Genomic DNA, 115,343 nt, shown 5'->3' with positions numbered 1-115,343 from the left:
CTTGCCATCTTGCAGAGGTGGATATAAGACCACCGACAAATCGACAAGTAGTATTAGAACTCTTTAAAAGAGAGGGACAATGGGTTTCTGAGAACTTTAAAAATGAAGCTGGAATCTCTTGCAAAAATAAATTGTTTTAAGCAAAAAGAAAGAGCTATGTAAGATGTTAATGGAATTTTTATTAGGGGATAAAAATGTGAAGATAAGGGGGATTTAGATGAGGGACTATGTAAGTATGTTTAATCAAATTGTTGAAATTATGAGAAATGACTATGGGGGTAAAGATGAAAAAATCGGGTGGGACAACCCAGAGATATTTCTTGACCAAATTATTAACCTTCTAACATCCAACCAGCTTCATGATGAAGGGTTTTATAGTATAGTTGATGATTATCTTTCAGATTTTAAAGATGGTCATTTGATTTGGTTAGCAAATGGAGGACCTATAAAAAATTGTGGTTTTCGTGTTAGACGTTATAAAAATAGCCTCTATGTAATAGATGTACTAACAGAAGAATCTAATGTTAAAAAAGGTTGGCAAATTATAGAAATAAATGGTAAAAACATCGAATTGTTAGGAAAGGATAATATAAGAAAACTTAAAAGTGATGTCCTAGAAAGACAAAAATGGAATAGTTTAATTTCTAGCGCTAATACAGTTACTTTTCAGTTAAATAATGGTGAAAAACTGTACTATGATGTCCATAACTATAAATTTAAGAGAAGAGAGTCTAAGTACGAGATGAAGAATTTAAATGACAAAATACTATATATGTGCTTTGAAGATTTCGCTAATCCTGATGCTATTTTAAAACTTATGACTAAGAATCGTAAAGCAATGGAACAGACACCGAATTGGATTATTGATGTAAGAAATAACGGGGGAGGTTCAGACGATGCCTACTACCCACTATTACCATATTTGTTTTCAAAGGGAGAAAAGCGGAAATCAGAAGATCTTTTTTATTTAATGACTGAAAGAAATTGTGATACTCGAGTAGAACTACTAAAGGCATATAGTGCAAATTGGGAGTCGAAGGAAGATGTTGAAAAGTATATAAAATTAATGGAGACTAATAGAGGGAAAGGCTTCGTTAAGATAGATTCTACTTTAGATTCTATAATGCAATCTTTTAATAAAACGACAGTAAACCCCAAACATGTTATTGTTATTACTGACACATATTGTGGTAGTTCGGGAGATCAATTTATATATGATGTTAAACAAGCAAGTAAGGTTACTGTAATGGGTAGACCAACTGCTGGTGTTCTTGACTATAGTAATTTAACTTCAATCAAAATTGATGAAGTATTTCAACTTATGTATCCTACCTCAAAGATGGCAAGTGTGATGAAAAAACAATTTACATATAATGGTATAGAACCAGATATCTATATTCCTTGGACTCCAGAACATATTGAAAAGGATTTAGATTTAGAAGAAGCATTAAAGATTTTGGATAGACTGAATGAAATTGTAGTCTAAAAAAGTGAAGTCGAAAAAACATTAATAATTGGGGAGATTCTATGAAGAATAAAGTTTTATATTTAATCTTAATACTGATGCTTGTTCTATTGACAGCTTGCTCTCAGGGTGATGATATCATTAATTCTGAATATTATACAGATGTAAATGAAGCAATTGCCAATAGTATAACAGAGGACGATGTTTTTCTATCTGTTGAAAAATATCAAAATACTACACTTTTATTTTTTGAAAGGGATGGTGGGCTAGGAACATCTGTCCTTACTGAAAAAGGTGGGAAATACAAATTTGAAAGGCAAACTCCAATTACTATATTTGAAAGTGATGGAGAGTATCTAACTGGTGGTTTTTCTATCGAGACTGAAAAGGGAGAAAAAATCAATATTTTATCTGGTGAGGTATTTGATCCTGTAGTCAGCAAAATTATATTGGAAGATATTGAAACCAAAGAAAGCGTTGAAATTTGGAGTAGAGAATTTTCCAGTTCTAGATTCTTTTATTATGTATTAGGAGATGAGGAATATACAAGAAAAAATGTTATTTCAATAGAGGGTTAGATATAGAGGGTTAGACTACTTTTACATTACAATGCAATGACATTCCTATGGGATTGTTTTATACCATATACTATTACAACATCAGGAACAGGTATAGGTAGTGGCAAAATAAATAATAATGTTGAAGGAGATGTTGAATGATTAAATTAAACAGTAAGGACTTTAATAAAGTAGCTCATCTGATTAAATCTAGAAATGAATTATCAGTACTTTCCGTTATTAATGGAAGGATGCCTGGCGAAGTATATGTTAACAATATTAAAAATCCAACTGTAGCACTGATACTAACTAATGAGTGCAATTTAATTGCGGGTCGAACTAATGATGAAGCTTTTAATTCGAAGGTGAACGCGAAATTAGATTTTTGGGATCAGTTAACTCCAGATTCCAGTGAATGGATTGAGAAAATACCATCTATTCATAAGAATCCTTTTATTAGAAAATATGCAAGAAGGCATTATGAGTTAAAGATTGATGATTTTGTTGAATATAATATCAATTTGCCTGAAGGTTATGAAATGAAAAAAGTAGATATATCAAACATAGAGCTAAAGGACTATGAAAACCTTGATAAAGTACTAAACTGGATTAAGAGTTGGGGTGAAGATAAAAGATTTAAAAATTACGGTTCTGGATATTTTATACATAATGAAAAAGTAATCGTAAGCTTTTCATTGAGTGATTGCTATTATGAAGACAAAATTGCAATTGGAGTATATACAGACGAAAGGTATAGAAATAAAGGCTTAGGCAAAATAGTTGTAGCTACAACCATAATGGATTGTTTTGCTAAGGGATACAAAAAAATTGATTGGATGTGTGTCGATTCAAATAAGGGATCTATTGCTATAGCAGAGAAATTAGGGTTTACGTATAAAAATAAGTATTACTCCTTTTCATCATATCCACCAATAGAAAATCCAACTGATTTAACTGAAGCAGAGTGGTATGAGTGGGCTGTATATTTAGAAGATGCTTCTATAACTGAAGAATGTCTTTTAATAGACTGTCTATATTCGTATATAAAATCTAATGATGTCGAAAAGACAATTAGTCTTATAGCAAAGATGAATACTGGAAAAGTCACAATAAATTATTTAAAAATAAAAAATCATATTGAAAAGCTTAAAACTTATGGTATGTGTTCTAACTTTACCAATACGACATTTTTAGATGTGGCAACTTCTAATTTGTAGAGTCTAGATAACTGATACAATTAGGGATGGCTATTTCAGGTAAGTTATTGCTTACTAATGGGTTAATCATTTCTTGAAGGAGGAGATATTTTGAGTGGAATTCATTTTGTTGATGGGAAATTCAAACCAAGTTACATCAACCCAATAACAGGAATGCCATATGATGTTAACTGGATTTTCTTAGAAGTAACCGACGATGATAGCTATAATCTGTTTAGTGGAGGAAATGCTAATGTTTTAAGACTGGCAATTAGTAAAAAATGTGATAGTTGGCAATATAGAGTATGTGACTTTATAGAATATGAACTATCTTATGGAAAACATATCATTCTTTCAATTTCTAAAGATGATTATGAAGATGCAAAACAGGTTTATAAAGAGCATTCATTTAAAGATAATTTTCTCCGTCCTTATGAAAAAAACATATTAGTTCACAGCACAACATTAGATGGATTTAAAAGTATCCTTCAAGATAAGGCGTTAAAGTCATGGAATATGCTGAAGCAGGAAGGAACAATTAATGAATCCAAGCCAATAGGGGCACTTTTAGGAGATCATGAAGAATATAGTGATTATATTATGTTTACCCATGGTGGTGTAACAGGAGAAATTATTGTGAATTCTAAACACCATGGAAGAATTATTATGAGTAAAAATGAAGAATATGTTCCGGGCGCAAGATTATATTTTGATGCAGAATTAATTGCCAAAGATGGTTTATTGATAAGGGATGGAGGCCATATAAAAGTGAAAAATAACTTGCCGTTGGAAAAATATTTGATGTGGTATGCAACAATAGATAATATTGATATGAAAGGATTAAAAATAACACCTTATAATTTTGCTATGGAATCTGATAAAGAATTTGAAAGACTATTTTCAATAGAGTTAGAAAAGAGGTAGCTATAATATACGTAATTCAACAAGGTGTAGCTACTACCACATCAAGTAACAAATAATTGATGGGAAAAAGACAGCGACCTGTAGCTTTAAAGAAGAATATTCAGAGTTAGAGTTACAAGAACTTATTGATATAAAAGGAAAAATAGTAACGGTAGAAGATCATAAAGGAACACCTAGGTGTAATATAAGAATTATTGATATTTTTGAGACTGCATTTGGAAACCCAGATTTGAGACTGGTTAGGGGAGAAGGCGATGGTGAAGATGTACTTAAGTTTCAAGAGAACCATCGACATGTAGTATAGAGATTGTGAACATTTAACTAAGGGAGGAGTTTTGCAGAAATGTTTCAGTTGGAAAATATAAATATCGATATAATTAGACCTTTACTTAACAAAGAAAACTCCCATTATCCACTTTTAAAGTCGATAATATCTAAAAAGAAGAAAGGAAAAGTATATGTGGATTGTTTAAATAAACCTTCTGTTGCTGCAATTTTAAGTGACAATGGATGGTTTTATTTGGTAGGAGAAACTAGTGATGATAATTTTAATTCACAATTAATGAACTTTCTTGTTTCGGAGGCAATAGTAGCTAATGGATCAATTCTTTGGTTTGGAATACCAGAAGAGTGGAAAAAGAAAATTGTCGGAAACACTTCTGTGGTTGTTAGGGATTATCCAAGGGTTCAATACAAATTTATAGGTTACGATTTTGATTATGACCTATATTCAAAGAAAAACTTTAAGTATAAACTTAAAGAAATTAATTCAGATAATATTGATGAAGTCTTTGAATATAATAAGGAATTAAGCATTTTCTGGGAGAGTAAAGAATTATTCCTTAAAAATGGATTTGGATATATATTGTTGGATGGTAATCAAATTATAGGCCACGCAATAAGCGCATCAGTAGAAGCAGTAGAGGCTGAAATTGACATTCAAACACAAAAAGAATACCGTGGAAAAGGGATAGCGGCTTATCTTACTTCACACTTAATAAAAGTGTGTCTAAAGCATTCTATAGAGCCTAAATGGGATTGCTCTGTAGAGAACACCGCATCAAATAAATTAGCTAGTAAGCTGGGTTTTCAAATGATAAAAGAGTATCCCTTTAGTATTATTACAACAACTCAAAAGATTTGATTTATAGCTGATAAGATACTAATAAAATTAGGGGGATGAGTTGGTGAAATATCAAGAACAAATAAAAGCTTTATGGAATGATATGGATAAACAGAATTGGGACAATATAAAGAAGTATTTTCATAACGAGGCCATAATTAACTGGAATAATACAAATGAAAGGTTTAATGTAGAAGAATTTGTAAGAGTTAATTCGGAATATCCAGGAGATTGGAATATTAAAATTGAACGATTGGAATCCATAGATAATTTAGTAATTTCTGTAGTGAAAGTGCAACTTAAAGATGAGGACATATCAGTCCATGCAACATCATTTTTTGAATTTGATCGTGATAAAATTAAAGTGCTTAATGAATACTGGGGTGATGATGGAAAACCCCCTCAATGGAGGATTGAGAAGCAAGTTGGTAGACCTATTAAAACAATATAAAGCAATCATAATTTTTTTAATAGGTTCAACAACAGATCATAATGGGAGGAGGGAAAGGAAATCATGAATATACAAAGTAAAGTTAATGATATATACTCAAAAATTTTAAAAAATAAACTAATAACAGTTTGTATTCTATTTACAGTTTTTACATTACTAGATACCATACCAATCCTAGTGGGTTTATGGCCAGCTAAAGAAGGCATTGGACCATATGTGCATTTATTAGGTAGATTTATTTTACATTCAATATTAGTGGCGGGCTTATATCTTTTTGATATCTTAAGAAAAAGACTAAAATCAAAGATTGTAATCTATATAATAACCTTTTTTCTCACATGGAGCCTTCTTTTAGTATATGTTTGGAGCAATAGTCTTTTCACAGAATTACATCCCGATGCATTTAAAGACGTTTCAATAAGTTATGCATTTATGTATATTCTTTTAGGAATAGTAGCTTTTATTGGGAATAGATCAAAAAGCAGTAATAAGTCAAATTGATTATTTGTTTTGAGTGTTAAATTGAAAAATTGCTATGAAAGAAGGCTCAAAGTTTTTTGTAAAGCTAACTTTATAGTTGATCTATTTTTTATTTTAATTCATTAAAGGGGACTCAATATGATTAAATTTCAGCCTATTACGGAAAATACATTAGAGCTTGTTCTTGAGATACTTAACTCAAATCCTCATTATAATATTCTAGAAAACGGGAATCCCTTAAGGTCAATAGAGGAAGTAAGAGAGGAATTTCTTAATCAAGTTACTGATAGTTACCTGATGATTTTAGATAATCAGTATATAGGTGTTATTGATTTTTTAAAAAATAATCCTAAGGACAACTGTCCTTGGATAGGATTACTGATGATACATGGAGATTACCATTCTAGAGGATATGGGAAAAAGTCATATGTAGCCTTTGAGAATAAATTAAAAGAGGAAAGCTTTAATAATATTCGAATTGGTATATTACAAAATAATATTAACGCTAAAAAATATTGGACATCCTTAGGCTTCAAGTTTTATAAAAATAGCCAATATCAAGGAAAGCTAGTTGAATGTTTTGAAAAAAGATTGACATAGCTTGATTAATAGGAATACTTGAGGAAATTGCGTAATTGATATTAGATTTATATTAATAAATATAAATTGGATATACATACGCATTTTAATAAGTACAGATTTGGATATATTTTGTATATAATGCTAACAATTGTGTTTGGGATTAAAATAACCTAAACCGTGGGAAGCCTTAAAACACCAAGACTTCAGAGATGGCTTTAATAACTTTAGATTATATATGAGGGAGTAATGTTGTTTTATAAAGATAGATCAGTAAATGAAAAAATATATTTATACTTGACATAATTAATTCTACTGAATATAATGAAAAAGGATTAAAAACAAAATAACTTGTTAGGAGAGGCTCCTAAATGAACACAGGCTATTGCCCAAAAATGTCGAGAGACGCCAATGGGTAGAACAGGCATGATCGGATTAAGGTCTGCTTAAGATAGCTGATTCAAACTTTGAATCTACGTCATTTAGTGCTAAAACCCAGACGAGGAGTTTATAGGTTGGTAGTGTACTATCTTATTATCTTTATTAAGATAATTTTTTGGTGCATCCTTTAGCATGGTAAAACAATGCTCTATTGTTTATGACCATTGCTACTTTATTATGTTGCCTACGACTCTTCGGAGTCGTTTTTTTGTTGCCAAAATAAGGAGGTGAGTCCAATGGAATCTGATAATGATGGCCCTTTTGAGGGTAGGTGTAGAATAAGTAAAATAACATTTAGGAAAACTATAAAAAATCGGAGGGATTACAATGCCACAATTCAAAGAAACCATTTGGGCTTATCTAGAAAAAAAGGATATTGACTCATTAAAAAGATTATTAAGTAATGCAGAGGATATGGAAATATTAGATGTAATTAGAGATTTATCACCAGAAGAGCAAGTTATCGTATATAGATTACTTACCAAAGAAAGGGCTTTATTTGTCTTCGAACAATTAGACACAAGTCTGCAACAAAAGCTACTAAGCTCCTTTACAGATGAGAAGGCTATTGAAATGATCACAGAATTAGCCCCAGATGATCGAGTAAGATTATTAGATGAATTACCTGCTACAGTAGCCAAAAAACTTTTGAACTCATTATCAGCAGAGGAACGTAAAGAAACAAACCTATTAATGGGCTATGAAGCTGAAACTGCTGGTAGAATTATGACTACAGAATATATTCGATTTAGAAGAGATATAACCGTGGAGGATGCCCTAAAGAAAATTAGGGAAAATGCTAAGGAGATGGAAACCATCTATACCCTTTATGTAACAGACGATGCTAGGAAATTAGAGGGCGTTTTATCCTTAAGGGAACTTCTAACTGCAGATTTAACTGATAAAATTGAAAATATTATGCATAAAAAGGTAATAAAAGTAACAACAGATACTGACCAAGAAGAAGTAGCCACAGTATTACAAGAACTTGATTTATTGGCTATTCCTGTTGCTGATAAAGAAAATCGACTAGTAGGGATCATTACTATAGATGATGCTATGGATATTCTTCAGGAAGAAGCAACAGAAGATATCTTTGATAAAGCTGGTTTAGCAGACTTAAACAAAAAAGAAGCTGATCGCAGTGAGGTTTTAGTTAATGGTTCTGTGTGGGATATTTGGAAGGTTAGATTACCCTTCTTAGTCATTACCCTGATTGGCGGTTTAATGGCTGGGGCTGTTATTGATACCTTTGAAGAAACCTTAGAAGCCATTGCTGCAGTTGCAGTCTTCATTCCTGTAATCATGGATATGGGTGGAAATGCAGGGACACAGTCTTCTACAATCTTTGCTAGGGCATTAATTCTTGGTCATATTAATTTAAAGAAATTTACAAGACATTTATTAAAAGAAACAGGGATAGGTCTAAGTATGGGAGCATTAGTGGGAGTAGTTGCAGGAGTGGTAGCTTCTATTTGGCAAGGGATACCTCAATTAGGTATTGCAGTTGGATTAGCCTTAGCCTTTACAATGACCTTAGCCACAGCACTAGGCTTCTTGATTCCATTCATTCTTTTCAAGTTAGACATAGACCAGGCAGCCGGAGCAGACCCAATTATAACAACCATTAAAGATATTACAGGTTTATTAATCTACTTTGTGTTAGTAAGTCAATTTTTAGGATTTCTTTTATAATAACTTAATAAGTCTTGTTAGGTGAGGCTCCTAAATGAACACAGGCTACTGCCCAAAAATGTCGAGAGACGCCAATGGGTAGAACAGGCAAGGTCGGATTAAGGTCTAGCTTAAGGTAGCTGATTCAGAAGAATCTACGTCATTTAGTGCTAAAGCTCATACGAGGAGATAATTTACTGTAGGTTTTCTATGCCATTTTTAAGTTAGAGAATTTTCAAGAGTAGCTCCTTATTTGAGTTACTCTTTTTATTTTGATTTTTTTTATAGTGTTGAGTTTATTGGTTAGCAGGAAAACTAATAAGAAAGGGGTGATGGGTATAGCAAATGGTAGAAGTATAAAAGATTACTTTTTAATAAATCTCATTTATAGGGGGATACCCATGACAATTTTAAGAGCAGAGATTTTAAGGTGTTTAAAAAAGAATGATATTGAAAGGTTAAAAGAACTAGTTAATAAGAGTGATATAAATAAGTTAAAGCATATTTTTAGACAATTAAGTATCAACCAACAAGAGAAGATATTTAGGTTGATGAATAAAGAAGGAGCTAGACAGATCTATGTTAGTATGAATGATGAAATGAGGATAAAATTAATAAATTCATTGTATCCAACTAAAAAAAATAATGGATAGGTGGATGCTTTGGTAGATGATTTAAACTTCCTATTGTCTAATAAAAATAATGTTATAGGAAGGTTAAAAACAATTCAATGTATATTTGCTAGAGTATGCAAAATAACAGCTATGGTTAATTAGGAAGGAGGTAAAATATGGTTATCGTAAGTTTTATTCTTAGAATAAGTCTTGCCTTTATTTTAGGTGGAGCAATAGGTTTTGAAAGACAAAAAAGACAGCGGATGGCAGGGATGAGAACCAATGTATTAGTTGCCTTAGGTGCATTTTTATTTGTAACCCTATCGATGATTATTGAAGGTGAAGGGAGTCCAACCAGAATGGCTGCTCAAGTGGTTTCGGGAATAGGTTTCCTTGGGGCAGGAGTCATCATTAGAGATGGGTTAAATGTAAGGGGGTTAAATACAGCAGCAACCCTATGGTGTTCTGCAGCAGTTGGAGTACTAACAAGTGCGGGATTTCTAGTTGAAGCAGTCATCGGTACCATCTTTATTTTAATAGCAAATGTATATCTAAGGGGTTTTATTAAAAAGTTCGAAGACCAGTGTAAGCCCTTAGAGGATTATGAATTGATATATACTTTAAGAGTCATATGCTTAGAAAAAGCTGAATTCCATATTCGTGCCCTATTGATTCATATGATGCAGGGTGAAGATATTATGTTGACTAACTTAGAAAGCGAGGATATAGAAAATACTGAAACTGTAGAGGTTACGGCAAGAGTTTCTAGTCTTGGTAAAAATCATGCAGCATTAGAGAAGATAGCTAGCAGGATTAGTCTAGAAAGTGGCATAACTTCTGTGGGCTGGGAGATGCAGCCCTAAATAAATAAAGGACTGTCAGTTCAATGAAAGGCAGTCCTTTATTTAAGAAAAGCTACAAACTTAGCTGTTTTGTTTTAAGTTTATTATCATATAATACTTCGAAACATTAAAAACAAATAATACATAAAAAGACTTTAGAGATATTTAAAGGACTTTTATGATATTTACAAATTTATTAATTTAAGAGGATAATTTCCTTTATTACAGCCATTCTATATAGTACAACACAATATTTAACTGTTTATAGAGGAGGTTCTATGATAAGGAAGATCATCGGTATTATCAAATATCTTAAGTATTCACCTGTGAATCGCAATAGTTTTACACCTAGTCCTACTGAGATAATAGAGAAGCTTGATTTTAATATAGAGTCAACAAGAAAACGTCTTGAAGAAATCTTTCTTCATGATGAGGGCCTAATCATTCGACCCTTTAAGATTAGGACATTTCCTAAAAATAAAGCTATTATTTGCTATATGGAGGGGATGGTTGATACTGAAGCACTAGAACTAAATGTACTTAAACCCTTAATGGGACAAGATGCGACTCCTTTTCTTGGTGTAAAAACTGCTAAGACAATTACTACTGTACTAGCAGAAGAAGTTATTACTTCTCTAAACACTTTTCTAGTAGAGTCATTAAATGAAGTAGTGGATCATCTTTTAAAGGGTTATGGGATTATTATTATAGATGGAAGTCCTTCGGCTATAGCCATTTCAGTAAGTCATTGGGAAACTAGAGGTATTAATGAACCTTCCTCGGAGACTGTGGTTAGAGGGCCTAGGGAAGGTTTTAATGAAGATATTGCTACTAACATTACCATGATTCGAAGAAAGGTTAAAAGTCCTAAGCTAAAATTCGAATATATTACTAGAGGAAGCTATTCAAAGACAGAATTAGCCATCTGTTACATAGAGGGGATAGCTAACCCCAAAATTATTGAAGAACTTAAAAGTCGTATTGAGAAAATTAATATTGACTCTGTTTTGGAATCTGGTTATATTGAAGAATTCATAGATGACCAACCTTTTTGTACTTTTCCTGCGGTAGGAACTACAGAAAAACCCGATGTGGTGGTGGGGAAAATCTTTGAAGGACGAATTGCGGTGTTATGTGACGGTACTCCTTTTGTTTTAACAGTACCTCATCTATTGGTGGAATATCTGCAAACCAGTGAAGACTATTATATCAAATGGCCCTTTGCTACAGTTTTAAGAATTACTCGCTTACTGGCTTTGATTATTACTACCACATTACCAGCCATTTATGTAGGGGTCCAAACTTTCCACCATGAGGTTATACCTTTTAAGCTGTTTTTATCTATAATGTCGGCTAGAGAGCCTATACCTATATCTTCCTTCACAGAGGCTTTACTGATGATTGTGATTTTTAAACTGATCAATGAAGCAGGAATTCGGATGCCTAAGGTTGTAGGGCAGGCCATCAGTGTCGTAGGAGCTATTGTATTAGGACAAGCTGTGGTAGAGGCAGGGATTGCCAGTCCTTTAATGATCATTGTAGTGGCGTTGACTGCTATTACCAGCTTTGTGGTACCAGGTCTTCAAAATTCTATTTTTTTAATAAGATTTTTATTGCTAGTTTTAGCAAGTATTGTTGGTTTCTATGGTATTGCCTTTGGTCTCATTATTGTATTTATCTATATGTGCAACTTAAGGTCCTTTGGAGTTCCTTATTTAGCTTCCTTTGCCCCCACCTCCTTGGAGGATTTAGAAGATACCATAATCAGAGGGCCTTTATGGACTCTTTTGATCAAGAAAAGATAGCTTTAAAAAAGGGGTGGAATAATGAAAAAAGCATTTTTACTATTGATGGTCATCGTACAAGTAATCACTTTTACTGGTTGTTGGAATCGAAGGGAAGTAAATGATTTAGTGGTTGCCCTTGCCCTAGGTATAGATATAACAGAGGATGAAGAACTTCAGGTAACGGTGCAAGCAGTGGTGCCTAGAAAGCTAGGTCTGGAGGGAACAGAAGGAAATGCTACCGTTACCTATACAGAGGTTGGGCCAACTTTTTTTGAAGCCATAAGGAAACTATCCACCGTAACTAGTCAAAAAGTTTATATTGGACATATACAACTCATCGTTTTTGGCGAAAGTGTTGCAAATCATGGGATCCAAAAACTGATTGATTTTATGGAACGGGACCATGAATTTAGAAGGCAAGCTAATATTGTTGTCACAAAAGATATATCAGCTAAAGAACTATTAGAGATCGAAAGTATTTATGAAGCCCTTCCAGCCATACATATTGTTAATACCCTAGAAAATAATGATGCTGTTGGCTTTTCAAGGGATATGGTTCTTTTGGACCTTTTAGAAGAATACAACACCCCTGGTAAGCAGTTGGTTATGGGTATTATTACTAAAAGAGGACCAGAGCATCCCCAATACGTAAAGGAACTTCGTACCCAAGGATCAGCAGTTTTTTCTGGAGAGCATTTGATAGGATTTTTAAACCCTTATCAAACACGGGGATACCTATGGGTAATAGGAGATCTACAGAGTCTTATCTTAGTAGTTCCCCATAATGAAGATCCCAAAAAACTAGTATCTTTAGAAACGATACGAACTCAATCGAAAATGGATGTAGAGGTTAGAGATGGCCAAATTATTTTAAAGGTATCCATTAAAGAAGAAGGGAATATAGGGGGACAGCAGGGTATCATTGATAAAACAGAAGCAAAGGATATTAGGTTTTTAGAACAGGAGAAGGAAAAATTAATTACCCATGAGGTAACTGAAATATTTCATATTGCTCAAAATCAGTTTGGGATAGATTTTTTTGGCTTCGGACAGCTGGTCTATAAGAAATACCCTAAGCTCTGGGAAGAAATCAAAGAGGATTGGGATGATATTTTTGTAAACTCTCCTTTTGAAATTGAAGTAGAGGCAAAGATTAGAGGAACCGGACAAATATTAGCTCCCTCCTCATCTGAATAAGGGGTGATTGTTATCTTTAGATTTTTAATTGTTCTATTGCTGATCTTGCTTGCAACATTATTCGATATACCCTTTCTAATAAAAAGGCAAAATAAATCAGTTATCTTCAGTTATATCATAATATTGTTTCTGGGTATATGCATTACTTATATTATTATGCAGGATCTTCCTGTAGCTTCGCCAGCGGTCTATATAGAAAAAGCGATAAATCTTGTTTTTAAGAGGTGATGATTTATGGGAAAGCAGATACAAATATCCTCCTATCAATTTACTGTTCTTCTGATAGGATTTATTTTAGGTAGTACAGTTATTATTGTACCTGGGAGTCAGGCAGGACAAGCTGCTTGGCTCGCTTATATACTAGGGTGGCTTGGAGGCTTTCTTTTGTTTTTCTTATATCTTACTCTATATCAGAGACATCCTGGTAAAACCCTGGTGGAAATTAATCAAATTTTGTTGGGGAAATGGGTGGGTAATCTTCTTTCCATTGCTTACATATGGTATTTTATCCACCTTGGAAGCCTAGTATTGAGGAACTTTGGTGAGTATGTTGTAACCGTCAGTTTACCAGAGACTCCTCTTTGGTTTATGATAATATTGTCAGTTTTGGCTGTTGCCTACTCTGTAAAGAGCGGCTTAGAGGTAACCAGTCGTACAGCAGAGCTAATTGTTCCTTTTACCTTTATTTTTAATTTAGGGGTTTCTATGATACTAATACCCTATATGGAATTTAAAAACCTGTTGCCCCTCTTACCGAATGGTATCACTCCAGTATTGAATGCCTCTCTTTCTGTTATTACCTTTCCTTTTGGAGAAACCGTAGTTTTTTTTATGATTTTTCCCTATGTTAATAAAGGAAAGGATATAAAAAGAAGCTTTATTACAGGATTTATTTTGGCAGGAGCTCTACTTTTGGTGGCAATTTTTAGGGATATTATGGTTTTAGGAGAGACGGGAATCGAAAGAAAAATTTTTCCTCCCCATCTTGCTACAAAAAGAATTCCGGGGCTTAACCTAGATCCTATTATCGGGGTGATATTTTATGTAACCGGAGGAACGAAAATTTGTGTATGCTATCTTGCAGCTGTTATGGGTATTGCCCAATTGACTAAGTCGAAGGACCATAGGGTATTCGTTTATCCCATGGGTGTGTTAATAGTTGGTTTAAGTATATGGGTTTATACCAATATCGCTGAAATGCTTCGATGGGCAATTGAGGTATGGCCTCTTTATTCTATTCCTTTTCAGATAATTATACCTGTAATGCTCCTTATTATTAGCTTTTTAAAGGGCAATAAAACTCGCTCCCTATAAAGTTAAGGTAGCTTTCCACCACAGGAGCTTTTATCGTATCACAATTCATATGTTTAAAAACTTCTGCCATTGTTACCTTTCCTGTGTGATTTAGTCCAAAGGAAACACCCCCTAGCGATATATGGGGGTGTCTATAAAGTGGCACAACCTCATAGCCATCTTTTACTTGTGTACTTAATACCAATCGAACCTAATGGAGCAGTAATTAATATAGATAATACTGCAATAGCTAAGATAACATCGCCAGAAGCAACCCCCATTGATAAAGGCACAGCTCCGATTGCAGCTTGAACAGTTGCCTTTGGAACATAAGAAATGACACAAAAGAATTTTTCTTTTCGATTAAGGTTTGTTCCAGCAACAGATAGTAACACACCAACACTTCTTGCCATCAGTCCAACAGCAATTATAAGCAATCCTATTAGTCCAGAATCAATAGCTACATAGATATTTACTTCAGCACCAACCAGTACAAATAATAGCAATTGAGCAAATACCCAAATCTTGTTAAACTTACTACTTACTCTATTGGCTACCTCTGGATACTTTTCTAAAAGGATAAACCCTATCGTCATAACTCCCAGTAGACTTGCAATTGGAATAATTCCCTCAAGAAATGCCTCCAAACTATAGAACATGATTGCAACTCCTAAAATAATTAGTACCTTTTTTGTATCTCGGATAGAATATTTTTTAAAGAGAAATACCATTAAAAGCCCCAATAATGCACCTAGTAGGATACCAAGGGCTATGGAAAGGGGAATATTAAAGAGTTGTTTAAATAAGTTGATGTTACTTCCGCCATATAGACCTAAAAAAGTGGTAAATAAAGTAATGGCAAAAACATCATCTACTGAAGCACCTGCTAAAATTAAGGTTGGGATTCCTTTTTCTTCTCCTACCCTCCGATTTATCAAGTCCAGCATTTGGGGTACAATAACAGCTGGAGAAACAGCTGCAATAATGAAGCCAAGAATGCCAGCTTCTACAAAAGAAACTCTTAGAAGATACCTAGCAATGATCATAATTGTTAGTCCTTCAAAGATTCCTGGAATACAGCTCATTTTAATAGCTGGAACACCAACTTTATTTAGCGTGGCCTTATTTAGACCTAAACCCGCCCTAAGTAAAATAATAATTAAAGCTATCTTCCTTAGATCGGCTGATATTACTAAAATTTCTTGACTAATGTAATTTAACCCATAGGGACCCATCATAATTCCTAAAATCAGCATCCCTAATAGACCAGGTAGTTTAAGTTTTTCAAAAATCCAACTAAAAATAAGACCTAAAACAATAATTGTTGCAAGACTTAAAGCCATATAAAATCCTCCTATCTTTTATAGTAATAGTGTCACCTTTTAAGCAAAAACAAAAACTCCTACCTAAATTTATTATTTAAGTAGGAGTCATTAATTGCATAAGCAATGGTTAGGGTGAACTCCATCACCGCTAAATATTAAATTAAAATCTACATATAAATAGTACCATAGATTACCAAAATCTTCAAGGGTAATTACAAGGATAATTAGATTATTAATAATAAAAATATTTACCGTGCATAATAAACTATAGAGGTAGACCTTCTATAATGTTCCAATGGGGTGAGATATGCTTAATGATATAAATAAGTTCAAAACCAAATATACAAAGTGTCTTCAAAAGATATCGAAGTAGTACATAAAGTTGAAGATTACAATAAAATAAACCTCCAAAAGGAGAAGTAGCCCAAAACACAGGTTAATCCTCGCCTCAGGAGGTTTTATGTCTTTATAAGGTGTACTATTTTTCCATTGCCTTCTTAGCAAATTCGGTATTTACGATCTTATCATAAGGAACTCGATTATTAAGTTCACCAGCTTCGGTCATAACGTCCTGTAATCGATTTAAACCTTCTTCTGTCATCATTAGATCTGGCGCCCACGCACCAATAGATCTGTAACGATCTACAACAGAGATTAAAATATCTAAATCAGCATCAGCGAAATGGGGTTGTAAAGATTTAGCAACTTCTTCACTTGAATGCTCTTCTACCCACAACATGGCTTTATAAATTGCATTGGTAAAGCTTTGAATTACAGCAGGATTTTTTTCTATATAGCTTTTTCTAGCACTATATACTGTATAAGGAATGTATCCACTTTCTTCTCCGACTGATGCAACGACATAACCCTTTCCTTCTTTTTCAATCATGGAGGCTGTAGGCTCAAATAACGTTGTATAATCACCCTCACCACCGGCAAAGGCCCCCGCCATGACACCAAACTGAATGTCAGTTCTAACATTAATATCTTCACCTGGAATCAAACCATTATTTTTTAGAACATACTCAAGAACCATATTAGGCATACCGCCTCTACGACCACCTAAAATCTCCATACCCCTCATATCTTCAAGGGTAAAGTTTGGCATTGGTTCACGTGCAACAATAAAAGAACCATCCCTTTGGGTTAATTGAGCAAAATTAACTGCGTAATCTTCCATTCCTTGGTTATATACATAAATAGAAGCTTCTGGTCCCATAAAACCAATTTCCACTTGGTCACTTAAAAGAGCAGCCATAACCTTATCAGCTCCTTGGCCATCAATTAAGGATACGTCTAAGCCTTCTTCTTCAAAGAATCCTTCAGAAAGGGCAATATATTGAGGTGCATAGAATACCGAATGGGTTACCTCCATTACTCTAACTCGAGTCAGACCTTTATCAGACCTGCAACCTGTCAAGAATAAAGATGTAAGTAGAACTAGTACAAATAGTAAAGATAATACTTTTCTTACTTTCATTGCAATCCCTCCAACGATTAAAATAATTAACATATAATCCATTATATTCTTGTAAATTTTAAGTGTTACTGTTGACAATGAATAGTAATATAAAAATAGGCATACAATGAAAATATAGGAAAAGCATGTGGAGGGGATTTAATGGCTTGGAATATAAAAATTTCTCATGGTAAGAATCGATATGGCTACATAAGAGGTGAGATAGATAGTTTCAGTTGGTATGCCCTAGTTCATAAAGAAGAAGTAGATTATGGTATCAATCCGTATGACCTAGAAGAAGGGAAGGGCAGAATTTCTAGATTGTGTATTTATAAAGACATTCCAATGTCGGCCTACACAAAGCGTTTAATCTATGCCAATTACAGAAGAAAGTGGGAAGTTTTTAATAGTAGCTACGAAGCTATGATCAAAGAATTGGTAGAGTATCTAGATAGAATTTATTCAATAAAGCTTGTAAAATAAAATTGTTGAAAAATTCGACAAAAATCTGGGCTGTTTTATTACTGGAAAAAATGGTATTATATAGGTAAGGTATTATTATTAAGCTTCCATACTTCGACAAATTTAATCTCTAAGAATTTCTGGAAGTAGCAAACAAAAGAAAATAATTTTGGGGAATGAAAAGAGGGAGTCTATGAACCTACCAAATATTTTAACAGCCAGTAGATTTTTATTAATACCCTTTTTTGTTTCGGTATTTTTTTCAGATTCGCCCAATAACATTATCTTAGCAATTGTAATTTTCGTAGTGGCGGGCATTACCGATATGTTAGATGGGTATCTAGCACGTAAGCATGGATTAATTACAAAGTGGGGGCAGGCTATGGACCCGCTAGCAGATAAGCTGATGCTCCTAACAGTTTTAGTTTGTTTCACTATCAAAAGAATCTTGCCTCCATGGGTTATTATTATCGTAGCATTAAAGGAAACCTTGATGGTAATCGGTGGTCTACTTTTATATACAAGAAAAGATAAGACGGTATTACCTGCAAATAAATTAGGTAAATTAGCAACCGTCATTTTTTACATCGCCATCATTTGGAAAGCCTTCGAACCAGTATATGGAGGGTTTTTAGTAATTGTTGCAGTAGCAGTTACAGCAATTGCTTTTATTAAGTACGTAAACCTGGGTTTAAAAATAGTCAATAAAAAAGACGAATATGAAAAAGAATGTGAAAGAGAATATGAAAAAATATCTTGACAAATTCATTAAAACCTATATAATAGTTTTAAATTAACTGTGTAAAATTATTTTAAAAACATATAATAAAACAAATTAATATTAGATCAGCAATGATAAAGAGGAGTAAATAATACTGCCCTAAAGAGAGAAGAATCCACCGGCTGAAAGGTTCTTCGGTGTAAAGGTTATTGAAGGTAGCTTTGGAGCTTCTGTATTGAACAACAGTAGATACAGACGGGGGACCGTTAATCCGTTAGAGAGTCTGTTTTCTAAATGAAAATAGAAATTAAGGTGGTACCGCGAAAATACCCTTCGTCCTTATTTGGATGAAGGTTTTTTATTTTTTTGTATTGTTACTGATTAATGGGAAAAATAGTTGTATGATAAAGGGTGCATTAAGGAGGGGAATAGTTGTTTTATCTAGGTCTCATCTTATTAATTGTTGGAGCAATAATTGGATATGGAAATAATAAACCCTCAATTAAAGGTGGCGGTTTGATTGCTGTTGTGATTGGGGTTGTAATCCTATTCTATAGCGACTTCCCTAGGGAATTAGAAGGGATTAGGTTTATAAAATTTGATTTTAGAAGACTTTTTAAATTTTAGGAGGGATACATATGACGAAGACATTACCAAAAAATTATAATCCGTTAGAGTTTGAAGACAAAATTTATCAAGAATGGGAAGACAATAATTACTTTAAAGCTGAAGTGAATCCAGATAAAAAACCCTATAGCATTGTATTACCACCACCAAACATTACAGGACAGCTTCACATGGGCCATGCATTAGACCATACCCTACAGGATGTTCTAATACGTTGGAAAAGAATGCAAGGTTATGAAGCCCTATGGCAACCAGGAACAGACCATGCCAGTATAGCCACAGAAGTAAAGGTTGTAGAAAAAATCAGAGAAGAAGAGGGCTTATCAAAACTTGACGTAGGTAGAGAAGGTTTCTTAGATAGAGCATGGAAGTGGAAGGACGAATATGGTGGTAGAATTGTAGAGCAAATGAAGAAATTAGGTGACTCTTGCGATTGGTCTAGAGAACGTTTTACAATGGATGAAACCTTAAGTAAAGCCGTAACGGAAGTGTTTATCAACCTATATGAAAAAGGTCTAATCTATAGAGGGAACCGAATCATTAACTGGTGTCCAGAATGTAAAACATCAATTTCCGATGCAGAGGTAGAGCATGAAGAAAAGGCAGGACACTTCTGGCATATCAAATATCCTGTAAAGGATAGTGATGAATTTGTTGAAATTGCCACAACTCGTCCCGAAACAATGCTAGGAGACACAGCTGTTGCAGTAAATCCAGATGATGAGAGATATAAGCATTTAATCGGGAAAACTCTAATATTGCCATTAATGAATAGAGAGATACCTGTAATTGCAGATGATTATGTAGAACCTGAATTTGGTACAGGGGCAGTTAAAATTACCCCATCCCATGACCCTAACGATTTCGAGGTAGGATTAAGACACGAACTTCCTCAAATTGTGGTAATGAAGGATGATGCCACCATTAACGAAAAGGGTGGAAAATATGAAGGCTTAAGTAGATATGATGCTAGAAAACAAATCATAAAAGACTTAGAAGAATTAGGTCTATTAGTTAAAATTAAAGAACATAACCATAATGTAGGCCAATGCTACCGATGTAATACTGTAGTAGAGCCGATGACTTCCCTACAATGGTTTGTTAAGATGGAGCCATTGGCTAAGCCAGCCATAGATGCTGTAAGGGATGGTAGAATAAAGTTTGTACCTGAGCGTTATGCTAAAACCTATCTACATTGGTTAGACAATATAAAAGATTGGTGTATTTCACGACAATTATGGTGGGGACATAGGATTCCGGCCTACTACTGTCAAGACTGTGGTGAAGTGATTGTATCAAAAACTGCACCAGAAGCTTGTGGGAAGTGTAATGGAAGTTCTATGAAGCAAGACGAAGATGTTCTAGACACATGGTTTAGTTCAGCTTTATGGCCCTTCTCAACCTTAGGATGGCCAGAACAAACAAAAGAAGTAGATTATTTCTACCCAACAGACGTTTTAGTAACGGGTTATGATATTATCTTCTTCTGGGTAGTTAGAATGGCTTTTTCAGGCTTAGAGTTTATGAAGGAAGTGCCTTTTAAACATGTGTTTATCCATGGTATCGTAAGGGATGCTGAAGGAAGAAAAATGAGTAAGTCTTTAGGTAACGGAATTGATCCTTTAGAAATTATTAGTCAATACGGTGCAGATGCCCTTAGATTTACTTTATTAACTGGTAATTCTCCAGGAAATGACATGCGTTTCCATATTGAAAAGTTAGAGTCTAGCAGAAATTTTGCGAATAAATTATGGAATGCAACAAGATTTGTTTTAATGAATCTAGATGAAGGAGAACAACCAAAGTTAGAAGAAGTAAAAGCAGATTTTAGTATGGCAGATCATTGGATTATGAATAAGTTGAACTATCTAATTAAAGATATTAACGATAATATGGGTAAGTTTGAACTTGGATTAGCAGCAGGAAAACTTTATGACTTTATTTGGAGCGAATATTGCGACTGGTATATAGAACTAGTTAAGCCAAGACTTTATGGAGAAGATGTTGCTAAGAGAAAATCTGCCCAATATACGTTAACCTTTGTTTTAGAAAATATACTAAAATTACTTCATCCATTTATGCCTTTCATTACAGAAGAAATTTGGGGCAGTATCCCAACAACAAAAGAAAGCCATATTATTGTAGCTCAATGGCCACAACATGATGAAACCTATTACCAAGAAGAAGCAGAAGAAAAAATGATTATGATTATGAGTGCTATAAAAAATATCAGAAACATTCGGGCAGAGATGAATGTTGTACCTTCAAGAAAAGCAAAACTTCAAGTAGTTGCAACAAATGACCTTGTAATTGATACAATTAATGAAGGTAGCCAATATTTTACCACATTAGCAGGAGTTTCTGAAATTCAAATTTTATCGGATAAGGATGAAATCCCATCGGATGCAGTATCAATTGTAGTAGAAGGAGCAGAACTATTTATTCCCCTTGATGATCTATTAGATTTCGAAAAGGAAATAGAGCGTTTAGAAAAGGAAAAGAAGAAATTAGAAGGAGAAATTAAAAGGGTTGATGGGAAGCTATCTAACCAAGGATTCTTATCGAAAGCTCCAGAAAGTTTAATAGAAGAAGAAAAGCAAAAGAAAATTAAGTTTGAACAAATGTTAAAAACTGTTTTAGAAAGATTAATTTCAATACAAAATAGAGGATAAATAATAAAAGGTAGTTGGGGGAACTCAACTACCTTTTTGTACCCCAAAACTGCATGATATGATAAAATGAAAGAAGCAAATGAAATCATATATTAATAGAATGGAGTGGAAAAATGAATTATCAAGAGGCATTAGACTTTATTCACGGTACATATAAATTTGGTGCAAAATTAGGGTTAGAGAATATTAAATATCTTCTTAAACTTTTAGGTAATCCCCATGAAAACATAAATATTATCCATATAGCAGGAACAAATGGAAAAGGTTCTACATCCTCTATGACCCATAGCATTTTAAAGGCAGCTGGCTATAAAGTAGGTTTATATACTTCGCCATACTTAGAAACCTTTACTGAAAGAATACAAATTAATGGAGAGAATATACCAGAAGAGCGTTTGGCAGAAATTACTTCATTGGTAAAAGAAAAAATACAACAAATGGTTGAAGAAGGAAGGAATCATCCTACTGAGTTCGAAGTAGTGACAGCTATTGGTTTTTACTATTTTGCCCAAGAAGAGGTAGATTTCCTTGTATTAGAGGTGGGCTTAGGTGGTAGATTAGATGCTACCAATGTAGTTGAAAATCCTCTTGTTTCAGTCATTACACCTGTTGGTTATGATCATATGCAGTTTTTAGGAGATACCCTTGAAAAAATAGCAGCTGAAAAAGGTGGTATCATTAAAGAAAATAGCCATGTAATTGTTTATCCTCAGGCCGACGAGGCAACTCAAGTTTTAAAGGATATTTGCCATGAAAAAAATAGTGAAATGTTAATGGTAGACTTTAATAAGTTAGAAATACATTCTAGTACAATAGAAGAGCAAACCTATACTGTCGATATATTTGGAAAAACCTATAATCATTTAGAAATTCATATGGCAGGAATTCATCAAATTTACAATAGTACCTCTGCATTGGCAGTGGTAGAAACTTTAAAGCATGAATATAATGTTGAGATTAGTGATGAAGCTGTCTTTAAAGGACTAAAAGAAGCAAGATGGCCAGGTAGACTGGAAATCATAAAAAGAGACCCCTTAACAATAATTGATGGGGCCCATAACATTCATGGGGCTGAAGCTTTAAAGAAGAGTATTCAATCATTACTACAAGATTATTCCATCACATTAGTAATCGGAATGTTGGCAGATAAAGATGTGGAAGGTTATTTAGATTTAATTATTCCCCATGTGCATCGAGTAGTGATCACAGAACCAGATAATCCTAGGGCTATGGAGGCAGAAGTGCTGGCTGAGAAGCTAAAAAAATATAATAAAGCCCTTTATATTGGAAAAACAATTCCTGAAGCAACAAAAATAGCATTAGAAATTACAGATCAACAAGAAGCTATTTTATGTGCAGGCTCCTTATATATGATCGGAGAAGCTAGAAAATATGTTAGACAACTAAATAAATAGACGAGAAATGTATACAACCTCCCTAACTTAAATATACTTGTAAAGAGTAGGTTAGGGAGGTGTTTTTATGCAGCTAATTCAATTTAGGTTATATAAAAAATGGCAAAATGAAAAACTAATAGCGGAAATTATAAAGGTAAGTAGAGCTTTAAATGAAACTAAAAGTAGTGATGAGACTCAAATTAATTATTTAAACCAGTTGTTTAGAGAGGCTAAAGCAAGGGATCTTTCTCTAAATTTAAAAGAAATGTTTAATCGAATGGTTTTCTCAATCGATCCTATAGATTATGAGGAATGAATTAAATCTCTAGTCGGTTATCACACATCCATAAAGTCATCATAAAATAGATATATAGATTTGTAATTTGATAGCTTATTATGATGTGAATATTGATAACGGGGTGAGGGAATGAATTATCTATCACAGGGAAATTTAATAATTTCTAATTTTTCTGATGATTCCATTTCCATTGTTGATGTCACGATGGGGAGGGAAGTAAAACGAATTTCTTTAAATAAAATTGGGCGATTTATTCCTAACCATCAAATGGGCCCCCATCATATCGCTTTAGACTCAAATTTGAAGTTTTTATATATTACGAATTCTTATAATAACAGTCTAAGTAAGATGGATTTAATAAAAGAAGAGGTTATCGATACCATTTTAGTAGGAAGTTGCCCAAGTCAAGTAGTGCTTTGTAGAAAATATAATGCTATTTATGTGGCAAACTCTGATTCAAACAGCATTACTGTGGTTGATTTAAATCATTTTTCTACGTTATTACAAATTCCTACAGATGAAATGCCCCATGGTATGGTTATGTCTAAGGATCAAGAGAGGATTTTTGTGGCTAATCGGGATGCAAAAACGATTACTGAAATATCAACTCAATCAAATGAAAAAAAAGAATCCCACAGGGTAAAACATCACCCGTGGCATTTAAAATTAAGCAGAGATGGAAAATTGCTATTTGTAGTTAATTATAACTATCATTACGATAAAAAAGGAATAATAGAGATATACAATATTGAAAATATGAAGCTTATTAGAGAAGTATCTCTGGGCAGAATGCTTGTTGAAGTAGTTAGTGACTTTAGAAATGAAACCTTATATATAACTGATTCTGATCTAAATCAGTTATATGTTTATTGTTTAAAAAATGATAGATTATTGAGAACTGTCAAAGTAAGTGAAATGCCCCATGGTATTGAAATAGATCATCGTAAAAAGTTAATTTATGTAAGTAGTGTGCAAGAGAACAAGATTAATGTGATTAGCTGTAAAAAAAATAGTCTAATAAAAACAATTCCAGTGGGTAAAGAACCCACCAGTATAGTTATAATATAATCTAGCCCTTTATTTTAGACTGAATTAATCAATCAATTAATCTTTTTTTGGAGTCTCAATTAGTGAATTTATGATAGTACCATAAATGTGTTGAGTATTGTTTCTCCAATTCTCACAAATTAACTTAGCCTGCTGACTAGTAGCAACATTTAAACTAAGGCTAACGATAGGGATTTCATTCTCAACTACCTTTAGGTTAACTACGAATTCACCATCCTTAACCTTAATGTAATCGGCTATTACCTCAGACTTTTTAATTAGGTCTTCCTTTGCCGTTTTTAATAATGTATTTATTTTATCTAATTGTTTTTGTGGTATTCTTTTAATAAAATAATTAAGTGTATCTTTTCCCTTATCTGTTATATTAAAAATTTGCTCGTTCTCCTTCACTTCCTCTGAAATAAAACCTGAATCCTTTAATTCAGCAAGAAATTGTTGGAAAATAAAATAATTCAACAATTCGTTTTCAAGAATAAAGTCCGTCATTTGAGAATGGGTGACAGGAGCTTCTAATTGTTGAAATATATATAGTAATAGCAATTTTTTTTCAGCTAATTGTTGGGAAGAATTCACAAACATTTCTCCACCTTCTTTCAAAATCTCATATATTATATATTAATCCATTTTAGTCATTTTTAAAAGAGGGATATAGATAATAAATAAAAAATAATTAATTTACCTGAGAATTAATACATTATTATCATGACACAAAGATAAAACACTATACAAAAAACTAAAAAAAGAAGATACTGAATCATATCAGCATCTTCTTTTTTTAAAGCTTTTTAATTATGAGTTGCCATTACTCATATTTTTTTCTGCGTACTCAACCATTCTTTTAACCATATATCCACCAACATATCCGTTTTGACGAGATGTTAAGTTCCCCTTATCTTCATGTTGATAATTAGACATACCTAACTCGTTGGCGATCTCATATTTCATTTGATCAAGAGCTTGACGAGCTTCTGGAACAACTATACGATTTCCTCTTCGTGCCATATCATTCCGCCTCCTTCAAGGTTTATCAAATTTTATGGTGAGTAAATACAACTTATGTTGTATTAATAATAATTTCTCCAGATTAGGCTTGTTATATGCTAGAAGTTATTTCAACCCATTATAAATTATGGAATATAAATAACAAAATAGATGGTCTAAATCTTTTATTTTGTAACAGTAGACTTTTAAATGCCCTCTAATATTCTTATCGCTAACTTTTATTTTAATTTTAGGATTAGTAAAAAATACATTTAATCCATAGGGATAGAAGCTAGAGTTAGAGTCTGATATAATATGATAGAGGTGAAACCAATGAAAAAACAAGAGGAACTAAAAAAAATCCTATTAGATTTAGGCGTAACAAAAGTTGGATTTTGCAAATTAGACGATCTGTTACCAGAGAAATTTCAGCATCTAAAAAGTGGTATTTCTATTGTTATTCGTTTATCTGACCAAATTATTAGTGATATTGATATTAAAGATGGCCCAACCCATACCTATTTCCATCATTATCGAACTGTAAACTTTTTTATAGATCAAGTAACCCTAAGAATCACAACCCTATTACAACAATGGGGTTACCTAGCTATGGCTATACCTGCTTCCCAATCCATTAATGAAGAAGGATGGGATTTTAAAGGTTTATTTCCCCATAGAACAGCTGCTACTAGGGCTGGAATCGGCTGGATAGGAAAAAACTGCTGTCTTGTAACAGAAGAATTTGGCCCTAGATTAAGGTTAGGGACAATTTTAACTAATATGGAATTAGAATATGATCAACCGATAGAAGCGTCCCAGTGTGGAGAATGTAATGCTTGTGTAAAGGCTTGTCCTGCAATAGCTTTAAAGGGTGCTATTTGGACACCTGGTATGGATAGAAAAGAGATCTTTGATCCTAGAGCTTGTAGTAACCACATGCATCAACAATATCAAAAAATAGGTAGAGGTTCTGTTTGTGGCATCTGTTTGAAGGTGTGTCCAAAGGGGAATAACGTGTTAAGACGATAATTAATAAAAACATCATTATATTTATTAAAAAAAGACATAGGGTAAAGCTACCCTATGTTAACCTATGACCTATCGGAGTTTTGACATCTTTTCTAAAACCATGTTGGTGCTTACTCTGTAATTGAGCCTGCTGAGATTTAGATTCCCTATGAAAGTGTCGCTCTTCGTACTTATAGGTTCTAGCTGCTTCTTCAACACGATGACCTTGGATGTTTGTCCACGAACTTTTGCGGATTGACATAAAAATCACCTCTTTCATGGGATTGACAATAACTTGTCTTAAATAGTTTTAGCAGTATAAAGGAAAACATAACATGAAATATAAGGGTTTCATTTTTCATCACAATTTTATAGGATCAAAAAAACTCAAATATAATTGGGGTTAAATTCCAGAAATAAGTTGACAGTTTTAGCAGAATAATACTATAATAAGATTGTATTATTAAAATTGAAATAAAGGGAGTTTGTTTTATGTTAGAGGTCGTTCTTAACAAGTAATTTAATAGTAGAAAGAAAAGAGTTTTCCACCACCTAATGTATTTTAGGTAGGTTTATTAAGGTTGTCAAGAAACTTCTTTTCCTTCTAGTAAATTGTTAAGAACATAGGCCAAAACATACGTTAAATATGCCGTGTTTATCACGGCTTTTTTACGTTTAGAATATGGTAAAATATTACACTTCGTATATTTGATAGTGTTTTTTTCCTATTCTAACTCCTCAAACAGAGTGCTTTTAGTATTCATTGGGTCGTAGATGAAGGTTCAGTTCATTTACGGCCTTTTTGTGTTCAATTTTAAACAATATTAATTAATAGTGGAGGTATAAAAAGTGAATAAAACAGCAATTGAACTATTAGAGTTTGACAAAATTAAAGAAATGCTTTCGGAATTGGTTATATCAAGTAAGGGAAGGGCAATGGTAGAAAAATTACATCCTATTGAGGATATCACCCTAATTAGGACATGGTTAAAAGAAACAAGGGAAGGGAGGATCCTATTAGGAGGAAGAGGATCTGTACCCCTTCATAGTCTAATGGGTGTAGATAAAGGGATAGAAAAATTATTGAAAGGCATTGTGTTAAGACCAGAAGAATTTACTGCCTTAGTAGATTTTTTAAATAATTGTCAGCGTATGAAAAAATATATGGCTAATATAGAAATGATGGCACCTATAATTAGTAGTTATAGCAGGTCTATTAATCTTTTAGATGATTTAATTGAAGAAATAGAAAGATGTATTAGAAATAATCAAGTGGTTGATAAAGCTTCACCTGCCTTATCAAAAATTAGAAAAAGAATCAATATTGTTGAAGAACGGCTTAAAAATAAAATAGAGAATCTTTTAAAGTCCCTTGGAAGTCAAGCTTATCTTCAAGATAACCATGTGTCTACCAGACAAGGAAGATATGTCCTGCCGGTTAAAAAAGAATATCTTAGAAATTTACAGGGAGAAGTACTGGATCGCTCTAATAGTGGTTCTACAGTCTTTATAGAACCAGAAGAAGTTAAAAAGCTTCAAAACGAGCTTAATCTGCTGAAGAATGAGGAAGAGGCTGAAGCGTATAAAATATTAGCTTTCCTGACAGGCTTAGCTGAAGGGTATATTAGAGAAATAAATATCAATATAGAGATTATGGTAAACTATGACTTTATCTTTGCAAAAGCTAAATTAAGTAGACAAATGGAAGGGAATGGAGTAACACTAAATGAAAATCAATATATAAACATCAAAGGAGGAAAACATCCATTAATTGGAGCTGGAGCTGTACCATTGGATTTTATAATTGGCAAAGGGTATCGTGGGTTAGTCATTACAGGACCTAATACAGGTGGAAAAACGGTAGCCTTAAAGACGGTGGGACTATTGACCATGATGGTGCAATCGGGATTAGAAGTACCTGTAGAAGAGGGAAGCGAATTTGCAATATTTAAAGATATTTTAGTAGACATAGGTGATGGACAGAGCATAGAACAGTCTTTAAGTACCTTTTCATCCCATCTTAAGAACTTAATATATATATTGCAAGAAGTTTCTCCTAGAACCCTAGTAATTGTAGATGAATTGGGAGCAGGAACAGACCCAGGGGAAGGAATGGGTTTAGCAACAGCAATTTTAGAAGAATTCTATTATAAAGGAGCTACAATTTTAGCAACGACCCACTACAGTGAAATAAAGACCTTTGCCAGTGATCATGAAGGATTTATCAATGGATGTATGGAGTTTGATATTAATACCTTAAAGCCACAATATCAGTTAAAAATAGGTAAAGCAGGGGAAAGTAATGGATTTCTTATTGCCCTTAGGCTAGGCATGAACAAAGAGGTAATTGCAAGGGCCCATCAAATTACCTATAAAGAAAAGGGAAATTACGAAGAACTAGTTCAAAAACTTCAAGAAGCTACAGAAATAAAAATTGAAAATAAGGTAAATAAGGGAATCAATCAAAGGGAAGACGAAAATAGAAAAAATGAGAATAGGGTCAATCATAGCCCTAAGGTTAATAAGGAAAAGAAAAAGGAGATCTCAAATAAGTTTAAAATAGGAGACTGTGTGTATATTAGTAATCTGGATAGAACCGGAATCGTCTGCGAACTTCCTAATCAAAAGGGTGAGGTAGGGGTAATGGTGATGAAGAAAAAGCTAAAGATTAACCACAAAAGACTCACCCTTCATATTGATAAAGAAGAACTCTATCCAGAGAACTATGATTTTGATATTATCTTTGAATCAAAAGAAAACCGTAAGAAAAAGCATCTGCTAGATCGCAAGATGGTAAAGGGGGTGCAGATTGATTTATAATCTACCCATCTCTTTTTCATCTTCTTACAATTAAAGTTGATAGTTTTACCAAATAAGTGCTAAAGGGTAAAAGGAGTAGCGTAGCTACAATGTTAAAAATGCTGTGGGCATGGGCAATTTGTCTTGCTGGGTTTACTGGAGCTAATAGGAGGGCTGCTTGTGTTAGATATCTTAAAAATGGATAGAGTAACAGAACCCCAAAGAAATTAAATAATAAATGAATAACGGCTGCCCGTCTTCCAGTAATACTTAGGTTTACGCTGGCAATGAGGGTAGTAATGCAGGTTCCAACATTTTGGCCTAATAGAATTGGGACAGCAGCAAAAACTGAGAGGGTATTATTAATAGCTAAGGTTTGTAATATAGCAATACCTGTGCCACTACTTTGTATAATAGCAGTAGTGGCAAAACCCATTAAAATTCCAAGAAAGGGTTTGTGTCCTAATTCAGCCAGTATTTCCTGAAATCTAATGAAGTTTTGAAGAGGAGCTAACCCTTTTCCTAGAAAGTCAATGCCTATGAAGATAAGACTTAAACCCACCATGGCTTCTCCCATTAGTCGCATTTTTCGTTTTCCATCTAACATAGATAGGAGGACACCAACAATCAAAAGGAGTGGTGCATATTTCCCCACTTGAAAGGCGATTAATTGAGCAGTAATGGTTGTACCGATGTTGGCACCCATAATCATGGGGGCAGCTTGAGGAAGGGTAAGTAGGCCTGCCTCCACCAATCCTACTAATAGAACAGTAGTGCCACTACTAGATTGAATTAACATTGTGATAAAAGTACCTATTAATATCCCCATTAAGGGATGAATTGTGGTATTTTGCATTTTACTCTTAAACCTACCTGTTGCTAGGTTTTTTAAGCCAGTTGTTAGAAATTTCATCCCTAATAAGAAAAGACCAAGACCACAGGCCATACCAGATAATATTGTAAGCAAAGTAAACACCTCCTGCTTATATATACGAAGACTAGAGCTGAAATAAAACAAATAAATGTAAACAGTGAATAGATTTACTTGACTTAAAGGATTTAGGCATATTTCCCCTTCTCATGAATAAACTTTTAATAGAATATTATGAGGACAGGGGGAGAAGGATGAGGGTTTTGATTATACAAAGAAAACGCTTTGTAATAGGTTTGGTAGTACTGTTGCTAATTGCTGGATTTATAGTTTATTTTGCAGGAATTAGAGGTGAAGCTATAGGGGTATTTTCGACCCAAAGAAGACTTCCCATCTATAGTGTAGAAACACAAGAAAAGAAAATTGCCATAAGTTTTGATGCGGCGTGGGGAGATGAATTTACCGATGATATTCTAGACACCCTTGATAAATATAATGTAAAAACTACCTTTTTCTTAGTAGGATTTTGGGTAGACAAATATCCAGATTGGGTAAAGCAATTTCACGAACGGGGCCATGAAGTAGGAAACCATTCCACTACCCATCCCCATATGTCGAAGTTATCAAAAGATGAAATTCAGAGGGAATTACAGACCACTGGTGACAAAATTAAGGAAATCACAGGCATACAGCCAACTGTTTTTAGACCTCCCTTTGGAGACTATAATAATCTGTTAATAGAGACAGCAGAAGAGTTAGGTTACTATACTATTCAATGGGATGTAGATTCTCTTGATTGGAAAGAAATGGGGGTTAAACCCGTAGTTGACCGAGTAACTAGAAATGTAAAACCAGGATCAATTGTTCTATTTCATAATAATGCAAAGTATGTAGCTGAGTTTCTTCCGCCAATTTTGGAAAGACTTAAAGAAATGGGATACGAAATAGTACCAATTTCAGACTTAATCATGAAGGATAATTACACAATCGATCCATCAGGTAGACAAAAAAGCAAATAAAAAAACAAATAAAAAGCAAATAATAAAAATTGATCCCTTAATAATAGGGATCTTTTTTGTGATAATTTCAATATAATATGCTAAATCAATATAAGTTAGGTGTATTTTAACTACATTTAATTGAGGAAATTCTATAGAGTATCCCAAGTAAGTGTTTATTTTAGATTAAGATTAGATCAAGGCTAATAGATTAAGATTAATAGAGTTTTCCATTAAATTTTACCTTATGAATAGTTTTCGCCATCATAATCCACAATATTATTAACAACTTAGGTGTTAAAGGGAGTAAGAGGAGATGATGGCATGAAGATAGAAGGAATAGAAATTGCGGGAGTGACTAGTGATTCCAGAAGAGTCAAAAATGGCTATGCTTTTGTTGCCATAAAAGGTCAAGAAGTTGATGGAAATAATTTTGTAAAAGATGTCATTAAAAATGGGGCTGTCGTTATTTTTACTGAAGAAAACCTAGAGCTAGAAGAAGTTAAAGTGATACAAGTAGAAGATGCAAGAAAGAAATTAGCAGAACTCTGTAATGAATTTTATCAATATCCCTCTGAAAAGTTAAAGATTGTTGGTGTAACAGGAACAAATGGAAAAACCACTACTAGTAATTTAATTTATGAGGTATTAAGAGAAAATGGGATTTCAGCAGGATTAATAGGTACCCTTAATATTAAGGTAAATGATAAAGTATATGAAACCAATTTAACCACACCTATTGCAGAAGACATCTATCGCTATTTAGCCCTAATGGTAGAAGAGAAGGTAGAAGTGGTAGTGATGGAGGTTTCTTCCCATGGTCTTAAATCCCAACGAGTCCATAAAATTAAGTTCGATATAGCTATTCATACCAATATAGAAAAGGATCATTTAAACTATCACAAGACCTTTGAAGATTATCTACAATCTAAAAAAAAATTATTTAGTGAACTAGATAGTGGGAAGATGGCCATCATTAATTTTGATGACATGAGTAGTCTAAGACTGTTAGAAGGAAATCAGCATATCACTGTAATTACATATGGACTCAATAAGCGATGCACGATTACAGCTTCTTCAATTGATTTTGACAAGAATATTACTTTTACCTATTGTATGCAGAGGGGAGCTACAACCCTATCAGGTGTTGAGATAGACCCCTTTGAGTTTCCTATTCAATTAAATTTGTTAGGAGACCATAATGTATATAATTCTTTAGCTGCCATCACCTGTTGCCTTTTACTAGACGTACCCATTACCGGTATTGCCAAGACGCTAAAAAAGTTCAAAAGTCTAAGTAGAAGAATGGAAATTATCTATCAGGGAGATTTTACTGTAATAGATGATTTTTGCCATAATCCAGCTAGTTATCAAGCTGTACTAGAAAGTGTTCAAAGAATGCAATATCGAAATTTATATATTGTTAATGGGATAAGGGGCAATAGGGGAATAGAGGTAAATAGAGATAATGCAGAGGTCTTAAAGCAATGGGCTGAAATATTAAGAGTTAAAGAACTTTATATTACAGCATGTAAAGATTATGCCAGTCGAAATGATACAGTCACAGAGGCAGAAAGAGATATATATTTAGACATTTTTAAAAATAGTGAAATATCATATCAATTTGAAGAGAGATTAACAGAAGCCTTAACAAAGATGATTAAACAGTTAAAATATAATGACTTAGTATTATTATTGGGCTCTCAGGTTATGGATAAAGGGAAAAAGCTATTTTTACAAATGATTCGAGAAACCCTTGGCTTGAATATAGATGGATTTAGTGAAGTACAAACGGAGAAGCATGTACATTAAAAAGATAGAATATATTTTTGAATTTGAAACATATTCTAGTCCCTTCGAGAATAAATATGTTTATAGATTACAACATCTTGTAACATAAGAGTAGAAGGGAGTGTACAGGTTAATGACAGGAAATATAATTGATAGCAATATGGTAACTTTAGTAGGGAAAGTAGCAGGTGAAAAGGAATTTAGTCATGAGATGTACGGAGAGGGGTTTTACAACTATAAAATAGAGATTCCTCGATTAAGTGATGTATCAGATCAATTACCAATGACCATTTCAGAAAGGCTACTATTTGATTCAAAACTAAATACAGGTGATACAGTTAAGGTAGAAGGTCAGTTAAGATCCTATAATAAATTTACAGACGGTAATAATCGTTTAGTGCTAACTGTATTTGCTAGGGATTTAGAGGTTTTACCTTCAGAAGAAGAAATAAAGAATCCTAATCAAATTTATTTGGAAGGATATATATGTAAGCCTCCAGTATACAGAGAAACCCCTTTTGGTAGAGAGATTACTGATCTACTTATTGCTGTTAATCGGCCCTACAACAAATCAGACTATATTCCCTGTATTGCATGGGGCAGAAATGCTAGGTTTTCTGCAAAACTTCAAGTCGGAGATCATGTTCGTAGTTGGGGACGGATTCAAAGCAGAAACTATCAAAAGAAGTTACCAGATGGTACTGTATTAAATAAAGTGGCCTATGAGGTCTCTATATCTAAAATGGAAAAAATTGATGATACTAAAGAAGTAGAAACTGAATAAAGGAATATTAATACTATCTTAAATATAGCGTTTAAAGTTATTAATAGAAGAAAGCACATCTTTCCTGAGTTGTTTAATATAACAATAGGAAGAATGTGCTTTATATCTTAATAAGATAGATTTAAAAAGTAGAAGTACAAGAATATGGCTATAGTAGTCTTGGCCAGTAATATCTATATTTTTTTTACATATAAAAATGAGGTTCTTTAGAAAAGTCCTTTAGATAGGTTTCTTCTCCCTTTAAAAAGTATTATAATAACCATAAGAATAACCATAAGGGAGGAATTAATATGTCTCAATTAATAGTACCGATCATTATTCTATTTGTCATTCTAGTTTCAATACAATATTCACTTAACAAAGTTATTGTCCTACTTAAAGAAATTAAAGAAATCTTAAAAAATGATAGAGATAAAAATAACCTAAGGGGCTAATTTAAGCTCCTTAGGTTATTTAAACTAAAGAAAGTTTTTTAAAAGATTATAATGTTTCGAGATTATAATCTTTCTGCCAACATAGTAGCAATTCTTTCTAATAATTGTTGATCTAATTCATCAAAGGCTGCAATTTCATCACTGTCGATATCGATTTCTCCTAAAACAACACCATCTTTTAAGATAGGTACAACTATTTCTGATGCAGTTTCAAAACTACATGCTAAATAATTTGATTCTTTAGATACATCGTCTACGATAAAAGTTTCTTTTGTGGCTGCAGCTTGACCACATATACCTTGACCAAATTGAATTTTAATATGATCAGTAGGTTTACCTATGTAATGACCTAACACTAGTTCGCCATTTTCAACCATATAAAACCCAGTCCAATTATAGTAAGGGATATTTGTATCCAATAATTCTACGATACCTTTATAAATCTTTTCTAAGTCCTTCTCGTTAGAAATAAGTTCTCTAGCTTGAGCTTCTATTTTTTCAAACAGCTCAATCTTTTCCGTTAATTCCATTTCCATTATTAAAATCCTCCTTTGCTAAAATAGCATAAGATAGTTTATACATTTAAAACCATTGTAACAGATATTTACTATTATTTAAAGATAAGAGAATATAATAGATATAAATAGTTTGCAGAAACTCCAGCTGCAATACCACCAATTGTATGGCTTAATATAGCTTTATTAGCTAATTGCCTAACCTTTAATGCATCCATCATACCAACATGGGTACTTAAGTAACCACTCCAACACATGCCCATAGCAGTAAAGACGGCAATGTCACCAGGGCCAACTAGGTTACTATCTAAAAAGCTTCTAACAAGGCCCATAGCAGCACCAACAGCACCTAAAGAGGTAATTGGAAAAGCAAGGGCTTCAACATTTTTAAAACCAAACAGAGGTCTAAGAATAGGAAAAATGTATCTACCAAGACGAGGTAATAAAGCGACCCCTTCATAAGCAGCCCCTTCATAAACCGCAACCCCGTTTTCCATTCCACTTGGTCCAAAGGTTAGAATCATAACAATTGTACAGATAAATAATACACCAGGGATAATTGCAAGTCCCATTTCAACACCATTTTTACCCCCTTCTAAGATGGCATCAAGGGCCCTTTCAAAGGTATTACCTGGTCTAATTTCTCTGCTATTGAAGAAATCATCAACATTACTATCATTATTAACTTGTTGAGGTTGTTGGATCTCGTAATATTTTTTTGTGTGACGAGTCATTAATCTCACACTTACAATACTACCGATAATAGCACCAACATTTCCGATTAGGGCAGGAACGATAAACTCTTTCCCAAGGCTCATCATATAGGTGGTTAAAATCAATCCCATACCAAAGGCAGTACCAAGATTACATAGGGCTGGTACTTGGTAATTTTTAAAGTATTTGATAAAACCTTTATCCTTTGCCAAGGATATAATTGCAGGATTATCAGATAAATATGTGGTAATGGCTCCGATTGAAGCAGCACCAGGCATTCCGTATAGAGGCTTTACTATAGGAGAAATTATTTTATTAATGAGGGCTACTACACCAAACTCCGATAGTAGGGCTGCCAATGCACCGGCTAAAACAGCAACAGATAAGATAAAAAATACTGTGTTTAAAAGTAGGTCATGGGCTGTGTTCATAATAACATTAAACATTGTACCAATACCCATGGTATAACCAAGATAAGAAAAAGAACCACCTACAATAAAAATAAAAGCATAAGTTTCTTTTGATACAGCACTTTTTGTTTTTGGAGAAGACGTTGAAATCACAGGGGTTGTTTCAACTTCTATTGCTTTCATTCCTACACCTCCTATTATCAATTCTCTACTATTTTACTACTAGAAAATACTTTATTCAATAACATTTCATAAAGAATACAAAAATGTAAAAAATACCAGTAATACAGCAATGTATTTATCATAAAAATATTGCTAAAGGAAGTTTGACAAGGGGTATGAATTCAATTAGAATAGAATAAAATCGTTATGGAGGGAAGACCAATGGATATAGAAAAAAAGGTGTGGGAAGTCCTTCTTTCTGAAAAGGAAATAGAAGGAAGAATCAATGAATTAGGTCAGCAAATTTCAGCTGATTATCAAGAAAAGAAACTATTAGTTGTTTCTTTATTAAAAGGGAGCTTTGTTTTTACAGCCGACTTAGTAAGGAAAATATCAATTCCTGTTAAAATAGAATTTATGACCACTTCAAGCTACGGACATGGACAAGAAAGTAGTGGACAGATTAATATCATAAGTGATGTAAAGGGAGACCTTACAGGATACGATGTACTAGTTGTAGATGATATAACAGATTCAGGTTTAACGATGAAATATGTTATGGAGCATTTAAAATCTAAAAAACCTAACAGTGTAAAATGCTGTGTATTATTAGACAAACCTGAGCGAAGACAGATTGAGATTGTTCCAGACTACTTAGGTTTTACAATACCAGACAAGTTTGTTGTCGGTTATGGTCTTAATTATGGAGATTATTATCGTAACATACCATATGTATTTGTTGTTACAGATCAAGATAGATAAAAAAAACCCAGCAAACTGGTTTAGATGCCCAGTAGCTGGGTTTTGTTGTTAGTTCCTTAAGTCTTCTAGCGTTTTAACTTTTTCTTCCGTCTTAGCATCCTTCATTTTAATTAATTTAGCAGGCATACCTGCCACTACACCATTAGCAGGAACATCTTTAGTGACAATGGAGCCTGCTGCCACAACTGCGCCCTTACCAATCCTTACTCCTTCAAGAACCACTGCATTAGCCCCTATAAAAACATCATCTTCAAGGATTACTGGAGTACAGCTAGGAGGTTCGAGAACACCTGCAATGACAGCGCCTGCTCCAACATGAACATTCTTGCCAATTATCCCTCGTGCTCCCACCACGCAGTTCATATCAATCATGCTGCCATCACCAATTTCAGCACCTACATTAATCACTGCTCCCATCATGATGACAGCATTTTTACCTATCGTTACATTTTCCCTAATAATAGAGCCAGGTTCAATTCTTGCTTCTAAGGTTAAGGTATTTAACAGGGGAATGGCAGAATTTCTGCGGTCATATTCGAGATGATATTGAAGTATATTATGTTTCTGATCTGTTAGTATTTTAGTAATAACACAGAATTCTCCAACTAGAATCCAAAACTCCCCACCACCAAAAATTTTGACACTTTCATGAGGGTTAAGTAGCAGCTTACCTTGGATATAGGCTTTTACAGGGGTAGATTTTTTCGACTCTTTAATTGATTTAGCCAGTGCATAAGGACAATTGCCCATCAAACATCATTCCTTTCCTACAGACTTATGTAGATATAGCACCCATTCTTTTTTTATTAAACAATAAAGCTAACTATGATATTTCTAAATGTTATAGGCTCTTCTCGAAGGATGAAAATCTCCGTCATAACATCATATGATGATTTATCTTAAATGAATCCTAAAAAATGGATATTAAATAATTAAATTGATTATATTAATCAGATTAGGGACTTTGCTTTTGGGCTATAGAAAAGAATATTTACTGGATATATCCATTTTTTATTGTTACAATAGTTATATTGTAGAATTTAGAAAAATGGGTATATTCTAAAAGAGAAGGAAGTTAAATTGAAGGGATGGATGAAAAGTGAATATATCATCAAAAATAGAAGCTATACAAGATAGTTTAAAAACAGTAAGGAGAGACCTTCACCAAATTCCAGAGGTGGGTTTTGAAGAGTTTAAAACTTCGGAGTATATAACCACCTACTTAGATGGGTTAGGGATTCAATACGAGAAAAATATATTAGGAACAGGAGTAATAGCCCATATACAAGGTTCTGAAGGAAAAAAGACATTAGGGTTTCGTGCAGATATGGATGCATTAAGTGTGGAAGAGAAAAATGATATTGATTTTAAATCCCTTCATGGAGGATGTATGCATGCTTGTGGTCATGATGGACATATGACAATTTTATTAGGTTTGGCTAAATATCTAAGTGAACATAGAGACGAATTAAAGGATAATGTTGTATTATTATTTCAACCAGCTGAAGAAGGTCCAGGTGGTGCTTTACCTATGGTTGAAGAAGGTTACTTAAAAAAATATAAGATAGATGAAATTTATGGACTACATTTATTTCCCGATATTGAAGAAGGAAAGTTTGGGGTTAGACCAGGTCCGATGATGTCACAAACAGGTGAATTTGATATCCATATTAAAGGCTTAAGTGGTCATGGAGCAATGCCCCATAAAGGAATAGATAGCATTGTAATAGCATCAGAGATGATTATAGGTATGCAGTCAATTGTAAGTAGAAATATTAATCCTATTCAACCTGCTGTCATGACCATTGGAAGGGTTGTTGCAGGTGAAAGAAGAAATGTTATTGCTAAAGAAGCGATTTTAGAGGGAACAATACGGAGTTTCCATCAAGAGGTTTACGACACCATTAAGGCTAGAATGGTGGACTTTGCCAGTGGTTTAGAAAAAATGTACCATTGCCAAATCGAAGTTGTTTTTAGAGATATGTATCCTGCTGTCGTTAATGATGACTTCTTAACCAACGAATTTATTAATAGCCAACATGAAGGAACAATACAGATGGTAGACCCCATCATGTTAGCTGAGGATTTTTCATATTTTCAGCAGGTTGTTCCAGGGGTATTCTTTTTCTTAGGTTGTCGTAATGAAGAAAAAAATTATTGCTATCCCCTTCATAATGATCAGTTTAATTTTGATGAAAAAGTTTTAGGTTATGGATTGCAGGCCTATATGAATATATTAAAACAACGGGGAAGTTTAGTCTAAAAAAAGTATAAGGATGTGAATCAATGGTAAGGGAAAAGAAATTAAGAGTGATTGATGCAAATTTACTTTTCTTTATTGGAGCCTTAATTTTTCTAAGTGGTGGCGCATATTTTCAACATCGAGAGCTTGTGTCAGGTTTAATTATTACTCAGTTAGGTGTCGTGTTAGCACCTCCACTATTATATTTAATCATTAGAAAAATAAATATAAAAAAGGCTCTAAGGATAAATAAAATAAGCCTAAAGCATGGGATATTAGTAGGAATGATTACACTACTAATGTATCCTGTAGCGGTAGTCGCAAATGCAATAATTATGTTACTTCTAAGTCTTATGGGAAATATAAATGTTCCTCAGATTCCTATGCCAGAAAACACCAATGAATATGTAATTATGATGTTAGTGGTGTCTCTATTGGCAGGTTTTTGTGAAGAGGTGCTTTTTAGAGGATTTGTACTTTCAGGTTATGAACCAATGGGGAAGAAGAAAGCAATTATTTTTTCGGCGCTATTATTTGGCTTTTTTCACTTTAATATTTATAACTTAGCAGGACCAGTAGTGTTAGGATTGGTTTTTGGTTATCTAGTAATACTAACAGACTCCCTGTGGGCTGGCGTGATTGGCCACATGGTGAATAACGGTTTTGCAATAACCTTAAGTTTTATCATTAATTATCTTTCAGATATTTTAAGTTTAAATGAAGCAACGACAGTAGAAACTCCAGAAGTTTCTACAACAATAGCTTTATTGGTGAGTTTAATTACAATAGGAGTAATAGCAATAGTTACAAGCATGATAGCTTATAAATTGGTAAAGATAATTAAGAAGGATCGACAGGCAATAATTGAAAATCAGAAGGAAGAAATAATAGAAACAGATCAATCAAATGTTGCAGATGAAAAACTTTTAAATGAAATGAATAAAACCTACCCGATAGAATTTTTTCCTTTGTATTTAACAGCTCCCCTATATGTTTGGATGGCGGGAAGTCAAATTCTAAGAATTATTCGAATGGGCTAACAATGAAAAGAAAAAAGGACTGCCGCAGGCAGTCCTTTTAAAAAGTTTTACAGAGCAAAATATAAAATAATCATCACGGGGGAGTGAAAAATTGATTATATTTTAACATAATTAAACTGTATCATTTATTAATTAGGAAATCAACTAAATTGAGATATATGAACATTTTTTAAAATTATTATGTAATTTACTTAATATTTTGGGATAAATTATTAATTTATTTTCCATAATATAAAAAAGGAGGATTTTATATGGAAAATAAAAAGAAAGAGGAATTTTCAGATGAGCTTTTAATGAAATATGAAATTGCAGAGGAATTAGGCTTAATTGATAAAGTAAAGTGCTATGGTTGGGGCGAATTAACTGCAAAGGAGACCGGCCGTATTGGTGGTTTGATGACCGTTAGAAAAAAGAAGGCAAAATAGAGGGTATAATAGTAAATGCTAGTTGATCATTATGACTATATGACTATGAATAGACACCTTGATGTCTATTCTATTATTTTTTGATAAAGATAATCTAATATAGCTTTTGTAAATAAATCTCTGAAAATACCTAATGATGGGTTATGGGATTATATCTAATTTATGCAATTTCTTCATTTATAGATAAAAAGAGTAGAAAACTTAGTAAAGAGGATTATTTTTCTGCTAGAATATATTATAATAATAGAGATATTAAATTAATGTAGGATGAGGGAGTAATCTGATGATAAATCAATATAATGATTTTGCATATGTGTATGATCGTTTAATGGAGGATGTTGATTATAAGGGATGGGTGGTATATCTTAAAGAAATTTTCAAAAGGGAAGGAATAGAACCTAAAAAGATATTAGAGTTGGCCTGTGGTACAGGTAACATTACGCTACCATTATCTGAAGAAAAAGTAGAAGTAATGGCTGTCGATATTTCCCAAGAAATGTTGATGGTTGCTAAAGACAAGGCCCTTACCCTCGGTAAAGACATCTTATTTGTAGAACAGGATATGACCCAGTTAGAACTTGAAGGAAAATTTGATGTCTCTCTATGTATGTGTGATGGAATTAATTACATACTAGAAGAAGAGGAGCTAGTAACACTATTTAAAAAGTTACATCAGCATCTGACAGAGGAAGGTATATTTGTTTTTGATATAAGCTCATATTATAAATTAAGTGAGATTTTAGGAGAAAATACTTATGGAGAAAATCAAGGAGATTTATGCTATCTCTGGGAAAACTACTTTGATGAAGAGACCAATATTTTAGAAATGAATCTTGCTTTTTTTCTTCAAGAAGAACAACTATATAGAAAATTTGAAGAATATCATCAGCAAAGGGCCTATCACATTACTGAACTTAAATCTTTACTATTAATGGGGGGCTTCAAGTCTGTTAGTGTCTATGATGGATTTAAATTTGATCTGCCCCATCAAGAAAGTGAAAGAATCTTTTTTGTTTGTCGTAAAGACTAAATTTGACAGTAGTATTGCCATATGATAAACTGCTTTAAGAATTTGTTATATTACATAGACATATGAATTTAGTAAGGTCTAGATGACCAATATTGAATGATAATCGACATAAATAAGTCTACAAAATATTAAAAGTAGAAAACAGAAGATAAGATTATATAAGAGGTGAGTTATATGCAAAATAAGATATTAAGAGTAACAGCTGCCGATAATAGTATACGAGGATTTTTTGCTAATACAACAGCAATGGTAGAGAAGGCTAAAGAGCTTCATTATACCTCTCCAGTTGCAATAGCAGCACTAGGTAGAACATTAACAGCAACTTCTATGATGGGACTAATGTTAAAGGAAGAAAATCATAAGATTACAGTAACCATTAATGGAGGAGGCCCTTTAGGTTCAGTTGTTGTAACAGGAAATGCAACAGGAAATGTTAAAGGTTATGTTAATAATCCCCAGGTGGAGACGACAAATATTCGTGAAGGGAAACTAAATGTTGGAGCAGCAGTTGGTACTAAGGGTGTCATTACCGTTAGTAAAGATATTGGTCTAAAAGAACCTTATGTTGGTTCATATCCATTATCAACAGGAGAAATTGCAGAGGACTTTGCTTCATATTTCACCTATTCAGAACAACAACCCACAGCAGTGGCTTTAGGTATTTTAATTGATACAGATTATACGATTAAGGCTTCGGGGGGCTACATTATTCAGGTAATGCCTGATATTTCAGAAGAAATTCTAACTAAGCTAGAGACTAAACTACAAACTATTGAGCCTATTACTACTTTGATGGAACGAGGAATGACATTAGAAGAAATTCTTCAACATGTATTAGGGGATTTAGGGGTGAAAATACTTGAAGAATATGAGGTAGATTTTGTTTGTGATTGTCACGAAGAAAGGTTAGAGAAGGCTTTAATTAGTATTGGAAGAGAAGAATTAAAGAGTATTATTGAAGAAGATGGTGGGGCAGAATTAGTTTGTCACTTCTGCAATAAGAAATATTATTTTGATAAAGACCATTTAGCAAGATTGCTAGAATCTATCTAAGGCTTTAGAAAATATAAGATAGAAAAAGTATAATTTAAGCTTTAATAAAATTTTCAATCTTTTAAGAGTAGAGAAATTGCATAGGAAGTTTACTTGTCATATTAATTGTTATAAGGTACTCTATTTTGCAATTTCTCTATTACTATTATTCTTAAAGGATTATTAAAGGATTAATAATGAGGGATTTAGTTTTCATTTAAGTGATTAAAAATTGTATCAAATAAGTGTTGCAATACATATAATATTTGTGTATAATATATTTTGTCGCAACGAGATAAAAAAAGTATTGCCCAGATAGCTCAGTCGGTAGAGCAGGGGACTGAAAATCCCCGTGTCGGTGGTTCGATTCCGCCTCTGGGCACCAAATAGGGCGGCATAGCCAAGTGGTAAGGCAGAGGTCTGCAAAACCTTTATTCCCCAGTTCAAATCTGGGTGTCGCCTCCATTAAAAAAAACAAACCTGTAGGGTTTGTTTTTTTATTTTTTTGTTTATTTTGTTTTTAAGTAACAGCAGGAACATCTTAACATATATTATTAAATAAGGCTAAATCAATATTAGTTTTTATCCTATATTGATGCCTTTAAGTTAAAAATTACTACTTACTAAAAAAGGAAAAATAGTAACACAAATGGCTTTAATAGAATTTACTGTAATGAAGCGAGAAGAATATCATTATTTATTAGACATATACTACTATTACAGCTGAAAGGGAGTGATTAAGGTGAACTTGCTGCTAATAGAAACCAATAAAAATGCTGAAGTTCTAAAGTCAAAGCTGAAAAAACAGTTGAAAATATTTGAAGTTGAAGGGATTAAATTAAAGGAAGAAGTAATTAATAAAGAGGTCTCTAATCATATAAAATATAGTGTAGAAATAGAAAGTGTAAAAAAGTATCCAATAAGTGATTTCATAGCCCTATTCAAAGATCATATTGCTAAGGGCCTTTGGGAGTATATACAAGCTGTTGAAGAAATTAATATTCTGCGTAAAATGATAGATAAAGAATATTATTATTTTGATGAACGGGAAAGATTAGAAATTGAAAGAAATGCAATAAACATTTTAAAAGAAGAAAATCGTGTCACGTTATTAGTTAGCCAAGAAGACTATACGAGAAGATCGAAGGTGATTAAGGCCATTACAGAATACTTAAGTAATGAAAGTCAAATTAATATTGATGGCTTTATTACTTTTAGATTAAAGGATTATTATTTAGAACTTGAGGAAACGATTGAAAAAGCAGTAGAAGATTTTCTCATGGATAAAGAATACAATGAGTTTATAAAGCTACTGAAATATTTTGTAGACATTCAAGATTCTAAAATAGAGCTGATACATGTTGTTTTAGAAGAAGACCATAGCTTTAAATTATATGATTTTAAAAATGAAGAAATTAATAATGAATATTTGAGGGAGGTAGCTAACGAATTATCCAATAGTAATTTCTTAAGCTACGAAGATTTATTAATGAGCTCCCTCATCACTATGGCACCAGAAAAAATTATCATACATCAGGTAGGTAGGCTGAGATATACAACCGATATTATTAAAACGATTTTACGGGTATTTACTTCAAAGGTAATGGTATGTAATGGTTGTGAGTGGTGTTCTGTGGAAGCCAACCTCGAAACCAATGTTAATAAAGAATAATTAAAGAATATTAAAGAATAATTAACGAATCAGTGGCAATAAAGAACAAATATAAAAGAGAACAATCAAATAAAAGAACAATCAAAATATAAAAAAGAAATATCAAAAATAGTAAAGATGAAAATAACTCCCCTAGCACTGGCTAGGGGTTTATTATATATCCTTCAAGATAATATTAATGAAATTTAATATATATATTGCTGTAGTGAAAAGAGACAAAAAATGATATAATTCTTATTATATGGACAAGGTATAGAAGAGGTGAAAGATAATGAACACAATTACCCTACTACTTTTTTTATCAGGAATTGGAGCTTTAATTGGTTGGATCACTAATCTCATAGCTATTAAATTAATGTTTAGGCCCTTTGAACCAGTGGCAATTCCTTTACTTCCTTTAAAGATTCAGGGGTTAATTCCTAAGCGAAAACATGAAATTGCTAAAAGTATAGGAAACACTGTACAGGAAGAACTACTTTCTCTAGAGGAAATTATTCAGCAATTTATTGAAAAACAAGATCAGCAAGAAATCATTAATATGATTAAAATAAAAATTAATGATGTACTGGCAAAAAGATTACCTGCCTACATTCCTTCGACGATTAAAGGAATGATTAAGAATTACATTAATGATGTTATTGATGAAGAAGGAGCAGAAATGATCAATTCTACTATGGAAAATATGATCCATAAAGCCGCCGATAATATTAATTTAGCAGAGATGATAGAAAAGCGCATTAATGAATTCCCTATGGAAAAGCTAGAAGAAGTTGTGATGAAAATTGCAAAAGAAGAGTTAAAACACATCGAAATTTTAGGGGCACTATTGGGGATGATGATTGGATTATTTCAAGGTATAATTATTGTTTTATTGTAAAAAATACATATAAACCCCTTGACAATATTCGGAACAATCATTATAATTAATTAAATATAATTTTATAATTTGCTAAGAAGAGGAAGAGTAGGTTAAACCCAATACTTAGAGAGGAAGTATCGTAGGCTGAAAGTACTTCTGTAGATGGATAACTGAAAACTACCTTGGAGCTAATTTCCAGTAGCATTTATGTGAAAAGAAATTCGGTGACTCCGTTATCGTCTACAAGTTGGATTTGATTAATCAATTTAGGTGGAACCGCGGGAATATGTCTCTCGTCCTATACGAAAGTATTTGGACTGGGGGCTTTTTTTATTCTTAGATTTATACATCTTAAAATTTAAAATACAATTTATAAATTTAAAAAGGAGGTTCAAGAACATGGAAAAAGTGAAAATTACACTTAAAGATGGTTCTGTTAGAGAGGTGAATAAAGGAACAACCGTTTATGATATTGCTAAAGAAATTAGTGAAGGACTAGCTAGAGTAGCCCTTGGGGGAGACATTAACGGAGAAGTAGTTGACCTAGCTCAGCCAGTAAATGAAGATTGTGAGTTGAATATATTAAGGTTTGATGACGAAGGTGGTAAGGATTCCTTTAGACATACTAGTGCCCATATTCTAGCACAGGCAGTAAAAAGATTATATCCAAACACAAAATTAGCGATTGGACCTTCCATTGAAAATGGTTATTACTATGACTTTGATTCAGAACATAAATTTACGCCTGAAGATTTAGAGAAAATTGAAAAAGAAATGCAAAAAATCGTTAAAGAAAAATTAGAGTTGAAGCGATTTGAACTACCAAGGGACGAAGCAATTGCCTTCATGGAAAAACAAGGAGAAGATTATAAAGTAGAACTTATTCGAGACCTTCCAGAAGATGAAGTAATTTCCTTCTATCAACAGGGAGAATTTGTAGACCTTTGCGCTGGTCCCCATGCTCCTTCAACTGATAAAGTTAAAGCCTTTAAGCTACTAAATGTTGCTGGAGCCTATTGGAGAGGTGACGAGAAAAATAAAATGCTTCAAAGAATTTATGGTACTTCCTTCGAAAAGAAAAAAGATCTTGAAGAATACCTACATCGTTTAGAAGAAGCAAAGAAAAGAGATCACCGTAAAATAGGTAAAGAACTAGATTTATTTAGCTTGCAAGAAGAAGGACCAGGGTTCCCCTTCTTCCATCCAAAGGGAATGGTTTTAAGAAATCAATTAGAAAACTTCTGGAGAGAAGAGCATGCTAAGCGAGAATACGACGAAATTAAAACCCCGATCATTTTAAATGAGCAATTATGGAGACAGTCAGGCCACTGGGATCATTACCAAGAAAATATGTACTTTACAGATATCGATGATTCAAGATATGCAGTAAAACCAATGAACTGCCCAGGCGCAATTCTTTCTTATAAGCGTAAAATGTACAGCTATAGAGATTTTCCAATTAGAATGGGTGAATTAGGACTAGTACATCGCCATGAGCTTTCAGGAGCTTTGCATGGATTGATGAGGGTTCGTTGCTTTACTCAAGATGATGCCCATATCTTTATGCTACCAGAGCAAATTAAAGATGAAATTATTGGCGTAATTGATTTTGTCGATCATGTTTATAAAATCTTTGGCTTTAAATACCATATAGAATTATCTACTAGACCAGAAGATTCAATGGGAACCGATGAAGAGTGGGAAATGGCAATTAATGCGCTAAAAGAAGCTTTAGAAGCAAGAGAGCTACCCTACAAAATCAATGAAGGAGACGGAGCCTTCTACGGACCTAAAATTGACTTTAAACTAGAGGACTGCATTGGTCGTACATGGCAATGTGGAACAATCCAATTAGACTTCCAAATGCCCCAACGTTTTGATCTAAGCTATGTAGGTGCCGATGGAGAAAAGCATAGACCGATTATGATCCATAGGGTAATCTATGGAAGTATGGAAAGATTTATAGGGGTGCTAATCGAGCACTTTGCAGGTAAGTTCCCAACTTGGTTATCACCAGTACAAGTAAAGGTTTTACCAATTACAGAGAGACATCTAGACTATGCTAAAAAACTAAAGTCTAAAATGGCAGCCCAAGGTATTCGGGTTGAAGTAGATGGTAGAAACGAAAAAATTGGGTACAAAATTAGAGAAGCCCAGCTTTCAAGAGTACCTTATATGTTAGTATTAGGGGATAAAGAAATAGAAGCAGAATCTGTAGCAGTAAGATCAAGAGATAAAGGTGAATTAGGAGTAGTAACAACCGATCAATTTATTGAAGATATATTAAAAGAGATTGAGAGTAAAACATTATAAACTTAAAGATAAAAGAGACTTGTATTGTAAAAAAATGCAAGTCTTTTTTATGTATTTAAAGGAATTTATCAAATAAAAGAGAAATAATATTACTCTAGATAACCGACTGTCAAAAAGGAGAATTAGAATGACTAAAAAATGGAGCATAATAATTGTCTTAGTTTTATCTTTAGTTATAGTTTTTAATGTATCGAATGTGTCAAATGTATATGCAAATCAGCTAAGTCTAGCTTCACCTACAGCAATTTTAATTGATTCAGAAGATGGTCAAGTTTTATACGAGAAATTTGCTGATGTCCAAAGACCGATTGCAAGCACTTCTAAGATCATGACCTATATTCTTGTAATGGAGTCTGTTTACAATGGAGACATAAGGCTTAGTGATAAAGTTAGGATTAGTAAAAAAGCTTCTGACACAAAGGGAACATCTTATCAATTAAAAGAAAAAGATGCTGTTTCAGTAAATGAGCTCTTGCAATCGATGATGATTATTTCAGCAAACGATTCGGCAGTTGCGCTAGCAGAACATGTGGGAGGAAGTGTGGATAATTTTGTTAAAATGATGAATGGGAAGGCTAAAAGTCTAGGTCTTAGTAGCAGCTATTTTGTTAATCCTACTGGTCTACCCCAGGATAATGGAGATCAAAATCATATGACGGCAAAAGAACTAGCAAAGCTTTATTCTTATGGGTTAAGTCAATATCCTAATCATTTAATTCCAATGGTAAGTAAGGAGGAATTTTACGGAACCTATAAAACCTTTAGAAGCAAAAATACTAATATATTGTTAAGTACAACAACATACATTAAAGGGATGAAGACAGGTTTTACTAATGCAGCAGGCTACTGTTTAGTATCTATTTCTAGAGTTAAGGGTTCTAATACAAAGTGGCTGATCGGAGTTGTGTTAGGAAGCAACACCAGTGATATACGATTTGAAGAAAGTAAAAAACTAATAGATTATGGGTTAGAGAACTATTTAGATCAAATAGTTGTTAGAAAAGGTGATCTATTAGATTATTTAGAAGTGGAAATAGAAAATGATAGGATTCCAATAGAAATTACAGCAGATGCGACAAAATCAGTTGTAGTCCATAGAAATCGTAGATTAGCAAAAAATAAAGTCTTAATAAAAAACATACCACAACAAGATCAAATCGTTTCAAACTTGATTAATCAAGAACAAATGATAGGAAGGCTATTATTAACTAATGGAATGGAGATAGAAGTACCCATTCGATTTAATAGAGGAATTACAGTTATTATAAATGGGGATCAAATGAATTTTAAGAGTGCATATCCGAAGATTATTGATGGTAGAACCTATATTTCCATAAGGGATTTTTCTGAGACTTTTAATCTTTTATTGGAGTGGGAACAGTCTAGCCAATCTATACAATTAAAAAATGATGAAAAATCCATTAGGTTAATAACAAATGATAAAAGAGCTTATATAGAAGATATTGAAATCATGCTAGAAGAAGGACCATTACTAATTGAAGATCGATTGATGGTACCCCTTAGGTTAATTACTGAAATTTTTAATGCCCATGTACAGTGGAATCAAGAACAAAGAACCATTAATATTACGATTAGATAGTAGGCTTTAGAAAGGGATAGGTAACAAAAGCTGTCTTAATGATTCAAAACCATATAAGACAGCTTTTTATTTTGCTTAGTTTTAATTAGTTTTAATTTGCATATAGGGTAGTTACACAGCCTTCAGTTCATCCTCTTCAATCTTAAAGTCTCCTAAAAGTTCTGCTAATTCATCGGCATTCAACGTTTCTTTTTCCAATAAAGCGTTGGTAACCTTGACTAAATCCTTCTGGTAGGTCTTTAGATAGTTTAGGGTTAACTCGTAGCATTCATCAATGATTTTGTTCATTTCTTTATTAATTTGATGACTTAATCCTCTTGTGAGGGAAGGTTCTTGGAACATAAAGCCTAAGTCGCTCATACCATACTCACAAACCATTTGTACTGCCAAATCAGTCACTTTCTTTAGATCATCCTTTGCCCCAGTAGAAAGGTGCCCATAAATCAACTCTTCTGCGGCCCTACCCCCAAGCATAACCATAATTTTTTGACATAATTCTTGTTTAGTTAGGATGTAGCGGTCGTCTTGAGGCATATGCAAGACATAACCTAATGCCTGTCCTCTAGGAATAATAGAAACCTTTTGCACCATGTCTGTACTTAAAATTTTACCAATTAAAGCGTGGCCAGCCTCATGATAAGCAACAATTTCTTTTTCCCGTTGTAGAATCGTTGGGTTTTTAACCTGTAGACCTGCAATAACCCTCTCTATTGCCTGATCAAAATGATCTGGGGTGATGATCGTTTCATCTTGTCTAACGGCTATGATGGCTGCTTCATTAGCGATATTAGAAAGATGAGCGCCACTCATACCATGGGTTTTTTTTGCTAATGTTGGAATATCAACATCAGGACTAAGGGGTTTGTTTTTAGTATGAACCCTTAAAATCTCTTCTCTTGCCTTTACATTGGGGTTTCCAATGTACATGTGTCTGTCGAATCTTCCAGGTCTTAACAGGGCTTCGTCTAGTAAATCCATACGGTTAGTTGCAGCAATAACAACAACAGTTTGATCGGTATTAAAGCCGTCTAACTCTACTAATAGCTGATTAAGAGTTTGGTCTTTTTCGTTATTGCTGTCTATATGGCGTTTTGCTCCTATTGCGTCAATCTCATCTATAAAAATGACACTTGGAGCTTCTTTTTTTGCTTTTTCAAATAAGGTTCTAATCCTTTTAGCACCAACACCTACATATTTTTCTACGAATTCAGAACCACTGGCAGAAAAAAAAGCTGACTTTGTTTCTCCAGCTACAGCAGAAGCCAAAAGGGTTTTGCCAGTACCAGGAGGACCATGAAATAAGATCCCTTTAGGAATCTTTGCCCCCATCTTTATGTACTTTTCAGATTTCTTGATGAAGTCAATTACCTCCACTAACTCCTCTTTTACCTCTTCTAAGCCAGCAACATCTTCAAAAGTAATTTTGGGTTTTGTAAAGAATTCGTTTCCGTTTTGCTCCTTTTCTTTCTTTTCGGTATTAATGGTTGCATGGGCATATTGTGGTTTCTTATCCAATTTGATATAGTATATGAATAAGAAAACTGTAATTCCTGCCACCAGCAGACGATCTCCAACGGAGAAACGATTATTTAAGCTATCTCCATACCATAGAGAATAGCTAGATATTACTGTTAATGTAATAAAAATACACAGCAAAACAAATATAATCCTTTTTTTCATTCCATCACCACCCTGCTTATTTGTTTAAATTTAGCATGCCCAAATCCATCTAAAAAATAATGGAATAATAGTAAAAGTTTTTAGGAAAAATTTATTACATAAGGAAAACCATTGACCAACCTACAATTTATTTATGTAATTTTCACATGATATATATTTACATAATTACACACTATATAAATAAATTAGAAAAAAGTAGTTGACAAATACTTTTCTAGTTGGTATGATGTTAAAGATGATAAAAATCAAGTAGAAGTTTTCCGCTTCTCACCCTTCAACAAAGGTTAGTAGGGTTCATAGTTAGATGGTTATGGTTAGCTTTTGATTTGCTAATTTATAATTTTTCTTGCTAGGTTTAATGAAGCGGATACTTTGAGTATTCGTTTTTTTTATTTGTTGTCCTTGAACTTTTTAGGAGGTGTCGGGTTATCAGAGATGTAAATGAGTTGCAGATTAATGAGGAGATTCGCGATAAGGAAGTTAGACTAATCGATGCAGATGGAGAACAATTAGGTATTGTATCTGTTAAAGAAGCTTTAAGCCTTGCTACAGGCAAAAACTTAGACTTAGTTAAAATTGCTCCACAAGCGAAACCACCAGTCTGTCGTATAATGGATTATGGTAAGCACAAATATGAGCTTGCCAAAAAGGAAAAGGAAGCAAAGAAGAAGCAAAAAGTTATTACAGTTAAAGAAGTAAGGCTGAGTCCAAACATTGAAAGCCATGATTTAAATGTAAAGGCAAATCAAGCCTCTAAGTTCTTAAAAAATGGCGATAAAGTAAAGGTAACTTTACGTTTCAGGGGTAGAGAACTAAGTAATACAAGCATCGGTTTAAAAGTAATTAAGGAATTTGCTGCTGTATTATCTGAAGTAAGTGTTATTGAAAAGGAAGCTAAATTAGAAGGTAAACAAATGATCTTAATCTTAGCTCCTAAAAATGCTTAGTGATAGCATAATTTGAAGGGAGGATTATTCCAATGCCAAAAATGAAAACCCATAAAGGTGCTGCAAAGAGACTTAAGAAAACTAAATCAGGTAAAATCAAGCGTTTTAAGGCCTTTAAAAGCCATATCTTAACTAAAAAGTCTGCGAAGAGAAAGAGAAATCTTCGTAAAGGTACTCTTGTATTCAAGGGAGACCAAAAGAGAATCGCTCAATTATTACCATAAGGAATGTAGAAAAGGAGGTTGTAAAAAATGGCTAGAGTTAAAGGTGCTGTAAACGCACGTAAAAAACATAAAAAAATATTAAAGCTTGCAAAAGGTTTTAGAGGAGCTAGAAGTAAGCTGTTCAGACCTGCAAACCAATTCGTAATGAAGGCGTTAAAGCATGCTTACGTTGGTAGAAAATTAAAGAAGAGAGAGTACAGAAAACTTTGGATTGCCAGAATTAATGCTGCTACAAGACAAAATGGTTTATCTTACTCAAGATTTATGAATGGATTAAAATTAAGTGGAATCCAAATGAATAGAAAAGTTTTAGCTGAAATGGCTATTCATGATAAAGAAGGTTTTGCAAAGTTAGTTGAAGTAGCTAAGCAAAAGCTTAACGCATAGTTTTACTTAATTAAATAATTGGACTATTCAAGCCCCTAGATTCAAGGAGCAAGAAAAATCAGTTAACCTAAGTATTTAATCATACGTAAGGTGCTGGCTTTTTCGTAGCGACGAAGAAGATAGGGGTTTTTTAATAGAATAAACACATTAAATCAGATTTTTATAAAAAACGGTTTACATACAGGCTAGGTATGAAGGACTCACCAATGGAGATAATTAATAATATATTACTATTACTTACGATAAATTGCCAAATATATTGGTAAAACATGTAATTCTATTATATAATAGATAATATATTTTAGGTCTTTTTTAGCCGCAAAGAAAGAGGGGTACTATGGAAAAATTTGAACAAATGAAGCTAGACCCTACTCAAATCCTTGTAATGGGATTTGCCTCGGTTATTCTTATCGGTACAATGCTACTAAATCTACCAATTTCATCAGTCGACGGAAGAAGTGTAGGATTTTTAAATGCACTTTTCACTTCAACCTCAGCAGTCTGTGTAACAGGTCTCGTGGTGGTAGATACAGGAACCTATTGGACAACCTTTGGAAAAACCGTAATTATAACCCTCATTCAGATTGGTGGATTAGGGTTTATGACAATGGCAACTTTATTTGCTATGATCTTAGGTAAAAAGATCTCCCTAAAGGAAAGACTAATTATTCAAGAATCGTTAAATCAAAATAGTTTAGAGGGGTTAGTTAGATTTGTAAGATATATTATATTAGGGACCTTTATTATCGAAGGAACAGGGGCATTACTTCTTGCCTTTAGATTTGTACCAGAGTTTGGCCCTGCTAAGGGAATAGCCTATTCAATATTTCACTCTATATCAGCCTTCGCCAATGCAGGGTTTGATATTATTGGAGATGGAAAGGGATTAACCCCTTATGTAACAAGTCCAATCGTTAATATTGCCATGTATATGTTGATCATTATTGGTGGTTTGGGCTTTTCAGTTTGGGTGGATATCTTTAATAAAAGAAGTAAGTTTAGAAGGTTTAGTCTCCATACTAAAATGGTACTATTTTTAACTGCTCTTTTAATTGGTGTTCCCTTTATTCTTTATTTAATACTAGAGTGGCGAAATCCAGCTACTTTAGGAGAACTCAGTTTTACAGGAAAACTTTGGGGGGCACTTTTTCAAGCTATTACACCGAGAACAGCAGGGTTTAATACAATTGATACTGCCTCATTAACCAATGCATCAAAGCTATTAACGATTATGCTCATGTTTATTGGAGGTTCTCCTGCGTCCACAGCAGGGGGAATTAAGACGGTTACCTTTGGGGTTATTATCTTTACAGTAATTTCTATGATAAGAGGTCGTGAAGATACAGAGCTTTTCGGTAGAAGAATTTCAAGAAATATTGTTAACAGAGCACTAACAATAGGGGTAGTAGGAATTACTCTTGTAACAAGTGTAACAATGATTCTTACCATTACAGAAACAGGATTAGATTTTATGGAAGTCCTTTTTGAAGCTGTTTCTGCCCTAGGAACAGTAGGACTGTCATTAGGCGTTACATCACAATTAAGTGTAATTGGTAGAATTGTAATTATATTCGCTATGTTTGCTGGAAGGGTAGGGCCATTAACAATAGCCTTTGCTTTAGCAAGACAGAATCGAAAAAATAAAGGGGTAATCAGATATCCTGAAGATAAAGTAATTGTTGGATAGGAAGGGTGAAAAAATGAAACAGTTTATTGTTATTGGTTGTGGGCGTTTTGGAAGTAGTGTGGCAAAAACCCTATATAAAATGGGAAACGACGTTTTGGCGATTGATGGTCATGAAGAGACAGTTCAAAGTATCTCCGATGAGGTTACCCACGCAGTACAAGCAGATGCCACAGATGAACATGCCCTAAGGTCTTTAGGTATTAGAAATTTTGATGTAGCTGTCATTACAATTGGTTCAGATATTCAGGCTTCTATTATGGCGACACTAATAGTGAAAGAATTAGGTGTTAAATTTGTAGTAGCTAAAGCTCAAAACGAACTACACGCAAAGGTATTATATAAAATTGGTGCAGATCGAGTTGTTTTTCCTGAAAGAGACATGGGTATTAGAGTTGCCCATAATCTAGTTTCTAGTAATATATTAGATTATATAGAACTTGCACCAGATTACAGTATTATGGAGATTACTGCTTTAGATGATTGGTTAGATAAATCATTGATAGAAGCAGATATTAGATCAAAATATGGTGTTAATATTATGGCTATTAAACATGGTAATGAAATTAATGTTTCTCCAACCGCTCTAGATGTAATCCATAGAGGGGATGTATTAGTTGTAATTGGGCATAATAATGATCTAAAGAAGTTAGAAAGATAAGTTGGTGAAGACGTGTCAGAAATGATAACCAGTGATAGTAATCCTGTTGTAAAACATGTAGCAGGATTAAAAATCAAAAAGAATAGAATAAAGCATAAGCAATTTGTAGTAGAAGGTCTTCGGTTTATTCAAGAAGCCCTGCATCATGCTGTTTCTATTGAGTATATACTTTATAGCGATGGATTAAGAAAGATAAAAGGTGGAGAAGAATTATTTGAGGAAATAGAGGGACAATATAAAATGTATACCCTCTCAGATAAGCTGATGGTTAAACTCTCTGATACAGAGAATCCCCAAGGAATTATGGCAGTCATCAATATGCCAGAAGTTTCTATTGATCAGCTATCCTCCAATAAAAATCAATTCTTAGTGATACTAGATGGAATTCAAGACCCAGGTAATATGGGAACAATTATCAGAACAGCTGAAGGTGCAGGTGCCGATGCAGTTTTATTAACAAAAGGAAGTGTAGATCCCTTTAACAGTAAGACTTTAAGGGCTACAATGGGTGCAATTTTTCATTTTCCTGTGATTTCAGTTGAAAACAATGAAGAATTAATCGACTACCTTAAAAAACAACAAATTAGGTTGATTGCAACCCATCTAGAGACAAAAAATACATATAATGATATCAGTTATAAGGGAAATATAGCTCTGTTAATTGGGAATGAAGCTAACGGAATTAAAGATGAATTTTTATCCCATGCTGATGAGGTGATAAAAATACCAATTGTTGGTAAGATAGAATCTTTAAACGCATCGGTGGCTGCTGGTATATTAATTTATAAGGCTTTAGAAGATCGCAGTTAATTGTTTAGAAATTTCAAAAAAATTCCTTCCGACGGGTAGAAGTACCTTGTTTGCCCAAAAAACCTATGCTATAATAATAACTATAAAAAGGATAGGTGAAGGAGTGAAGTTCCGTGAAGAATGCAGATGTTTTCTGGAGAATTTTTGAACTAACTGGTTCCGTTAAAGCCTATATCATGTACAAAAAAATGATTATAAATTGAATAATAAGTAATAGCTATGAAGGAGCATAGTATATTGTAGACTGTTTTTAAGAGAGTAGGTGTCTAAGGCTGAAAGCACCTGTAAAATAAGTACAGTAGAATTTCCCTCCGGAGCTATAGGGTTGAAAGACAAGTAGGCCTTATCGGTGGACGTCGTTAATGTCATAAGAGTGGTGTTGGATTAACACTATTAGGGTGGTACCGCGGAGATAACCTTCGTCCCTTTTTGGGATGAGGGTTTTTTATTTGTTCAAAAATATAGGTTAAATATTTTATGTAAATTGCATAATACCACACATTGTTTTTATGTGTCCTATGTAAAACAATATAGAGTAGTGAAGTTTTATCGCTACATTAAGATAAAAATCTAAAATTTATTTATGCAATTTACTGATTTTAAATACAGATTATGATATTATGTGGAATTAAATTCTACAATGATAAGGAAGGAGTTAGATTATGGAAGCTAGATTAAAAGAACTAGAACAACAGGCAAAAGATGAAATCTACCAAGCCAATACCTCAGATGAATTAGAAAAGGTAAGGGTAAAGTACTTAGGAAAAAAGGGTGAATTAACAGAAGTTTTAAGGGGGATGGGAAGTTTATCAGCAGAGGAAAGACCCCTTGTAGGTAAAGTAGCCAATATCGTTAGAGAAAATATTGAAAATGCCCTACAAGAAGCAAAGGGAGAAATTAAAAATAAAGAACTACAAGCCCAACTTCAGAAAGAGTCTATTGACGTAACAATGCCTGGAAAGAAGGTAAGGTTAGGGAAGAAGCATCCTTTAATTAAAGGAATGGATGAATTAAAGGATATTTTCATCAGTATGGGATTCCAGGTTGCCCAAGGGCCAGAAGTAGAGACAGTATACTATAATTTTGATGCCCTAAATGCACCTCAAAATCATCCCTCTAGGGATATGAGCGATACCTTCTATATTAATGAAGATACCATCTTAAGAACCCAAACATCCCCTGTACAGGTTAGGGTAATGGAAAATAAAAAACCACCAATTAGAATCATTTCTCCAGGTAGATGCTTTAGAAATGACACCCCCGATGCTACCCATTCTCCAATGTTTCATCAATTAGAAGGGTTAGTAGTAGATAAAGGAATTACTTTAGCAGACTTAAAGGGGACTCTAGAGGTTTTTGCAAAGCATTTCTTTGGAGATCAAACAAAAATTAAGTTTAGACCCCATAATTTCCCCTTTACAGAGCCAAGTGCTGAAATAGATGCCTCTTGCTTTAAGTGTGAAGGAGCAGGTTGTAGCATGTGTAAAGGTAGTGGTTGGATTGAACTTTTAGGAGCAGGTATGGTTCATCCAAACGTACTAAGAAATTGTGGAATCGACCCTGAAGTTTATAGTGGTTTTGCCTTCGGTATGGGAATCGACCGTCTAGTGATGCTAAAGTATGGTGTAGACGATATCCGTTTGTTCTTCGAAAATGATATGAGATTTTTAAATCAATTTTAAATAAATACAGAATGTGTTTGGACAAGAAAAGTAGAGGAGGGCTTTAGATGTTAGTACCTTTAAAATGGTTAAAGGAATATGTAGAGATAGATTTAGATGTAACTCAACTTGCCGATGATATGACGATGTCAGGTTCAAAGGTAGAAGGGGTTGAAAGATTAGGGAAAGATATTACAGGAGTCGTTGTTGGTAAAATTGAATCAATCGAACAACATCCTAATGCAGATAAACTAGTGATCACAAAAATTAATATAGGAGAAGAAACCCTACAAATTGTTACGGGAGCAAAGAACATTAATGTTGGTGACTATGTACCAGTTGCTACCCATGGGGCTAATCTTGCTGAAGGTCTTAAAATTAAAAAGGGTAAGTTAAGGGGAGAAGTTTCAGAAGGAATGTTATGCTCTCAAGAAGAATTAGGAATTCCTAATAACCTAATTCCTGAAGAATTAAAGGATGGTATTTGGATTTTAGATCAACCCTATCCATTAGGTGTAAACATATTTGATGTAGTGGAGCTACAAGATGATATCATCGAATTTGAAATTACATCAAACCGTCCCGATTGCTTAAGTATGATGGGAATTGCAAGAGAAACAGCAGCCACCATAGGGAGTTCATTAAAATATCCAGAGGTATATATAAAGGAAGAAGAGGATACAACTTTAGGAGTAAAGGTAAAAATTGAAGATCTAGAAGGTTGTACTCGATACATTGCCAGAGTCATTAAAGACGTGAAAATAGAACCATCTCCTTTATGGATGCAACAAAGATTAATGAAGGCAGGCGTAAGACCCATTAGTAATATTGTAGACATTACCAACTATGTTATGCTAGAGTACGGTCAGCCTCTACATGCCTTTGATATCAACTATGTTGAAGGAAATTCTATTCTTGTTAGAAAAGCAAAAAATGGCGAGGCCTTTAAAACCCTAGATGGAGTAGAACGTCAATTGGATGAAACCATGACTGTTATTGCAGACGAAGCAAAAGGTTTAGCTATTGCAGGTGTAATGGGGGGAGAAGAGTCAGAGATTACCGATGCCACCACTACCATATTATTAGAGTCTGCCCATTTTAATAAGGATAAAATAAGAGCAACATCAAAAAAATTAGGCTTAAGAACAGAGGCATCTTCCCGCTATGAAAAGGGTGTAGACGCTAATCTAGCTGCTATAGCTGCTGATCGTGCTTGTCAGTTGATAGAAGCTCTAGGGGCAGGAAAAGTCTTAAAAGAAAAGGTAGATGTTTATCCAGAAAAGAAGGAAAAAAGAACCCTTAAGATTAGACATCAACGAATGAATGGACTGTTAGGAACCAATATTTCAATTGATGAAATGATAGAAATATTAAAATCCTTAGAGATTACTGCTGTTCTTGAAGGAGAGCATTTAATTGTTACAGTACCCACATTCCGTGATGACCTTCAAATAGAAGCAGATTTTGTTGAAGAAATTGGAAGGATATACGGTTTTGATAAAATACCCTCTACAATGGCAAAGGGAAACATTGTAGTTGGCGGAAAAACCAATGGACAAATGATTGAAGACATTACCAAAGAAGGGCTACTTTCTTTAGGTTTCAATGAAATATTAACCTATTCATTCATTAGTCCAAAGAGTGTTGAAAAGATCAATGTTAGCGAAGATAGTATTAAGAGAAACTTTGTAAGACTGCTTAATCCATTAGGAGACGAGACTAGTGTGATGAGAACAAGTCTATTACCAAATATGTTGGAAGTTTTATCAAGAAATATTAATCGTAAAGTTGAAGAAGCTAGAGCTTTTGAAATTGGAAGTATCTTTATTCCTCAAAGAGAAGGAAAGGACCAACTACCTTACGAAGTGTCAAACCTAGTAATAGGGATGTATGGGCAAGAAGACTTCTATAGCCTAAAAGGAGTAATTGAAGGGTTATTTAATCGTTTAGGGATCTCTGGTTTAGACTTCGAAGTAGAGAAGAATCACCCAACCTATCATCCCGGTAGAACGGCTAATATATTGGTGGGGAACCATATTGTAGGGATTATGGGGGAACTTCATCCACAAGTTATGGAAAACTACGATCTTTCTAAGCGATGCTATTTGGCAGAGTTAGACTTCAATTTAATGATTCAATTTACAAGAGTAGATACAATGTATAAGCCATTACCGAAATATCCAGCCATGACTAGAGACTTAGCGATTGTTGTCAATGAATCAGTAATGGTGAAGGAAATAGAAAAGATTATTCAACAACAAGGGGGAGACCTTTTAGAGAGCTTCCAGTTATTTGATGTATATAGAGGGAATCAAGTAGCAGAAGGATCTAAGAGTGTAGCCTATACCATTACTTACCGTCATATGGAGCGAACCCTTACAGATGAAGAGGTAAACAAAGTTCAAGAAGCCATTATGACAAGTATCAAAGAAGAAATTGGTGGAACATTAAGAGAGTAGGGGGGATTTCCTTCCTTCTCTTTTTTATAACGAACAGAAAAGTTCTACTTTAATTATTTTAATATAAAAGAACTTTATGTAATGAGTTATAACGAAGTCATCCTTTAAATTCCGAAGAAAGACTTTGATCTTGATGTTTAGTAAATCAGCCTTTTTAATGATGATTTAACTTGATGAAAAAATTTTCATGTAATCTTCCATCTAAAGCAGGAGTTTCAGCATTTATCAAGAAATTAGTAAAATAAACAATTTAGAATTAAGGGGTGAGAGAGCTATGCAACGGAAGAACAAAGTATTGATTAAGATAAACGGACAGGAATATCCTATTGTAGGAGCAGAACCAAAAGAATATTTATTAAAAGTTGGAAATTATGTTGATGAAAGAATGGAAGAAGTTGCACAGGGTAATAAGCGGTTAAGTACATCTATGATTGCTGTATTAACCTCTATTAATATTACCGATCAACTCCTAAAACTGCAGGAAGCCTATAGACAACTGGAGAGTCAGCAGACAGCCCCCTTACAAGAACTAGAAAAGGTCAAGGAAGAATTACAAAAGGCATCAGAGAAGTTGGCAGAAAAAGAAGAGAATAATCAGTTGTTAATGGAGAAGTTAAGTGAATATACCCTTGCCCAAAGTCAACAGCAGGGACAACAGGAAGACTTAGATGAAAAGGCTAAAAAACTAGCAGATAAGGAAGCTGATCTTAAAAAAGCAGAAGAAATAATTAATGACCTACAAAACAAGTTATTTGAAAGTCAAATCAAGCTAGTAGAAACAAGAAGGCAGATGGAGGAAATTTTAAAGCATTCCCACGGAGAAGTTGCTTCGGAAACAAACAGCTAATAGAAGAATAAATTATGTATCATAACTATGTATAAAAAGTAGTGATATCAGGATATTACTACTTTTATAAGTTTTTGATGCTAGCTTTCATTTTGATAACAAATAGGAAAGTTCGACTTTAATTATTATTAAAAAAGAGAACTTTACGTAATGAGTTTCAAGATAAGCAGATAACCAATTTAATGGATTAAATTGTGTAAGGCGCTTAGTTTTTTCACCTAAAGTCATCCTATAAATCTTCCGAAGGAAGACTTTGTTCTAATTAAAATAGGCCTATAGAGGTATCTATATAATATTGGTGTATTTATTAATATTTTATTAATGGTATAAATAAAAAAAATAGTGTATTTCCAAGTAATAATTTTAGTAGTTGTGGAAAGATTGGAGGTTCTATGAAGGTACTATTATTATTTATAGATGGTTTTGGAATAGGCGAAGAAGATAGAGATAAAAACCCATTTATCGATGCCACCACTCCAAATTTAGATAAAATCAAAGAAGCCTATGTAATGATTCCCACCGATACCACCCTTGGGGTAGAAGGAATCCCTCAAAGTGCCTCGGGGCAAACTACCCTTTTAACAGGAGTTAATGGACCAAAGGCTTTAGGGCATCACTTAAATGGGTTTCCAACGCCGACGTTAAAAAAGATATTATATGAAAAAAGTATTTTCAAGCAACTTAAGGAAAACGGTTATAAAGTAACTAATGCCAACGCCTATACAAAAGAATACCTAGAAAATATGGGGAAAATAAAGGGGGTAAAATGGGGTGTTTCTGCCACAACTATTGCTACAATGGCAGCTGACATTCCCTTTAGAACCGAAGAAGACTTAGCTAATAGAAATGCCGTTTATCAGGATATCACAAATGAAATTATGATTCATGAATGGCAGCAGCCAGTAAAAAAGTTACATCCCCATGAAGCAGGTCAGATCCTAGCTAAAATTGTTTCACAACATGATTTTACCCTATTTGAATATTTTCAGACGGATATTGCTGGTCATAAGCAAAACAAAGAGAAGGCAATTGAAATAATAGAAAGAATTGATCAATTTATTGGGGGAATACTAGATGAAATTAATTTAGAAGAGACTCTAATCATCATTACCAGTGATCATGGTAATATAGAGGATTTATCTATTAAAACCCACACAATGAACCCCGTACCAACCATGCTAATTGGTAAATCAGTAGAAGTAATAAAGGATGATATTAAGGATCTAATGGATATCGTTCCTGCTATTATTAAAGTCTTAACCCAGAAATTTAAATCAAAATTGAATTAAAAATGAATCAAAATTTCCTAAAATTGAATCATACCATAACTACGATTTTATAGGTTTGATGGATTGATGTACTGATGGATATATGAAAACTGAGTATTTTTTAATATTACAATCTATTCTCATTAAACACTAAGGAGTGAAGTTTTCATTTTCCATTAATATAAAATTAAATTAATGATACAATTTCCTCAAGTTTTTAAAGGAAAGTAAAGTTATAGGGTAAAGTAATTAATTACAGTTAAATTAAGGTTAATTTAGATATAAGAAAGGTGTTTTTTAAGATGAAAAAGATAGAATTACTGGCTCCAGCAGGCAGTTTTGAAGCCCTTAAAGCTGCCCTACAAAATGGTGCAGATGCCGTATATTTAGGGGGAACTGAATTTAGTGCTAGGGCCTATGCCTCCAATTTTGATAGAAAAACCCTACAAGAGGCTGTAGCCTATAGTCATATTAGAGGGATGAAGGTTTACGTAACCATTAATACATTAATGAAGGATCATGAAATTCAAGGGCTCCTAGAATATGTAGACTTCTTGTATAACATTGACGTAGATGCAGTAATAGTTCAAGACCTAGGGGTTTTATCCCTTATTAGACAGGCTTATCCCGATTTTGAGATTCATTGTAGTACTCAAATGACCCTCCATAATATTGAAGGAGTGGAGATCTTGAAAGCAATGGGGGTACATCGTGTTGTCTTAGCAAGGGAACTATCAATTGAAGCCATCGAGGAGATTCATGAAAAAACAGGAATGGAGTTGGAAGTTTTTGTTCATGGAGCCCTCTGTGTTTCTTATTCGGGTCAATGCTTAATGAGTAGTTTTATTGGAGGCAGAAGTGGTAACCGAGGTAGATGTGCTCAACCCTGTAGAAAGCCCTATCAAATCATTTCGGCTAATGGCAAGCTGAAAGATCCCAAAAACAGTTATTACCATTTAAGTATGAGGGATCTAAATACCTTTGATGAAATAGGAAAACTAATTGAAGGGGGAGTTACCTCCTTTAAAATTGAAGGTAGAATGAAGAAACCCCAATATGTAGCTTCTGTTGTTAGGTCCTATCGTCAAGGAATAGATCATTATTTAAGTAAAAATAAATCCCTAAGGGATGAAAAAATACAGTTAGAAATGGAAAAAATGTTTAATCGTAAATTCACGAAGGGATATATTTTTAATAGTCCTAAAGAAGAGGTTGTTAATATTGAAAAACCCAATAATAGAGGAATCTATTTAGGGGAAGTTAAACAATATAATTCAAAGAACAAAAGGCTACAGATGAAGCTAAAGGCAGATCTAGCAGTAGGAGATGGTATTGAAGTATGGCAGGGACAAGGCTCTAATGAGGGTGGGGCGGTTACAGCCATCTATCTAAATAATAAACCTGTCACTAGGGCAATTGCAGGACAAGTGGTTGAAATAGACCTAAAAGGAAAAATATATCCTGGAGATGGTGTATACAAAACGCTAGATACAGAAATGATGGAGGAACTAGAGAAAACCTATGCCCATCAAGTGGAAAATAAGAAAATAAAAATCTTTGGAGAAATAAAAGTAGCTCTAGGGGAAGAAATTAGTTTGATGTTATGGGATCAAGATGAAAACTATGTTTATCATAAAACAGACTATATTGTAGAGAAGGCCCAGAAGGTTGCCCTTACAAAAGAAAGGCTCCTAGAAAATTTAAGAAAACTCGGTAATACCCCCTATAGCTTTGAAAACATAGAAATTAAATTGGAAGAAGGGGTAGCTGTTCCTATTTCAGTTATTAATGGACTACGGAGAGATGCCATAGAAAAATTAGATCAATTAAGGGAAAATAGACACCACAGGATAGAAAAAGAAAGCCAACCTCAATTACCAGTTCTATCTAATAGACCATTAGAAGAAGGTGAAAATAGAAGTCTAATTCCTAAAATATCTGTAAAGGTAGATACCCTTCATCAATTAAAGGTCGTGTTAGAAGCAGAGGTAAATATTATTTATTATGGAGATATCAGAACTTTTGCTGAAGCAACAACCCTATGTCATGGAAAGGGAGTTAAGATCTATTTTAGAACTCCTGCCATTATGACTAACGATGATTATAAAAGGTTTGATAAGGATGCTTCAGGTCTAAAACCAGATGGAATTTTAGCGGGGGATTTAGGTATGGTTGCATATGGCAATAGAATGTTAAAAACATCCATCATGGGAGACTATTCCCTCAATGTAATGAATAGCTATACGTTAAATAGGCTTGAGACTTTAGGGCTAGAAGGAGCCATTCTTTCACCAGAATTAGATTTTAAGAATATTAAAGGAATAAAGGCCAATCCTTTTATGAAATTAGAAGCCATCATATATGGTAAAATGCCTGTCATGACTTTAGAATATTGCCCTTTGAAACAAATTAATGAATGTAATCATCAATGCGATTCTTGTGCTACAATCCCCTACCAATATCGTTGGGGACTAAAGGATCAAAAACAAATGACTTTTCCTTTAGGAAAGGATTGTTGGGGGAGAACCATCATCTTAAATTCCCAAACCCTATACATGATGGATAAATTGCATGATTTTAAGAAGCATAGTCTATCAATCTATCGTTTAGAGTTTACAGATGAAGAAGCCGAAGAAATAAGGGCTACTTTAAAGCATTGTCAAGAGCAAATTAAGGCTCTAAACGCTAATAAATCACCTAAGGGTGTAGAAGAACTAAAGCACTTGGTTAGGGATGGCTTTACCAGAGGTCATTATTATCGAGGTGTGGAATAAGCAAAAAAATCCCCTAATTGTAGTCTATGTACAAACTACAACTAGGGGATTTTACTTAAAAATTTTTCTTTTCACCTTCTGTTTTGGAAAGGCTGATTTTTTATTTTTAGTGTAAATTTTCTTCTTAAAATGGTAAAATTGATATAGTAGCTGATAGGAGGCAAAAAAATGGAAGTAATCATTACTGAAAAATTAATGAATTATCTAGAAGCTAAGGCTATAAAGGATTTAACCATAGATTATCTTCAAAATAAAACCTGCTGAGGGCAGCCTAATTTGCCTTCCGTGAAGAAGGAAAAACCATCAAATCCAAAAGTCTATTATTACATTAATATCAAGGGGATTAATGTTTATGTTAAACATAACCTTAAATTATCCGATAATAGATTAATGCTAGACCTGTACTCTTTTTTGTTTTTTAAAGAAATTACAATAGATGGTGTAGAATTGTTTTAGCCCAGAGGATCAAAGTAAAGGCTTTTAGTTAACCTTTAGGTTGTTTCGTTAGATGATAAAGTAAGTAATATATGTTGTGGGTCAATAAAGTTGAGAATGGAGGACTGTTGGGATATGAAAAGAGGCGAATTAGATACCCCCTGTTTAGTAGTGGAATTAGACAAATTAGAAGAAAACATAAAGGAAATGTCAGATTTAGCAAAGGAACACGAGGTAGAGCTATGGCCAATGATCAAAACCCATAAAAGTAAGTATATAGTTCAGCAACAACTGAAGATGGGGGCTAAGGGAGTATTAACAGCAAAACTAGGTGAAGCGGAAAAAATGGTGGAAGCAGGGGCAGAGCGGGTTATGCTGGCTTATCCCATCATGGGAGATAAAAAGCTAGACCGTTTAGTAGACCTAACAAAAAAGGCAGAAGTCTATTGTAGTGTAGACTCGTTAGAAGCTGCCCAAATGATTAATGACAGGGCATTAAAAGAAGGTATTGTCTTAAATACCATCATTATTGTAGATAGCGGACTACAGCGATTAGGAGTTAGACCAGAAAATGTACTAAATCTTTATAATAACATCAAGCATCTTAAGGGGATTAACGTAGTAGGTGTAGCCACCCACGGAGGTCATGTATATGGAGCAGTAGATGTTGAAGGGGTAAAAAAAGCCGCCCAAGAAGAGTTAGAAGCTATTATCCTAGCATCAAAAATACTAAAGGAAGCTGGCGTAGATTGCAGAATTGCAGCCATTGGGTCTACACCAACTGTTAAAGAGATACAAGATTTTAAAGACATTAAACAAATACGTCCAGGTAACTATGTTTTTTATGATGCAGTTCAAGTGGCCTTAGGGGTTGTTCCTTTAGAAAGATGTTCATTAAAGGTTTTAGCAACAATCCTGAGTATACCAGAGGCAGGAAGGGCCATTATGGATGCCGGCAGCAAAATCCTTTGTTTAGATGCAGGAGCCCACGGCAATAACAATATAAAAGGATATGGCATTGTTCTAGGAATGGAGGATGTTTTAATAAAGGGATTATCAGAGGAATTAGGAAAACTAGTCTATGATCCTGAAAAAGTACAACTTAAAGTAGGTCAGCAGGTGGAGATTATACCAAACCATGCCTGTACAGTAGTAAATATGGTAGATTATATTTATGGCATCAGAAATGATGAGGTGGAGGAAATCATCGAAGTAACAGCAAGGGGATTGTTCCACTAGTTAAGGAAGTCCAACTAAAATAGAGGTGAGTAAAAATGTTGAAGGAACAAGTCATAAAGTATTATCCAGATAATCATTATAATTGTGCAGAAGCGATAATTTATGCTGCAAATGACATTTATAACTTAAAACTAGCAAAAGATACTTTAAAGGCAATGGCTGGTTTTGGTGGTGGAATGGCAGTTGAAGGTGTGTGTGGAGCCATCAGCGGTGGAGTAGCCGTCATAGGGATTCTTTTTACAAAGGAATATGCCCATGAAGGAGATGCTGTTAAGGAGTTAACTAAAGAGTTAATAAATGCAGTAGAAGAAGAATTAGGCAGTAGTAATTGTAAAGTGCTTAAAGAAAAGTATCGAAATGAAGAATCAAAATGCAAGTTTATTGTGGAAATTATTGCAGATAAATTAGAAAGCATAATTAATAGGGAATTGACAAAGGGTGCTAATGAATAAACACCTAAAAAATAAACTGGAATTAGCTGTTAGATTGTGGGGATTTAAATGAGTAAAATATTATATATAACAGAAAAACCTAGTGTAGCTATGGAATTTGCTAAAGTCCTTAATATAAAAGGGCAAAGAAGAAATGGTTATCTAGAAGCGGAAGATGCAGTTGTTACTTGGTGCGTTGGTCATTTGGTAACCATGAGCTATCCAGACGCATATGACGAAAGTCTAAAAAAGTGGTCATTAACTACCCTTCCCTTTCTACCAAAGCAGTATAAATATGAAGTAATACCTGCTGTTAAAAATCAGTTTGAAGTTATTCAGCAGCTTCTTAGGCGTTCTGATATTACATCGGTTTATGTTTGCACCGACTCTGGGCGAGAAGGAGAATACATTTATCGTTTAGTGGATATGATGGTGGGGGTAGAAGGAAAAGAAAAACGCAGAGTGTGGATAGACTCCCAAACCGAAGAGGAGATTCAAAGGGGAATTAAAGAGGCAAAACCTTTGTCCGACTACGACCCCTTATCTGATTCTGCCTTTTTACGGGCAAAGGAAGATTATTTAGCAGGAATTAATTTTTCTAGACTACTAACTTTAATTTATGGGAAGGTAATCGCAAAAAAATTACAAAAAGATCATGTTGTTGTAGCTGTTGGCAGAGTTATGACATGTGTATTGGGAATGGTGGTAGACCGAGAACGAGAGGTAAGAGAATTTGTAAAAACACCTTTTTATAAGATCCATGGTACCTTTAGTAAAAATCAAGAATCTCAATACATAGGTGAATGGAAGGCGGTAGAAGGCTCAAAATACCATATGTCGCCCCTTCTCTTTAATGACAATGGATTTAAGGAAAAAAAACATGCAGAAGAACTAGTTCAACATTTAACAGAAGATGCTGCTACAAAGGCTAAAATTGACAGTGTAAAAAAGAGTAAAGAAAAGAAGTATGCACCTTTATTATATAATTTAGCTGAGCTACAAAATGAATGTAGTAAAAAATTTAAAATTAGTCCCGATGAAACCTTAACAGCAGTACAGACCTTATACGAGAAGAAATTAGTTACCTATCCAAGAACCGATGCAAGGGTACTTTCAACTGCGGTCGCAAAGGAAATTAATATTAATTTAAAGGGTTTAGCAGCCTTTCAAGGGGGTATAACCCTACGTGAAGGAGCTATGAAGGTTTTAAAAAATCAATGGGCTAAAAACCTAAAGTCATCTAAGTATGTAAATGACGACAAAATTACTGATCACTATGCCATTATACCTACAGGAAAAGGATTGGAAAATTATAATCGTTTGAAGGAGATAGAAAAGAAAATATACGGATTAATCTCACTAAGATTTCTAGCAATTTTTTACCCTCCTGCTGTTTATAATAAAATTGCCATCATAACAGAAGTTAAAGAAGAATTTTTTCAAACAAACCAAAAAGTCTGTATAGAGCAGGGGTATTTAGAAATTCTAAAACCAGACCAAGAGGATAAGGATAAAAGCTCCAATGATGAAGAAAATCAGTTCTTAAATAGTTTAAGAAAAGGTCAGCAGCTAGATATTCAAAACTTTGAAATTAAAGAGGGAGAAACAACTCCACCAAAGAGGTACACTTCAGGTTCAATTATCTTGGCTATGGAGAATGCAGGAAAACTAATAGAGGATGAAGAACTACGGGAGCAAATCAAGGGCTCTGGTATAGGTACTAGTGCCACAAGGGCTGAAATTATAAAAAAGTTAATAAGAATAGAATATATTGATAGTAACGACAAAACTCAGGTCTTAACACCTACAACCTTGGGGGAGTTAATCTATATTGTCGTCAAAAAATCTATTCCAGACCTACTAAACCCTAAGTTAACTGCCAGTTGGGAAAAGGGATTGGAAATGGTAGCAAAAAGAGAATTAGGTTGTAATGAATATATGGAAAAGCTAGAAGGATTCATCGAAAGAAAAGTAGAAAAAGTATTAATCAAACAGAAAATACCAAAAAAAAGTAAATGATAATAAGGTAAAGGCTAAGATTGATATTAAAAGGAAAAGCTAAGAATAATTATTTTAGTAAAAATATACGAAGCTTAAATAGAATAAGATATACAGAAAGTGGTGGTTATTATCGGGAAGTTTTATCAATATGTTGGAGCATATATGACAAAATGGTTGACTATTGCAACCTTTGCAGGTATAGGTGGTGGACTATCAGCAGTTGTCCTTTCAAGATTTATTAATTGGGTAGGTATTTATGGAGGAAGGTTTCCCCTATGGATTGCCCCGGCAATAGGTGGGGTAATTGTATCTATAATCTATTTATATGATCGTGACGCTTCAGGTTTTGGTACTGACCATTATATATGTGCTGTTAATACAAAGCATGGACACCTGTCTTTTAAAACCCTATATAGTAAATTGGCGGCAACAGCTGTTACCCTTGGTTTTAAAGGAAGTGGTGGAGTTGAGGGACCAATGTTGGTGATTGGTGGGAGTTTAGCCGATGGGATTTCAAGGTTACCAATTTTAAGAAAATATATATCAGAGCATGAACATCATGTATTAACTATTTGTGGAGCAGCGGGGGCAATTGGAGCCATTTTCCGTTCTCCTTTAGGTGGGGGAATTTTTGTTGTAGAGGTATTATATCACTCATCTTTACATTATTCAGACTTGTTTCCGGCAATTTTATCATCTATCATGGGATTTGTAATTTATGGTATGCTTAAAGACCCAACACCTTTGTTTAAAATACCAGATTATTTACCTAATGTGTTTAATGTACCTTTATTTGTGTTAGCCGCCATTGTGGCAGGGGTAGCTTCATTATTATTTATGGCTATCTTTGGGTATATTAAAGCTTACTTCGATAAATCTCCTTATAAAAAAATCCATCCAATCATAGGTGGATTACTTACAGGATTAATTATATTATTTCTACCAGAAACTGCTGGAACAGGAACAAATATTATTCAAAATATGATTAACGAAAACTTTCCGATTACTTTATTAATGCTATTATTTATCGGGAAGATCTTTGCTACTTCCTTTACCGTAGGTTCTGGTGGAAGCGCTGGTTTAGTAATTCCGGCCCTTTTTATTGGTGCCATTGCAGGAAACAGTGTATCTACTTTAATAGGTGCAACAGATGTTGGTTTGTCTGCATCTTTAGTAATTGCTGGTATGGCAGCCAGTTTAGCCAGTATCGCCAATGTACCGATAGCAGCAGCTATTATGCTAGTGGAAATGGTGGGCCTTCGACTTGGGGTGCCGGCCGCCTTAGGAAGTATTATTGGTTACGCCATTGGCCATAGTCGAGTAATCTATGGTGTTACTTGCCCAGACCATTGGCAGTTTGAACAAAATGTTGAAATTAAAGCGTCAGATAAAAAATTAGATAGTCATTAAAAAATTCGTCGATCTCCAAAAAGTCTAAAAAACAATGGAGGTTGACGAATTTTTAAATGTCTGGGGAATCATGGTGTTGATTTTAAAATGTTCTTTTGTCCAATTGAAAATTTACAAAGTAAAGAAGTAATTGATAGAAATTAATTTGGAGAAAAAACAGAATTTTACACTTTGACAATTTGTTACAAATATAATAGAATCAATGTATACACTGGGTTGGAGAATACCAAGAAGGTATCGAAAATAAATATTTTCAAGTAGATATTGTAAAATGTGTTGGTATTGATAGAATACTAGGGCATTGATTGTGGATGTTATAGTAGGAAAAACTTTTAAAGGGGAAATAAGATATGAACAGCCTCCCACAAATTAAAATGAATATTGTTAAAGAATTTTTACTAGAGAGATTATCAGCTAAAATGATTATCATTTTTGGTTCAGTAGCAAAGGGCAATATGAGGTGGGATAGTGATCTGGATATCGCTTTCTTAAGAGATAAGGAAGTTGATAGTTATCAATTATTTATGTTGGCTCAAGAGCTGGCAGGTATGATAAATTTAGATGTTGATTTAATTGACCTAGAAAAGGCATCTACTGTTTTTAAGGTACAAATTATTGGCTATGGTAAAGTGATCTATGAAGAAGATAGACAACAGGTAGCAGAGTATAAGGTTAAAGTATTGAAGGAATATGCTAAGCTTAACGAAGAAAGAAAGCCTATTTTAGATAAGATCAAAGAAAGGGGTAAAATGAGTGAATAAAGATATTATCCTTAATAAAACTGAAATTATAAATCGTTGTATAAAGCGAATTAAAGAAGAATATCAAGGAAACCCTGAAAACCTGTATAATTACACTAAACAGGATTCAATAATCTTAAATCTACAAAGGGCATGCGAAGCTTCAATTGATTTAGCTATGCATATTATTGCGGAGGAGGGTTTAGGAATACCACAAAGTAGCAGAGAGGCCTTTGCAATTTTAGAGAAAAATAGCATTATTAATGAAGAAATTTCAACAAACTTAAAAGCAATGGTAGGCTTTAGAAATATAGCAGTACACGATTATCAACAGATTAATATTAATATTTTACAGAAAATTATTGAATATCATTTAGAAGACTTTAATTTATATGTAACTATTTTGTTGAAAACTTTATAAAAGAGAGTAGTTAATTAATTCGTCGATCTCCAATAGCGTAAAAAAGGCTGGAGGTCGACGAATTAATTTATTCAACGAAAGGTAGTCGTAAAATCTTAAAGATTTAGTTTTCTAATACAGTAATAATAAAAATCATTTTAAAAAGCCCTTTTCAATTAGTAAAAATTTCTTATTTCTATATTCCAATATTATGCTATAGTTAGCCTGTTGATTAGTCAACTAGTTTCAGGGGTATTTATCACATAAATCAAATTTAGATTACTAGCTGAGGGGGAATACCTATGAAAAGTATTAAGCAAAGGATGATCATTAGTTTTACAGCAATAATCTTAATAACATGTAGTATCCTAGGCATTTTTTCAATAAGAATGACAAAAGATTCAGTTGCAGAAGCCGTTATAGAAAAGGCAAATGCCGACTTAAAAACTTCTTTACAAATTATAGACTTAAAATATCCTGGGGCCTGGTCTGTAAGCGATAATATACTATATAAAGGAGATAGAAGAATTAATGATAATACAGAAATAGTTGATTTGTTGGCAGGATTAACAAATAATACTGTGACAATTTTTCTTTATGATACAAGGGTTACGACAAATGTAATGCAAGAGGGAAAGCGAGCAGTAGGGACTAAGGTTTCTGACGAAATAGCAGAAGTAGTTTTAAAAGAAGGTAATACATATCTTGGTGAGGCTGTGGTATTAGGAGAAAATATTCAAACGGCCTATACACCAATTCGAGATGAAAGAAATAATATTATTGGTATGTTTTATGTTGGGGTTTCTAAGAATTTTGTAGATAGGTTGATAAGTGAAGATATTAAAGAGTTGGTTTTGATTATATTAGGGACTTTAATAGTAACGATCATATTAGCCATTTTTATTGGAGGATCCCTCGTAAAGCCTATCATTACAATTTCTAACTTTGCTAAGTTAGTAGGAGAACTGGATATTAGTCAAAACATTCCACCAGAGCAATTAAAACGAAAAGATGAAATTGGTGTCCTTGCAAACTCCTTTCAATCATTAATGGATAATCTACGGAGCTTTCTAGAACATATTATGGAGTCTACAGAACTGGTGGCAGCTTCTTCAGAAGAATTAACAGCAATTTCAGAGCAATCGGCTACAGCCTCAGAACACGTTGCAGCCTCATCGGGTACAGTAGCAGAAAATGCGGTATTACAGCATGAAGAAGTATTAAATGCCAACACAAAAATTCAAAGAATCTCTCAAGATATAGAAGGGGTTTCTGAAAATGCTGAAGAAATCAATACCCTAAGTGGAAAAGTCTTAAATGAATCTAATATTGGTAATGAAGAAATTAATAAAGTATTAACTCAGATGAACCAAATTAACAGAAGTACTCAAAATGTACAAAACTCTCTATTAGGAATTACCGATAGTTCTAATAGGATGAATGAAATTACTAAGGTTATTCAAGGAATTGCAGCCCAAACAAATCTATTGGCATTAAATGCGGCAATAGAGGCAGCACGGGCAGGGGAACAAGGAAAAGGCTTTGCTGTAGTGGCAGAAGAAGTAAGGAAATTGGCAGAGCAATCACAAAAAGCAACAGAAGAAATTAATTATTTAATTAATGAGAATGACTCCAATATTAGAAGTACCAATACAGCCATGTCAGAAAGTTTAAAAATAGTAGAAGAGGGAATGGAAGTAGCCAATAATACAAAAAGAACCTTTGAAGAAATAACGGGCTTAATCCATCAAGTTAATAGTCAAATTGAAAATATTTATGGTACAAGTCATCAAGTATCACAAAACAGTCAAGATGTTGTTCAATCAACTAAAAAGCTAGAGGAAATGAGCAGAGATGTTAATGGAGAAATCCAAAACATTTCTGCAGCCACACAAGAACAAACAGCTTCTATGGAGGAAATTGCCTCTGCTAGTCAAGGCTTGGCGCAGTTAGCAGAAGAGCTACAAGAAGAAATGAAAAAGTTTAAAATAAACTAAAATAAACTAAAATAAACTAAAATAAACCAAAAGTATTAGACTATACTGAGGGTTAGGTTTATGTAAGCCAAGGATGAGTTTATAGGGGATGACAATGTCATCCCCTAATTGCTGTGTCTTTATTAATAAAGCTAAGGAAAGTAGTTTATTTTATTTATTGACTATAATAGTTAAAAAATAAACATTATAAAATACAGAAAATTTCAAAAAACCTATTGATTATTTGATTAATATTGTTTATAATAAACACAAATAAACATAAGTTAATATAATTAATGTTCAAATCAAACATTAAACCGACAAAAACTTATAATAAGTGACAAGGAGTGTCTCTTTATGTTACCAGTTGAAAGAAGAACAGAGATAACCAATTATCTAAAAGAGCATGGCAAGGTGGTTGTTGAAGAACTAGCAGAAAAGCTAAATGTATCCACTATGACCATAAGAAGAGACTTACAAATACTAGAAGAGGAAGGGTTTGTAACCCGAACCTATGGCGGGGCCGTTTTAAAGGCTCAACTGATAAAGGAAATCCCTTATCAAGAAAAGGCCAGCATTAATATAGAGTCTAAAATAAAAATTGCTAAATATGCTAGTTCTTTAGTAGAAGCTGGTCACACGATTATTCTAGATTCTGGAACAACCAATATGGAGGTTGCAAAGCAAATTGTACATATAGAAGATCTTAAAGTAATAACCAATGATGTAATGATAGCAGCCTTCCTACATCCCTATGAAAATATAAAGGTTTTCTGTTGTGGGGGAGCCATCCAAAGAAATACAGGTACCATTTTGGGTTCCTATGCTAGAGAGTTTTTTCAAGACATCTTTGCTGATATTATCTTTATTGGGGCAAGTGCTGTAGACATAAAATATGGAATTACCACACCTTCAATAGAAAAGGCAAAGTTGAAGCAGTGGATGTTAAGGGCTGCCGACAAAAAAATATTACTGACGGACAGTTCTAAATTTGGAAAGAAAAGCTTTGCAAGGGTTTGTGCCATTGACGATCTAGATCTAATTATTTCAGATGTTGAGCTAGATAATGAAGTAATCAAGCTGTTAAAGGAGAAAAATCTTAGCTTAGATTTAATTTAGATAGAAGTCACAAAGGAGGGGGACCATGCCAAAGGTAGTTGTAATAGCTGATGATTTAACAGGAGCAAATGCTACAGGCGTATTGCTTGCAAGAAAAGGTTTTCAAGTAGCTACTTACTTAAATCTAAATGATTTAACCAATAGAAATAAACATCTTGATGTTATTTCTATAACCACAAATAGTAGAGGCTTAAAAAAAGAAGAAGCCTACAAATTAGTTGCTGATACCACCAGCCACTTTAAAAGTATGGATATCAAGTTTTTTAGTAAAAGGATTGATAGTACCCTGAGGGGGAATATTGGTGCTGAGATAGATGGAGTATTAACAACGCTAAAGGGTGATGAGGTTGCCATCGTAGTAGCATCTTATCCTACATCAGGAAGAATTTCAGCAGGGGGGTATCTTTTGGTAAATTCCATACCCTTAGAAAAAACCGATGTAGCAAAGGACCCTAAAACACCTGTTAGCACCTCCTGTATTCTGGAAGTGATCAAAGGGCAGACGAAAACCACTGTTGGATATATCCCTTTAAAGGAAGTCTTGAAGGGATCAGATTCCTTGAAGGAGGGAATTCTTGAAGAAAAAGCTAAGGGCTCAAAAATAATTGTTATTGATGCCACCACCGATGAAGAGATAGAGGTCATTGCTAAGGCTGTTGCTAAATCTCAGTTATCGGTAATAGCAGTAGATCCAGGCCCCTTCACAGCTATGCTGGCAAAGCACCTTGTGGGGGAAGATGTCAGTGGTATACCGGGTAAAAAGGCCTTCTTTGCAGTCGGTAGTGTAACCCAACAAACAAAAAGACAATTGGAAGAATTAAAGTTAAAACATAACCCTCATATTGTCAAAGTTAACCCAGAAATGTTACTAGATATAGCTCTGCGGGAGAAGGAAATTAATCGAGCAGTGGAAGAAATTATGGAGAAAATAGATGGGTTTAAGGTAATTGGGGTTACCACCAACGGAAGTAAAATTCTAAATTTAAAGGAAGTAAGTGCAGCGATTAATATTTCAGAAGATGATGCCGCCCAAAGAATTTCCAATGGTTTAGGTAAAATAACAGCAAAAGTGATGGAGGCTAGTAAGGGCTTAATTGGAGGTCTCTACACCAGTGGGGGAGACGTAACTGTTGAAGTTTGTAGCGAATTAAATTCATCAGGTATAGAGGTAAAGGATGAAGTACTGCCCTTAGCAGCCTACGGTAGAGTGATCAATGGTGCATATGATAATACGCCTGTAATTACAAAGGGTGGGCTGGTAGGTAACGACATGGCGATGGTGGAATGTATTGATTACTTATTAACTAAAATATCAAATGAATACTATAACTTAAAGTGACAGAAGGGAGAAATGAAAAATGAAGAGACCGATAGTTGCAGTACCAATGGGTGATCCGGCAGGGATTGGGCCAGAAATAGTTGTAAAGGCCTTTAATCAAAAAGAGATCCATGAAATTAGTAAATCTGTTGTCATTGGAGAAAAGCAGACCCTATTAAAGGCTATGGAAATATGCCAAATAGATTTAAAAATTAATGTTATTAAAGAAGTATCAGAAGGGGATTATCAAGCAGGCGTTTTAAATTTAATTGACCTAGAAAATATTGTAATTGAAGACCTTCAGTATGGAAAGGTGCAGGCAATGGCAGGTCAGGCGGCTTTTGATTATATTAAGACATCTGTAGACTTAGCCCTTAAGGGAGATGTAGATGTTTTGGCAACAACCCCAATCAATAAAGAGGCATTAAAAGCAGCTAATATAGATTATATAGGTCATACTGAAATATTAGCTGATCTAACCAATACAAAAGATCCATTAACAGTATTTGAAGTAGATAAATTAAGGGTATTCTTCCTTTCTCGACATGTTTCCCTTAGGGAAGCCTGCGATTTAGTTAAAAAGGAGAGGGTATTAGACTATATCGAAAGGTCCTGTGCAGCCTTAGAAAGAATAGGCATTAAGGATGCTAAGCTGGCAGTTGCGGGCTTAAATCCCCACAGTGGTGAGAATGGGTTGTTTGGTAGAGAAGAAGTGGATGAAATTGTTCCCGCTATTGAAGCGGCCAGGGAAAAAGGAATTGATGTTGTTGGGCCAGTACCGGCAGATTCAGTTTTCCACTTTGGAGTACAGGGTAGATATGATGCGATCCTATCCCTTTACCATGATCAAGGACATATTGCTACAAAAATGGTGGATTTTGAAAGAACCATTTCATTAACAAATAATATGCCTTTTTTACGTACATCTGTTGACCATGGTACTGCCTTTAATTTAGCAGGGACAGGTAGAGCTAGTGCAGTAAGTATGATAGAAGCAATAAAAGTAGCAGCTAAGTATGGCCCTTATTTTAGAAAATAAACAATTAGATAATTCAATAGATATCTAAATAGGACTTTAAAGGTTCACCTTTAAAGTTCTATTTAGAAGGATGATGAAAACGTTTCCGATAATTATTTAACAAAAAATAATAATAAAAAATATATAATAAGGGGGAGTTTTAAATGGATGTTTCAGGTAGTCAAATGGTATTAGGATTAGTTTTAGGAATCATCTTACTGCTAGTGTTAATCCTAAAGACGAAAATCCATGCATTTCTAGCTTTAATCATTGCAGCATCAGTAACAGGTCTTGTTGGTGGCATGCCAGCAAATAGTGTAGTAACTTCTATAACCAACGGTTTTGGAAGCACTTTAGGGAGTATTGGAATCATTATAGGTTTTGGTGTAATGATGGGGCAATTGTTTGAGGCATCTGGGGCAGCTGAAAGAATGGCTTTAACCTTTATTAAAATCCTTGGGAAGAAAAGAGAAGAATTGGCAATGGCTATTACTGGTTTTATTGTTTCAATTCCTATCTTTTGTGATTCAGGCTTTGTTATTTTATCACCATTGGTTAAGGCAATATCAAAGAAGACTAAAAAGTCTGTAGTTTCCTTAGGGATTGCCCTAGCATTAGGTTTAGTAATTACCCATTCCTTAGTGCCGCCTACACCGGGGCCAGTAGGAGTGGCTGGTATCTTTGGAGTTAGTGTAGGAAGTCTATTACTTTGGGGTATCGTTCTTGCAATTCCAATGACCTTTGCTGGTATGCTATATGGACAGTGGTTGGGGAAACAAATTTATCAACTTCCAGGGGAAGGGGATACTTGGATCCGTCCTGACTATCAAACGTTTACATATGAGGCTGCCACAAAAGAGGTAAATAACGATGGGGCTAAATTACCTTCTGCCTTTATGGCCTTTGCACCAATTATTATTCCTGTTATTCTAATTCTACTGAACACAGTATCAGCCAATATTCTAAAATTAGAAGGCTCTATTGCTAGTGTGGTTACCTTTGTGGGGACACCAGTAATTGCAGTTGGAATTGGTTTAATTATTGCTATTTTAGGGTTAACGAAAAACTTTACAAGAGAAGAAACCATAGAAAAAATGGAACAAGGAATCCGTTCTGCCGGCATCATTATATTAGTAACCGGTGGTGGGGGAGCCCTTGGTACAGTATTAAGGGATAGTGGTACAGGAAACTATTTAGCTGAATTAATTGCTGAAACTTCTTTACCGGTCATTCTAATTCCTTTTATTGTAGCTTCGGCAGTTCGTTTAATTCAAGGAAGTGGTACTGTTGCAATGGTAACAGCAGCCTCCATCACAGCACCTATGATAGCTGGTTTAGATGTAAACCCTGTATTTGCTGCCCTAGCAGCCTGCGTCGGTTCTTTGATTTTCTCTTATTTCAATGATAGTTATTTCTGGGTAGTGAATCGTATGCTGGGAATTAAAAACGTAAAAGAGCAAATTAGAGTATGGTCTGTAACAACAACCATTGCTTGGGGAGTAGGCTTAGTGGGATTATTAGTTTTAAATGCCTTCTTTGGATAATTGAAACAAAAAGTTATGGTTAATTGAAATATTAAGTAATAAAAATAGTAGGAGGCGGGTAAATAATTTACTCACCTCCTACTGTTTTATTCACCATCTGTAGATAAATCCAACCATGCTTCCATCAATGCTTCTAAATCTCTTTGGAGCTGTTCCTTATTTTCCTGTAGATTTTGAACTTCTAAGTAATCGGTAGCTACTTTAATCATTTCCTCATCTAGCCGATAGATTTCTGATTCTAAGCTAGTGATTTTCTCTTCCACCTCTTTAATTTTTAATAGAGGTTTATGAGGTTTATTAGATTGTATCTTTTTATGATTACAGTTCTTTCCATCAACAATTTTTTCTAATTTCTTTTTTTCTAGTGGGTTAGGGTTAAGTTGCTTCTCCTTCCTCTCTTTTAGCTCCAATTTTTTATGTTTATAATAATCATAGTTTCCGGCATATTCAATAAGGCGGTGATTCGACAATTCATAGACCTTTTGAGCAATGGAGTTAATAAAATACCGATCGTGGGATATAAAGAGAACTGTTCCCTTAAAATCTTCTAATGTTTCTTCTAGCATTTCTCTAGATTCAATGTCTAGATGGTTGGTGGGTTCATCTAAAATAAGGGTATTAATATCCTGGTGCATCAATTGACATAGGCGAAGCCTACTTCTTTCACCCCCCGATAGATTTCCTACCCTTTTAAAGACATCTTCTTCATAGAATAAAAACCCAGCCAAGATGCTGCGGGCTTCTCCGATGGTGATATTACAGCTAAACTGTAGCGTTTCTAATATGCTTAAATTTTCATCAGGAAAGGTGAGGTTCTGTTGCAAGTAGCCTATTTTAGCACTGCTTCCTATCAAGATCTCCCCAGCATCGGCTATAAATTCTCCATTAATTAATTTAAATAGAGTGGATTTACCACTGCCGTTTTTACCTAAAATCCCCACTTTTTCATTTGCTCTTAAATGGAAATTTAGGTCCTTTAAAAGGGGGTAATTGTCAAAGGATTTATTTAATTGATTTATTTTAATTACATCCTTCCCAGACTTACCATCGGCAGCAAAATCTACTTGAATCTTTTTTCTTTCTAGAAGGGGTCTTTTCATTCTTTCTAATTTATCAAGACGTTTTTGAATAGAGGCTGCTTTTTTATGGAACTTTGGGTTATCGCCACGGTTTCCCCAATCTTTAAACCGTTTGATGCTTTCCTCCATCGATTTAATCTTCTTTTGTTGGTTTTGATAATCTTCTAGGGCTAGTAATAGTCTTCGATTTTTCTCTTCTACATAAAAAGAATAATTACCTAAATAGACCTCCGCTTCTCCTTCTTCAATTTCAATTACTTTACCAATTGTCTGGTCTAAAAAATAGCGGTCGTGGGAGATAATTAAAACTGTACCATCGTAGCCCTTTAAATAATCTTCTAACCATTCTATTGAGTCCATATCAAGATGATTAGAGGGCTCATCTAATAGTAGTAGGTCTGGGGACTGTAGTAGAATTCGTCCTAATAGTATACGGGTTTTTTCTCCGCCACTTAAACTATTAAAGACTCTTTTCATCAGTTCTTGACTGATTTTTAAGCCATCAGAGACTTTACTTAGTTTTTCCTCCATGTTATAACCCCCTATAGCAGTAAATTCCTGTTGTAACTCGCCATAGTTTTTAAGGATTTTTTCAATCTCTTGGGGGCTTCCCTTAGTCATAGACACTTCCATTTGGCTCATTTTGGCTAATAGTTTCAGTTCTTTTTCAAAGGCAGTATCTAAAACATCTTTAACGGTGAAGGTTTGGGGGAAAACAGGAATCTGATCTAAATAGCCTATTGTAGTATCTTTTTTGATGGCAAGTTGACCTTCATCTTGCTTTTCTATTTGGTTAATTATTTTAAAAATTGTTGTTTTACCAGTACCATTTCTACCGATAATGGCGACCTTTTCTTTATATAGAATGTCGAAGGTAATATTGTTTAAAATCAAGTTGCCACCATAGTATTTTTTTATATTTTTTAAAGATAAATGGACCATTAATTATTCCTCCTTAAAATGGGGGAAGATAACCTTACCTAGATAAATAGTCAAACCTATTTTTATATTGTTATACAAAAACAAAAAAACCTAGGCAAAGTAATCTTTACCCAGGTTTATATTTATTAACTAAATAGTAAATAGATTAGGTATAAGACAATGTACTTCCCTTTAGTAAATTACTATTGAATTTTGGACACACTAACCCCTTGGTTAAAACTAGCATTGCTGTTTTTGAAAAAATAGGTAATCTGTTCAAAATTCCATTTACTAAAGTGATATACGCCATCTTTACACCTCCTTTTACACATATTAGAAATTATAGAAATTATAACATGTTTTATTAATGTATTACAACTATTTTTTTGAAAATACTTAATTTAGACTCTTTTTCTACGATACCCATTCATTTGTAGCATAATACAAACCTTAATTATAAATTAGTTAATCTTTGTAGATTTTAATTCATCCCCAGACATATGCAGAATTTCCACAAAATTAATTCAATTTCTAAAGTAATAAAAGGAATTCTGTGGATTATTTAAGTCAGTTATAGAAAAAATAGCCCAAACTTACTCTTGATCTTGGGAATCTGTATGTTTTTTAAAATATGATCGAGCTAGATTAAAGAATTTTGATATACGTATTACTGCAGGGGTCATAAAAAAATGCCATAGTTTTGCTAAACCAGATCCTGCACTTATTGTAGGAGATTTAAGAAGAAAAAATATCCTATTTATTCTTAGTATACCAGCAATTCGAAACAAGCTAGCAAAAGGCACAATAGCAATTACTGTAATAATGCTTTTCTTCATACATTGAATTTTATCTTTAGCAAAAATTAGATGAAGGATTAAGTCAATAGCAAAAACACCACACACAATAAAGTCTATTCTGCGTATAAGTAAGTAGGTGTCGGTACTAAAAATGAAAAATAAGTTCCAAATAGAAAGTATAACAATGAAGGCAGAAATGGCAATCATGATAATTTCATAAATTAGAAGGGTGCTTAAAGTAATATCTGGCTTTAAATTAAGTTTCATGGTTACCCCTCCTTCAATAGATTTATTAGAATTATAGCACAGAAAAGTAAAGATAGAAATCTTATTTGAGTAATACAAGAGGTGAAGTAATAAAAATATTGTTATCTTAAGAAGATGTTTACTGACATTTATTACTAATGTATAATCAAATTAAATAAAATAAAAAAGTTAATGATGAAAATATATTAGATGATTTGCATAATACCATAACTCTAAAATTATTTTTGTTTTTCATTATATATATTAAATTATGCAACTTCTTTAATTATATAATCTCATCAAATAAAAAATAAAAGCAGGTGATCCTATGGAGATAGCAAATAGTATTATAGAATGTAGTTTAAAGATGATTAAAAGTGGATTGGTTAAGGGGACATGGGGAAATATTAGTGTGCGAGACGAGAATCAAATATGGATAACACCTTCAGGAATCCCCTATGAAGAACTGAAAGAAGATTTAATCGCTATCATTGATTTAAAGACAGGAGAACAGATTGGTGGAAGGGCAAAAGCCTCCAGTGAAATGCCCCTTCATAGAAGTATCTACTTAGAATATGAAGAAGTAAAGGGAATTGTTCATACCCATAGCATCTATGCCAGTGCTTTTGCCGCAATGGAAGAAGAAATACCATGTTATACAGAAGATCAGGCTCAGATTATAGGCGGGGCTGTACCAGTTGCAAAATATGCTTTCCCAGGAACAGATGAATTAGGAAAAAATGTGGTACAAGCATTGAGGGATGGAAGATATGCCGCTTTAATGGCAAAGCACGGGTTAGTATCGGTGGGTAGAAATCTACAGGAAGCTTGGACAGTAGCAGAAATTGCGGAAAAATCGGCTCAAGTAGCGTCAATTATAAAAAGTATGGGAAAAAATGTAGCAGGTTTATGTGAAAAAGAAGTAAAGGAAATGAGAGAAATTTATATAAAAAGCTATAGTAAAAAAATAATTGAGTAGGAAGGTTAGGTTTTATAAAGTCTTCATTTAAGAACTTACGATATAAAGTATGATATTTGAGAAAAGGAGGGAGTCTTTTGAAATATTATCAAATGAATGAAGCCAAAATTGAAGAATACGTTAAGCATTTAGGTATTTTTACAAATGATGCAGACCTAACAATAAAGGAAGTCGGGGACGGTAATCTTAATTTGGTTTTCATTGTTAAAGAGAAGGAAACAAACCAGTCGGTTGTAGTTAAACAAGCCCTACCATATGTTAGAGTAGTGGGGGAAAGTTGGCCCTTATCCATTCAACGAAGTACATTTGAGGCTAATGCACTAGAAATACAAAGTAAAATTGTTCCTGATTTAGTTCCTAAATTATATCATCGTAACGATGATCTAGCCATCATTATCATGGAGGACCTATCCCACCTGGGGTTAATGAGGTATGGTATGATAAACTTAGAAAAGCATCCTAAATTTGCAGACCATATTTCAACCTTTTTGGCCGATACACTTTTTTACACATCAGACCTTTATATGGACCCAGAAGAGAAAAAGAAGATGGTTGCTAAATTCATTAATACAGAGTTGTGCAAAATAACCGAAGACTTAATTTTTACAGACCCCTATTATGATGCCGAGAGTAATAATATTAACCCAAAACTTAGACCATATTTAGAAGAAGTTTTTTGGAAGAAAAACCAATTGCGTCTAGAGACAGCTAAGTTGAAATATAAGTTCTTAACAGAAGCACAAAGCTTAATTCATGGCGATTTACATACAGGTTCTATCTTTGCCAATAGTGAAGAAACAAAAGTTTTTGATCCAGAGTTTGCTTTTGTAGGTCCATCAGCCTTCGATGTCGGTAAGATAATAGGTAACTTTCTAATTAATTATGTCTCTTGGAACGGTAAGGATAATGCAAAAGAAGAGATTAGTGATTATAGGAGCTATCTATTAAATACCATTAATGACTTTTACAATCAATTTGTGGAGAAATTTAAAGCTAATTGGCATCGTGATGCAAAGGATATGATTACTAAGGTGGAGGGTTACCAAAATCACTATATGGATAAAATGTTTACCGACACCCTTGGATTTGCAGCTGCAGTCATGATTAGACGAATCCATGGATTAGCCCACAATAAAGATGTGGACAGTATTGAAGATTTAGATAGAAGAAAAGATGTACAGATACAAATCTTAGAGCTAGCTGAAGAGATCATGATGAATCGACATAGCATCCATCGTATTGAAGAAGTAACTGACTTAGTAAAAGAAAAAATTTGGTAGGAGGGAATGAAATGACTGAATTTATAAAACCCCTAGAGTGGAAGGACGATACCCTTTATGTACTCAATCAATTGAAGCTCCCAGAGGTAGAGGAATATAATCCAAAATCCACTGTTGAGGATGTTTTTCATGCAATTAGAGACATGGAATTAAGAGGAGCACCTTTAATTGGGATCGCTGCTGCCTATGGTTTATATATTGGCATAAGAAATATAACAACTGAAAATGAAGAAGAATTTATGGAAGCGGTACAAAAAAGTGCTGACTATTTAGCAGAGTCTAGACCCACAGCTGTAAACCTTTTCTGGGCATTAGATCGGATGGTAGCTAAAGCAAAAACCTTGGTTGGGCAATCATTAGAAGACAAGAAAAAGGTATTATTAGATGAAGCTAAGACGATCCATAGTGAAGATGAAAGCATTAATCAAGCAATAGGAGAGCATTTAATTACTTTACTTAAGGAAGGTATGAGCCTATTAACCCATTGTAATGCAGGTAGTTTGGCTACTTCCAAATATGGAACAGCAACAGCCCCCATGTATATTGCTAAAGAAAAAGGATGGGACTTTAAGGTTTTTGCCAATGAAACAAGACCCTATTTACAAGGGGCAAGACTTACGGCTTACGAATTGGCCCATGGTGGCATTGATGTTACCCTTATTTGTGATAATATGTCGGGGTTTTTAATGTCCCAGGGGAAAGTAGATGCAGTCATTACAGGGGCAGATCGAGTAGCTGCCAATGGTGATACTGCTAACAAAATTGGTACAATGTCTTTAGCGATCTTAGCTAAGCATTTTAATATTCCTTTTTATGTGGCAGTACCGACACCAACTATTGATATGATGATGGAAACCGGTAAGGAAATACCAATTGAAGAAAGAGGACATAAAGAAGTAACCAGTTGGTTTGGAAAGCAGATTGCACCAGAAAACATTAATGTGTATAACCCAGCTTTTGATGTAACGCCAAATGATCTAATAACAGCTATTGTAACAGAAAAGGGGATTGTTTACCCACCCTATCCTGAAAATTTAAAGAAACTTTTTAATAACTAAGTCAATGGACTACAATCCTTTGATGGGATTGATAACTGTTCTACTTAATAACGATAGAAAAAGAGATTTCAAATTAATTTTGAGATCTCTTTTTCTTTTAATAGTGACCTTTAATTGAGATTTTTAACAAATGCATCAACAGAACTTGTAATGCTTTCCATTTCTTCTGCTAAAGATTGTATTACTATGGATTGTTGATTTGTGGAGTCGGTATAAGTAAGAATGTTATCTGAAACATTACTAACAAGCTCTTGTACATTTTTAATGACTTCTTCTATTTGTGTTACAGATTTAGAGGTATGCTCCGATAATTTTTGTATTTCACTAGCTACTACATTAAACCCTCGTCCTTCAATACCTATTCTAGCTGCTTCAATCGAAGCATTAATTCCTAATATGGTAGTTTGTCTAGAAATATTGTGAATAAAATCAATGATTTTATTAGTTTCTAGAATCTTAGTTTTTGTTTCATTTACCATTGAGTTTAGAAACTCTATTGTAGCACTTTGTTCTTCCGATGAGGCAGATAATTCTTCTAGGCCTGCAGAAGATTCTTGTAGATTAATATTTATATTACTAGCCATAGCATTTAGTTTACTTAAAAATAGCTTTCTTTCATATTCTAAAGAGATCATATGGGCCGCCATCATAGCGACAGGTTTTACTTCGATAGGTTCACCTGAAATTCCAATTGCTCCAATACGTTGATCTTCGTAATTAATGCCAACACTAAAACCAGCCCTAGCTCCTTTAAGATTTTCAGTCATCTCTTTAGTTATTGCAATAGAATCTATTTTTCCTGCCATAATATCTTTTGCACCTTCATGAATGGTTCCTAGCCTTTCTTTCTGTGTAGTTGCAATGATTACGCCACCGTCACCGAAGATATGAGCATTTTGATCTGTCTCTTTATAAATCAAATTGACCAATTGTTGTGCAAAGGACGATTCTATAATTGTCATAAAGTATACCCCCTCTAATGATAAACTAAGTAATAATATCTAATTTAATAAGTAAAGTACTAAACTAATCTTATTTAATATTCAACAACATAATAAAAAACTCCTTTAGATTACAATTAAATAATCTGCCAATTTAGAAAATTAAAAACAAAGTTGATTGAATTAAGATAATTGCTAAAAGAAATTATGTAGTAATTAATGAAGGAAACAACAATTACATATTGAATATATAGAGAAACGAAATATTTTGTAGGTAAAGGGGGAGAAAAAATGAACTATAATGGGTTAGATTATCCCTATCCTTCTCAACGGAGGGTGGTTTATGGAACAAGAGGAATGGTAGCTACATCACAACCACTAGCAGCAGAAGCTGGAATGGAAATTATGAAACAGGGCGGTAATGCAATAGATGCTGCTATTGCTACTGCAGCTTGTTTAACGGTGATGGAGCCAACGTCTAATGGGATCGGTGGAGATGCCTTTGCTTTGGTTTGGGTTAAAGATCGACTTTACGGATTAAATTCCAGTGGGCCTGCACCAAGGGGAATTAGCATAGAAAAATTAAAGGAAAGAGGGATAGATGCAATTCCTAAGTTTGGTTGGATTCCAGTAACGGTACCAGGAGCCCCAGCGGCATGGGGTGAGTTATCTAAAAAATTCGGGAAATTATCATTAACAGAAGTCTTAAAGCCTGCCATTACATACGCCTATGAAGGTTATCCGGTATCACCAATTACAGCAAAATATTGGGCAAAGGCATTTGAAGTCTATAGTCAGAATTTAGACGGAAAAGAATTTGAAGAATGGTTTAAGGTTTTTGCACCCCATGGCAGAGCACCAAGGGCAGGGGAGATTTGGAAATCACCAAGCCACGGGAGAACACTAGAATTAATTGCAGAAACAAATGGTAAAGCTTTTTATGAAGGTGAACTAGCAGATAAAATCCATCAGTTTTCGATGGAATACAACGGATATTTAAATAAAGAAGACTTAGTTGCTTTTAAACCAGAATGGGTAGAACCAATTAAGGTAAATTATAGAGGGTATGATGTCTGGGAGATCCCTCCTAATGGACAAGGATTAATTACTTTAATAGCATTGAATATATTAAAAGGATTTGAATTTGATATAAAGGATAAAGACAGTGTAGATACCTATCATAAGCAGATGGAGGCTCTAAAGCTAGCCTTTGCCGATGGACTAAAGTATATTACCGATAGCCGAGAGATGAAAATAAAGGTAGAAGAACTTCTTTCAGAAGCTTACGGAGCAGAAAGAAGAAAGTTAATCGGTAAGGAAGCCCTAATGCCAGTAGCTGGAACGCCACCAAAGGGTGGGACAGTATATCTAGCAACTGCCGATGGAGAAGGAAATATGGTATCCTTTATACAAAGCAACTATATGGGTTTTGGTTCTGGATTAGTAGTACCTAATACTGGAATTAGTTTGCAAAATAGGGGTCATAACTTCTCAATGGATGAAGAACATGACAATGCTCTAGCCCCTGGAAAAAGAACCTATCATACAATCATTCCAGGCTTTTTAACGAAGGACCAAAAGGCAGTAGGACCCTTTGGTGTTATGGGGGGCTTTATGCAACCACAAGGACATTTACAAGTGGTAATGAACACAATAGATTTTAAGTTAAATCCACAAGCTGCATTAGATGCTCCCCGTTGGCATTGGAGTAAGGAAAAACGTATTGATATGGAAAAAGCAATGCCAAAAGAAATACAAGAAAACTTAAAGAAACTAGGTCATGAAATTGTTGTAGCAGAAGATGTGGGCCTTTTTGGGAGAGGTCAGATTATTTGGAGAGATGAAAAGGGTGTTTTGGCAGGGGGAACAGAAGGTAGAACAGATGGCGCAATAGCAGTTTGGTAAAAAGATGAGGTGAAACATGTTTAAATTTATTCATATAGGTGATGTCCATTTGGACACCACCTTCTATTCAAAAGACAATGACATTAGGGAAAAACTAAGGAATAGCTTAAGGGATTCCTTCAAAGAAGTGATCGATACTTGTATTAGAGAAGAAGTACATGGATTATTAATAGCAGGGGATTTGTTTGACCATAAGCAACTATCCTTTCAAACAGAGGAAATGTTATTAAATAGTTTTAAAAAACTAAAGGAACATCAGATTAAGGTTTTTTATGCCACAGGTAATCATGACCCTGGAGACAGTAGTTTTATGAGAACTAGGTTGGATTGGCCTGACAACGTTACAATCTTTGGTGATGATAAAATTAAAGTGGTAGAAGTTTTGGATCAACAGGGGCAGATAATAGGAAAAATTGTAGGGGTAGGACATAAAACTGCCAAAGAAGCAAGAAATCTAATCAAAGACTTTCCTACCAAAGAAGGGAATGTACCCTATGTAGGTCTAGTTCATACGATGGTTACCAATGCTACAGGGGTAGAAAAACACGATCGTTATCTCCCCTGCTCAATAGAAGATCTACAGTTAAAGGGATATGATTATTGGGCATTGGGGCATATTCATCAGTTTCAAGAGATTGGCAAGGACCATAAAATTTATTATAGTGGAAATTTACAGGGACGAAACCCTAAAGAAACAGGAGCTAAGGGTGGTCTACTAGTAACAATAGATCCTCAGGTTCCATCAAAAATTAAGTTTATATCCTTCTCAAAAGTAATCTGGCATAGTCTCTCTATTGATGGATTAGAAACAGTGAGTACCTATAGTCAGTTGAAGGATTATTTAATAGAGTACATTACCGATTATTTGAAGAAAGCGCCTCAAGGTAATGAAGGAATTTTAAGAATTGAACTCTTGGGGAGAAGTCTATTGAAGGAAGAATTGCAACAAGAAGAAAATAGACAACAATTAGAGGCAGATTTAAAGTTTTATTTCAATTTGATGGAGGTTAAAATTAAAACAGAAGACCTACTGATTTTTCAGAATGTTGATGACTATAAAGATGGTCAAAATGTGCTGGCAAAAACCCTTCAACTTTTGGAAGGGCTAGAAGGGTTAAAGGATGATGAAGAATTGCTAAATTCTTTACTAACGATTAGCTTTGCCAATAAAAAACTGAAAACAAGAGAAGAAAAGATAAATTATTTGCTGATGTTATCTAGGGGACTACAAGAAGAAGCAGTTTATCGAATGGTAGGTGATGATAAATGAAAATACAGCAAATAACGATTACTGACTTTGGAAAGTTTAACAATATCAGCCTACAACCTTTAGATTCTAGACTTGTATTGATCTATGGTAAAAATGAGGCGGGGAAAACAACCTTATTTCATTTAATTAAGAGCATCTTATTTGGTTTTGCTCCCGCCAATAGAGAAGCCCATCCCTATGCTTCATGGAATAATGATCGAATTGAATTTAAAGCCACCATTGAACCTAAAGAAGGGGAGCAGATTCATCTTCATAGAAAGCTTTTAAGTAATCCTTGGGGTAAAATGACAAGAAATGACAATGTAATTGATTTAAGGAATAATCCTTTACCCCTTGCAAATCATATTTCCTGGGAAATTTACAATAAAATTTATGCTTTAAGGGTGGAGGATTTAATCGAAATACAGGGAAAAGCGTGGGATGAAGTTCAAGACAAACTTCTTGCTAATTTCGGAAATATAAATATTAAAAATACGAGAGAAGTCTTAAATAAAATAAACGATGAAGCTAACCAAATATATAGTGAAAGTAATAGAAAAAAGACAGTGATAAAGGAAATTGAAGGGAAGATAAGAGAATTAAAAAACAAAAAACTTGTTGCCCATGAAAGACAGAAAAAGATTAAGGATCAGGATCAAGAATTAGGAAAATTAGCAGAAAAAATTAATAACCTGTTGCAAGAGAAAATTATCATTAAAACACAATTGAAAAAAGCTAAAGTATTATCGCCCATTAATACTTTAGTTGTGGAAAAGAAGAAGTTGGTAGAGAGACTAAGACAAATGTCTATGGTTGAATCTTTACCCTTTACCACAAGGGAAGATTTAGATGGATTAAAGGATCAGCTAAACAAACTAAGGGAAGAATTAGAAAGACAACAGGTAAGTCTAACAGAGAAAAAGAAAAAAGTTTACCACTTTACTGAAGAAGAGAAGTTGATTTTATCTAAGCAGAATGAAATAGAAGAAAATTATCAAGAGGGATTAAAACTAGAAACATTAGAGAATGAATTAGAACAACTGAAATTTCACAAAACAAAGATAAAGGATCGACTAAAGCATGAAGCTAGAAATCTATTAACTGATGATTTAGAAGAAGATGTAATACAAAAAATTAAAGGCCTTAGTATACCAGAATTAAGACTATTGATTACTTCCATCGAAGCCTTAAAGGCCCAACTAAAGGAAGTTGATGGATTACTTCATTTTCAAAAACAACAGAAAAAAACAGTAAAGATATCAAATAGCTACATGGTGGCTGGAATCATTGGATTAACCTTATTGGTACTGGGAATCTATTTAAAACAATCAATGATTCAAGCTATGGGGGGAATATCAATTGTATTTGGCTTGAGTGATTGGTTTAATGGACAACGTTTGAAAAAACAGTTGATGACAGAAACAGCAGGAGAAAGTAGTCAAGAAAAATTAAGTGATAAAAGAATGAATATACTTAAAGATTTAGAAGAAAAAAGAGTAAAACTCTCCAATATCTTTGCCGATATACCGATTCCTCAACTAGTTTTAGACAACATTAATGAATTATTTCTGACTAATCTTATTAAAGTGAAGGATCTGATATTTGAGGTAGATGAAAAGCTGAAAATATTGGCAGAAAAGGATAATGACTTCGAAGTAAGAAGAAAAAACATTGAGTCTTTTTTAAAGAATTTTGGCTCTTTAAACAAGGATCTAGTATTAATAAAACAACTAAATCAATTAAAAATACAAGTTCAAGAGCTAAAGAATCTTGAAGTAATTAATGTCAATTTAGATGAAACAGTAACTGATTTAGAGAGGGATGTAGAAGGGCTACAAAACAAATATCAACAGGAAAAATCAAAACTGAACACTTTAATTCTTACCCTAACGACTTTGGGAGAGGGGTCCGTTGATGCTGGAATTGAAAGATTAGAAGAGAACCAACAACTTCGATTAAAGCTAAAGCATATTGAAGATCAATTATCAAAAATACATAATTTAGATAATCTACTGTTGGAAATAAAGGAATATACTGAATCTAATTCATGGATTTTCTCAGACCTCCAGTTGGAAAGGGCAGAAGAAAAAGTTGAAGAAATTGAATCCGAGTTACAACAACTAAAGGAAATAAAAAAGGAACTTGAAATTAGCAACGGTCAATTATTAAAGGAAACTTCTGTCGATGAAATTGAAAGTGAAATCCTATTATTAGAAGAAGAAGTAGAGGCTTTATATATAAAAAGAGATCGTTTAATCTTATTAAGGGAAGTTATCGGTAGGGCAGAAGAACTTTTTAGAGAAGAAAACCAACCTGATGTATTAAAAAATGCAAGTCTATATCTAAGTAAAATAACGAATGGTAAATACACCCAAATTTATCTTGATAATGCTGAGGATGAAACCCTTATTTATCTAAAGGAGGGGAACAACCCAATTCCCACAAGAATTAGTGATAGTTTCAGTAAAGGTACTCTAAATCAACTCTACTTATCATTAAGATTATCTTTAATCGATCATCTTGATAAAAATGGGGAAACTTTGCCTATTGCCTTTGATGAACTACTGATAAATTGGGATGAAGAACGACTTGATAACAACCTTACATTATTAAAAGAGATTAGTAGAAAAAGACAGGTGTTTATTTTTACATGTCACGATTGGTTTGCTAATAAGATTGAAGCTACCTTCAATACAAAAAGAATAGAATTAAGCTGATAAAGGAGGTGGCTTTATGCCTTTTACCTATATGTTAGAATGCAGTGATGGTAGCTTTTATACAGGTTGGACTGTAGATTTGAATACACGTTTAAAGGCTCATAATAAAGGAATTGGAGCTAAATATACCCGATGTCGATTGCCTGTCAAAATTGTCTATTGGGAAGAACAACCTAATCGAAGTGAAGCTCAAAAGCGGGAAGCTACCATAAGAAAATTAAGTCGGAAGCAGAAGGAAACTTTAATAGAAGCCCATGGAAAAGTGATTGTTGAATAATTTTAAGTCTTATAGGAAATTTCTTTAAATACCTTATTTGTATATTATGATGTATTAATTTGAAAAGTTTTGTTAACAATCCACCTAAGGAATACTTAGGAAGGAATGAGTATAATGAAAGCACCAAAACATATTGGAATAATTCCAGATGGGAATAGAAGATGGGCCGTGGGAAAGGGGCTAACAAAAGAGCTGGGCTACGATAAGGGACTGGCACCTGGTTTAGATCTTTATAGATTATGTAAAGAAAATGGCATAGAAGAAATAACTTATTATGGTTTTACAATGGATAATACCAAACGCCCAAGCTTACAAACGAAAGCCTTTATAAAAGCATGTATAGATGCAGTAAAAATCCTCTCTAAAGAGGATGCTTCCCTATTAGTTTTAGGAAACACTGACTCACCAATGTTTCCTAAAGAACTACTTCCCTATACCAAACGTAAGGATATGGGCAAGGGGGGTCTTAAGGTAAACTTCCTTGTAAATTATGGCTGGCAGTGGGACTTAGGACATTTAACCGATAGTAACGATGGACTGAAAACCAATTATTATGGGGGTTTAAAATCCAACGATATATCAAGAATAGACTTAATTATCCGTTGGGGGGGCAGAAGAAGGCTAAGTGGATTTTTACCAGCCCAGTCGGTTTATGCAGACTTTTATGTGGTGGAGGAATATTGGCCAGATTTTAAGCCCCAACATTTCTATGATGCCCTAGACTGGTATAGACAGCAGGATATTACCCTGGGTGGTTAGTCTTTAACTGTATATATAAAGTAAAATAAAAAGAGAAGCCTATATTCTACATTTATTGCTGTAGGATATGGGCTTTTGTATTTTGTATACAATTTTAATAGCTAAATTTAGACTTTATAGTTGAAGAAATTACATAATTGATATTATATTTATATAAATGCAAAATAAAAACATCGCTGCTTAGTGTTCAACGAGTAATTTGTTGGAATATAAAGAAGATTACTCGTTTCACAATGGGCGACTTAGTTTTTATTTTTGCATAAATCGAATATAAATTCATTGTTATGGTATTATGCAATTTCCTCAGTTAAATGGAAACATTGATTATAGTAAACAAAGAATGTATAATGGATAATATAGGTAATAATGAAAAAATAAAAAGATATAAAAAAGATATAAAAAAATAAAAAGATATAAAAAGATATAAAAAGATATAAAAAGATATAAAAAGATATAAAAAGATATAAAAAAGTGAGTAATAGTAAGTAACACTAAATTGAAGAAAATTAAAATAAGTTAAGTATACAAAATAAAATAAATTAAAAGTATAAAACAAATTAAATATAAAAAATAGGTTAAATGTGTAAAACGAAATAAATATACAAAATCAATTAAACGTATAAAATAAATTAAATATATAAAATAAATTAAATATATAAAATAAATAGAGAAAGATTTAATAGAGGTAGCTGATGAAAAAAATATATTCGATTTATAAAACACTTATTAGAATGGCATTTATATACGCACTATTACAAGTGCCCAGTTGGTTCCAGTTAAGGGGGCCCATTTTTTACTTGTTTTCAGTAGATTTTATTATAACACTTGCTGTTTTTTTGATTGTTACATTAGTAGTAGGAAAACGCCAAGTAAAATTATTGTTATATACTACCCCAATATATGGGATCACATCAATCATAACTGGATATCTGGCAAATCCTTCAATAATTATTGTAATGGTATCTGTAATTTTAGGGGTTGGGATTACCCTATTTTTATACGATTATTACATGTACGAGTATGATTTTGTAAGCTAATAAATGATTAGAATTACCTCTAGCTCATCCATCTATGAATGAAATCAACATAGATTAGTTTTATGCAGCCTATAATAAATATAAAAATTTATTAGACAGTTTCTTACTTAGTGGGTATTGTTAGGAGGGGTTTTTTGATAGATTTATTACTCATAACAGGAATAGGAATTTCTGTTTTTTGCTTATTTAGCAACTGGCAATAAAAATTACTTTATTATTGGACATTTATCCTATTCTATTATGTTATTTATGTTTTGTTCTGATTTCAATTTATATATCGAGCCTTTCATCAATTTAATTTTATTGGGCTTGGTTTGGTATACTAAAAGTGAGAGAATTAGAAAAGTAATGCTTGTTTTGGTAATGCTTTGCTTGGGTTTTATTACGCTTAGGGTGCAGACTATTTAGTAGTAGAGAAACACTCATTATATTATTTCATTAAACCATTTTTCTATTGTTGTTCCGCTAACCTAGAAAAGTAATAATTTGCATCAGATTCTCCAACATCTACACGATAGATAGTAAGGACGATATTAATGCTGCAAATAAACAATATCACCATTAAAAAACTAATTATATTTTTGTTGGGGTTTTTAATGAATGACCATACTAATAAACCGAGGCCACAAACCATAAAAAATAATTGGGTGTATAACTTATATGAATTAATCCTATGGTCATTAACAGATCTACGATACAATTCTAATAAATATTTGTTAGCATCATTTTCTATAATTGTTAAGCTAGTATTAGAATTGCTAACATACCATGTGTTAATTTTATCCATAGTATTTATTTGTACTTGGTAGTAAAAGTCTCCGCTATTTTTTTGAAGGGTAATTAGATTGTCATTGTCTGAAGAAGTCATTCCTAAGGCCATTATTAAACTATTACATAAAACTATAATTAGCACTATCATTAATTTTCTTTTTTTCATTTATAAGTTGCTCCTTTAGGTATCCCATCAAATTATTATATTTAAATTTTCTTATATTTTAGTTAGTTCTATAGAAGGAGAGATAATCCTTTTTAATATCTATTTTTATCAAATTAACATCGAAATACTTTTAGAGGGAATTTTATTTTTATGGTGAATTATTAATTGGATAAGAGTAAATGGATGGATCGTATCTGTTTTACAAGTAAACGAAAAAATAAAATTAAAATGTATAGATATAGCTATTAACCGAAGAGTAGGGGTGGAAGTATTGGTTTTTAGACATAAATAGAGATAGAAATAAGATTTAAGGAGGATCTATTGATGAAGTTAAAAAATGATGAAGAGATAGAAAACTATAATAAATTATTTAATAGAAGATTATTAAAATCATTGGGCTACACACTATTGGTAGTCTTTATTTCATTTTATGGTATAGGAAGTTTGTTACAGATGATTTTTGGAGGTCATCCAGAAACTAGTATGATATTAGCAGTAATGATCACGGGAATTTTTGTTATGTTCATGTGTACTTTTACGATATTAGATCAGCTAAAGGGCAGATAGTCTTATCTAAGTCTAAGAAAGCTAAATGCAATTAGAATCAACAGATATTAACTAGGGGATAATCTAGAGATATCTGTTTTTATTGTGTATTATTAATTAACCTCAACAATTATTAATATTTTAATGATTGCAGGGAATTATAATTTGTGATAAAATTTTTCTTATGGCAAAAAGCTACATGAAACGACAGATAAGAGATCAAAATATATAAAAATCAAAGAAAATTTTCGTAGATCAGACTATGCAAATTCTCAAATATAAATAAGGAAGAAGTGGAAAAAATGCAACGAAATGATATAAGAAATATCGCCATCATCGCCCACGTTGATCATGGTAAAACAACAATGGTAGATGAAATGTTAAAACAAAGTGGTACATTTAGAACGAATGAACATGTTGAAGAAAGGGTTATGGACTCTAACTCATTAGAAAGAGAAAGAGGGATTACCATCCTTTCTAAAAATACTTCTGTAACCTACAAAGATGTTAAAATTAACATTGTAGACACACCAGGCCATGCCGATTTTGGTGGTGAAGTAGAACGAATTATGGGAATGGTAGATGGAGTATTATTACTAGTTGATGCTAAAGAAGGTCCAATGCCTCAAACAAGATTCGTGTTACAAAAAGCTTTAAAAGCTGGTCTTCAACCAATTGTTGTAATCAATAAAATTGATAGACCTGATCGTAGACCAGAAGAAGTAATAGATGAGGTATTAGATTTATTTATTGCCCTAGAGGCCCACGAAGACCAATTAGACTTCCCTGTAATTTATGCATCAGCTAAAAATGGATTTGCTAAATTAACAGTTGAAGAAGAAAGTAATAATCTACAACCTTTATTTGAAGCAATTTTAGAGCATATTCCTTGTCCACAAGGAGATGATGAAGATGGGCTTCAGTTATTAATTTCAAATATTGATTATGATAAATATATTGGAAGAATCGGTATTGGTAAGATTAAAAGAGGTAGATTAACTAAAGGCCAAAGTGCAGTTTTAGCTAAGGCTACAGAAGGCCAAGCCAATGTAAAAGTAAGTAATCTGTATAACTTCCAAGGCTTAGGAAGAACAGAAATTGAAGCAGCTACCGTAGGTGAAATTATTGCGATATCAGGTATAGCTGATATTAATATCGGCGATACCCTATGTTCAGTTGATAAGGTAGAGGCAATACCTTTTACTAAAATTGATGACCCAACAATTTCTATGAACTTTATGGTTAATGATAGTCCTTTTGCAGGAAAAGAAGGTACCTTTGTAACCAGTAGACATTTAAGAGATCGTTTAGAAAGAGAAATGCTTTCTAACGTAGCCATGAAGATGGAAGAAATTTCAGCCGATTGCTATCGAGTTCTTGGTAGAGGTGAGTTACATCTTTCTATATTAATTGAAACTATGAGAAGAGAAGGATATGAATTCTCAGTATCTAGACCAGAGGTAATCTTAAAGAAAACTGAAGATGGATTATTAGAGCCAATAGAACATTTATTTATAGAAGTTCCTGATGAAAGTGCCAGTGCAGTTATAGAAAAGATCGGACAACGTAAGGGTGAAATGCTAGATATGGCTCCAACAGGAACTGGTATCACTAAGCTAGAATTTAGAATCCCAGCAAGAGGTCTTATTGGATACCGTTCTGAGTTCTTAACTGATACAAAGGGATATGGAACCTTCCATCATCTATTTGATGGTTATGATGCATACCGTGGAGACATTCGTGTTAGAAATAGAGGGTCGTTAGTAGCCTTTGAAACAGGTACTGCTGTTGCCTATGGAATCTACAATGCTCAAGATAGAGGGATTATGTTTATTGAACCTGGTACTGAGGTTTATGGTGGAATGGTAGTTGGGGAAAGTTCCCGCTTAGAAGATATTGCTGTAAATGTATGTAAGCGAAAGCAATTAACCAATGTTAGATCCTCTGGAGCAGATGATGCTTTAAGATTAGTTCCTCCAACAGTTTTCTCTTTAGAGCAATCTCTAGAGTTCATTGGAGACGATGAATTAGTTGAAATTACACCAAAAAACATTAGAATAAGAAAGAAAATTCTAGATAAAGTTACAAGAGAAAGAATGCAAAAAAGAGGTTAAGACTAACTTTATATAATATTACTAAAAAGATATGGTTTCCTTATGCCATATCTTTTTCTTTAAAACCTCTTTAGTCTCTTAAAAATCTTTTTAAAAGCAAATAGAACTTTTTAGCACCATCATAAGTATGAATTTTATTCCACTCATTTACATTCAGACATTAGACAAGTAAGCTTAATGCTACTTTCATCTATATCTAAAGCTGAAGAAGTCATTACCTTAATCTATAAAAAGTGAGAAAATGGAGAAAATTATTAAGATTGGTCACAAGATATTGGACTAAATGAGAAATAATATGATAGAATTGAAAGTGGCAAATATTCCTATGTTATCCAAAAAAGCAAGAGGTGATACGGATGAATGAAAGAAGTTTAAGAGTATTAGAATATAAAAAAATTATAGAAAAATTATGGGATAGATGTACGTCAGAATTAGGGAAAAGCTTGGCTGAAAATCTTAAGCCTATCGATAATTTGTCAGAAATACTGACAATGCAAAAAGAAACCAGCGAAGCTCAAGCTATACTGATACAAAAAGGAAATGTCCCCATTTCAGGTATCCATGACCTTCTTGGTTATGTTAAGAGAACTGAGATAGGTTCATATTTAGATCCTGCACAATTATTACAGGTAAATAGAACCCTTGGGGTAGCACGAAAAATGAAGAGTTATTTAAGGGCTGAAGAGGGAAATCGCCAATCTCCAATTATTCAAGGAATGGCAGAGGGACTTTATTCCCTTAGAGAAATTGAAGATAAAATAAATTTATGTATTTTAAGTGAATCGGAAATATCAGATCATGCAAGTTCTGAGTTAAAACATATAAGAAAATCTATAAACTCTAAAAATGAAGCTATTCGAAACAAGTTAAACAGTATAATCTCCTCAACTGGTAATCAAAAATATCTTCAAGATGCCATCATTACCATGAGACAAGACCGCTATGTTGTACCAGTAAAACAAGAACATAGGGGTAATGTACCAGGGCTAATCCACGACCAATCCTCCAGTGGGGCAACTCTATTTATTGAACCGATGGCGGTTGTCGAATTAAATAATCAATTGAAGGAACTAAAACTTAAAGAAAAAGCAGAAATCGAAAGAATTTTGAGGGAAATTTCTGCTATGATTGCAGAAAAAGCAATTGAAATAAGAAGTAATCAAGAAATCTTAAAACAGTTGGATTTTATTTTTGCTAAGGGAAAACTGTCATTAGAAATGAAGGCTGTTGAGCCTGCTTTAAATGATGAAGGTAAAATTCATATTAAAAAAGGGAGACACCCATTACTAAAGGCAAATGAGGTTGTCCCAACTACCATTTGGTTGGGGGAAGAGTTCCGTATCTTAATGGTAACTGGACCAAATACAGGAGGTAAAACAGTTACTCTAAAGACAGTTGGTTTATTCTGTTTAATGGCCCAAAGTGGACTCCATGTTCCTGCTGACTTTGGAACAAAACTGCCGGTTTATGACCAAATATTTGCAGATATTGGAGACGAACAAAGTATTGAGCAAAGCTTAAGTACTTTCTCCTCCCATATGACTAATATCGTCACGATCCTAAGGGATGTTACACCTAATTCACTAGTCTTATTTGATGAGCTAGGGGCAGGAACAGACCCTACAGAAGGAGCAGCGTTGGCAATGGCAATTATAAATCATCTAAGGGCAATTAATGCTTCTGCCATAGCCACCACCCACTATAGCGAATTAAAGCAATTTGCATTAGCTAATAAAGATATTGAAAATGCTTCGGTGGAATTTGATGTAGAAACCCTTAGACCAACCTATAAACTGCTAATTGGTGTGCCTGGTAAGTCCAATGCCTTTGAAATATCAAGGAAATTAGGCTTATCTGACAGAATTATTGATGCAGCAAAGGAATTTATTTCTACAGAGGATATTCAATTTGAAGATTTACTTCAAAATATTGAAGCCAATAGAAGAGCCACAGAGTCTGATCGTGAAGAAGCTCAAAAGCTTAAAATGGAACAAGAAAAACTAACTCAACAATATGCAGATAAAAAACGACAGTTAGAAGAGCAAAGAGATAAAATGGTTAGAGATGCAAAAAAAGAAGCCTATAAAATTGTTAAAGAGGCAAAGGCTGAAGCAGAAGAAATTATTAAAAATCTTCGAGAAACGAAGTTAGAGTTAGAAGAAAAAGAAATAAATAGGCAGCTAGAAGCAGCTAAAAAACAACTTTCCGAGAAAATGGGAGCATTAGGGGAAACTGTAGAAGATCTCTTTACTCAAAAAACTTCGAAAAAGCCGCCTAAAAACCTTAAAGCAGGTGAAACAGTTACTGTTCTTTCTCTTAATCAGACAGGTCATGTCATTTCTCCAGTAGATGATAAAGGAGAAGTACTGGTTCAAGTGGGAATCATGAAGATTAATATCCCAGTAACTAACCTAGAAAGAGTAAAAAAATCTGAGGAAACCAAGAAAACAGGTGTTGGTAAAATTGTAAAAAGTAAATCAGCTAATCTAAAAAGAGAGCTTGATGTAAGAGGACAAAACTTAGAAGAAGCCATGCTAGAAGTTGATAAATTTATAGACGATTGTGCCATTGCAGGTTTTTCACCCATCACTATCATTCATGGGGTAGGAACAGGCGTATTAAGTGCAGGAATCAAACAAATGTTAAAGAAAAATAAGCATATTAAAAGTCTCCGTTCTGGTGAATATGGCGAGGGTGGAGCAGGAGTAACCGTAATTGAACTAAAATAAAAGGTTGGTGTTGTTATGATTTTAGTTAGTGCCTGTCTATTAGGCGTAAACTGTAAATATTCCGGTGGCCACAATCTGAAGGAAAATCTAATTAAAGAGCTAGAAAATAGAAGCATAGTTCCTATTTGCCCAGAACAGTTAGGCGGATTAACCACTCCAAGACCTCCCGCAGAAATTCAAGGTGGCAACGGTCAAGATGTCTTAGCCGGTAACGGTAGCGTATCAAGAAATGACGGGATCGATGTAACAGAAGCCTTTATCAAAGGAGCAGAAGAAACCTTAAAAATAGCACAATTATTAGGGATTAAAGAAGCTATATTAAAGGCAAATAGCCCATCCTGTGGAAATAAAAGAATCTACGACGGTAGTTTTTCAGGAAAGAAAATAGCTGGAATAGGGGTAACGGCAGCTCTGCTTGAGAGTAGGGGGATTAAGGTATATTCTGAAGAAGACTTTTAGCCTGTTGAAAAGCCCTCATCTTCTGCGTCACAGCAAAAAGTCAGCACCTTTGCGTATATAAAAAATACGCGACAGTCGCTGACTTTTTTTGTTCCTTGAATCCAAGGGCTTTTGAACAGGCTAAGCTAGTTGTAGTTGAAAAGCCCTCATCTTCTGCGTCATTGCAAAAAAGCAGCACCCTAGCGTATAAGAACATACGCGGCGTTCGCTGCTTCTCCTTATTCCTTGAATCTAAGGGCTTTTGAACAGGTAAGCTAGTTGTAGTTGAAAAGTCCTCATCTTCTGCGTCACAGCAAAAAGTCAGCACCTTTGCGTATATAAAAAATACGCCACAGTCGCTGACTTTTTTTGTTCCTTGAATCTAAAGGCTTTTGAACAGGCTATAAAAAATACGCATAAAAAACCTTGTTTTTAGGGATAATATATGTTATATTATTTTGAACAAGAAAATACTGTTAAGTCGATGATGAGGAGAGTAAGTGTAATAATTGTTTTAGCGAGTCAGAGTTGGTGGAAGTCTGGCACAATGTTACAGTGAAGCGCACCTCAGAGAATATGCTTGAACTTAGTAGGGCAATACGGTTTTCCTCCGTTATCAGGAAATTGAGTGGGTATCAAAATACTTATACTTATAAGTATGTTTAATTTTTATACTTTGATACCAATAAGAGTGGTAACACGGGATCTAACTCTCGTCTCTTTTTTAGAGGCGGGGGTTTTTTTGTTAGTCTATAAAATTTTGCTGTTTATATTCTGTTCTGCTTTTTTATTTGAAAGACTTAATGTTAATAGCACAGATCTATAACAACCAACTTTACATATTTTTATTATGTTTGGTTGGTATTAAATAGTTTTATTATTTTATACAAAAATAGGAGGTAGAAAATCATGATGGATTTTAAGAAGAAATTAGGTCAAGAACTACAACCCTATATGGGAGAAATGTCGTTAGAAGAGATTATTTCAACAATTGAAGTGCCTAAAAATGCTGATATGGGTGACTTTGCCTTTCCTTGCTTTAAATTAGCAAAGGTATTTAGAAAGGCACCTAATGCAATTGCTCAGGAGCTAGTTGAGAAAATAGAACTATCTGATGCTTTTGCAAAAGTAGAAAATGTAGGTGGTTACCTAAACTTTTTTGTAAATCGTAATGCCTTTGCTGAGGCCATTATTAATGAAGTTATGGATAAAAAGAATCAGTTTGGTAGCTCCAAAATAGGTGAAGGAAAAGTAGTTTGTATAGATTATTCAGCACCAAATGTGGCTAAACCTTTCCACGTAGGCCATCTTCGTTCTACTGTAATTGGTAACTCCCTTTACAGAATTAATGAATTTTTAGGATATAAATGTGTTGGAATTAACCACTTAGGTGACTGGGGAACACAGTTTGGTAAAGTAATTGTTGCCTACAGAAACTGGGGAAACAAAGAAGAAATAGAAAAAGAGCCGATTAAGACATTATTAGATCTTTATGTTAAGTTCCATGACGAAGCAGAGGCTAACCCTGCATTAGAAGATGAAGCAAGAGGTTGGTTTACAAAAATGGAGCAGGGAGATGAAGAAGCCCTAAGTTTATGGCAATGGTTTAGTACAGAAACAATTAAAGAACTAAAAAAAGTATATGCTTTACTTGATGTTCAGTTTGACTATTATCAAGGAGAAAGCTTCTATAATGATAAAATGGATGTTGTATTAGAAGAAATGAAAGAAAAGAAGTTACTTCAAGAAAGTGAAGGAGCTGTAATTGTTGACTTAAGCGAATTTGACATGCCACCTTGCTTAGTACAAAAAAAGGATGGTAGTACCCTATATGCCACAAGAGATATTACAGCCGCAATTTATCGTAAAAATACCTACAACTTCCATAAGTGTTTATACGTTACAGACTATTCTCAAAATCTACACTTTGCTCAATGGTTTAAGGTAATTGAACTAATGGGATTCCCGTGGGCTAAGGATATTCTGCATATTCCTTTTGGCCGTGTTACCCATGAAGGTAGAAGAATTCAAACCCGTAAAGGGAATGTCGTTTTACTAGAGGAAGTCCTAACTGGGGCAGTTACTAGAGTTAAGGAAATTATTGAAGAGAAAAATCCTAATCTAGAAAATAAAGAGCAAATTGCTCAAGATGTGGGTATTGGAGCAGTAATCTTTAATGATTTAAGTAATAATAGAATCAAAGATATATCCTTCTCTTGGGAAACAGCCTTTAGTTTTGAAGGAGAAACAGGTCCCTATGTACAATACACCCATGCAAGAGCTTCTAGCGTATTAAGAAAGGCAGAGATGGAAGTTACATCAGACTTTAACCCAGAAGTATTAACTGATGATGTGACAATGACGGTTTTAAAGGATCTTCAAAGATTCCCAGAAGTGATTCAAGATGCTGAGAGAAAAAATGAACCATCAATTATTACAAGACATATTATTGATATTGCCCAGGGTTTTAATCGTTTCTACCATGATCATCCGATCTTAGTTGAAGATGTAGAAACAAAGAAGGCTAGACTTGCTGTTGTATATGCTGTAAAAGAAGTATTAAGCATTGGTTTGTACTTATTAGGTATTAAAGCGCCAGAAAAAATGTAATTCATTAATAACTAAACTGACCCTAAACCCATCCTTTAATGATGGACTTTGGGGTCTTCATCGTTATAAAAATATTTTTTTATTCCCCTTGTATATTTAGAAGAAATTGATTACCATTAAATATGTGCCCTACTTCAACAAACAATTAAGAAAGGGGGAGAACCCTTGGCTAAAGAACAACAAATAAAAAGATGTTTTACACAGATGGCCTATGGAGATGCCTTGGGATTTTTAAATGAAAATACTAAAGACCTTACAACCGAGTTTATACCCTTCCAATATATAAGAGATCATCAACTAAAGATGCAACTTCCCCAAGGGCAATGGAGCGAAATAACAGAACTATCTCTAATTATTACGAAATGTCTAATCGACTTAAAAGAAAAGTCTAAAACCATAGTAGATTATAAGCGGATTACCGACGAAGTGAAGCTATGGGAATATTATCGCCACGGAGAGGCTAATCTTTTACGATTAAGAATCCAAGAAGGAAAAAAATATTATCAAAATTCAATATATCATAATGATAAAAGAGGTTATGGTTTTTCTAGAATAATCCCCATCCTTTTAGCTAATAAGAACTTTGAGGCTGCTAAAGAAGAAGTAGTTAAGCAAATAACTTACTTAAATCAGCATCCCCAGGTAATCCTAACAGCAATATTGTTGGCAAGGGTGATATTTCTGTTATTAGAGAAGGGAAAGGAAGATCGAGAAGATTTAATCAACCAATTAAAAGATTTCTTAATTGGATTACAAAGAGATCAGTTACTAATTAACGAAGAAAAAGAACCCTCTAAAAAATATATTCTACAATTCGAACAAGAAAAAATAAATTATCTAATGGCCTTGGATAGACTAAAGGATGGAAAAATAAACCAAACTAAAGTAAATCCAGACAGTCAAAGTATTTTATTATTAGCTTTAGATAATTACTGGAGATTAGAAGAGGGGTTGTTGCCAGACTTTCAGAATCTTCCAAAGGAAGATCAAAAGGAAACATTAGCTTTAGCCTATGGATTTTGGGGAATTGTAAGTAACGCTGAAAATAATAGGTCTAATGAATATACAGAACAGGATTTTATCGAAAATATGGGTGAATACATCTGTAAAGTTAGAAATTATGAAGTGGGTAAAAGACCTTATGAAGCCCCCCAAAGAGAAGTAGATTTATTTCAACTGAAGGAAGGGACAGTAATAAAACACCCAATCCTTAATGTAACTAAAGTAACTTCAAAGGAAGTAGGGAAATATTTTATTAAAGTAGAAGTTGAAACAAAAACTGGTCAGTACAAATTGTATAAAAGAAAGACAGCTACTGATTAACTGTCTTAGAAACTAAAATATATGATTTGCTATTTTTGCAAGAACTCTATAAATTCTTTTTCAGTGGTCTCGGCTAAAGCACTCAACTGCTTAACCATTGTATTTCTTAACTCAATAAAAGAAGGAATATTAGTGTGTTCACCTGTATATTCTAGTGCTTTAATAATCAGAAGCATATCATGTTTAGATATTTCTTCTACTGATATTGTTGAAAATTCCTCCATTCGCCTGCTCCTTTCTATGCTTTAATATATGGTTAATATTCTACAACAATATCTAAATACCTTCATATTTCTACAATTTATTTACAGATAGGAAAAAAGTCCATAAGGAGGACATAACATGACCATAATTAATAGCATCATGAAGACAGACGAGGTTCAATTAAAAAAAATATGGAACTTAGCCTTACCTGTAATCATAGGGCAAGTTCTACATACTTTTATGGTGATCGCCGACATGTTTTTTATTGCTAAGCTTGGGAGCTTAGAGACATCTGCAGTAACAGCAGCCACATCGGTAATTGGAGTAATTCATGTCATTCCTTTTTTGATAGCCTCTGGGTCAATTGCTTTGGTTTCTAGACTTACAGGTGCAGATGACAGGGAAGGAATAAAGGAAATTTCCCTTAATGGAATAATTTTATCATTAATAGTGGGGGTAATTGTTACCCTTGTAAGCTACCTTAACTTAAATCTAATTTTAAAAATATTTGGTGGAGCAGAAGCAGAAGTTCTAAGTTTATCAAAGGTTTATATAAGAATTGCACTACTTGGTATTCCATTATTTTTCTTCAATGCAACAACCAAAGCAGTACTACAGGCTACGGGAGATACAAAAAATCCAGTTAAAGTATTTATTGGGATGAATGTACTAAATATATTTTTAGATTATTTGTTTATTATGGTACTTAAAACTGGAATTGGTGGAGCAGCGTGGGCAACGGCCATTTCTGAAGCAATGGGAGCACTGTTTATGGGTTATTTAGTTATAAATCACATTTTTAAGTTTGATTTTAAGGACATACTAGATAAATTAACCCTAAAGCTAAAAACTTCGGCAAGGATTATGAAGATAGGTGGTTTTTCTGCCCTTCATATGATCACTAGACCTTTAACAGGATTAATAATGTATCGTATTGTTATTTCTCAAGGGGTTAGTGCAGGAGCCGCCTTTGGAATAGGGGGAAGATTATTTAATTTTGTTTTTATTTTTTTAGCTGGTCTAGGAACAGCCATGTCCGTTTTAGTGGGACAAAATTTAGGAAAGGCAGATATAGAAGCTGCTGAGGGAGTAGTAAAGCAAGGTTTAAAGCTTGCCATCTACAATATAGTGATTTTTTCAGTTCCTTTTTTTATTTTTCCAAAGTATTTAATGAGGGCCTTTATAGATGATCCAGAAGTCATCAGAATCGGGGTAGAATATTTGCGGATTTGCTATATGGGAATTCTCTTTGTAATTTTTCCTAATATTATGGGAGCAGCTTTTCAAGGGGCAGGAGACACACTTCCACCAATGGTGGCATCAGTAGGTGGAAATTGGTTTGTAAAAATTCCTTTTGCATATTTACTAACTACAGTCTTTCCAATGGGAACAACTGGGGTTTGGATTGCCATTAGTGCCTCGGTTGTAGTGGAAGCAATCATTATTTTAGTATGGTTTTATATGGGTAACTGGAAGAAAAAAGTGATATAAAAAAATCAGTAGGAGGGCGTATTTAAAAAATACGTTATGCCTACTGATTTTTAATATGATTAGAATAACTGATATACTGTTAACTAGGCAACCTGCTTCTCAATACCACCTCTTAAAACATGATAGATAATATAAGAAGTTACGGCTAAAGTTGCTTGTAGAGAACTTGTTAGATCCTTCATTAAAGATTCTTCCCTTAAACTATATTCAGTATGGAGTTCATCAACTACACCTTTAATCAAGTGACTAGCATAATTAGGAACATTAAAGGTCTTTTTTGGAATAACGATGTCTTTAAATTGACCATGGTATTCCTTGAAAAGTTTGTGAAGATTATTTTCGTAAATAAGGTGACTAACAATTGTAGCCTTACGGTATTTGACCCGATCATTATGGGGTAGACAAAAATAATCTGCAATAAAATGGGTTACAACTCCAATTTGTGTAGAAAAATCTTTAAGACTTTCATGATTAGGGTTTAATTGGTAGTTGGAAAGTCTATGGACCTCATCTAAAATTAAATTAAAGGTTTGAGGTTTAAAGTGATCTAACTTAGCGAGGCTTGGGACAATATCTGGTTTAATACTTCCATAAATTAGACTTTTTCTATTGAGTTCTATTCCGAAGTTTTTAGAGATATTCTCATGGAGATACTCCGAAATAATTTTATGGGTCTGAGGAAACAAATAGCAACAACCTTTCTTTTAAAAGACAGTTTACTGGTGAATAGCCGTCATTAGTTTCATTATATTTTATAATCGAGATAATGGCAATCTAATTTACATAATCTTAAAAAAGAATTTTTGTTAGAGTCCCATTCTACCCCTAAAATCCCGCATTAATTCTTCAAGTAATTTTTCACGATCCAGTTCATAGTAAATAAAAATCCCTTCTTGTTTAAAATCAATACTATTAATATGAACCATTTCATGAAATTCTATTGGTAAATAAAATTGATTTTCATCAGAAATACTTGAGTCCATTCCTAATGAATCACCAATAAGCTTCGTAAAAAATCTTTCGGGAACATTAATTCGAGAAAACTTAAAATTTCTCATAGTAAAATAAACCTTTTCATTATTATAGATGGTTGTTAATTCTGTTTGTATTCTAACAGGTAGTCCATAAAGTCTACCATGTATATTTAAAACTAAGCCTTCATCTAATAAATTAACGACAATATGATTTGCCTTAAAGGGACCATTTTCTAAAGAAAGATGGCTATTTTCTAACTGAAAATTAAGATATCCATTTAATTCTTCTTCGGTAAGGATAAATTTATTTTCCTTTAATAATTGGATGTTTTCTGAAGCAAATTTTGTAATAAAGTAGCCTTCATCATAGATAATTTCAGATGAAGGACTATTAATTATTCCAGGGGGATAAGAAAGGATATAGATAATCATACCTAAAACCACTAGTATAAAAACACTTACAATTATTATAATTTTCTTTTTATTTTTCATGGCAAATCTCCTTTATTTATCATTGATATTTTAGTCTCCATTCTAATCATTATATCATAAGAAAAAGATCTCGTTTAAGAAAAGCCTAGCAAGATGCAAAGCTAAATCTACTATGCTATAATAATTATGTACTTTTGAAAGGGGGAGACTATATGCATCCTATTAAAGATATCAAATTAATTAAGGATTTATTGGCAGAAGACCCAATCGCCCATTTAAATACAATAGGAAGAATAAAAAATAGCGAGAATGTAGAAATCTATGTAGATGACCATCAAAAGCCTAGGGGATTTGTATTAAAAGATGGTTATTGGGCTATACCCTATAGTAAGGATGAAGAGATTCTAAGTCAAATTTTAAATAACTTTGCCTTTCCAGACTATGTTGGTTTTTGTGGACTACCGATGGCGTGGGCAAATAAAATTAAGGAAAGCTTAACTGAATATGAATTAGACTGGGATGAACATTGTCAATTATATTATTTACCAGAAGAGAATATAGAGAAAATCTCCTTAGTAGAAGTACTCCCCTCCTTAACTATAGAGGATATTGATATTGTTGATTACCATTACACTTACAAGGAGGAGGGCTCGAGGGAATACTTACTGGAATGTATTCAAAAGAGACCATCATCTGTAATTATTGAAGAAGGTAAGCCAGTGTCATGGGCACTTGTTAGAGAAGATAACTCTATGGGGGTAATGTATACAATAGAAGAGTACAGGAAAAAGGGGTTAGCTAAAAAAATTACAGGAGATCTAGTAAGAAAAGTTGTAGAGAGAGGAAATATTCCTTACGTTCATATCGTAGTAACTAATGAAGCCTCCAAAAATCTTGCTAGAGAATTAGGACTGGTTTATTGGGGCGATGTTCTATGGTTTGGCTTAAAGAAAAAAGGTATGATTACTAAAGAAGAATAAATTAGTATTGAAAAGAGGTTAATGAATGAAGGTTCTACTAACAACATTAAATGCAAAATATGTCCATACAAACTTAGCCATTAGATATTTAAAAAAGTCTGTTGATGATGTTAATATAAAGGTAGAGATAAAAGAATTTACTATCAACAACTCAACTGACTATATTATTTCAGAAATTTATAAAATGCATCCAGATGTACTATGCTTTTCCTGCTATATTTGGAATATCGATATGATCCTTCATATTGCTAACCATATTAAAAAAGTTTTGCCAGGTATCATGATTATTCTAGGAGGCCCAGAGGTATCCTTTGAAACCAAAGAGTTAATGGAAGCTAACGACTCAATTGATTTAGTTGTAATTGGTGAAGGAGAAAAGACCTTTAGGGAATTAATTAATCTAATAAATTCTGATGGAGACTACACACAAGTACCAGCTATAGGCTATAGAGCAAGAGGGGAAATCTATATTAATCCTCAAAAGGAAAAAAATCCTTCTATGGAAGAATTACCTTTCCCCTACGACGCAGAATTATTGGTTGAGGACAAGATTATCTATTATGAGAGCTCAAGGGGCTGTCCCTACAATTGTCAGTACTGCCTATCATCTGCCGAACAAGGGGTTAGATATTTACCAGTAGATCGAGTAAAGAGCGAATTAAAATATTTTATAGATGCAGAAGTAAGACAGGTAAAATTTGTTGATAGAACATTTAATGCCAATAAAGCCTTTGCATTAGAAATTATGAATTTCATTATGGAACATAATAAAGGAAAAACTAATTTTCACTTTGAAGTGACGGCGGATATATTAGGGGAAGATCTAATGGAATTTTTAAAGGAGGCTCCAGTAGGATTATTTCAATTTGAAATAGGTGTTCAATCTACCAATGAAGCAACCTTAAAGGAAATTGACAGAAAAGTGGACTTTAAAAAGCTTAGCCAAAGGGTTAAGACAATTTCTTCTTATAAAAATATTCATCAGCATCTAGATCTAATTGTAGGTTTACCAAAGGAAGATTACTATACCTTTAGAAAATCCTTCGAAGATGTTTTTGAGCTAAGACCAGAGAAACTTCAAATGGGATTTTTAAAGTTATTGAAGGGATCAGGCTTAAGGGCTAAGGCTGCAGAGTTTGGTTATGTTTACTCAGATACACCTCCCTACGAAGTTATGGAGAACGAGTCTCTTTCCTATGGTGAAATCATCAGGTTAAAGGGAATTGAAGAGATGGTAGAAATTTATTGGAACTCTAGGATATTTAATACTTCAATCGAAGTGATTATCCAAAATTTTTATGCCAATGCATTTAAGTTTTTTGAAGCTCTATGGTTTTATTGGGAACAAAAGGGTTATCATCATACTTCCCATGGGAAAAATAAGCTATATGAAATCCTCTTAGATTTTTATAAAGTTAAAGATTTTCACAAAATCGATGTTTTTAAAGAAGTTTTGAAGTTTGACTTTTTAAAGAATACAAAGACCTCTTCATTACCAGTCTTCTTTAATCGCGTTGAAGAAGGGGATTTTAAAAATAGATGCCATGAGTTTTTGCAACAGGAGGAAAATGTGGAGAAATTCTTACCTAACTACCTTAATACTCCAGCAAAGCAAATTATTAAGAAGGTTCATTTTGAAGCATTTAACTATAATGTAATTGAGTTAGAAGAAGTACCCTTAGCTCTTAGTGAAGTAAGAAATGAAGTAAAAACTGTTCTTTTCGACTATGATTTAAGTAATAAAGCTTTAGATCATTCTAGATACTATGAAGTATCTATATAAAAAAAATGGGGTGAGTAAATGGAAATTTTTCAAGATTTATATCATACAAACCTAACTGTGCTAAAAAATTCTATCAATAGTATACGAAAAAATTGGGGGATCGTACTAACTGGAATTTTTTACATATTTGCAACGATATTTTTATATTACATATTACGATTTTTTTGGATTCTTGCTGGGCTAGTGCTATTAATCGCCACAAGTGCATTAATCTCTAACTATCTTCATTTGTTAGAAGGGATTATTAGAAGAAACAGAATCACGATGCAAGATTTTAAAGAGGGTTTTGGAATATACTTAAGAAAAGTATGGGGGCTACTATTTTTATTTTATGTTGCACAACTAGCATATACATTACTGGCAGAACCAATTATAAGTACCTTTATACATCCTTTGTTGGCTAGAAATTTAATGATGTTCATTGTTTTTATAGTGCTAAATCCTATACCTGAAGTTCTATATCAAAAATATTATAGTCCATGGGAATCAATATCCTATTCATTTGAATTTATTAAAGATAATTGGATTGAATGGTATATCCCTAACATTATTTTTATTGGATTAATGTATCTTTTAACTGGAGAGCTGATTTCTGGCGTAATTAATTACTATGCTCCTGTTAATCTGTTGGCAAGAGGTGGTATTGTAACCTATCTGTTAGGGCAGGTTTTATTCTCCTTTATGATGATCTATAGGGGATACTTATTTGAAACTTTGAGTACTAGTAATAGAAGAAAACGGTTATTTATGAGAAAATTTTAGATTCTTCTACAAGTTTTATAATTGGTTAAGTGAGAAATTGCATATTTCTATAATAAACAATAAAATTAAATAATATAAAATGTACTTTAAATTCTATATAAGGAGATGGATGAAAGTGAATAAGGTAAATGTAAAACCCCAAACAATGCTATATCCAGTTCCAAGTGTTATGGTCTCCTGTAGAAATAAAAAAGGAGAAAATAATATCATTACAATATCTTGGGTAGGTGTCGTATCTTCAGACCCACCTATGCTCTCGATAGCCGTTAGACCAGAAAGACATTCTTTTAACATGATCCAAGAGACAAAAGAGTTTGTAGTTAATTTACCTGATGAAAAACTTCTTTATGAAAATGATTTTTGCGGTGTTAAATCAGGCAAGAATGTTAATAAATTTCAAGAGCTTCAGTTAACGGCAATAAAAGGACAATACGTAAAAGCTCCTCTTATTGGAGAATGTCCAGTTAATATGGAATGCAAAGTCAAAGAAGTAATCAACTTAGGCAGTCATCATTTATTTATAGCAGAAATAATCAATCTTCAGGTGAATGAAGAATATGTTAAAGACCAGCAGGTAGACTTAGAGAATTGTCGCTTTTTTACATACCAAAAGGGGACATATCATGGTCTAGGTGAGGTGTTAGGTAAAGTTGGTCTTAGCGTAAGAAGATAGGATATAAGAAAAAAGGCGATAAAACATATTTAAGGATAGGGGGACAGATTAAAAGATGGAAGTACAATTTAGAGAAATGAAAGAAGAGGATATTCAACAGGTAGTTACTTTATTCAAGAAGCTAGAATCGGAGTCTGCTGAAGTATCTTTTGCAGAAATATTAGATGAGGCTGAACTTTGTGAAAAAATGAAAGAGACGGGCTGCTTCTTTTACGTTGCAGAGGATAATGGGCAGGTTGTTTCAGTTTTTAGAGGCAAGCAAGGGGAAGGAAATAAGAGTCACTCAGCTTTATTAACTATCGCCGTAGACCCTAATTTTAGAGGAAAAAAGATGGCAAAAACCTTTACGCAATATTGCCTAGACCAATTGAAAAATAATGGGATAACCCTTGCTAGAGCATATGTATATAGTAATAACAAACCATCTATCAATACCCTTCTATCCCAAGGTTTTACATTTTCAGGATGCGTTTATCAGCACCATAAAAATGAAACCACTGGAGAGTTTGTAGATGACATTATTTTTCACAAAATCCTTTAATGAAATTATAATAATAGGATAAATACAGAACACAAAACACAGAACAATAATAGGCTTTGAAGAGAATGATAGTAATGGAGGGAACCAATGGCGTTTTTAATTGATCCATATATAAGAAAATATACCGAAGATCTTTCTTTTATTCATTTAAAGGAAGATGCACAAATAAACATAAAAGGCTATTTAATACCTTCGGGTGGCTTAGATGTACCACTATTAACCCATGAATTAGCTGAAAATATAAAAACTAAAAAAGAAAATGAGGTTATTACCGTTGCTGCAATTATACGGGGAATGGCTTATACAATTGGGATAGACTCAGGTTTTAAGTATGCTACAGAATATATAAAATTTTTAAAGTCCGTAGATGATAATATAGAGAAGTTTATTCTAGTAGAAGCTGTAAAGTTAGCTGAAGATAGTAAGTTAGCTGAAAGTTTGATTTTTATAAAAAGTGTTCTTGTATTAAATGAGACGAATCCACAGGCATTATTAAATTATGGAATAAGCCTGCTTAAATACGCAGAAGAAAAGCTATCAAGTAAAAAAGAAATTAAAGTGTTTCGTAGAGAAGCTAAGGATAAATTAGAGGCACTTTTAGAAATACAACCAGATCCAGTTGCTTATTATCAATTAGCTTATATTTATAAAGACGAGAAACAGTTTAAACGAGCACAGTTATACGCTGAGAAATTACTAGATCTAGAGGTTGATGAATTACTTCAAGCTAGGGTAAAGCATATGCTTTACGAATTAGAAGATCTAGTGAAATATGAAATAGGCTATGAAGCTATCCTTCAAGGCAATACTGAAGCAGGGCTTCCTCTACTATTAGAGTTAGAAGAAAAGTATCCAGAATGGTGGAACTTAATATTTTTTATTGGATTAGGTTATCGGCAAGCTAAGGAATATAATGAAGCAATAGAAAAGTTTGAAGCAGTATTAGTATTAAAGGAAGATATGTTAGATTCCATTGTAGAATTGGGGCTATGTTATAGTAGTAAAGGAAACTATTTAGAAGCAATAGATTATTTTAAGAAGGCACTGGAAGTCGGTGGAGAAAATAGTGAAATATTATGTAACCTTGCTATGGCCCATATGGAATTAGGAGATTACCAAGAGGCTGATTATTATATTAAAACTTCTTTGGAGCTTAATCCCCATGATGAAATTACACAAGCATGTGAAAAACAGATTAAAGCATTAATGGCGGAGTAAGTTATGATTTTAAGTAAGATTAGAGAAGGTAGTAGGATTTTATTAAAACAATTATAATTTGGATAAGATAATGGTGCATAGTTACTGAGTGCACCATTTCCTATATATATTGTATGTAAAATTAGATGATCTTCTTGAAAGTATCAAAAAATAATAAAATCCCTTAACTTATAAGTTGGTTTAAAGGAATTTGTAATGGCAGGTGACAGACATAAAAAAGTTATCCTAAAATAGAAGGAAAATTTACTTCAGTATAGAATAAGGAACATATGGGTTTACTTAATTTTTTTTAAATCTTCAAATAAATCTACAAATATTAATATGAGGTGATATAATGATTAACAATTTAGCAGAATTAATTAAAGTAGCACAAAATCAAACTAAAATGAAGCTTGTAGTTGCAGCTGCCCAAGACGAAGATGTTCTGACAGCAGTTATGGAAGCTAAAAACATGAACATAATTGAAGGAATTTTAGTTGGAGATGAAGAAAAAATTAATTTGATTGCAAAAGAAATTGGTATGGATTTAAGTCAATTTACAGTTGTAAATAAGCCTGATTTGATGGAGGCTGCATTAGAGTCAGTAAGAATGGTTTCTCAAGGAGAAGCAGATTTTGTAATGAAGGGGATTTTAGATACATCAATACTTTTAAAGGCAGTTCTTAATAAGGAAGTAGGTCTAAGAACAGATAGTCTTTTAAGTCATGTTATGGTTTATGAAGCAGAACATTATCATAAGTTGTTATATTTAACAGATGGGGGAATGAATATTGAGCCTTCATTAGATGAGAAGAAAGGTATTCTTAAAAATGCTATTGTAGCTGCAAAAGCTCTTGGAAGACCAGAAGTAATGGTATCCTGTTTAGCTGCAAAAGAAAAGGTGAATGAAAAAATGCCATCTACAGTTGATGGTGCAGAGCTTAAAAAATTGGCTGAAGAAGGGTACTTCGGAGAGAATGTTATTGTTGAAGGTCCAATTGCCTTCGATTTAGCAGTTTCAAAAGAGGCTGCTGCAATTAAAGGTTACAATAGTCCAGTTGCAGGAGAAACAGATGTTATGTTAGTACCTACAATTGAAGTAGGAAATGGAATCGGAAAAGCATTAACTTATATGGCAAATGCTAAATCTGCAGGGGTTATTATGGGAGCTAAGGCGCCAGTAGTATTAGTTTCAAGAGCTGATTCATCAGAAACGAAGTTATATTCAATTGCTCTTGGTAGTGTTATTGCAGCTAATCAATAGGATTACATTATTTAATAAGGGAACTTCTAATTTTTTAGGGGTTCCCCTCCTTATGGAATTGATGGTCATATCTGATAGGTTTTTTTAAAAATTCAATTCCCATATGGTATAGGTATTTCATATATAATTCATTTTAGATGTATAAAAGTATAAGAGTTAGAAATACTACTATAGGTAAATGTAAATAATTGAATGAAACCTCATCGGAATACCATTTATTTACTTTATTTTTATTGTTGACGAAGTAATTGTTTTGTGTTATATTTATTTAGGTCGTCAGCAACACATGAAAAAAGCTTTGAATGATAAGAAAATGTTGTTGACATGGTCTGAATAAGGTGATATAGTAGTAAAGTCGCTTTTGAGACACATACTTTAATAAATTGATTTTTAAATAACGACAAAAAAACTATTGACACAAGTTGTGAAATGTGTTAAAGTATAAAAGTCGCTGTAACAAGCGATAGGACGAAAGTCCTAATGAAAAGGTCTTTGAAAACTGAACAGTATAGATTTAAGCCAGCATAATTTTTTTACGTCAATGTAGTTCAACAATCTCATTACCAACATGATTCTATTATGATGAAGTTGGTAAATCGATTTTGAACTAAAGTGACTGACACAAAATCAAAGATTTTGGTCATCTACTTTATATTTAAGAGTTTGATCCTGGCTCAGGATGAACGCTGGCGGCGTGCCTAACACATGCAAGTCGAGCGGAGTTTATTAAAGGAAGTCTTCGGATGGAGTTTAATAAACTTAGCGGCGGACGGGTGAGTAACGCGTGGGCAACCTGCCCTGTACAGAGGGACAACAACGGGAAACCGTTGCTAATACCTCATAAAACCCTAAAGGGGCATCCCTTATGGGTCAAAGAATTTCGGTACAGGATGGGCCCGCGTCTGATTAGCTAGTTGGTGAGGTAATGGCTCACCAAGGCGACGATCAGTAGCCGACCTGAGAGGGTGATCGG

At 33.6% G+C, this 115,343-nt stretch carries 100 protein-coding genes, 2 tRNA genes, 1 rRNA gene, 3 riboswitches and 4 other annotated features; of the genes, 85 read left to right on the top strand and 18 right to left on the bottom strand.

What is annotated here, in order from left to right:
* The first annotated feature begins 217 nt into the window (after positions 1-217).
* The 14 genes from T335_RS0108110 to T335_RS0108035 all read left to right on the top strand — a co-directional run bounded on the left by T335_RS0108110 (position 218) and on the right by T335_RS0108035 (position 14,644).
* Positions 218-1,486: a S41 family peptidase gene (locus tag T335_RS0108110; RefSeq protein ID WP_026477100.1), complete on the top strand. Its 1,269-nt coding sequence runs from the start codon at positions 218-220 to the stop codon at positions 1,484-1,486.
* A 41-nt stretch (positions 1,487-1,527) separates the two neighbouring features.
* The gene (locus T335_RS0108105; protein WP_026477099.1) at positions 1,528-2,043 is read left to right on the top strand and encodes a hypothetical protein; all 516 of its coding nucleotides are present in this window, start codon (positions 1,528-1,530) and stop codon (positions 2,041-2,043) included.
* Positions 2,044-2,180: 137 nt separating this feature from the next.
* Entirely contained in the window at positions 2,181-3,239 is a 1,059-nt protein-coding gene (locus T335_RS0108095) for a GNAT family N-acetyltransferase (protein ID WP_026477098.1), read from the top strand.
* Positions 3,240-3,329: 90 nt separating this feature from the next.
* Positions 3,330-4,142: a hypothetical protein gene (locus T335_RS0108090; protein WP_026477097.1), complete on the top strand. Its 813-nt coding sequence runs from the start codon at positions 3,330-3,332 to the stop codon at positions 4,140-4,142.
* 343 nt (positions 4,143-4,485) lie between these two features.
* Entirely contained in the window at positions 4,486-5,286 is an 801-nt protein-coding gene (locus T335_RS0108085) for a GNAT family N-acetyltransferase (protein ID WP_026477096.1), read from the top strand.
* Positions 5,287-5,329: 43 nt separating this feature from the next.
* On the top strand, positions 5,330-5,716 hold the full coding sequence (locus T335_RS0108080) for a nuclear transport factor 2 family protein (protein ID WP_242837266.1): 387 nt from the start codon (positions 5,330-5,332) through the stop codon (positions 5,714-5,716).
* Between the two features lie 63 nt (positions 5,717-5,779).
* Positions 5,780-6,217, top strand: a complete 438-nt coding sequence (locus T335_RS0108070; protein WP_026477094.1) for a DUF6608 family protein — start codon at positions 5,780-5,782, stop codon at positions 6,215-6,217.
* Between the two features lie 117 nt (positions 6,218-6,334).
* Positions 6,335-6,796 (top strand): GNAT family N-acetyltransferase, encoded by a 462-nt coding sequence (locus tag T335_RS21945; protein WP_026477093.1) that lies wholly within the window; start codon positions 6,335-6,337, stop codon positions 6,794-6,796.
* 322 nt (positions 6,797-7,118) lie between these two features.
* Positions 7,119-7,290: riboswitch (M-box (ykoK) riboswitch) on the top strand.
* A gap of 253 nt (positions 7,291-7,543) precedes the next feature.
* Positions 7,544-8,911 carry a magnesium transporter gene (gene mgtE, locus T335_RS0108060; RefSeq protein ID WP_026477092.1) on the top strand — a complete coding sequence of 456 codons (1,368 nt, stop codon included), beginning with the start codon at positions 7,544-7,546 and terminating at the stop codon, positions 8,909-8,911.
* A 6-nt stretch (positions 8,912-8,917) separates the two neighbouring features.
* Positions 8,918-9,086: riboswitch (M-box (ykoK) riboswitch) on the top strand.
* Positions 9,087-9,291: 205 nt separating this feature from the next.
* Entirely contained in the window at positions 9,292-9,543 is a 252-nt protein-coding gene (locus tag T335_RS0108055; protein ID WP_026477091.1) for a magnesium and cobalt transport protein CorA, read from the top strand.
* A gap of 137 nt (positions 9,544-9,680) precedes the next feature.
* Entirely contained in the window at positions 9,681-10,367 is a 687-nt protein-coding gene (locus T335_RS0108050; protein ID WP_026477090.1) for an MgtC/SapB family protein, read from the top strand.
* 257 nt (positions 10,368-10,624) lie between these two features.
* A complete protein-coding gene (locus T335_RS0108045) occupies positions 10,625-12,151 on the top strand; it encodes a spore germination protein (protein WP_084281104.1) in 1,527 nt (508 codons plus the stop codon).
* Between the two features lie 21 nt (positions 12,152-12,172).
* Complete coding sequence (locus T335_RS0108040; RefSeq protein ID WP_026477088.1) at positions 12,173-13,330, top strand: Ger(x)C family spore germination protein; 1,158 nt, start codon at positions 12,173-12,175, stop codon at positions 13,328-13,330.
* 234 nt (positions 13,331-13,564) lie between these two features.
* Positions 13,565-14,644, top strand: coding sequence for a GerAB/ArcD/ProY family transporter (locus tag T335_RS0108035; protein ID WP_026477087.1), 1,080 nt, complete (start codon positions 13,565-13,567; stop codon positions 14,642-14,644).
* A 149-nt stretch (positions 14,645-14,793) separates the two neighbouring features.
* Here the strand turns inward: T335_RS0108035 and T335_RS0108030 are convergent, their stop codons facing one another.
* Complete coding sequence (locus T335_RS0108030; protein WP_026477086.1) at positions 14,794-15,966, bottom strand: cation:proton antiporter; 1,173 nt, start codon at positions 15,964-15,966, stop codon at positions 14,794-14,796.
* A 74-nt stretch (positions 15,967-16,040) separates the two neighbouring features.
* Positions 16,041-16,104, bottom strand: a riboswitch (Fluoride riboswitch).
* Positions 16,105-16,426: 322 nt separating this feature from the next.
* Entirely contained in the window at positions 16,427-17,428 is a 1,002-nt protein-coding gene (locus tag T335_RS0108025; protein WP_026477085.1) for an ABC transporter substrate-binding protein, read from the bottom strand.
* Positions 17,429-17,569: 141 nt separating this feature from the next.
* Between T335_RS0108025 and T335_RS0108020 the strand changes: the two genes are divergently transcribed.
* The 7 genes from T335_RS0108020 to T335_RS0107990 all read left to right on the top strand — a co-directional run bounded on the left by T335_RS0108020 (position 17,570) and on the right by T335_RS0107990 (position 24,652).
* Positions 17,570-17,890, top strand: coding sequence for a DUF7678 domain-containing protein (locus T335_RS0108020; RefSeq protein ID WP_026477084.1), 321 nt, complete (start codon positions 17,570-17,572; stop codon positions 17,888-17,890).
* Positions 17,891-18,062: 172 nt separating this feature from the next.
* The gene (gene pgsA, locus T335_RS20175; protein WP_051569200.1) at positions 18,063-18,629 is read left to right on the top strand and encodes a CDP-diacylglycerol--glycerol-3-phosphate 3-phosphatidyltransferase; all 567 of its coding nucleotides are present in this window, start codon (positions 18,063-18,065) and stop codon (positions 18,627-18,629) included.
* Between the two features lie 83 nt (positions 18,630-18,712).
* Positions 18,713-18,934 (top strand) — a binding site (T-box leader).
* A gap of 88 nt (positions 18,935-19,022) precedes the next feature.
* Complete coding sequence (locus T335_RS0108010) at positions 19,023-19,217, top strand: hypothetical protein (protein WP_026477083.1); 195 nt, start codon at positions 19,023-19,025, stop codon at positions 19,215-19,217.
* An 11-nt stretch (positions 19,218-19,228) separates the two neighbouring features.
* Positions 19,229-21,889: a valine--tRNA ligase gene (locus tag T335_RS0108005; RefSeq protein ID WP_026477082.1), complete on the top strand. Its 2,661-nt coding sequence runs from the start codon at positions 19,229-19,231 to the stop codon at positions 21,887-21,889.
* Positions 21,890-22,002: 113 nt separating this feature from the next.
* On the top strand, positions 22,003-23,304 hold the full coding sequence (locus T335_RS0108000; protein WP_026477081.1) for a bifunctional folylpolyglutamate synthase/dihydrofolate synthase: 1,302 nt from the start codon (positions 22,003-22,005) through the stop codon (positions 23,302-23,304).
* A 67-nt stretch (positions 23,305-23,371) separates the two neighbouring features.
* Complete coding sequence (locus T335_RS0107995; RefSeq protein WP_026477080.1) at positions 23,372-23,602, top strand: hypothetical protein; 231 nt, start codon at positions 23,372-23,374, stop codon at positions 23,600-23,602.
* A gap of 111 nt (positions 23,603-23,713) precedes the next feature.
* Entirely contained in the window at positions 23,714-24,652 is a 939-nt protein-coding gene (locus tag T335_RS0107990) for a YncE family protein (protein ID WP_026477079.1), read from the top strand.
* Between the two features lie 36 nt (positions 24,653-24,688).
* Here T335_RS0107990 and T335_RS0107985 read toward each other — a convergent pair whose 3' ends face one another.
* Both T335_RS0107985 and T335_RS0107980 read right to left on the bottom strand, forming a co-directional pair.
* A complete protein-coding gene (locus T335_RS0107985) occupies positions 24,689-25,231 on the bottom strand; it encodes a DUF4364 family protein (RefSeq protein WP_026477078.1) in 543 nt (180 codons plus the stop codon).
* A 210-nt stretch (positions 25,232-25,441) separates the two neighbouring features.
* Complete coding sequence (locus T335_RS0107980; protein ID WP_026477077.1) at positions 25,442-25,654, bottom strand: alpha/beta-type small acid-soluble spore protein; 213 nt, start codon at positions 25,652-25,654, stop codon at positions 25,442-25,444.
* Positions 25,655-25,966: 312 nt separating this feature from the next.
* Here T335_RS0107980 and T335_RS0107975 point away from each other — a divergent pair, with 312 nt between their 5' ends.
* A complete protein-coding gene (locus T335_RS0107975; protein ID WP_026477076.1) occupies positions 25,967-26,662 on the top strand; it encodes a 4Fe-4S double cluster binding domain-containing protein in 696 nt (231 codons plus the stop codon).
* Between the two features lie 52 nt (positions 26,663-26,714).
* On the opposite strand, the gene T335_RS0107970 is transcribed toward T335_RS0107975, so the two are convergent.
* A complete protein-coding gene (locus T335_RS0107970) occupies positions 26,715-26,903 on the bottom strand; it encodes a hypothetical protein (RefSeq protein WP_026477075.1) in 189 nt (62 codons plus the stop codon).
* A gap of 587 nt (positions 26,904-27,490) precedes the next feature.
* Here T335_RS0107970 and T335_RS0107965 point away from each other — a divergent pair.
* Positions 27,491-29,461 carry an endonuclease MutS2 gene (locus T335_RS0107965; protein WP_026477074.1) on the top strand — a complete coding sequence of 657 codons (1,971 nt, stop codon included), beginning with the start codon at positions 27,491-27,493 and terminating at the stop codon, positions 29,459-29,461.
* A 16-nt stretch (positions 29,462-29,477) separates the two neighbouring features.
* On the opposite strand, the gene T335_RS20170 is transcribed toward T335_RS0107965, so the two are convergent.
* Positions 29,478-30,416 carry a Na/Pi symporter gene (locus tag T335_RS20170; protein WP_034328038.1) on the bottom strand — a complete coding sequence of 313 codons (939 nt, stop codon included), beginning with the start codon at positions 30,414-30,416 and terminating at the stop codon, positions 29,478-29,480.
* Positions 30,417-30,565: 149 nt separating this feature from the next.
* Here T335_RS20170 and T335_RS0107955 point away from each other — a divergent pair, with 149 nt between their 5' ends.
* The 4 genes from T335_RS0107955 (at position 30,566) to T335_RS22490 (ending at position 34,318) form a co-directional block, all read left to right on the top strand.
* Positions 30,566-31,330: a polysaccharide deacetylase family protein gene (locus tag T335_RS0107955; protein ID WP_026477073.1), complete on the top strand. Its 765-nt coding sequence runs from the start codon at positions 30,566-30,568 to the stop codon at positions 31,328-31,330.
* A gap of 303 nt (positions 31,331-31,633) precedes the next feature.
* Positions 31,634-33,121: a Mur ligase family protein gene (locus T335_RS20165; RefSeq protein ID WP_051569198.1), complete on the top strand. Its 1,488-nt coding sequence runs from the start codon at positions 31,634-31,636 to the stop codon at positions 33,119-33,121.
* Positions 33,122-33,233: 112 nt separating this feature from the next.
* Complete coding sequence (locus T335_RS0107945; protein ID WP_026477072.1) at positions 33,234-33,884, top strand: single-stranded DNA-binding protein; 651 nt, start codon at positions 33,234-33,236, stop codon at positions 33,882-33,884.
* Positions 33,885-34,174: 290 nt separating this feature from the next.
* Positions 34,175-34,318, top strand: a complete 144-nt coding sequence (locus T335_RS22490; protein ID WP_169735933.1) for a hypothetical protein — start codon at positions 34,175-34,177, stop codon at positions 34,316-34,318.
* Positions 34,319-34,380: 62 nt separating this feature from the next.
* Here the strand turns inward: T335_RS22490 and T335_RS0107935 are convergent, their stop codons facing one another.
* Both T335_RS0107935 and T335_RS0107930 read right to left on the bottom strand, forming a co-directional pair.
* Positions 34,381-34,854, bottom strand: coding sequence for a GAF domain-containing protein (locus tag T335_RS0107935; RefSeq protein WP_242837265.1), 474 nt, complete (start codon positions 34,852-34,854; stop codon positions 34,381-34,383).
* A 74-nt stretch (positions 34,855-34,928) separates the two neighbouring features.
* Positions 34,929-36,140, bottom strand: coding sequence for a CD0519/CD1768 family membrane protein (locus T335_RS0107930; protein WP_330371203.1), 1,212 nt, complete (start codon positions 36,138-36,140; stop codon positions 34,929-34,931).
* Positions 36,141-36,341: 201 nt separating this feature from the next.
* Here T335_RS0107930 and hpt point away from each other — a divergent pair, with 201 nt between their 5' ends.
* Entirely contained in the window at positions 36,342-36,881 is a 540-nt protein-coding gene (gene hpt / locus T335_RS0107925) for a hypoxanthine phosphoribosyltransferase (RefSeq protein WP_026477069.1), read from the top strand.
* A 48-nt stretch (positions 36,882-36,929) separates the two neighbouring features.
* Here the strand turns inward: hpt and dapD are convergent, their stop codons facing one another.
* Complete coding sequence (dapD, locus tag T335_RS0107920; protein WP_026477068.1) at positions 36,930-37,631, bottom strand: 2,3,4,5-tetrahydropyridine-2,6-dicarboxylate N-acetyltransferase; 702 nt, start codon at positions 37,629-37,631, stop codon at positions 36,930-36,932.
* Positions 37,632-37,980: 349 nt separating this feature from the next.
* On the opposite strand from dapD, the gene T335_RS0107915 reads away from it, so the two are divergent.
* The 11 genes from T335_RS0107915 to T335_RS0107865 all read left to right on the top strand — a co-directional run bounded on the left by T335_RS0107915 (position 37,981) and on the right by T335_RS0107865 (position 49,094).
* Positions 37,981-39,144 (top strand): M20 metallopeptidase family protein, encoded by a 1,164-nt coding sequence (locus T335_RS0107915; protein WP_026477067.1) that lies wholly within the window; start codon positions 37,981-37,983, stop codon positions 39,142-39,144.
* Positions 39,145-39,167: 23 nt separating this feature from the next.
* Positions 39,168-40,163, top strand: coding sequence for a type II CAAX endopeptidase family protein (locus T335_RS0107910; protein WP_026477066.1), 996 nt, complete (start codon positions 39,168-39,170; stop codon positions 40,161-40,163).
* 251 nt (positions 40,164-40,414) lie between these two features.
* The gene (locus T335_RS0107905; protein WP_026477065.1) at positions 40,415-40,588 is read left to right on the top strand and encodes a small, acid-soluble spore protein, alpha/beta type; all 174 of its coding nucleotides are present in this window, start codon (positions 40,415-40,417) and stop codon (positions 40,586-40,588) included.
* A 283-nt stretch (positions 40,589-40,871) separates the two neighbouring features.
* Positions 40,872-41,618 (top strand): class I SAM-dependent DNA methyltransferase, encoded by a 747-nt coding sequence (locus tag T335_RS0107900; RefSeq protein ID WP_156943656.1) that lies wholly within the window; start codon positions 40,872-40,874, stop codon positions 41,616-41,618.
* 174 nt (positions 41,619-41,792) lie between these two features.
* On the top strand, positions 41,793-42,671 hold the full coding sequence (gene hslO, locus T335_RS0107895) for an Hsp33 family molecular chaperone HslO (protein WP_026477063.1): 879 nt from the start codon (positions 41,793-41,795) through the stop codon (positions 42,669-42,671).
* A 288-nt stretch (positions 42,672-42,959) separates the two neighbouring features.
* Positions 42,960-43,035: transfer RNA gene (locus tag T335_RS0107890), tRNA-Phe, on the top strand.
* Between the two features lie 5 nt (positions 43,036-43,040).
* A tRNA-Cys gene (locus T335_RS0107885) sits at positions 43,041-43,115 on the top strand.
* Positions 43,116-43,392: 277 nt separating this feature from the next.
* Entirely contained in the window at positions 43,393-44,322 is a 930-nt protein-coding gene (gene ytxC / locus T335_RS20160) for a putative sporulation protein YtxC (RefSeq protein ID WP_051569197.1), read from the top strand.
* A gap of 271 nt (positions 44,323-44,593) precedes the next feature.
* Entirely contained in the window at positions 44,594-45,199 is a 606-nt protein-coding gene (locus tag T335_RS0107875; protein WP_026477062.1) for a DUF445 domain-containing protein, read from the top strand.
* 65 nt (positions 45,200-45,264) lie between these two features.
* Positions 45,265-45,485, top strand: a binding site (T-box leader).
* Positions 45,486-45,580: 95 nt separating this feature from the next.
* A complete protein-coding gene (gene thrS, locus T335_RS0107870; protein ID WP_026477061.1) occupies positions 45,581-47,494 on the top strand; it encodes a threonine--tRNA ligase in 1,914 nt (637 codons plus the stop codon).
* A gap of 127 nt (positions 47,495-47,621) precedes the next feature.
* Positions 47,622-49,094 carry a stalk domain-containing protein gene (locus T335_RS0107865; RefSeq protein WP_026477060.1) on the top strand — a complete coding sequence of 491 codons (1,473 nt, stop codon included), beginning with the start codon at positions 47,622-47,624 and terminating at the stop codon, positions 49,092-49,094.
* A 111-nt stretch (positions 49,095-49,205) separates the two neighbouring features.
* Here T335_RS0107865 and T335_RS0107860 read toward each other — a convergent pair whose 3' ends face one another.
* The gene (locus tag T335_RS0107860; protein WP_026477059.1) at positions 49,206-50,774 is read right to left on the bottom strand and encodes an ATP-dependent metallopeptidase FtsH/Yme1/Tma family protein; all 1,569 of its coding nucleotides are present in this window, start codon (positions 50,772-50,774) and stop codon (positions 49,206-49,208) included.
* 446 nt (positions 50,775-51,220) lie between these two features.
* Between T335_RS0107860 and infC the strand changes: the two genes are divergently transcribed.
* The 22 genes from infC (at position 51,221) to T335_RS0107740 (ending at position 78,127) form a co-directional block, all read left to right on the top strand.
* Positions 51,221-51,721 carry a translation initiation factor IF-3 gene (infC, locus tag T335_RS0107855; RefSeq protein ID WP_242837264.1) on the top strand — a complete coding sequence of 167 codons (501 nt, stop codon included), beginning with the start codon at positions 51,221-51,223 and terminating at the stop codon, positions 51,719-51,721.
* Positions 51,722-51,753: 32 nt separating this feature from the next.
* Complete coding sequence (gene rpmI / locus T335_RS0107850; RefSeq protein ID WP_026477057.1) at positions 51,754-51,945, top strand: 50S ribosomal protein L35; 192 nt, start codon at positions 51,754-51,756, stop codon at positions 51,943-51,945.
* Positions 51,946-51,972: 27 nt separating this feature from the next.
* Positions 51,973-52,332: a 50S ribosomal protein L20 gene (gene rplT, locus T335_RS0107845; RefSeq protein ID WP_026477056.1), complete on the top strand. Its 360-nt coding sequence runs from the start codon at positions 51,973-51,975 to the stop codon at positions 52,330-52,332.
* 337 nt (positions 52,333-52,669) lie between these two features.
* The gene (locus T335_RS0107840; RefSeq protein WP_026477055.1) at positions 52,670-54,019 is read left to right on the top strand and encodes a TrkH family potassium uptake protein; all 1,350 of its coding nucleotides are present in this window, start codon (positions 52,670-52,672) and stop codon (positions 54,017-54,019) included.
* 13 nt (positions 54,020-54,032) lie between these two features.
* Positions 54,033-54,677: a potassium channel family protein gene (locus T335_RS0107835; RefSeq protein ID WP_026477054.1), complete on the top strand. Its 645-nt coding sequence runs from the start codon at positions 54,033-54,035 to the stop codon at positions 54,675-54,677.
* A 21-nt stretch (positions 54,678-54,698) separates the two neighbouring features.
* On the top strand, positions 54,699-55,487 hold the full coding sequence (gene rlmB / locus T335_RS0107830; protein WP_026477053.1) for a 23S rRNA (guanosine(2251)-2'-O)-methyltransferase RlmB: 789 nt from the start codon (positions 54,699-54,701) through the stop codon (positions 55,485-55,487).
* Positions 55,488-55,697: 210 nt separating this feature from the next.
* Positions 55,698-55,917: a binding site (T-box leader), on the top strand.
* A 232-nt stretch (positions 55,918-56,149) separates the two neighbouring features.
* Entirely contained in the window at positions 56,150-57,169 is a 1,020-nt protein-coding gene (pheS, locus tag T335_RS0107820; RefSeq protein WP_026477052.1) for a phenylalanine--tRNA ligase subunit alpha, read from the top strand.
* 47 nt (positions 57,170-57,216) lie between these two features.
* On the top strand, positions 57,217-59,607 hold the full coding sequence (pheT, locus tag T335_RS0107815; RefSeq protein WP_026477051.1) for a phenylalanine--tRNA ligase subunit beta: 2,391 nt from the start codon (positions 57,217-57,219) through the stop codon (positions 59,605-59,607).
* A gap of 274 nt (positions 59,608-59,881) precedes the next feature.
* The gene (gene zapA, locus T335_RS0107810; RefSeq protein ID WP_026477050.1) at positions 59,882-60,454 is read left to right on the top strand and encodes a cell division protein ZapA; all 573 of its coding nucleotides are present in this window, start codon (positions 59,882-59,884) and stop codon (positions 60,452-60,454) included.
* A gap of 392 nt (positions 60,455-60,846) precedes the next feature.
* On the top strand, positions 60,847-61,743 hold the full coding sequence (locus tag T335_RS0107805) for an alkaline phosphatase family protein (RefSeq protein WP_026477049.1): 897 nt from the start codon (positions 60,847-60,849) through the stop codon (positions 61,741-61,743).
* A 281-nt stretch (positions 61,744-62,024) separates the two neighbouring features.
* The gene (locus tag T335_RS0107800; RefSeq protein ID WP_026477048.1) at positions 62,025-64,496 is read left to right on the top strand and encodes a DUF3656 domain-containing U32 family peptidase; all 2,472 of its coding nucleotides are present in this window, start codon (positions 62,025-62,027) and stop codon (positions 64,494-64,496) included.
* Between the two features lie 570 nt (positions 64,497-65,066).
* Positions 65,067-66,170, top strand: coding sequence for an alanine racemase (locus T335_RS0107790; RefSeq protein WP_026477047.1), 1,104 nt, complete (start codon positions 65,067-65,069; stop codon positions 66,168-66,170).
* 35 nt (positions 66,171-66,205) lie between these two features.
* Positions 66,206-66,622 (top strand): C-GCAxxG-C-C family (seleno)protein, encoded by a 417-nt coding sequence (locus tag T335_RS0107785; protein ID WP_026477046.1) that lies wholly within the window; start codon positions 66,206-66,208, stop codon positions 66,620-66,622.
* A 48-nt stretch (positions 66,623-66,670) separates the two neighbouring features.
* A complete protein-coding gene (locus tag T335_RS0107780; RefSeq protein ID WP_026477045.1) occupies positions 66,671-68,620 on the top strand; it encodes a DNA topoisomerase in 1,950 nt (649 codons plus the stop codon).
* Between the two features lie 144 nt (positions 68,621-68,764).
* Positions 68,765-70,012, top strand: coding sequence for a chloride channel protein (locus T335_RS0107775; RefSeq protein ID WP_242837263.1), 1,248 nt, complete (start codon positions 68,765-68,767; stop codon positions 70,010-70,012).
* A 350-nt stretch (positions 70,013-70,362) separates the two neighbouring features.
* Positions 70,363-70,773 (top strand): type VII toxin-antitoxin system MntA family adenylyltransferase antitoxin, encoded by a 411-nt coding sequence (gene mntA / locus T335_RS0107770; protein WP_026477043.1) that lies wholly within the window; start codon positions 70,363-70,365, stop codon positions 70,771-70,773.
* Positions 70,766-71,173 carry a type VII toxin-antitoxin system HepT family RNase toxin gene (gene hepT / locus T335_RS0107765; RefSeq protein WP_026477042.1) on the top strand — a complete coding sequence of 136 codons (408 nt, stop codon included), beginning with the start codon at positions 70,766-70,768 and terminating at the stop codon, positions 71,171-71,173. Before mntA ends, hepT begins: the two co-directional genes overlap by 8 nt.
* 281 nt (positions 71,174-71,454) lie before the next feature.
* Positions 71,455-73,149, top strand: a complete 1,695-nt coding sequence (locus T335_RS0107760; RefSeq protein WP_034328034.1) for a methyl-accepting chemotaxis protein — start codon at positions 71,455-71,457, stop codon at positions 73,147-73,149.
* Between the two features lie 336 nt (positions 73,150-73,485).
* Positions 73,486-74,247, top strand: coding sequence for a DeoR/GlpR family DNA-binding transcription regulator (locus tag T335_RS0107755; RefSeq protein ID WP_026477040.1), 762 nt, complete (start codon positions 73,486-73,488; stop codon positions 74,245-74,247).
* Between the two features lie 25 nt (positions 74,248-74,272).
* Positions 74,273-75,586, top strand: coding sequence for a four-carbon acid sugar kinase family protein (locus T335_RS0107750; RefSeq protein WP_026477039.1), 1,314 nt, complete (start codon positions 74,273-74,275; stop codon positions 75,584-75,586).
* Between the two features lie 19 nt (positions 75,587-75,605).
* Positions 75,606-76,604, top strand: a complete 999-nt coding sequence (pdxA, locus tag T335_RS0107745; RefSeq protein ID WP_026477038.1) for a 4-hydroxythreonine-4-phosphate dehydrogenase PdxA — start codon at positions 75,606-75,608, stop codon at positions 76,602-76,604.
* Positions 76,605-76,747: 143 nt separating this feature from the next.
* Positions 76,748-78,127, top strand: coding sequence for a GntP family permease (locus tag T335_RS0107740; protein WP_026477037.1), 1,380 nt, complete (start codon positions 76,748-76,750; stop codon positions 78,125-78,127).
* Positions 78,128-78,213: 86 nt separating this feature from the next.
* Here T335_RS0107740 and abc-f read toward each other — a convergent pair whose 3' ends face one another.
* From abc-f to T335_RS21585, 3 genes are all read right to left on the bottom strand, one after another.
* Positions 78,214-80,148, bottom strand: a complete 1,935-nt coding sequence (gene abc-f, locus T335_RS0107735; RefSeq protein ID WP_026477036.1) for a ribosomal protection-like ABC-F family protein — start codon at positions 80,146-80,148, stop codon at positions 78,214-78,216.
* Between the two features lie 145 nt (positions 80,149-80,293).
* Positions 80,294-80,437 carry a hypothetical protein gene (locus tag T335_RS22235; protein ID WP_156943655.1) on the bottom strand — a complete coding sequence of 48 codons (144 nt, stop codon included), beginning with the start codon at positions 80,435-80,437 and terminating at the stop codon, positions 80,294-80,296.
* Between the two features lie 283 nt (positions 80,438-80,720).
* On the bottom strand, positions 80,721-81,191 hold the full coding sequence (locus T335_RS21585; RefSeq protein WP_026477035.1) for a hypothetical protein: 471 nt from the start codon (positions 81,189-81,191) through the stop codon (positions 80,721-80,723).
* Positions 81,192-81,498: 307 nt separating this feature from the next.
* On the opposite strand from T335_RS21585, the gene T335_RS0107720 reads away from it, so the two are divergent.
* The 3 genes from T335_RS0107720 to mtnA all read left to right on the top strand — a co-directional run bounded on the left by T335_RS0107720 (position 81,499) and on the right by mtnA (position 84,487).
* Positions 81,499-82,149: a class II aldolase/adducin family protein gene (locus tag T335_RS0107720; protein ID WP_034328032.1), complete on the top strand. Its 651-nt coding sequence runs from the start codon at positions 81,499-81,501 to the stop codon at positions 82,147-82,149.
* Positions 82,150-82,226: 77 nt separating this feature from the next.
* Entirely contained in the window at positions 82,227-83,429 is a 1,203-nt protein-coding gene (mtnK, locus tag T335_RS0107715) for an S-methyl-5-thioribose kinase (protein ID WP_026477033.1), read from the top strand.
* Between the two features lie 11 nt (positions 83,430-83,440).
* The gene (gene mtnA / locus T335_RS0107710) at positions 83,441-84,487 is read left to right on the top strand and encodes an S-methyl-5-thioribose-1-phosphate isomerase (protein ID WP_026477032.1); all 1,047 of its coding nucleotides are present in this window, start codon (positions 83,441-83,443) and stop codon (positions 84,485-84,487) included.
* A 110-nt stretch (positions 84,488-84,597) separates the two neighbouring features.
* On the opposite strand, the gene T335_RS0107705 is transcribed toward mtnA, so the two are convergent.
* On the bottom strand, positions 84,598-85,449 hold the full coding sequence (locus tag T335_RS0107705) for a sugar diacid recognition domain-containing protein (protein ID WP_026477031.1): 852 nt from the start codon (positions 85,447-85,449) through the stop codon (positions 84,598-84,600).
* Between the two features lie 270 nt (positions 85,450-85,719).
* Here T335_RS0107705 and ggt point away from each other — a divergent pair, with 270 nt between their 5' ends.
* The 6 genes from ggt to T335_RS0107675 all read left to right on the top strand — a co-directional run bounded on the left by ggt (position 85,720) and on the right by T335_RS0107675 (position 93,372).
* Positions 85,720-87,333 carry a gamma-glutamyltransferase gene (gene ggt, locus T335_RS0107700; RefSeq protein WP_026477030.1) on the top strand — a complete coding sequence of 538 codons (1,614 nt, stop codon included), beginning with the start codon at positions 85,720-85,722 and terminating at the stop codon, positions 87,331-87,333.
* A gap of 16 nt (positions 87,334-87,349) precedes the next feature.
* Positions 87,350-88,603, top strand: a complete 1,254-nt coding sequence (locus T335_RS0107695; protein WP_026477029.1) for a metallophosphoesterase family protein — start codon at positions 87,350-87,352, stop codon at positions 88,601-88,603.
* Complete coding sequence (locus T335_RS0107690; protein WP_026477028.1) at positions 88,600-91,299, top strand: ATP-binding protein; 2,700 nt, start codon at positions 88,600-88,602, stop codon at positions 91,297-91,299. The genes T335_RS0107695 and T335_RS0107690 overlap by 4 nt, the downstream gene beginning before the upstream one ends.
* Before the next feature lie 16 nt (positions 91,300-91,315).
* On the top strand, positions 91,316-91,576 hold the full coding sequence (locus tag T335_RS0107685) for a GIY-YIG nuclease family protein (RefSeq protein WP_026477027.1): 261 nt from the start codon (positions 91,316-91,318) through the stop codon (positions 91,574-91,576).
* 114 nt (positions 91,577-91,690) lie between these two features.
* On the top strand, positions 91,691-92,335 hold the full coding sequence (locus T335_RS0107680; RefSeq protein ID WP_026477026.1) for an undecaprenyl diphosphate synthase family protein: 645 nt from the start codon (positions 91,691-91,693) through the stop codon (positions 92,333-92,335).
* A 797-nt stretch (positions 92,336-93,132) separates the two neighbouring features.
* Positions 93,133-93,372 carry a hypothetical protein gene (locus T335_RS0107675; protein WP_026477025.1) on the top strand — a complete coding sequence of 80 codons (240 nt, stop codon included), beginning with the start codon at positions 93,133-93,135 and terminating at the stop codon, positions 93,370-93,372.
* Between the two features lie 451 nt (positions 93,373-93,823).
* Here T335_RS0107675 and T335_RS0107670 read toward each other — a convergent pair whose 3' ends face one another.
* Positions 93,824-94,309 (bottom strand): hypothetical protein, encoded by a 486-nt coding sequence (locus T335_RS0107670; protein ID WP_026477024.1) that lies wholly within the window; start codon positions 94,307-94,309, stop codon positions 93,824-93,826.
* 324 nt (positions 94,310-94,633) lie between these two features.
* Between T335_RS0107670 and T335_RS0107665 the strand changes: the two genes are divergently transcribed.
* The 6 genes from T335_RS0107665 to T335_RS0107640 all read left to right on the top strand — a co-directional run bounded on the left by T335_RS0107665 (position 94,634) and on the right by T335_RS0107640 (position 104,069).
* Entirely contained in the window at positions 94,634-94,876 is a 243-nt protein-coding gene (locus T335_RS0107665) for a hypothetical protein (RefSeq protein WP_026477023.1), read from the top strand.
* A gap of 281 nt (positions 94,877-95,157) precedes the next feature.
* Positions 95,158-96,969 (top strand): translational GTPase TypA, encoded by a 1,812-nt coding sequence (gene typA, locus T335_RS0107660; protein ID WP_026477022.1) that lies wholly within the window; start codon positions 95,158-95,160, stop codon positions 96,967-96,969.
* A gap of 356 nt (positions 96,970-97,325) precedes the next feature.
* On the top strand, positions 97,326-99,698 hold the full coding sequence (locus T335_RS0107655; protein WP_026477021.1) for an endonuclease MutS2: 2,373 nt from the start codon (positions 97,326-97,328) through the stop codon (positions 99,696-99,698).
* A 15-nt stretch (positions 99,699-99,713) separates the two neighbouring features.
* Entirely contained in the window at positions 99,714-100,157 is a 444-nt protein-coding gene (locus tag T335_RS0107650; protein ID WP_026477020.1) for a DUF523 domain-containing protein, read from the top strand.
* 454 nt (positions 100,158-100,611) lie between these two features.
* Positions 100,612-100,860, top strand: a binding site (T-box leader).
* A 185-nt stretch (positions 100,861-101,045) separates the two neighbouring features.
* The gene (gene argS / locus T335_RS0107645) at positions 101,046-102,746 is read left to right on the top strand and encodes an arginine--tRNA ligase (RefSeq protein ID WP_026477019.1); all 1,701 of its coding nucleotides are present in this window, start codon (positions 101,046-101,048) and stop codon (positions 102,744-102,746) included.
* A gap of 165 nt (positions 102,747-102,911) precedes the next feature.
* Positions 102,912-104,069, top strand: coding sequence for an ADP-ribosylglycohydrolase family protein (locus T335_RS0107640; protein ID WP_026477018.1), 1,158 nt, complete (start codon positions 102,912-102,914; stop codon positions 104,067-104,069).
* Between the two features lie 29 nt (positions 104,070-104,098).
* Here the strand turns inward: T335_RS0107640 and T335_RS0107635 are convergent, their stop codons facing one another.
* Positions 104,099-104,293 carry a hypothetical protein gene (locus T335_RS0107635; protein WP_026477017.1) on the bottom strand — a complete coding sequence of 65 codons (195 nt, stop codon included), beginning with the start codon at positions 104,291-104,293 and terminating at the stop codon, positions 104,099-104,101.
* 118 nt (positions 104,294-104,411) lie between these two features.
* On the opposite strand from T335_RS0107635, the gene T335_RS0107630 reads away from it, so the two are divergent.
* Entirely contained in the window at positions 104,412-105,764 is a 1,353-nt protein-coding gene (locus T335_RS0107630; protein ID WP_051569196.1) for an MATE family efflux transporter, read from the top strand.
* A gap of 83 nt (positions 105,765-105,847) precedes the next feature.
* On the opposite strand, the gene T335_RS0107625 is transcribed toward T335_RS0107630, so the two are convergent.
* Together T335_RS0107625 and T335_RS0107620 are read right to left on the bottom strand one after the other, a co-directional pair.
* The gene (locus T335_RS0107625) at positions 105,848-106,450 is read right to left on the bottom strand and encodes a zinc dependent phospholipase C family protein (protein WP_026477015.1); all 603 of its coding nucleotides are present in this window, start codon (positions 106,448-106,450) and stop codon (positions 105,848-105,850) included.
* A gap of 120 nt (positions 106,451-106,570) precedes the next feature.
* Complete coding sequence (locus T335_RS0107620; RefSeq protein ID WP_026477014.1) at positions 106,571-107,230, bottom strand: hypothetical protein; 660 nt, start codon at positions 107,228-107,230, stop codon at positions 106,571-106,573.
* 152 nt (positions 107,231-107,382) lie between these two features.
* Between T335_RS0107620 and T335_RS0107615 the strand changes: the two genes are divergently transcribed.
* The 8 genes from T335_RS0107615 to T335_RS0107580 all read left to right on the top strand — a co-directional run.
* Complete coding sequence (locus T335_RS0107615) at positions 107,383-108,150, top strand: GNAT family N-acetyltransferase (RefSeq protein WP_026477013.1); 768 nt, start codon at positions 107,383-107,385, stop codon at positions 108,148-108,150.
* Between the two features lie 25 nt (positions 108,151-108,175).
* On the top strand, positions 108,176-109,933 hold the full coding sequence (locus tag T335_RS0107610; protein WP_026477012.1) for a B12-binding domain-containing radical SAM protein: 1,758 nt from the start codon (positions 108,176-108,178) through the stop codon (positions 109,931-109,933).
* Positions 109,934-109,951: 18 nt separating this feature from the next.
* Entirely contained in the window at positions 109,952-110,695 is a 744-nt protein-coding gene (locus T335_RS0107605; RefSeq protein WP_026477011.1) for a hypothetical protein, read from the top strand.
* A 115-nt stretch (positions 110,696-110,810) separates the two neighbouring features.
* Entirely contained in the window at positions 110,811-111,368 is a 558-nt protein-coding gene (locus tag T335_RS0107600) for a flavin reductase (protein ID WP_026477010.1), read from the top strand.
* 55 nt (positions 111,369-111,423) lie between these two features.
* Positions 111,424-111,909 carry a GNAT family N-acetyltransferase gene (locus T335_RS0107595; RefSeq protein ID WP_026477009.1) on the top strand — a complete coding sequence of 162 codons (486 nt, stop codon included), beginning with the start codon at positions 111,424-111,426 and terminating at the stop codon, positions 111,907-111,909.
* A gap of 87 nt (positions 111,910-111,996) precedes the next feature.
* Entirely contained in the window at positions 111,997-113,127 is a 1,131-nt protein-coding gene (locus T335_RS0107590) for a tetratricopeptide repeat protein (RefSeq protein ID WP_026477008.1), read from the top strand.
* 334 nt (positions 113,128-113,461) lie between these two features.
* Entirely contained in the window at positions 113,462-114,370 is a 909-nt protein-coding gene (locus tag T335_RS0107585) for a bifunctional enoyl-CoA hydratase/phosphate acetyltransferase (protein ID WP_026477007.1), read from the top strand.
* 651 nt (positions 114,371-115,021) lie between these two features.
* Positions 115,022-115,343: ribosomal RNA gene (locus T335_RS0107580) — 16S ribosomal RNA — on the top strand; the annotation flags it as partial.

It is taken from the genome of Alkaliphilus transvaalensis ATCC 700919, assembly GCF_000621485.1.
In the GTDB taxonomy this organism is placed as follows: Bacteria; Bacillota; Clostridia; order Peptostreptococcales; family Natronincolaceae; genus Alkaliphilus; species Alkaliphilus transvaalensis.
Note: the sequence above shows the minus strand (reverse complement) of the source record. Positions and strands in the feature narration are given on the sequence as shown.

Bases quoted from the DNA above. Each gene is read 5' to 3' on its own strand.
- T335_RS0107990 (WP_026477079.1), top strand. From the start codon at position 23,714: ATGAATTATCTATCACAGGGAAATTTAATAATTTCTAATTTTTCTGAT.
- T335_RS0107605 (WP_026477011.1), top strand. From the start codon at position 109,952: ATGGAAATTTTTCAAGATTTATATCATACAAACCTAACTGTGCTAAAA.
- T335_RS0107980 (WP_026477077.1), bottom strand. From the start codon at position 25,654: ATGGCACGAAGAGGAAATCGTATAGTTGTTCCAGAAGCTCGTCAAGCT.
- T335_RS0107650 (WP_026477020.1), top strand. From the start codon at position 99,714: ATGATTTTAGTTAGTGCCTGTCTATTAGGCGTAAACTGTAAATATTCC.
- T335_RS0107775 (WP_242837263.1), top strand. From the start codon at position 68,765: ATGACAAAATGGTTGACTATTGCAACCTTTGCAGGTATAGGTGGTGGA.
- T335_RS0108045 (WP_084281104.1), top strand. From the start codon at position 10,625: ATGATAAGGAAGATCATCGGTATTATCAAATATCTTAAGTATTCACCT.
- T335_RS0107860 (WP_026477059.1), bottom strand. From the start codon at position 50,774: ATGAAAAAAAGGATTATATTTGTTTTGCTGTGTATTTTTATTACATTA.
- T335_RS0107805 (WP_026477049.1), top strand. From the start codon at position 60,847: ATGAAGGTACTATTATTATTTATAGATGGTTTTGGAATAGGCGAAGAA.
- T335_RS0107840 (WP_026477055.1), top strand. From the start codon at position 52,670: ATGGAAAAATTTGAACAAATGAAGCTAGACCCTACTCAAATCCTTGTA.
- T335_RS0107930 (WP_330371203.1), bottom strand. From the start codon at position 36,140: ATGAAAGCAATAGAAGTTGAAACAACCCCTGTGATTTCAACGTCTTCT.
- T335_RS0107865 (WP_026477060.1), top strand. From the start codon at position 47,622: ATGACTAAAAAATGGAGCATAATAATTGTCTTAGTTTTATCTTTAGTT.
- mtnA (WP_026477032.1), top strand. From the start codon at position 83,441: ATGACTGAATTTATAAAACCCCTAGAGTGGAAGGACGATACCCTTTAT.
- mgtE (WP_026477092.1), top strand. From the start codon at position 7,544: ATGCCACAATTCAAAGAAACCATTTGGGCTTATCTAGAAAAAAAGGAT.
- T335_RS0107800 (WP_026477048.1), top strand. From the start codon at position 62,025: ATGAAAAAGATAGAATTACTGGCTCCAGCAGGCAGTTTTGAAGCCCTT.
- T335_RS0107900 (WP_156943656.1), top strand. From the start codon at position 40,872: ATGATAAATCAATATAATGATTTTGCATATGTGTATGATCGTTTAATG.
- T335_RS0108035 (WP_026477087.1), top strand. From the start codon at position 13,565: ATGGGAAAGCAGATACAAATATCCTCCTATCAATTTACTGTTCTTCTG.
- T335_RS0108030 (WP_026477086.1), bottom strand. From the start codon at position 15,966: ATGGCTTTAAGTCTTGCAACAATTATTGTTTTAGGTCTTATTTTTAGT.
- T335_RS0107995 (WP_026477080.1), top strand. From the start codon at position 23,372: ATGCAGCTAATTCAATTTAGGTTATATAAAAAATGGCAAAATGAAAAA.
- T335_RS0107655 (WP_026477021.1), top strand. From the start codon at position 97,326: ATGAATGAAAGAAGTTTAAGAGTATTAGAATATAAAAAAATTATAGAA.
- T335_RS0107590 (WP_026477008.1), top strand. From the start codon at position 111,997: ATGGCGTTTTTAATTGATCCATATATAAGAAAATATACCGAAGATCTT.
- T335_RS0107755 (WP_026477040.1), top strand. From the start codon at position 73,486: ATGTTACCAGTTGAAAGAAGAACAGAGATAACCAATTATCTAAAAGAG.
- T335_RS0107630 (WP_051569196.1), top strand. From the start codon at position 104,412: ATGACCATAATTAATAGCATCATGAAGACAGACGAGGTTCAATTAAAA.
- T335_RS0107595 (WP_026477009.1), top strand. From the start codon at position 111,424: ATGGAAGTACAATTTAGAGAAATGAAAGAAGAGGATATTCAACAGGTA.
- rlmB (WP_026477053.1), top strand. From the start codon at position 54,699: ATGATAACCAGTGATAGTAATCCTGTTGTAAAACATGTAGCAGGATTA.
- hslO (WP_026477063.1), top strand. From the start codon at position 41,793: ATGCAAAATAAGATATTAAGAGTAACAGCTGCCGATAATAGTATACGA.
- mntA (WP_026477043.1), top strand. From the start codon at position 70,363: ATGAACAGCCTCCCACAAATTAAAATGAATATTGTTAAAGAATTTTTA.
- T335_RS0107635 (WP_026477017.1), bottom strand. From the start codon at position 104,293: ATGGAGGAATTTTCAACAATATCAGTAGAAGAAATATCTAAACATGAT.
- hpt (WP_026477069.1), top strand. From the start codon at position 36,342: ATGGATATAGAAAAAAAGGTGTGGGAAGTCCTTCTTTCTGAAAAGGAA.
- abc-f (WP_026477036.1), bottom strand. From the start codon at position 80,148: ATGGTCCATTTATCTTTAAAAAATATAAAAAAATACTATGGTGGCAAC.
- T335_RS0107670 (WP_026477024.1), bottom strand. From the start codon at position 94,309: ATGAAAAAAAGAAAATTAATGATAGTGCTAATTATAGTTTTATGTAAT.
- T335_RS0107760 (WP_034328034.1), top strand. From the start codon at position 71,455: ATGAAAAGTATTAAGCAAAGGATGATCATTAGTTTTACAGCAATAATC.
- T335_RS0108040 (WP_026477088.1), top strand. From the start codon at position 12,173: ATGAAAAAAGCATTTTTACTATTGATGGTCATCGTACAAGTAATCACT.
- T335_RS0107790 (WP_026477047.1), top strand. From the start codon at position 65,067: ATGAAAAGAGGCGAATTAGATACCCCCTGTTTAGTAGTGGAATTAGAC.
- T335_RS0108025 (WP_026477085.1), bottom strand. From the start codon at position 17,428: ATGAAAGTAAGAAAAGTATTATCTTTACTATTTGTACTAGTTCTACTT.
- T335_RS21945 (WP_026477093.1), top strand. From the start codon at position 6,335: ATGATTAAATTTCAGCCTATTACGGAAAATACATTAGAGCTTGTTCTT.
- T335_RS22490 (WP_169735933.1), top strand. From the start codon at position 34,175: ATGTCTCAATTAATAGTACCGATCATTATTCTATTTGTCATTCTAGTT.
- T335_RS0107970 (WP_026477075.1), bottom strand. From the start codon at position 26,903: ATGTCAATCCGCAAAAGTTCGTGGACAAACATCCAAGGTCATCGTGTT.
- T335_RS0107620 (WP_026477014.1), bottom strand. From the start codon at position 107,230: ATGAAAAATAAAAAGAAAATTATAATAATTGTAAGTGTTTTTATACTA.
- pgsA (WP_051569200.1), top strand. From the start codon at position 18,063: ATGAACCTACCAAATATTTTAACAGCCAGTAGATTTTTATTAATACCC.
- T335_RS0107955 (WP_026477073.1), top strand. From the start codon at position 30,566: ATGAGGGTTTTGATTATACAAAGAAAACGCTTTGTAATAGGTTTGGTA.
- T335_RS0107705 (WP_026477031.1), bottom strand. From the start codon at position 85,449: ATGACAATTATAGAATCGTCCTTTGCACAACAATTGGTCAATTTGATT.
- T335_RS0108095 (WP_026477098.1), top strand. From the start codon at position 2,181: ATGATTAAATTAAACAGTAAGGACTTTAATAAAGTAGCTCATCTGATT.
- ggt (WP_026477030.1), top strand. From the start codon at position 85,720: ATGAACTATAATGGGTTAGATTATCCCTATCCTTCTCAACGGAGGGTG.
- pheT (WP_026477051.1), top strand. From the start codon at position 57,217: ATGTTAGTACCTTTAAAATGGTTAAAGGAATATGTAGAGATAGATTTA.
- T335_RS0107905 (WP_026477065.1), top strand. From the start codon at position 40,415: ATGGAAAATAAAAAGAAAGAGGAATTTTCAGATGAGCTTTTAATGAAA.
- pdxA (WP_026477038.1), top strand. From the start codon at position 75,606: ATGAAGAGACCGATAGTTGCAGTACCAATGGGTGATCCGGCAGGGATT.
- T335_RS0107975 (WP_026477076.1), top strand. From the start codon at position 25,967: ATGAAAAAACAAGAGGAACTAAAAAAAATCCTATTAGATTTAGGCGTA.
- T335_RS0107690 (WP_026477028.1), top strand. From the start codon at position 88,600: ATGAAAATACAGCAAATAACGATTACTGACTTTGGAAAGTTTAACAAT.
- T335_RS0107615 (WP_026477013.1), top strand. From the start codon at position 107,383: ATGCATCCTATTAAAGATATCAAATTAATTAAGGATTTATTGGCAGAA.
- T335_RS0107750 (WP_026477039.1), top strand. From the start codon at position 74,273: ATGCCAAAGGTAGTTGTAATAGCTGATGATTTAACAGGAGCAAATGCT.
- T335_RS0107740 (WP_026477037.1), top strand. From the start codon at position 76,748: ATGGATGTTTCAGGTAGTCAAATGGTATTAGGATTAGTTTTAGGAATC.
- T335_RS0107910 (WP_026477066.1), top strand. From the start codon at position 39,168: ATGGTAAGGGAAAAGAAATTAAGAGTGATTGATGCAAATTTACTTTTC.
- T335_RS0108055 (WP_026477091.1), top strand. From the start codon at position 9,292: ATGACAATTTTAAGAGCAGAGATTTTAAGGTGTTTAAAAAAGAATGAT.
- T335_RS0107695 (WP_026477029.1), top strand. From the start codon at position 87,350: ATGTTTAAATTTATTCATATAGGTGATGTCCATTTGGACACCACCTTC.
- T335_RS0107875 (WP_026477062.1), top strand. From the start codon at position 44,594: ATGAACACAATTACCCTACTACTTTTTTTATCAGGAATTGGAGCTTTA.
- T335_RS0107610 (WP_026477012.1), top strand. From the start codon at position 108,176: ATGAAGGTTCTACTAACAACATTAAATGCAAAATATGTCCATACAAAC.
- T335_RS0108050 (WP_026477090.1), top strand. From the start codon at position 9,681: ATGGTTATCGTAAGTTTTATTCTTAGAATAAGTCTTGCCTTTATTTTA.
- T335_RS0107720 (WP_034328032.1), top strand. From the start codon at position 81,499: ATGGAGATAGCAAATAGTATTATAGAATGTAGTTTAAAGATGATTAAA.
- T335_RS0107685 (WP_026477027.1), top strand. From the start codon at position 91,316: ATGCCTTTTACCTATATGTTAGAATGCAGTGATGGTAGCTTTTATACA.
- thrS (WP_026477061.1), top strand. From the start codon at position 45,581: ATGGAAAAAGTGAAAATTACACTTAAAGATGGTTCTGTTAGAGAGGTG.
- T335_RS21585 (WP_026477035.1), bottom strand. From the start codon at position 81,191: ATGAAACTTAATTTAAAGCCAGATATTACTTTAAGCACCCTTCTAATT.
- T335_RS0107780 (WP_026477045.1), top strand. From the start codon at position 66,671: ATGAGTAAAATATTATATATAACAGAAAAACCTAGTGTAGCTATGGAA.
- T335_RS0107665 (WP_026477023.1), top strand. From the start codon at position 94,634: ATGAAGTTAAAAAATGATGAAGAGATAGAAAACTATAATAAATTATTT.
- T335_RS0107985 (WP_026477078.1), bottom strand. From the start codon at position 25,231: ATGTTTGTGAATTCTTCCCAACAATTAGCTGAAAAAAAATTGCTATTA.
- T335_RS0108070 (WP_026477094.1), top strand. From the start codon at position 5,780: ATGAATATACAAAGTAAAGTTAATGATATATACTCAAAAATTTTAAAA.
- T335_RS0108020 (WP_026477084.1), top strand. From the start codon at position 17,570: ATGGCTTGGAATATAAAAATTTCTCATGGTAAGAATCGATATGGCTAC.
- T335_RS0107945 (WP_026477072.1), top strand. From the start codon at position 33,234: ATGACAGGAAATATAATTGATAGCAATATGGTAACTTTAGTAGGGAAA.
- dapD (WP_026477068.1), bottom strand. From the start codon at position 37,631: ATGGGCAATTGTCCTTATGCACTGGCTAAATCAATTAAAGAGTCGAAA.
- rplT (WP_026477056.1), top strand. From the start codon at position 51,973: ATGGCTAGAGTTAAAGGTGCTGTAAACGCACGTAAAAAACATAAAAAA.
- typA (WP_026477022.1), top strand. From the start codon at position 95,158: ATGCAACGAAATGATATAAGAAATATCGCCATCATCGCCCACGTTGAT.
- rpmI (WP_026477057.1), top strand. From the start codon at position 51,754: ATGCCAAAAATGAAAACCCATAAAGGTGCTGCAAAGAGACTTAAGAAA.
- T335_RS0108085 (WP_026477096.1), top strand. From the start codon at position 4,486: ATGTTTCAGTTGGAAAATATAAATATCGATATAATTAGACCTTTACTT.
- T335_RS0108000 (WP_026477081.1), top strand. From the start codon at position 22,003: ATGAATTATCAAGAGGCATTAGACTTTATTCACGGTACATATAAATTT.
- zapA (WP_026477050.1), top strand. From the start codon at position 59,882: ATGCAACGGAAGAACAAAGTATTGATTAAGATAAACGGACAGGAATAT.
- T335_RS0108110 (WP_026477100.1), top strand. From the start codon at position 218: ATGAGGGACTATGTAAGTATGTTTAATCAAATTGTTGAAATTATGAGA.
- T335_RS0107835 (WP_026477054.1), top strand. From the start codon at position 54,033: ATGAAACAGTTTATTGTTATTGGTTGTGGGCGTTTTGGAAGTAGTGTG.
- T335_RS22235 (WP_156943655.1), bottom strand. From the start codon at position 80,437: ATGGCGTATATCACTTTAGTAAATGGAATTTTGAACAGATTACCTATT.
- pheS (WP_026477052.1), top strand. From the start codon at position 56,150: ATGGAAGCTAGATTAAAAGAACTAGAACAACAGGCAAAAGATGAAATC.
- T335_RS0107785 (WP_026477046.1), top strand. From the start codon at position 66,206: ATGTTGAAGGAACAAGTCATAAAGTATTATCCAGATAATCATTATAAT.
- T335_RS0108105 (WP_026477099.1), top strand. From the start codon at position 1,528: ATGAAGAATAAAGTTTTATATTTAATCTTAATACTGATGCTTGTTCTA.
- argS (WP_026477019.1), top strand. From the start codon at position 101,046: ATGATGGATTTTAAGAAGAAATTAGGTCAAGAACTACAACCCTATATG.
- T335_RS0107680 (WP_026477026.1), top strand. From the start codon at position 91,691: ATGAAAGCACCAAAACATATTGGAATAATTCCAGATGGGAATAGAAGA.
- T335_RS0108005 (WP_026477082.1), top strand. From the start codon at position 19,229: ATGACGAAGACATTACCAAAAAATTATAATCCGTTAGAGTTTGAAGAC.
- T335_RS20165 (WP_051569198.1), top strand. From the start codon at position 31,634: ATGAAGATAGAAGGAATAGAAATTGCGGGAGTGACTAGTGATTCCAGA.
- T335_RS0107585 (WP_026477007.1), top strand. From the start codon at position 113,462: ATGATTAACAATTTAGCAGAATTAATTAAAGTAGCACAAAATCAAACT.
- T335_RS0107935 (WP_242837265.1), bottom strand. From the start codon at position 34,854: ATGGAAATGGAATTAACGGAAAAGATTGAGCTGTTTGAAAAAATAGAA.